Raw genomic sequence first — 115,343 nt, 5'->3', positions numbered from 1 at the left:
ATTCCAGGGCATGCTGCGCGACGCCCGCGGCAGCATGGACATGACCGGCACCTTCATGCCGGCCTATGGAATCAACCGGCTTTTCGGCGAGCTTCCGCTGATCGGTGCCATCCTCGGCAACGGACGAGACCGCGGACTGATCGGCATCACGTTCAAGCTCGAAGGTGTGTTCGACAAGCCCAAGCTGACGATCAATCCGCTGTCGATCATCGCGCCCGGTGTGTTCCGACAGATCTTCGAGTTCCAATAAAAAAAAGGCCCCGCGAACGAGGCCCCAACTTAAATGTATAATACTTTCTTTCGGAAGGAACGTTCGCAAAACTCCGACTTTTGTGAGTGAGTTTTGGGATAGATATCACCCTGAATAAAAGGCGGTTTCGAATTTCTCGCTTCACTTAGGATTTCTGCGGTAAATGCTTGCCCATCAGAATCCATTCTCCCGGTTCATCTGAACCAGGAAACGGGAAAAATGGCCGTCTGCTCCATTCGGTAAAGCCACTTGCCTGATATAGGCCATATGCTTTCGCGTTGAAGCTGCCAACCATGAGCGTCAGACGGTCGCTTCCTGCAGATCGGGCCACGCGCTCCGCTTCTACCAGCAGTGCCTTCCCGAACCCCTTACCCTGGAATTCTTGGTAGATCGCAGCGGCAGAGATATACCACGTCCCGGCAGCCAGTGCTTTCAACTCGTTGAGCGGTTTTACGACCTCCATGTTAGGAGCTGGACCGGATATGTCTGGAATTATATACCCGTTTAAAGCACCAACGCTCTGGCCTTTATGTTCGGCGATACGCCAATTCGTGAAGTGGGTAAAATGACCCTCGTCATTGCGGATAACGTTCCGGCCGATCTCGCACGCCGATTCTCCGGGAGAAGCCATGTTCCCCCACAGGAATGAGGTCAGTCGGCGTGTTGCCATGTCCGCGAAAAGAACGAGATGGGCACAATCTTCTTGGGTTGCGCTGCGAAACTTGATGGGCATAAGGGCTGGCGTCGAGGTCATGCTTGCTCCCTGATTTGAGGGTTCAGACAACAAAAAACCTGCCGACATAGGGGTGGGCAGGTTCCGGGAAGTCCCATGATGGTGGGGAGGGCTATCCCTCCGGAAACTCACGCCACCGCAGAATCAACACGCCACGCTGCACAGTCATGCAGCGTCGGCGTCGGATGATGTTTGCGGAGCCAGTGTTCATGATGGTGAGAATGTTCGAGCTTGCAAAGAAGGTCAATAGCCGCTGATCGGTGCCATCCTCGGCAACGGACGAGACCGTGGACTGATCGGCATCACCTTCAAGCTCGAAGGCGTCTTCGACAAGCCGAAACTGACGATCAATCCGCTGTCGATCATCGCACCCGGCGTGTTCCGACAGATCTTCGAGTTCCAATAAAAAAAAGGCCCTGCGAACGAGGCCTTTTCATTGTTCTGCAGACCGCTGGCACTCAGGCCGGGCGGACGAGGATATGCTTCTTCTTGCCGAGAGACAGCTTGATCACGCCGTCGGCCGTAACGTCGCCGGTGCCGATGACGGCGCGTTCGTCCGAGACCGCCGTATCGTTGATGCGCACGGCGCCACCCTGAATATGCCTGCGAGCTTCGCCGTTGGAGGCTGCAAGGCCTGCCTTGACGATCAGTGCCAGGAGGCCAAGACCAGCCTCCAGTTCCGACGATGCGACGTCGATCGACGGCAGGTTGTCGGCGAGCGCACCTTCCTCGAACGTCTTGCGGGCGGTTTCAGCCGCTTGTTCGGCATTGTCGCGGCCGTGCAGCATGGCGGTGACTTCCGTCGCGAGGATTTTCTTGACCTCGTTGATTTCCGAACCGGCAAGTGCTGAGAGGCGGGCAATCTCGTCCATGGGCAGCGTGGTGTAGAGCTTCAGGAAGCGCGAGACGTCCGCGTCCTCGGTGTTGCGCCAGTACTGCCAGAAGTCATAGGCCGACAGCATGTCCGGGTTGAGCCAGACCGCGCCGTTCATGGACTTGCCCATCTTGGCACCCGACGATGTCGTCAGAAGCGGCGAGGTGAGAGCGTAGAGCTGCGGTGTCCCCATGCGGTGACCAAGGTCGATCCCGTTGACGATATTGCCCCACTGGTCGGAGCCGCCCATCTGCAGGCGGCAACCGTAGCGCTGGTTGAGCTCCACGAAATCATAGGCCTGAAGGATCATGTAGTTGAATTCGAGGAAGGACAACGACTGCTCGCGGTCGAGGCGCGTCTTGACGCTGTCGAAGGACAGCATGCGGTTGACCGAGAAATGACGGCCAACATCGCGCAGGAATTCGAGGTAGTTGAGATCGCGCAGCCAGTCGCCGTTATTGATCATCAGCGCATCCTTCTGACCTTCGCCGTAGCTCAGGTAGTTGGAAAAGACGCGCTTGATGGAAGCTATATTGCTTTCGATCGTGTCGATCGTCATCAACTGGCGCGCGTCATCCTTGAAGGATGGATCGCCGACCATGCCGGTGCCGCCGCCCATCAGGGAGATCGGCCGGTGGCCGGTCTGCTGCATCCAGTGCAGCATCATGATCTGGATGAGGCCGCCCGCATGAAGGCTTGGTGCCGTCGGGTCAAAGCCGATATAGGCCGTCACGGTTTCCTTGGCGAACAGTTCGTCGAGACCCGATTCGTCGGAAATCTGGTGAATGAAGCCACGCTCATTGAGCGTGTGGAGGAAATCGGACTTGAACCTGGACATCTTACTTCTCTGTGGATGCGTTTTTTGTCTTGAGAGCCGGCGTCTAGCACTGTTTTGGTGGTTTATCACTCCAAAAATGCAGCGAAATGCGCTTGCACTTATCTGTGACTCGCCGTCATGGTTCATTAATCTTTTGTTTTCTGCCAAGCCACTAAGGTGAAGGCAGGACTGCGGCATTCCTTATTTTCTAAATGCATTGTTGGGTTGATGAACGGGGCAGTTTTTTTCCTGGGGGTGAATTTTGTCGTCGCGATATGTTTCTGTATCGTGTTTGCGGTTGTTTCCACCCGCAGTCGGTCGCGCGTTGCCGCGCTTTGGTTCGGGGCCGGGTTCGGCGTCGCTTCACTGGCCGCTGTTTGCGAGATTGCCGTCGCCTATCTGCCCTTTCCGCGTCCCTGGGCGATCGGAGCTTTTGCAACCGTTCTCGGTGGCATGATTTTCCTGCTGTTCGGCATTGGCAGTCTCTATGACGTTCGCATCAACCGTCGACTTGCCGGATTGATGTTCGCCGTCAGCTCGTTCGGAAACGTCTTCGTCTATGATCTGCGGCCCGGCACGCCGCTTCACGCATTTTCCTACCAGACTCCGTTTGCCCTGGTTATCCTCGCAAGCGCCGGCGTGGTTCTGCAGGCTTTGTTGCGCTCGAACCGGCAACTGCTGATCGACAAGGTCGTGTGCGCGCTTCTTGCGGTCACAGGGGTTCATTTCATTGCGAAGGCCGCACTTGCGATCGCCGTTGGTGCCGGGTCCGTCGCGACAGATTATATCCGCACCGACTATGCGCTGATCTCCCAGAGCCTGACGGCTGTTCTGATGGTCGCGGTCGGCCTGACCCTGCTGTCGGTGCTGGTGCTCGAAATCATGGCCGATGAACGCAGCGTGTCGGAAAGCGACGCTCTGTCGGGTCTTGCAAACCGGCGCGGCTTCGAGCGCCGGGTGAGATCCGCGATCGCGACGTTTCCAAAAGGACCGCATGCGGTGGTTTTATGCGATCTTGACAGGTTCAAGACCATCAATGACACCTATGGGCATCATGCCGGGGATATGGTGATCCAGAGTTTCGGGACCTTGCTTTCCTCGTGCGCGCCAAAAGAAGCAATCGTCGGCCGGATGGGCGGCGAAGAGTTCTCCGTGTTCCTTCCCAACACGCCGATGGACGTTGCGCTGATGGTGGCTCAGGCTCTGAGGGGCGGCACGATGGCGATGTCGGTGGCGGGTCTGCCACCCACCTCAAGGATCACGGCGAGTTTCGGCGTCGCCAATCTCACCAGCCCCGACGCGCTCGACGAAATGTTCCGGCAGGCGGATGTGGCGCTCTATGCCGCGAAGCGGGCCGGCCGTAACCGGGTTCATGAAGCGACGTCAGACGATGGGCGTCCGCGTGCGGCACATGTGCGACCGGTCAACTGAAGATACGAAAATGGCCGCAAACGCGGCCATTTTTGTTTCTTCGATGCACAGTAGAATTAGCGGATGCGCTTGGCAGCCGGCTCGGGGACGAGTTCGCCATTGAGGCGGCGATCGAGGTAATCCTCGCATTCGCCCATCAGCGTTTCGGTCTGACCGTTGAAGAAGTGGTTGGCGCCCTCGATGATCTTGTGCGTGATGAGGATACCCTTCTGGGTCTTCAGCTTCTCGACGAGGCCGTTGACGTCCTTTTCAGGCGCAACCCTGTCTGCATCGCCGTTGATGATGAGGCCGGAGGAGGGGCAGGGCGCCAGGAACGAGAAGTCGTAGATGTTCGGCTGCGGCGCAACGGAGATGAAGCCTTCGATTTCCGGGCGGCGCATCAGAAGCTGCATGCCGATCCAGGCGCCGAAGGAATATCCGCCGACCCAACAGCTCTTGGAATCCGGATGCAGGCTCTGGACCCAGTCGAGTGCCGAGGCTGCGTCGGACAATTCACCGGCGCCGTGGTCGAACTCGCCCTGGCTGCGTCCGATCGAACGGAAGTTGAAGCGGAGCGTCGTGAAACCGCGCTTCTGGAACATATAGAAGAGCTGGTATACGATCTGGTTGTTCATCGTGCCGCCGAACTGCGGGTGCGGATGCAGGATGATGGCGATCGGCGCGCTCTTTTCCTTGGAAGGCTGATAGCGGCCCTCCAGGCGGCCTGCAGGGCCGTTGAAAATCACTTCGGGCATCGGTACTCCGGTCGGTCAAACGTGATCTGATGCCAGACTGGGTTGCTATCCACGGTTCATCCGTCGAGTTTGACTTGACGAAGCCGCTCAGCTTTTCTAAAACCCAGTTTAGAACCATTCGAAATTGGGGCCGCCTTGGCAGCGCCCGATGCGATGTCTCTTAAGGCAAGCGTGGCCGGAATTTCAAGAAAAATGCGGCCTGCGGCAACCCTAGATGAGACCCAACGGTAATTAGGGACGGAATCTGATCAGGCAATGGCGTTGAACCGCACCTATCTCGACTGGAACGCGACCGCGCCTTTGAGCGCGCCGGCGCGTGCCGCGATGCTGGAGGCCCTTCAGCTTCCCGGCAACGCATCGTCGGTGCATGGTGAGGGCCGGTTGTCGCGCGCGGCCGTCGACAAGGCGCGGCGCCAGGTTGCGGCCTTGGTCGGTGCAGATCCAGCGCTTGTGACCTTTACCAGCGGTGCGACGGAGGCCTCGAACCACGTTCTGACCCCTGACTACCGGATGGGCCGTTCGCCCCTCGCGATCGGCGCTCTCTACGTTTCGGCGATCGAGCATCCCGCGATCCGGGAAGGTGGCAGGTTTGATCCTGTCCAGGTGATCGAGATACCGGTGACGCCCACAGGCATCGCGGATCTTTCGGCTTTGGAAACCCTGATGGCGGCGCATGACCATTCTCTTGGCCTTCCGATGGTTGGGCTGATGCTGGTCAATAACGAGACCGGCGTGATCCAGCCGGTGGCGGAGGCTGCGGAGATCGTCCACAGGCATCGCGGGCTTCTGGTCGTCGATGCGGTGCAGGCCGTCGGTCGTATCCCGGTCGATATCACCAGGCTTGATGCCGACTTCATGGTGATCTCGTCGCACAAGATCGGCGGACCGAAGGGCGTCGGCGCCCTGATTTCGCGCGGCGAAGTTCTGATGCCGAAGCCGCTGATCCGGGGTGGCGGGCAGGAGAAGGGTCACCGTTCGGGGACCGAGAATTTTCACGCGATCGTCGGCTTCGGCGCGGCGGCTGCGGCGATGAGCGAAGACCTCGATGATCGCAATGCCGGTATCGGCGCTTTGCGGGATCGGCTTGAGGGCGAGATGCGCAAGGCTGCTGCCGATGTGATGATCCATGGCGCGGACGTTCCCCGCGTTGGCAATACCTGCTTCTTCACGCTGCCGGGGCTGAAGGCGGAAACGGGTCAGATCGCTTTCGATATCGAAGGCATCGCGCTTTCTGCCGGTTCGGCCTGCTCTTCGGGCAAGGTCGGCGAGAGCCATGTGCTGACGGCGATGGGCCGGGATCCACAGCTTGGTGCGCTGCGCATCTCGCTCGGTCCCGACACGACAGACGAAGACATTACGCGTGCGGTTGCGGCTTTTGCCAAAATCGCATCCCGTCGCAAGGCACAAGGCGTTGCGGCGTGACAGCGCTCTAATTTGTGCGAGCGCAACTTTCTACTTGCCTAAAGGTGTGAAAACCGCCTTTTGGCGCCTACATACGGGAGGAACAAAGCCTCCCGGAGACATGACAGAATTGCCGGAATTTGAACCGGCAAGATTTGGAGAATGAACATGCCAGCTGTCCAGGAAACAATCGATCAGGTCCGTGGGATCGATATCGATCAGTACAAATACGGCTTCGAAACCATCATCGAAGTGGACAAGGCGCCCAAGGGCCTTTCGGAAGACATCATCCGCTTCATTTCCGCCAAGAAGCAGGAGCCCGAATGGATGCTGGAATGGCGTCTCGACGCCTACAAGCGCTGGCTGACGATGGAAGAGCCGACCTGGGCACGCGTCGATTATCCCAAGATCGACTTCAACGATCTCTATTACTATGCCGCGCCGAAGACGACGTCCGGTCCGAAGTCGCTCGAGGAAGTCGATCCCGAGCTGCTGCGCGTTTATGAAAAGCTTGGCATTCCGCTGCGCGAGCAGGAAATCCTTGCGGGCGTCGACAAGCCGCGGGTTGCCGTCGATGCTGTGTTCGATTCCGTGTCTGTTGTCACGACCTTCAAGAAGGAACTTCAGAAGGCCGGCGTGATCTTCATGTCGATCTCGGAAGCCATTCGCGAACATCCGGATCTGATCAAGCAGTATCTCGGCACCGTCGTTTCGGCCACCGACAACTATTACGCCACGCTGAATGCTGCGGTGTTTACCGATGGTTCGTTCGTGTTCGTGCCGAAGGGCGTTCGCTGCCCGATGGAACTGTCCACCTACTTCCGTATCAACGAGAAGAACACCGGCCAGTTCGAACGCACGCTGATCATTGCCGAGGAAGGCGCTTACGTGTCCTATCTCGAAGGCTGCACGGCGCCGCAGCGTGACGAGAACCAGCTGCATGCCGCAGTGGTTGAGCTCGTTGCTCTCGACGATGCCGAGATCAAGTATTCGACGGTTCAGAACTGGTACCCGGGCGATGCCCAGGGCAAGGGCGGTATCTACAACTTCGTCACCAAGCGTGGCGACTGCCGCGGCCACCGCTCGAAGATTTCCTGGACTCAGGTCGAGACCGGTTCGGCGATCACCTGGAAATACCCGTCCTGCATCCTGCGTGGTGATGACAGCCGCGGCGAGTTCTACTCGATCGCCGTGTCGAACGGTCACCAGCAGATCGATAGCGGCACCAAGATGATCCACCTCGGCAAGAACACGTCGAGCCGCATCATCTCGAAGGGGATTTCGGCCGGCGTTTCGCAGAACACCTATCGCGGCCAAGTCTCTATCCACCGCAAGGCTGAAAACGCCCGCAACTTTACCAACTGCGATTCGCTGCTGATCGGCGACAAGTGCGGTGCGCATACCGTGCCTTACATCGACGTGAAGAACTCGTCGGGCCAGATCGAGCACGAAGCGACGACCTCGAAGATCTCCGACGACCAGAAGTTCTACGTCATGCAGCGCGGCATTCCCGAAGAAGAAGCGATAGCCCTGATCGTCAACGGCTTCGTCAAGGATGTCATCCAGCAGCTGCCGATGGAATTTGCGGTCGAAGCGCAGAAGCTGATCGGGATTTCGCTCGAAGGCTCCGTCGGCTGATCGACCTGTCATTTGAATAGCGCGCCTGGCGCGTCACTAAAGAGTATCCGGAAAGATAGACCTATGCTTGAGATCAAAAACCTGCATGCACGCATTGCCGAAGACGGCACCGAAATCATCCGTGGCCTGAACCTGACCGTGAAGGCTGGCGAAGTTGCTGCCATCATGGGGCCGAACGGTTCCGGCAAGTCGACGCTGTCCTACATCCTGTCGGGCCGTCCGGATTATGAAGTCACCGAGGGAGAAGTTCTTCTGAACGGTGAAAGCATTCTGGAGCTCGATCCGGCGGAGCGTGCCTCCAAGGGCATTTTCCTCGCCTTCCAGTATCCGGTCGAAATCCCGGGCGTCGCCACCATGCAGTTCCTCAAGGTGGCCATGAACGAGCAGCGCAAGGCGCGCGGCGAAGCCGAACTGACGACGCCGGACTTCATCCGTCGCGTCAAGGAAGCCGCTGCCGAGCTGAAGATCGACATGGACATGCTGAAGCGTCCGCTCAATGTCGGTTTTTCCGGCGGCGAGAAGAAGCGCGCGGAAATCCTCCAGATGGCGCTGCTCGAGCCTTTGCTCTGCGTGCTGGATGAGACCGATTCCGGCCTCGACATCGATGCGCTCAAGATCGTGGCAGATGGCGTCAATGCGCTGAAGTCGCCGGATCGTGCGACGATCGTCATTACCCACTACCAGCGCCTGCTCGACTATATCGTGCCGGATACGGTCCACGTTCTCTACAAGGGCCAGATCATCCGCACCGGTGACAAGGCGCTGGCGCTCGAACTCGAGGCCAATGGCTACGCGGACATCATCGGCAGAGCAGCCTGAGACGCGGGAAGGAATTTGGCATGAACATGCAAATGAATCAGCCCGTCCGGCTGACGGCCGCCGAAACGGCGCTCGTTGAGGCTTTTGCGGCCCAGGTCGGCGAATTGCCGGGTAACGGTGCTGTCACGGGAACCCGCGATCGTCTTCTCGACGATCTGAAGCAGTCGGGCCTGCCGACGCGACGTATCGAGTCATGGCACTATACGGATCTGAAGAACCTGCTGCGCTCGGTTCCAGAGCGTGTAGCCGGCGGCGTTTCGGTTCAACCGGTCGCGCCGCTGGTCGAAGGGGCTAAGATCCTGTCGATCGTTCAGGGCGTAGCGGACAACCGCGCGACGATCGATGGCGTCGAGCTTTCGGTCTTCAGGGACCAGCTCGCCGATGGTTCGGCCGTGGCTGGGCTTGCGGCTTTCGACAAGGACGACGCGATCGGCCGCATCAACGGCAGCTTCGTGCGTGACGGCTTTGCGCTCTCCGTACCGGCGGATGTCTCGGTCGAGCAGCCCATCGAGCTTCAGGCGGTTCACGGCGCCGGTCAGGTCCACACGCGGTTTCCGGCTGTGTTCGGAGCCCGGTCCAAGGCAACGATCATCGAGCGTCACTGCGCGGTGACTGAGGATGCGGCACTCGTGTCGTCGATCAGTGACCTGACACTGCAGGACGGTGCTGAGATCACCTGGATCATCCTCCAGACGCAAGGGGCTGACGACACCCATCTCGGTCAGATCCGCATATCGCTCGGTACCGATACCAAGCTGCGACTGTTCATCGTCAACGCCGGCGGCAAGCTGGTGCGCCAGGAGCTTCGCGTCGACGTTCAGGGCGAGGGATCGGAGTTCACGCTGCGTGCCGTCAACCTGCTCGGTGGCGATACCCATACGGACGTGACGATGGTTCTCGGCCATAACGTTCCGCATACGAGCTCCACCGAAATCATCCGCAACGTCCTGTTCGACAAGGCAAGCGGTGTGTTCCAGGGCATGATCAAGGTCGCCCCGGACGCGCAGAAGACCGATGCGAAGATGGCGTGCAACACGCTTCTGATGTCCGACGACGCCGATTTCTCGGTGAAGCCGGAGCTGGAAATCTTTGCCGACGACGTGATCTGCGGCCATGGCGCCACGGTTTCCGATATCGACCGCAACCATCTCTTCTACCTGATGGCGCGCGGCGTACCTGAAAACAGGGCCCGTGCCATGCTGGTCAACGCCTTCGTGGCGGAGATTGTCGAGGAACTGGAAGAAGAAAAGCTCGTCGAGGCGCTGGAAGGCGTCATCTCCGACTGGCTCGAAAAGCACGCCTGATTTTCAGGTGTGTCTCATAAAATGAGGCATGACATGGACCAGATCACCCCTGCGACAGCTTACGACGTCGAAGCGATCCGGAAGGATTTCCCGATCCTTTCGACCATGGTGCATGGCAACAAGCCGCTGGTCTATCTGGACAACGGGGCTTCTGCCCAGAAGCCGCAGGCCGTGATCGACGCGATCGCACATTCCTACTCGAACGAGTATGCCAATGTGCATCGCGGCCTTCACTACCTCTCCAACACGGCAACGGATGCCTATGAGGGCGCGCGCGAAAAGGTGCGCCGCTTTCTGAACGCAGGTTCCGTCGACGAGATCATCTTCACCAGCAACTCGACGGCGGCGATCAACACCGTCGCCTATGGTTACGGAATGCCGCATATCGGTGAAGGCGACGAGATCGTCATCACCATCATGGAGCACCATTCCAACATCGTGCCATGGCACTTCATTCGCGAACGCCAGGGCGCGAAGATCGTCTGGATCCCCGTCGATGACGACGGCGCGTTTCATCTCGATGACTTCGAAAAGGCGCTGACGGACAAGACCAAGCTGGTCGCCATCACGCATATGTCGAATGCGCTCGGAACGGTGGTTCCGGTCAAGGAAGTCTGCCGCATCGCCCACGAGCGCGGCATTCCCGTTCTCGTCGACGGCAGCCAGAGCGCCGTCCATATGCCAATCGATGTTCGCGATATCGACTGCGACTGGTTCGTGATGACCGGCCACAAGCTCTACGGCCCCTCGGGCATCGGCGTCCTCTACGGCAAGGCGGACCGTCTGAACGAGATGCGGCCGTTCATGGGCGGTGGCGAGATGATCATCGACGTGGCCGAAGATTTTGTTACCTACAACGATCCGCCGCACCGGTTTGAGGCCGGGACACCGCCGATCGTTCAGGCGATCGGTCTCGGTCATGCGCTGGACTATATGGACAAGGTCGGGCGTGATGCGATTGCAAGGCACGAGGCGGATCTGACAGCCTATGCCACCCAGCGGCTGAGTGCGATCAATTCGCTTCGGATCATCGGCAATGCGCCGGGCAAGGGCGGGATCTTCTCGTTCGAGCTTGCCGGCATTCATGCGCATGACATCTCCATGGTGATCGACCGGCGCGGTGTGGCGGTGAGAGCCGGCACCCATTGCGCCATGCCGCTCTTGAAACGCTTCGGCGTTACCTCCACATGCCGTGCATCCTTCGGCATGTACAATACCCGCGCCGAAGTGGATGCGTTGGCCGATGCGCTCGACTACGCCCGCGATTTCTTTTCCTGAAGGACTTTTGAAGGCCATGGACGACCAGATACCGAAATGGGATGCCCGCGAGGGGATCATCCAGTCCGCCATTCCCGAAGACGAGGTGGCGCGGCTTTCCGACGACATCGTCGCGGCGTTGAAAACCGTCTATGACCCGGAAATTCCGGCCGACATCTTCGAACTCGGATTGATCTACAAGGTCGATATCGAGGACGACCGGATGGTGAAGATCATGATGACGCTGACAGCGCCCGGTTGCCCGGTTGCCGGCGAAATGCCGGGCTGGGTGGAAAATGCCGTCGGCGCCGTCGAAGGCGTGTCCGGCGTAGAAGTCGAGATGACGTTCGATCCGCCGTGGACGCCGGAGCGGATGTCCGAAGAGGCGCAGGTCGCCGTCGGATGGTATTGATCGGTTAAGGCACCGGTACTAAGTTGGACTCACGAGACGTACTCTCGAAACACCAGGTCTAGAAACACCGGGCCTTGAACCCGGTCGTGGAAGGAAAGAATGCCATGGGCTTTGCTGTCATGACGATCACAGACGCTGCGGCACAGCGCGTCAACCAGATCACCTCGAACTCCGGTCCTGATGCGCTTGGCTTGCGCGTCGGTATCAAGAAGGGCGGTTGCGCCGGCATGGAGTACACGATCGATCTCGTGACTGTGCCTGATGCCAAGGACGACCTGATCGAGCGGGATGGTGCCAAGGTGTGGATCGAGCCTTCGGCCGTTCTTTACCTGCTCGGCACCCAGATGGATTTCGAGACGACCAAGATGCGATCCGGCTTCACCTTCGTGAACCCGAACCAGACATCGGCCTGCGGGTGCGGCGAATCGGTCGAACTGAAGCCTGCGGATCTGGCGGCGCTTGCGCAGCAGCGCACCACCCAATCTCCGGCTGCCTGACGTCAACTTTTTAGACTTCAAGAAAAAGGGCCGCGAGGCCCTTTTTTATTGCGTGGATTATTCGTGGCGTAGCGCCTCGATGGGGTTGAGCTGGGCTGCCCGTCGGGCCGGGAAGTAGCCGAAGATCATGCCGATCGCGGCCGAAAAGGCGAAGGCCATAAGGATGATCGTCGGGCTGGCAACGAACGGCACCTGAAGAAAGCTGACGACGCCGTAGGCGAGTGCAAGGCCTGTTATGATGCCCGTCACGCCGCCGAAGATCGACAGCATCACGGCCTCCACTAGGAACTGCCGGAGAACCTGGCTTTCGAGCGCGCCGATCGCCAGCCGGATGCCGATCTCGCGGGTGCGCTCGGTGACCGAGACCAGCATGATATTCATGATCCCGATACCGCCGACCAAGAGGCTGACGGCAGCAACGGCGCCGAGAAGGCCTGTCAGGAGAACCGTCGTTCCCGTCATCGCCGCCGCGATTTGCGACATGTCGTTGACGGAGAAGTCGTCATCGCGTCCGATCGCGATGCGCCGCCGCTCGCGCAAGAGGCCTTCGACGTCCGACTGGACCTTGGCGGTCGAGACGCCGTCCTGGGCAGAGATAACGATGCTGGAGATCGTCGTCGTTCCCCCGATCCGCCGCTGGTGCAGTTTCAGCGGCATGATGACGGTATCGTCCTGGTCGTCGCCCATGCCGGACTGACCTTTGACCGCGAGCACGCCGACGACGGGGCAGGCGATGTTGCTGACCCGGATCAACTGTCCCACCGGGTTAGCGGCACCGAACAGCTGCTTGCGGACGGTCTCGCCGATGATGCAGGCCGCATGGCTGCCGCGATCCTCGTTCGGATTGAAATTGCGGCCGAGCGCCATATCCCAATCCTGCACGATGAAATAGTCGTTGGTGGTGCCGACCGCGCTCGACGAATGGTTGGCGCCGCCGGCGATGACCGTGGCAGTGCCGCGGTTGATGGGGGCGACGCCTCGAAGGCCGGAGACCTGCTCCTTGATCGCCAGCACATCCTTGTCGTTGAAGCGCTTGGCTTCGGTGCTTGCGCGTCCCGGTCCCCACTGACCGGGGCGGATGAACAGTGTGTTGGTGCCGAGGCGGGAGAGTTCGTCGCGGACCTTCGCAGTCGTACCATTGCCGATCGTCACCATCGCGATGACGGCGGCGACGCCGATCACGACGCCGAGGACGGTGAGGAAGGAGCGCAGAAGATTGCGGCTGATTGCCCGCCAGGCGAGCTTAGCGGCTTCCAGCAGCATGGCTTGCCCTTTCGAGATTGGGTTCGTCGGAGACGAGGTGACCATCGGTAAAGCGCAAGAGACGCGACCCGTAGGCTGCGATGTCTTCCTCATGGGTGACCATGATGACGGTAATGCCGTTGTCGCGGTTGAGCCGGGTGATCAGATCCATGATCTCGGTGCTGGTCTTGGTGTCGAGATTGCCGGTCGGCTCGTCGGCGAGAAGCACGGCCGGATCGGTGACAATGGCTCTGGCGATCGCGACGCGCTGCTGCTGACCACCTGACAGTTCCTGGGTGGTATGGCCTTCGCGTCCGGCGAGGCCGACCTGCGCCAGTGCTGCGGTTGCGCGCTCACGTCGCTCCTTATGGGCCATGCCACGATAGACGAGCGGCAGTTCCACATTCTCAACGGCCGATGTGCGGGCGAGAAGATTGAACCCCTGGAACACGAAGCCCAGCATGTGACGTCTTAGAAGTGTGCGCTGCTCGCGGCTGAAATCTGATGTCGGAACGCCCTGAAACAGAAACTCGCCGGATGAGGGGATATCTAGCCCCCCGATGATGTTCATAGCAGTCGATTTGCCGGAACCGGAGGGTCCCATGATCGACACGAATTCCCCGGCGGATATGGCAAGGTCGATCTGGTCCAGCGCCCGGATCGTCGCTTCGCCGCGCCCGTAGAACTTCGAGACCTTGTCGAATGCGATGAGGGGGGCAGGCGTGACGGCGAGGTCCATCACTGCGCCCTTGCGACGGCATCCGTCACCAGTTCATCGCCGTCGCGGATTTCGCCTGATTTCAGCACCGTGAACTGGCCATCGGTCGGCCCGGTTTCGACCGGCACGCGCTGGGCTTCACCGTTTCGAAGTACCCAGACAGTGCGCGTGTTGTTTGCTGCCTGTTCGCCACGATTGCGATTGCGCGAGGGGCGCGGCGGCGAGAACAGCCGGGAGAGGACGTTGCCGCGCTGCCGTGCGGTGGCGGCCGGCGAGTAGCGAAGCGCAGCGTTCGGGACAAGCAGCGCATCCTTGACCGACTGGACCGTGATGTCTGACGTGGCGGTCATGCCCGGCCGCAGCAGGAGATCGGCGTTGTCGACGGTCAGGATCGCCTTGTAGGTCACTACATTGGACACAGTCTCGGATGCGAACCGGACGGTCTCGATGGTGGCTGGAAAGCTCCGCTCGGGATAGGCATCGACCGAGAAGCGCGCAGGCTGGCCGTCCTTGACCTGACCGACATCCGCCTCGTCGACGGAGACCTGGAGTTCCATGCGCTTGAGGTCGCCGGCGATTGTGAAGAGGACCGGTGCATTGAGCGAAGAGGCGACCGTTGCGCCCGGATCGACTTCGCGGGTCAGCACGATCCCGTCGATCGGAGATACGATCGTCAGTTTGCCGAGATTGACCTCGGCGAGCCTCAGGCTTGCTTCGGCAGACAGGATCGCGGCCTGATTGATGTCCTTCGTCGCAACGGCCGACTCGTAGGCGTAACGCGCCGCGTCCAGATCCTGCTGGCTGGAAATGCGATTGGCGACGAGTGCCGTCAGGCGGTCGAATGAAATCTTCGCGGAAGCCGCTTCTGCCTCGGCCTTCAGGACATTGGCCTTCGCCGATGCAAGTTGAGCGCGCGCGCTCTGCACGTCCGCTTCCTGCTTGCTTGTGTCGAGTTCGAGCAGAACATCGCCGGCCTTGACCGCGCTGTTATAGGTCACGTTGACTTTCCTGACCGTGCCGGAAAGCTCGCTCGATATGTCCACCTGATCGGTCGGCTGGACGGAACCGGTTGCAGTGACAACTACCGCAAGGTCTCCGCGCTTTGCGGCCTGCGTCGTGTAATCGTATCGTGGGCCGCTGCTGCCGAAATAAGAGTAAGCCATCAGGGCTGCGGCGGCGATGAGGATGAGGAGAGGCCAGACAAACCGACGTCCACGCTTTTTCCGCTTGCCCGAAGACGCAAGGATCGCGGCGAGATCAGGCGCATCCTGTTTACGGCTGGCTGGGGGAGTGGACTGGACGTTCAATGGCTATCCTCGATGCGGTGGAAATAGCGCGAGCCGTTCCGGTCTAGCGAGGGATCGCGTCGAAACCGCGGCTTTGCAACTCTGGAACGAGGCATTCGCATGAAAGCAGCCGGTGGCCAACTTAAATGTCGGTAATGTATCGGAGGCACTGCATCGAACTTCGCGGTTGTGCGTTATGGCTGAACACACAAAGGAGAACTCAGATGATCGATGTCGCCCTTATCAAGGAACATGCGGAAGTGATCGGTGCGGACGGCGTCCACATCGGAACGGTTGACCGCGTTGAAGGAAACCGTATCAAGCTGACCAAGAAGGATAGCGGTGAGGGGAGCCATAAAGGCCATCACCATTTCATTTCGCTTGAACTCGTTGCCGATGTAGAAGGCGACAAGGTTCGTCTCTCTGCAGATGGTGACGTCGCAGTGACGTTCGAAGAAGAAGACGGCGGCAAGCCGATCCACTGAAGCAATTCAGCATGCAAAAAGGCCGGCGTTTCTGACGCCGGCCTTTTTTGTTTACGCATCAAAAATTTTAACGGGTTGGATGGGGAACCCCGAAACGCTCGGGAAGAAAAGCCGTTTCAGTCGCGGCGCCACTCAAGCGAGCGGATTTCTCGTGCGCAACAGGCGTGCTTGGAATGCCAACAAGAATTACAAAGACGGCACCAACAGCAGCTGAACAACACACCAGCAGAATATTACGCATGGTCATGCTTGCACTTCCTCTAGTGATGCGATCGCTTGAGATCGCGATGATGTAAGCCGGTCCTTGTCCTCCTTGGGAAGATCCTAGTTGGCAGCCGACAGCTGTGTCGGAGACGCGAGTATTTCCGTATCGCCAAGCGAGTGATCAGAATACTTGAACACCAGAATACTGAGGACCGAACCGATAAGAGCGACGAAGACTATTCTCATGCTGAGACTCCTTTGCCGTCAGAACGGCGGTCCTGGAGTAAGGTTCCGTAAACCAATTCGTGATAGCCGCCGATTTAAGAACTTTGCGGATTGTTGATTGACAAATGGTTTGCCCCGGCACGTCCTTGGACGAGAGCGGGGCACTTATGCCGGAGCGATCTGTCTGCCGCGCGGCTTTATTGAACTTTAAACCCGTTACGGGTAATAGGTGTGATCCCTGCATCAGGATTGCGCATTATGGCCGAAACCGCTTCGGGATCCCCACGGCAAGCCTCCAAAGATCCGATGAGCGAAGCCATTGCGCGGAGCAGAACCGGTCTCGTTGCGGTCGCGGTCGCGAGCGGACTGGTCAACGTGCTCTATCTCACCAGCTCATTCTTCATGCTGCAGGTCTATGATCGCGTCATCCCAAGCCGCAGCATCCCGTCGCTGATCGCGCTTAGCTTGCTGGCATTGATGCTGTATCTATTTCAAGGCGCATTCGAGCTTACCCGCAGCCGCATGCTGACAAGGATTGCCGGCATCATCGATGATACGATGGGGTCGCGAGTTTTCAAGATGATGCTCAAGGCGCCGATCAAGACGAAGGCGTCGATCGACGGTCTTTCGATCATGAAGGATTTCGACCAGGTCCGTTCGTTTGTCTCGAGCGCGGGGCCGCCGGCCTTTTTCGACCTGCCGTGGCTGCCGTTCTATGTCGCCATCTGTTTTCTGTTTCATCCGGTCATCGGCTATATGGCAGTCGGCGGGGCGCTCATCCTGATGGTGCTCACCTACCTCACCAATCGCAGCACGCAGGTTTCAGCCAAGAAAGTGCACGAACTGACCGGCCAGCGCAGCGCCTTTCTTTCGGCGGCACAACGCAATGCCGAAGTCATTGAGGCCATGGGCATGGCAAACGACTTCTCACGGCAATGGACTGCGACAAACGCCAACTATCGCAGCAGCTATCAGACCAATTCCGATACCTCGAACGGATACCTGTCCGTTACCAAGATTTTTCGCATCGCGCTGCAATCGGCAGTCCTCGCCGTCGGCGCGGTGCTCGTCATCGAAAACCAGGCATCCGGCGGCATCATCATCGCGTCGTCCATCCTTACCTCCCGCGCGCTTGCCCCGGTCGAGCAGGCGATTGCAAACTGGCGTGGCTTCGTTTCGGCCCAGCTGGCCTGGAAGCGGCTGCGGCATATGCTCAATGCACTGCCGGAGGCCGATATGCCTCTGTCGCTGCCCGCACCGAAGCAAAGTCTGGCGGTGGAGAGCCTTTCGAGCGGCCCGGCTGGGCTGCAGAAACTGGTGATTTCCAATGTATCGTTTACGCTTCAGGCCGGCAGCGCTCTCGGCGTGATCGGACCGAGTGCATCCGGCAAATCATCGCTCGTGCGGGCTCTGACGGCCGTCTGGCCGATCTATCGCGGCAGTGTCAGGCTGGATGGCGCAGCGCTCGACCAGTGGAGCGACGAGGACCGTGGCCGCCATCTCGGATATCTTCCGCAGGAGATCGAACTTTTTGCCGGCAGCGTTTCGGACAACATTGCGCGGTTTCGTGAAAACCCTGATGCGGCCGATGTCATTGAGGCGGCAAAGGCTGCGGGCGTCCACGACTTGATCCTGCGCCTGCCGAACGGCTATGATACCGATATTGGCTTGAGCGGTTCCATGCTTTCGGCCGGTCAGCGTCAACGCATCGGGCTTGCGCGTGCGTTGTTCGGCAAGCCGTTTCTGGTTGTTCTGGACGAGCCCAATTCCAATCTCGATTCGGAAGGCGAGGTCGCGCTGACGGACGCGATCATCGGCATCCGCAAACGCGGGGGCATCGTGATCGTGGTCGCGCACCGCCCGAGTGCGCTCGCGGCCGTGGATTTCGTGCTGATGATGAAGGACGGTGGTCTTGCGGCCTTTGGTCCCAAGGACGAGGTGCTCTCGAAGGTGCTTCGGCGCGAGAACCAGCCGAACGAGAGAAGTTCGCCGCTCAAGGTCGTCGGGGAAAGCCCGGAACAGATAAGGCAATAGGTCTCAAGATGACAACAGCCGAGCGTTCGCTGAAGCGCCATATCCTGCTCGTATCGACGTTAAGCGTGTTGCTCGTCGGTGGCATCGGCGGCTGGGCACTCAGCACGACATTGTCGAATGCGGTGGTGGCCGAAGGCAGTGTCGTGATCGAGGACAATGCCAAGAAGGTGCAGCACCTGACCGGCGGTATTGTCTCCGAGCTGCTCGTCAAGGAAGGCGCGCATGTCAAAGCGGGGGACGTCCTGCTGCGGCTGGATGGTACGTCGCTCAAGTCCAATCTCGGCATTACCAACAGCACGCTGGCACAGCTTTACGCGCGGCGGGCGCGGTTGCAGGCGGAACGCCGAGGTGAGGAGAACTTCACGGTCAAAGAAGCCGAGGCCGCGGGTATCAATTCCCAGACGAACCGCATCCTGATCGAAGGCGAACAGCAGTTCTTCCTCAGCCGTCGCGCCTCGCTCGAGGGTATGAAGAAGCAGCTCGCCGAGCGGAAGAGCCAGCTGGCCGAAGAAATTGAGGGCGCCACACTGCAGATCAAGTCGATCGACGATTCGATCGTGCTGATCGATGAGGAACACACGGCTATCAGCTCGCTCTACGAAAAGCAGCTCGTGACGATGCAGCGTGTCAACACGCTGAAGCGCCAGCGCGCCGAGCTTGACGGCAATCGCGGACGGATGATCGCGACGCGGGCGCAGGCGCATGGCCGCATCAACGAGATCAACCTGCAGATCCTGCAGCTCGACGAAGACAGGCAGACGGAAAACGCGCGTGACCTGACCGATGTCGAGGCAAAGATCGCCGAATCAGAAGAACGCCGTATCGCCATACAGGACCAGCTCGACCGTCTGGACGTTCGCGCACCGCTCGACGGTTACATCTATCAGTTGGCGCTGCACACGGTGGGCGGCGTTGCCAATCCGGGCGAGGCGCTGATGCTTCTTTCGCCGGAGACGCGCAGCCTGACGGTCGAGGCGAAGGTCGCTTTGCGCAGCATCGACCAATTGAGCGTGGGACAAAGTGTCGACATCCGCTTCAGCGCTTTCGACCAGAAGACCACGCCTGAAGTCCAAGGCAAGATTTCGTCGATCTCGCCCGATTCGGTTGTCGATCAGCGTAGCGGCGCTGCCTCCTATATCGTGCGGATTGCGCCTGATGCAGGCGATATCGCGCGGTTACAGGGCCTGTCGCTCTATCCAGGAATGCCCGCGGAGGTGTTTATCAAGGTCGCCGACCGGTCGGTCATCTCCTATCTGACCAAGCCGATGATGGATCAGATCAACCACACGTTCCGTGACGAGTGAGCGGAAAGCGACCAATAGGCAGCTATTGGTCTCAGGCGCTGACGAGAACGCCGGCTTCCTCGGCAGCAGCGACGAAGGCCGCACGGGCGTCTTCCGGCTTGCGTTTTCCACCATCCACTTCGGCGCACACGATCAGCGCACGGTCGATCAGCGGACCGTCTTCGACAGGCCAGTCCTCGATCATCGCCCAGGCCGCAGCCTGGGTCGTTTCGACTGTCGTTTCGACAGGCGGCTCGCCAATCAGGACGACGACAGGTTTTGACCAAGGGTTGTTCATCATCGGGGGAATTTCACATGATTTGATGCAGGTCGAAGACTACGGAACATCTGAAGTCCATCTTCGCCAGCGTCGAGTTTCACCACATTATCTGGATAAATGGTGAGAGCGCAGGGGTTCGAACCCTGGACCTACTGATTAAAAGTCAGTTGCTCTACCAGCTGAGCTACGCTCTCCCTAAAGACTGCCGAGGCATCCTTTGAAAGTGCGCGGAACATATGCAGGTCACTCTTTGCGGTCAACCCCGCTAGCTGTGCAAAATTGCGTTCCTAACGCTTTTCCCCGCCGCTTCGTCTGCGCGCAAAAAGGTGACTGGCTTTCCGGACGCGGCATGCTTAGGTGAAATCGATTCCACAGTGGGAAACTTCCGATCAAAACCTGCGGACCAAAACGTGTCGATTGCTGATATCTCTCTTCTGAGTGCCTTGATTGCCGGCGCTCTATCGTTTCTTTCCCCTTGCGTCCTGCCGCTGGTGCCGCCCTACCTGTGCTACATGGCCGGGATTTCCGTCGACCAGTTCCGCGACGGGCATGCGGCCGTGTCGCGGTCAAAGGATACGCGCCGCGCGGTTCTTTTGGCCGCGTTCTTCTTCACGCTCGGTTTCGCGACCGTGTTCGTTGCGCTTGGCGCCGGTGCGTCGACGATCGGTGTTCTTCTCCGGCAGCATCTCGACCTGCTCTCCAAGATCGGCGGCGTGATCATCATCATCATGGGCCTGAATTTCCTCGGCGTGTTCCGCATTGGCCTGCTTGCGCGCGAGGCGCGGTTTCATGGCGGTGGACAGCCGGCGACGCTGTCTGGCGCCTACGTGATGGGGCTGGCTTTCGCGTTCGGCTGGACGCCGTGCATCGGTCCAGTTCTCGGCGCGATCCTCGGTGTTGCCGCGTCGCGCGATACGGTGGGCGAGGGCGCCATGCTTCTGGCGATCTATTCGCTCGGTCTCGCCGTGCCGTTCTGGATCGCTGCCGGGTTCTCCGGTGCCTTCATGCGGTTCCTCACCCGCTTTCGACGGCATCTCGGTCACGTCGAGAAGGCGATGGGCGTGTTGCTGATCCTGACGGGTCTTGCTTTCATCTTCGGTTTCGTGACGTCAGCCGCGATCTGGTTCCAGCAGACCTTTCCAATCCTGATGCAAATCGGCTAACGGAACGACCTCAAGGACAACCGCGGTAAGGATTAAAGGCGGCATGGGCGACATTATCGGCTTGCTGCTACCGTTTTTCGGACTGATCCTGATCGGCTACGTGGCCGCAAAGGTCACCAAACAACCTGCCGAGGCGCTTGGATGGATGAACACGTTCATCATCTATGCGGCACTTCCTGCGCTGTTCTTCAAGCTCGTCTCGCGCACGCCGATGGAGCAACTGGCGCGGGTCGACTTCATTCTTGGCGAGATCTTCGCGACCTATCTGATCTTCACGGTGGTGTTCCTGATCGGGTTCCTGATCCGCAAGACGTCATTCGAGGACTGCACGATCCAGGCGTTTGCCGGCGCTTACGGCAACATCGGGTATATGGGGCCGGGGCTTGCACTGCTCGCTTTCGGCGAAGCTGCGGCCGTTCCGGTGGCGCTGATCGTGTGTTTCGAGAACGCCGCCCATTTCATCGTGGCACCCGCCATGATGGCAGCAGCCGGCGGCGACGGTCGATCACCGCTGGCGGTGGCGGGCGATATCGCCCGCAAGGTTCTGCTGCACCCGTTCATCATCTCGACAGCTGTCGGCTTTGCATTCGCCGCGATGGCGTGGCAGCCGGCCGAACCGGTACAGCGGCTTATCGATTATCTGGCGCAAGCGGCAGCGCCCTGCGCCCTCTTTGCAATGGGGGTGACGCTGGCGTTGAGGCCGGTACGGCGTGTTCCGGTCGAGATCGGCTACATCGCCGCCTTCAAGCTGATCGTACTGCCACTGACGACGTTTTCGGTTCTGTCGCTGATCGGCGGGTTCGAACCGGTCTGGATCTACTCGGCGACGTTGCTGTCAGCCCTGCCGACGGCCACCAATGTCTTCGTCATCAGCCAGCAATATGGCGTCTGGCAGGAGCGCGCGTCGGCGAGCATCCTGATTATCACGCTGGCCTCGGTCTTCACCCTGCCAGCGATCCTCTATCTCATCCATTCCGGTTTTCTATCTGCGGGCTTGCTTCCTTAGGCCCGAAAAGATCTCGCGCAGTCCGCGGCCCGGTTCGATGCCCTCCCGCATCATCAGATTGCGAAGAGGCGGAGCGTTCTTCAAGACCTGGAGGCCGCCGGCGCGGAGCATCTGGACGGGCAGGAAGTCCGACAGGAGTGAGCGGTTGAGCAGATCGACACCGAAGGTGCGGGTCATGATATCGGGGCGGCGGCTCCGGTTGAAACGATCGCCGATATCCGCGCCAATCGGTCTGTCCGGTTCGTCCGTCACCAGATCGCTCAGCGTGATGATGTCACGCAGCGACAGGTTGAGGCCCTGAGCGCCGATCGGGGGGAAGGCATGCGCGGCTTCGCCGACAAGTGCGACACGACCCTTGCCGAACCGGTCTGCTATCAGGCTCGAAAGAGGCCAGGCCTGCGGGGCGGCTTCGACGGTCACCTTGCCGAGCATCGACTGCATGCGGTCTTCGACGAGCTGCGACAGCTGGTCGAGATCGGTCGCCATCAATCGCTCGGCTTCGTCAGGCCGAACCACCCAGACGAGGCTGGAGCGGGAACCGGGCAGGGGAACCTGGGTGAACGGTCCGGTTTCTGTATGGAATTCCGTCGAAACGTTGTGATGCGGCACCGTGTGGGCAAAGTTCATCACCAGGGCGGACTGTGGGTAGGACCAGCGGCGGACACCTATCCTGGCGGCCTCGCGCGTGCTCGACTTGCGCCCGTCCGATCCAATGACCAGATCGACGGACATCGACGAGCCGTCCGACAAGGTAAGGCTGGCGCGATCACCGTAGAAATCAAACGCGTCGACCTGATGGGTGAACCGGATCACGTTCGGCTCAAGGTCGATCGCCTTTTCCAGCGCCGGAGACAGAGCGTTGTTGGGAATGTTGTAGCCGAATGCGTAAAGGCCGACATCCTGTGCGCGAAACTGGGTGGTGGGCGCGCGCAGCAGCCGCGTCGTGCCGTCGACGATCTGCATGATCGACAGCGGTGCTGCCGAGGGTGCGATGATATCCCATAGGCCCAGTCGATCCAGCAGGCGGATGGATTGATCCATCAGCGCGGTCGTGCGCCCATCGTCTCGCTCGGATGCCGGCGAAATGAGCGCGACTTTGCGGCCGGCTCGACCAAAAGCCAGCGCCGCTACCGATCCTGTCAGGCCGCCGCCAACGACGGCAATTTCGAACTCGTGCATCTGTCACCTCCGGAGCCATTCGCTCTCACCGTATTTATAGAGTGCTGGCCGTAATTCCAGCCGTAGCAGCGTCAGATTCGGCACGCGCTGCCCACGAGGGATCGAGAGAAATCCTGGTTTTCCCGGTCATAATCAGGTGTGCGCCGGCATGCGCAGTTGCAAACGGGGACAATTGGCCGCATATCTCGCAGGCTTCACGGAAAGGCGGGGGACGCGTGTTCAGGCGACTATTCAATTATCGGAACGTCCCTTACGCGGAAATCCGGGCTTTCTCCGTGCATCTCCTGACGGCGTCAGGCTCGTTCCTGGCATTCCTCGGTGTCGTGGCTGCGGCAGAACATCGATTTGTCGACATGTTCTGGTGGCTGGGGCTGGCACTTCTGGTTGACGGGATCGACGGGCCGATCGCGCGCAAGGTGCATGTGAAGGAAGTCCTGCCGAACTGGTCGGGCGATACGCTCGACAATATCATTGATTACGTGACTTACGTTCTCCTGCCGGCCTTTGCGCTTTATCAAAGTGGAATGATCGGCGAACCCTGGTCATTCGTTGCGGCCGGCGCCATCGTCGTTTCGAGTGCGATCTATTATGCCGACATGGGCATGAAGACCGACGAGTATTTCTTCTCCGGTTTCCCGGTCGTCTGGAACATGGTCGTGCTGACGCTGTTCGTCATCGATGCCAGTGCAACGACGGCCATGATCGTGGTCTCCGTATCCGTGGTTGCCACTTTCCTGCCGATCAATTTCCTCCATCCGGTGCGCGTCAAGCGCCTGCGGCCGCTCAATCTCGGGATCTGCCTGCTCTGGTGTGCTCTCGCCGGCTACTCGCTGCTTCTGCATTTCCAGTCGCCGGACTGGCTCGTCTGGGGCGTCGTGATCAGCAGTCTTTATCTCTATTGCATTGGCGGCATCATGCAGCTTTTTCCAGGTCTTGGAAAATAGCTGCGTTTTTTCGCAACGCGTCTCTTTGCTGTTGTGCAAGGCAACAAAAACGGTATCAATATCAACCCAGTATCCGGTCAGACCGGACGGGTTCAGCATTTGAAATAACTGCGACGCGGAAATACCGGCACTCAAGACCGGGCGCGCGGGTGAACGAGGGGACGTCGTGACTTTTTCCGAGAGCGAGCAGGCTGCTTCGCTTTTGTCGGTCCGTGGACTGACGAAGCTGTTCGGCGATTTTGCTGCGTGCAGTGGTATCGATCTCGATATCGCGCCGGGTGAAATCCATGCGCTGCTCGGCGAAAACGGTGCCGGCAAATCCACTCTCGTAAAGATGCTGTTCGGCGTGCTTCAGCCATCGGGCGGGCAGATTGTCTGGCAGGGGAACCCGGTGACGATTGGTTCGCCTGGGGAAGCCCGGCAGCTCGGCATCGGCATGGTGTTCCAGCATTTTTCGCTGTTCGAAGCGCTGACGGTTGCCGAAAACATTGCCTTGTCACTCGATCCGAAAACGCCGCTTGCCAAGATCGCCGAAGAGGCTGCCTCGCTTTCCAAGGCCTACGGACTGCCGCTCGACCCTTATGCGCATGTGGCAGACCTTTCGGTCGGTGAACGCCAGCGGATCGAGATCGTGCGGGCTCTCCTCCAGAACCCGAAGCTGATCATTCTCGACGAGCCGACCTCCGTGCTCACGCCGCAGGAAGCGGACCGGTTGTTCGAGACGCTTTTCAAGCTGAAGGCCGAGGGCCGCTCGGTGCTCTATATCAGCCACCGGCTGGAGGAAGTGCGTCGCATCTGCGACCGCGCCACCGTGCTTCGCCACGGCAAGGTGACCGGCGCCTGCGATCCGAGGCAGGAGACGCCTGCGTCACTTGCCCGGATGATGGTGGGGACGGAAGTTGCCGCGGTGCACCGGGACGAGACGGTGGCACTCGGCGACGTTCAACTCGATGTGACCGACCTCAGCGTGAAGGCGCGCTCGCCGTTCGCGGTCAGCCTCAAAGACATTTCGATGCGCGTGCGGGCAGGCGAAATCCTCGCGATTGCGGGCATTGCGGGAAATGGTCAGAGCGAGCTTTTCGATGCCCTGTCTGGCGAATATCCGGTTGCCGATGATGACCGGATCAAGGTCCGCGGCAAGTCCGTGGGTCGCACGGGCATCAATGGCCGGCGGTTGCTCGGTGCCAGTTTCGTGCCGGAGGAGCGGCATGGTCATGCTGCCGTGCCCGGCATGTCGCTGACCGACAATCTGCTTCTGGCGCGCAGCCAGCCGGACCGGAAGGCATTTCTGTCGGGTGGTCTGGCGTCGATCGTGCGTTCCGGTGCGATCCGCTCGGCCACCAAGCGCATCTGCCAGCAGATGGATGTGCGCAAGAGCGGAGAGGATCCGCTGGCGGGATCGCTTTCGGGTGGCAACCTGCAGAAATTCGTTGTCGGGCGCGAACTCGATCGGCAGCCTTCGATCATGATCGTCAACCAGCCGACCTGGGGCGTCGATGCCGGGGCTGCGAGCCGCATCCGGCAGGCGCTGATCGATCTGGCGAAATCCGGCTCCGCCGTCGTCGTGATCAGCCAGGACCTTGATGAGATTTTCGAGGTGGCAACCAATATCGCTGTTATCTCGGAGGGCAAATTGTCGGAGCCGCATCCGGTCGGCAGCCTGTCGCTGGAGCGGATCGGGCTGATGATGGGTGGCATCCATGAGAGCCATTCCATCCCTGACGCCATGCCGTCCTCGCCGGAGGCAACGCATGCGCATTGAACTGCAAAAGCGTGCCCGCGTCTCGACGCTGTTTTCGGTTCTTTCGCCGCTTCTGGCGCTGGTGCTGACACTGATCGGCGGGGCGATCCTGTTCTGGGCGCTCGGCAAGAACCCGGGATCTGCACTCTACAGTTTCTTTATCGAGCCGCTGCTGGAGGTCTGGTCGCTGCATGAACTGGCCGTCAAGGCTGCGCCGCTGATCCTGATCGCGGTCGGGCTTTCGATCTGTTACCGTTCCAACAACTGGAATATCGGCGCCGAGGGTCAGTTCACGATCGGCGCGATCACGGGTTCGATCCTGCCGGTCCTCTATCCCGAGTGGCATTCGCCGATGATCCTGCCGCTGATGCTTCTGATGGGCATTGCCGGCGGCGCGCTCTACGCGGGTATTCCGGCGCTTTTGAAGACGCGGTTCAACACCAACGAGATCCTGACCAGCCTCATGCTGGTCTATATCGCGCAGCTGTTTCTCGACTGGCTGGTCCGCGGCCCTTGGCGCGACCCGCAGGGCTATAATTTTCCACAGACGAAGAGCTTCCAGATAGAAGCGGTGCTGCCGGAAATGCTGGCCTCCGGCCGGGCCCATTGGGGCTTTGCCTTCGCGATCATCGCAGCGGTGGCGCTCTGGTTCATGATGCGCTTCATGTTGAAGGGTTTCGAGGTTCAGGTGCTCGGGCAGTCGGAACGGGCAGGGCGTTTCGCCGGCTTTTCGGCACGGCGCATGGTTTGGTTCTCGATGCTCGTCTCCGGCGGTCTTGCCGGGCTTGCGGGGATCTCGGAAGTGTCCGGTTCGATCGGTCACGTGCAGCCGTCGATCTCGCCCGGATACGGTTTCACCGCGATCATTGTGGCATTCCTCGGGCGTCTCAATCCGCTCGGGATCATCGCGTCGGGCCTGGTTCTGGCGCTCACCTATCTCGGCGGTGAGGCGGCACAGCTTTCGATCGGGATCTCCGACAAGGTCAGCCGCGTCTTCCAGGGCCTGCTGCTGTTCTTCGTTTTGTCCTGCGATACGCTGATCCATTACCGCATCCGGCTGATCTTTGCCGGAAGCCAGGCGGAGGCGAAGAGCTGATGTTCGAGGCGATCCTTCTCACCGTCATCACTGCCGCAACGCCGCTCGTCATTGCGGCGCTCGGCGAACTCGTGACCGAACGTGCAGGTGTGCTCAACCTCGGCGTCGAAGGCATGATGATCATGGGCGCCGTCTGCGCCTTTGCGGCGACGCAGATGACCGGTTCGCCCTATATCGGCATCGTCGCCGGCATTGTCGGCGGTGGGCTGTTCTCGCTGCTGTTCGGGTTCCTGACGCTGACGCTGGTGGCAAATCAGGTGGCGACGGGACTGGCGCTGACGATCCTGGGTCTCGGCATTTCCGGCCAGCTCGGCGAGAGCTTCGTCGGCCAGCCGGGCATCAAGCTGCAGCCGATCGTCATTCCGCTCCTGTCCGATATTCCCTTCGTCGGCCGCGTTCTCTTCGCGCAGGATCTCACCTTCTATCTGTCTATCGCGCTTGTCATCGGCATCAACTGGTTCCTGTTCAAGAGCCGTCGCGGCCTGAAGCTTCGCGCGATCGGCGACAACCACGGATCGGCGCATGCGCTCGGCATCAACGTCATCCGCACGCGCTATTTGGCAGTGCTGTTCGGTGGCGCCTGTGCGGGTCTTGCCGGTGCGCAGCTGTCGCTTGTGTATACGCCGCAATGGGTGGAAAACATGTCGGCTGGACGCGGCTGGATTGCACTTGCGCTCGTCGTCTTTGCTTCGTGGCGGCCATGGCGGGTTCTCGCCGGCGGCTATCTTTTCGGGGCCGTGACGATCGGGCAGCTGCATGCGCAGGCGTTCGGTATCGGCATTCCGTCCCAGGTTCTGTCCGCACTTCCATACGTGGCGACTATTGTCGTCCTCATCATCATCTCGCATAATCGTCGCACGACGCTCATCAATACGCCGGCTTCGCTCGGAAAGGCATTCGTCCCCGATCGGTGACCGCGGTAAGCACACCCCGTCTTCAAGCCAATAGAGGTTTAGGAAATGAAGAAACTGATTATCGCCCTAGCCGCGTCGGCCGCCCTTCTGGGTGGTTTCTCGACCGGCGCGCAGGCCCAGGAAAAGAAGAAGGTCTGCTTCATCTATGTCGGTTCCAAGACCGATGGCGGCTGGACCCAGGCGCATGATCGCGGCCGTATCGAGCTAGAAAAGGCACTTGGCGACAAGATCGAGACGCCGTTCCTCGAAAGCGTGCCGGAAGGTCCGGATGCCGAACGTGCGATCGAGCGCATGGCCCGCTCCGGTTGCGCGATCGTCTACACGACATCGTTCGGCTTCATGGATGCGACCGTGAAGGTTGCCGCCAAGTTCCCGAACGTGAAGTTCGAACATGCGACCGGCTTCAAGGCTGGTCCGAACCTCGCGACCTACAATTCGCGCTTCTACGAAGGCCGCTACATCCAGGGCCAGATCGCTGCGAAGATGTCGAAGAAGGGCGTTGCCGGCTACATCGCATCCTTCCCGATCCCGGAAGTGGTGATGGGCATCAACGCTTTCGAACTCGGTGCAAAGTCGGTCAATCCTGACTTCAAGCTCAAGGTCGTATGGGCGAACACCTGGTTCGACCCGGGCAAGGAAGCCGATGCTGCCAAGGCTCTGGTCGACCAGGGCGTCGATATCCTGACCCAGCACACCGACACGACGGCACCGATGCAGGTTGCAGCCGAACGCGGCATTTTCGCATTCGGTCAGGCGTCCGACATGATCGCCGCCGGTCCGAAGACGCAGCTGACTGCAATCGTCGATACCTGGGGCGCCTATTACATCAAGCGCACCAAAGCGCTTCTCGACGGCTCCTGGAAGTCCGAGCAGATCTGGGACGGCTTGAAGGACGGCATTCTCACGATGGCGCCCTACACCAACATGCCTGACGACGTGAAGGCGATGGCCGAAGAGACCGAAGCCAAGATCAAGTCCGGCGAACTGCATCCGTTCACCGGCCCGATCAACAAGCAGGACGGTTCTGAGTGGCTGAAGGCCGGCGAAAAGGCCGAGGACGGCGTTCTGCTCGGCATGAACTTCTACATCCAGGGCGTGGACGACCAGCTGCCGAAGTGAGCTCGTCTCCAGTCTGAGTTTGAAAGGGCGCCCTCATCGGCGCCCTTTTTGTTTCCGATGGACATATGCCGTTTATCGCCCTTCAAGACAGTTGCTGCTACACAGGCTGCGATTGCCGAAGGAGATTCTGTCATGAGCCGTTCCTGCCTTGCCGTCATTCTTGCTGCTGGCGACAGCACGAGGATGAAATCGTCCATGTCGAAAGTGCTGCATCCGGTCGCTGGTCGGCCGATGATTGCGCATGTGATGGCAGCGGTCGCTTCGGCTGGGATGACGGACGCAGCACTTGTGGTCGGCCGCGATTCGGACAAGGTCGCCAAGGCAGGTGCTATCGACGGGATATCGGTCAAAGCTTTTCTGCAGACGGAGCGGCTCGGTACCGGACATGCAGTTCTCGCGGCCCGTGACGCCATCGCCGAAGGCTTCGACGACGTTCTGGTGGCCTATGGCGACGTGCCGCTGATCACTGCCGCTCCCTTCATGGCCGCCCGGGCCGAGCTTGAGAAGGGCGCCGATGTTGTGGTCATCGGGTTTCATACGGACAAGCCGACCGGCTATGGCCGTCTTCTCGTGGATAATGGCGAACTTGTCGCCATCCGCGAGGAGAAGGATGCGACTGACGAGGAACGCAAGGTCACCTGGTGCAATAGCGGCCTGATGGCAATCAACGGTGCCAAGGCTCTGGCCTTGCTCGAACAGATCGGCAATGCCAATGCCAAGGGTGAGTACTACCTGACGGATCTCGTGGAGATCGCCCGGGCGAACGGCGGCAAGGTCGTTGCCGTGGATGCGCCCGAAACGGAACTGACCGGCTGCAACAACCGGGCGGAACTGGCTTACATCGAGCGCCTGTGGCAGGAGCGTCGCCGACATGAACTGATGGTGTCCGGTGTCACCATGATTGCGCCGGAAACAGTTTTCCTGGCCTATGATACGCAGATCGGACAGGACGCGCTGATCGAGCCGAATGTGGTGTTCGGGCCGGGCGTGACGATCGATAGCGGTGCGGTCATCCACGCGTTTTCCCATATCGAAGGTGCGCATGTCAGTTCGGGTGCGACAGTCGGGCCATTCGCGCGTCTTCGCCCGGGTGCTGATCTCGCCGAGGGCTCGAAGGTCGGCAATTTCTGCGAGGTGAAAAACGGCAAGGTGGGCGAGGGCGCCAAGGTGAACCACCTGACCTATATCGGCGATGCCGTCATCGGCGCGCATGCCAATATCGGCGCCGGCACGATCACCTGCAACTATGACGGCGTCAACAAGCATGAGACCCGGATCGGCGCGAACAGCTTTATCGGATCCAACTCGTCATTGGTTGCGCCGGTGTCGATCGGCGACGGGGCCTATGTCGCGTCAGGCAGTGTGATTACCGAGGATGTGCCTGACGATGCGCTGGCCCTTGGTCGCGCCCGGCAGGAAGTGAAGCCGGGCCGCGCGAAGGTCATTCGCGAGCGCGCGCTGGCGATTAAGGCATCGAAGGCGAAGTAGCCGTCCGGGGCTACATTGAAGACGGAAGGATCCGTCGCTGCGGGAGGGGCAAGAACTGCTTCGAACAGGCCGCAGCGGCAGGTCCGACCCATTAAGGATTTCGCGTTACTGTTCGACATCGAAAGTGACCGCGCCGGTGATTGCACGGCGAGGGCAATCGGCTAGGACTTCGCGATCGAACGAGAAGAATTGGAGAGGCCTATATGTGCGGGATTGTCGGGATCGTGGGCCATGAGCCGGTAGCGACGCGTCTGGTCGAGGCGTTGCGGCGGCTGGAATACCGCGGCTATGATTCCGCTGGCGTCGCCACCATCCACGACGGCAAGCTCGATCGCCGCCGCGCCGAGGGCAAGCTGTTCAACCTCGAGAAGAAGCTCGATGGAGAGCCGCTGCCGGGCACGATCGGGATTGCCCATACCCGCTGGGCAACGCATGGCGTTCCGAACGAGACGAACGCGCATCCGCATTTCGTCGACGGAGTCGCGGTTGTTCATAACGGCATCATCGAGAATTTCTCCGAACTTAAGGACGCCCTGATCGCCGACGGGGCTGTCTTCACCAGCCAGACGGATACGGAAGTCGTGGCACATCTGCTGGCGCATTACACGCGCGAAGGCCTGGGGCACCGCGAGGCAATGCTCGCCATGCTCAACCGCGTTTCCGGCGCCTATGCGCTGGTCGTGATGTTCGAGGACGAGCCCGGCACGATCTTTTCGGCGCGATTCGGGCCGCCGCTTGCCGTCGGTCATGGCCGGGGCGAGATGTTCTTAGGATCGGATGCGATTGCGCTCTCGCCCTTTACCAACGAGATCACCTATCTGGTCGATGGCGATTGCGCCATCATCACCCATGATCGTCTCGAGGTCGTCGACTACGAAGGCCGGCCGGTTACCCGAAAGAGCCAGATCTCGCAGGCGGCGACCTTCATGGTCGACAAGGGCAACCATCGCCATTTCATGGAGAAGGAGATTTATGAGCAACCCGAGATCATTTCTCACGCGCTTGCCCATTATATCGACTTTGCCACCAACACGATGAAGCCCACGGATACGGCGATCGACTTCTCGACAGTGTCGGGCCTCGCGATTTCCGCCTGCGGTACGGCCTATCTGTCCGGTCTCATCGGCAAATACTGGTTCGAGCGCTATGCGCGCCTTCCCGTCGAGATCGACGTCGCCTCGGAATTCCGCTACCGCGAACTGCCGCTGTCGCCCAGCCAGGCGGCGCTGTTCATCTCGCAGTCCGGCGAGACAGCCGATACGCTCGCATCCCTGCGCTACTGCAAGGATCAGGGCCTCAAGATCGGCGCTATCGTCAACGTCCGCGAATCGACGATCGCGCGGGAATCGGATGCAGTGTTTCCAATTCTTGCAGGACCGGAGATAGGTGTCGCCTCGACCAAGGCCTTCACCTGCCAGCTCGCGGTTCTGGCGGCTCTTTCGATCGGTGCCGGTCGCGTCCGCGGGACGGTGACGGAGAGCGACGAGAAGGCGATGGTAAAGCACTTAGCCGAGATGCCGCGAATCATGAGCCGGGTATTGAACGACATCCAGCCGCAGATCGAGGCGCTTTCGCGAGAGCTTTCGCGCTTCAAGGATGTGCTTTATCTCGGGCGCGGCACGAGCTATCCGCTTGCACTGGAAGGTGCGTTGAAACTCAAGGAAATCTCCTACATCCACGCGGAAGGCTACGCAGCCGGTGAATTGAAGCACGGACCGATCGCCCTGATTGACGAGCACATGCCGGTCATCGTCATTGCGCCGCATGACAGGTTCTTCGAAAAGACCGTTTCGAACATGCAGGAAGTGGCGGCGCGCGGCGGCAAGATCATCTTTATCACCGACGAGAAGGGGGCCGCTGCCTCGAAACTTCCGACGATGGCGACGATCGTGCTGCCGAATGTAGACGAAATCATTTCACCGATGATCTTTTCGCTGCCGATCCAGCTGCTTGCCTACCACACGGCCGTGTTTATGGGCACCGATGTCGATCAGCCTCGCAACCTCGCGAAATCCGTCACCGTGGAGTGATCGGGAAAGGGTTGCTTTCCCTTGCATCGCAGCATTGCATCTTGCATTGTCGCATTCGATGAATGCGACAATGCAAGTCACAGGTAAGGAATTTTCATGAGCGACAGCCCAGAGCGCTTATCGCTGGCCGGTCGGCTCAGAAACAACTTTCTTACCGGCCTGATCATATGCGCGCCTTTGGCGATCACCATATGGCTGACCTTTACCTTCATCGACTGGGCCGATAGCTGGGTAACCCCCTACATCCCGCAGCGTTACGACCCCCAATATTACTTCGATGTAACGATTCCCGGCACCGGTCTGCTGCTGGCGATGGTGATGATCACCATCATCGGCTTTCTCGGCAGGAACCTGATCGGTCGCTCGATCGTCAGTTTCGGTGAGTCGATCCTCAACCAGATGCCGCTCATCCGGACCATCTACAAGAGCGTCAAACAGATCCTGGAGACGGTTCTGAAGGAACAGTCCACGTCGTTCAAGAAATGCGGCATGGTCGAATTTCCGACACCCGGCACCTGGGTGCTGGTGTTTATTGCCGGCGATGCACAGGGCGAGATTGCCGAAAAGCTTAACGCAGACGGTGAAGAGATGGTGGCGGTTTTCATGCCACCGACCCCGGTCCCGACGGCAGGTTTCCTGATGTTCGTGCGCAAAAGCCAGATCATCATGCTCGACATGACGCCGGAAGAGGGCGCCAAACTGTTGATCTCGGGCGGGCTCATCTCTCCGACCTATACGCCGAAGCCGGGCGAGGTCCCGATCCTGCCGTCACCGCAGGACATGCCGGCCACTACCACTCCGCCGACCGCCCTTTAGCCTGCGCGCAGGAAGCGGATCGCTTCGTCGCGTCGATGTAGATAGAGCAGGGCGCGTACGGCCTCGCCGCGTTCGCTTGTGAGGTCCGGATCGCGATCGAGGAGGTAGGTCGCGTCCTTGCGGGCGATCTCGAGGAGATCCGCGTGTGCTTCGAGGCTTGCGATCTTGAACCCGGGCGTGCCTGACTGGCGGGTGCCGAGGAGCTCTCCCTCGCCACGCAGTTTCAGGTCTTCCTCGGCGATCAGAAATCCGTCCTCGCTGTCGCGGAGAATCGACAAGCGCGCATGGCCGGTTTCGCTGAGTGGTCCCTTGTAGAGAAGAATGCAGGTGGAGGCTTCTTCTCCACGCCCCACACGCCCACGCAACTGGTGGAGCTGCGCCAGACCGAACCGCTCCGCATGTTCGATCACCATGATCGTCGCATCGGGCACGTCGACGCCGACCTCGACAACCGTGGTTGCCACAAGCAGGCGGATCTCGCCATTCTTGAAGGCGCTCATGACGGCGTCTTTTTCCGGTCCGGCCATTCGGCCATGGACAAGGCCGACATTGTCGGCACCGAGTTCCCGGGCAAGCACCGCGTAGCGTTCCTCGGCCGACATCAGTTCTGATACATCCGATTCCTCGACCAGCGGGCAGATCCAGTAGGCTTTCTTGCCCTCGGCGACGGCGCTTCGCAGGCGGCCGACGACGTCGCCTATCCGTTCGGTCGGGATCGTTACGGTCTGGATCGGCTTTCTGCCGGCCGGCTTCTCGGTCAGCTTGGACACATCCATGTCGCCGAAGGCAGCAAGAACCAGCGTGCGCGGGATGGGAGTCGCGGTCATGACAAGCATGTGCGGGGAGATGCCCTTGGCGGTCAGACGCAGACGCTGATGAACGCCGAACCGATGCTGCTCGTCGACGACCGCGAGCATCAGGCTGTGATAGCTGACGGTGTCCTGGAACAGCGCGTGGGTGCCGATGACGATCTGGGCCTCGCCCGAGGCGATCCGCTCGACGATGGCTTCGCGTTCGCGACCCTTGGTGCGGCCGGTCAGAAGTTCGACCGTGACGCCGGCGGCACCGGCCAGTTTCGAGATGGTCGAGAAATGCTGGCGGGCGAGGATTTCGGTCGGTGCCATCAGCACGGCCTGGCCGCCGGCTTCGACGGCGGCGGCCATCGCCAGCAGGGCCACCAGCGTCTTGCCGGCACCGACATCGCCCTGCAACAGCCGCAGCATGCGGTCTTCGCCTGCCATATCCTTGGTGATATCCTCGACGGAGGATTTCTGGCTCGGCGTCAGCGAAAACGGCAGTGCGGCGACGAGCCGGGTGGCAAGCTCGCCCTTTACCCGGATCGGCTGTCCCGGCACTTTGCGGATCTTCTGGCGCACCAGTGCCAGCGACACCTGGCCTGCAAGGAACTCGTCATAGGCCAAGCGGCGGCGTGCCTTGGACTGGGGATCGATATCAGTTTCGTCCCGCGGATCGTGCAGTTCCTGAAAGGCTTCCGTTACGGTAGGAAAGCCCTCACGCTGCGTGAGGCTCAAATCCGCCCATTCCGGGAACTGGGGCAGGCGCGCGATTGCAGCTTCAATCGTCCGGCGGAATGTCTTCGAAGAGAGGCCCGCGGTCATAGGATAGACTGGTTCCACAAGCGGCAGGTTTTCGGCTTCCGATACCTTCACCATGAAATCCGGATGGATCATCGAGGCGCGGCCGTTGAACCAGTCGACCTTGCCGCTGACCATCACCTGTTCGTCGACCGGAAGCGTCTTGTGCAGCCAGTCTCCCTTTGCGCGGAAAAAGGTGAGGGCGAGTTCGCCCGTCTCGTCGTGCAGGAAGACCCGGTAGGGCTGGTTGGTTCTGGCCGGTGGAGGTTGATGCCGGTCGACGCGTCCCTCGATGGTGACGATCGCTCCCTGCGGCGCGAGCGCGATGCCCGGACGGTTGCGGCGATCGATCAGCGAGGTGGGCGCGTGGAACAGGAGATCGACGACCCGGCAGTCTTCCGCATCCTCGCGTCCGGTGACGCGCGCGATCAGGTCGGCGATCTTCGGGCCGACGCCGGGCAGCGATGAGACGGAGGCAAACAGCGGATCGAGTATGGCAGGACGCATGGTTGGCTAAATGGCGCAAGTTTTGCCCATTTGGCAAGGTGACGCGAGCCGAAAACAATCCTATATGAACCGCAAAACAGGGACCTGGCTTATGACTGGATTGGCACGCACCAGCGCGGATCTCGACCCCCGTCGCCGACGTATTCTCTATCGCTGCTGGCATCGCGGCATTCGCGAGATGGATCTCGTGTTCGGCAGCTTCGCCGAGGCGGAGATTTCCAACCTCTCCGATACGGAACTGGACGAGTTTGAAGTGATCATGGATGAGCAGGACCACGACCTGCACGCCTGGATCACCGGCGCTATGGCGCTGCCCGAGGAACGCAATACGCCTCTGTTTGCGCGTATCGCCGCCTACAAGCCGGACTTCGATCCCGTGACCAGAGAGTCGTTGCAAGAGAAACTCGGCCAATGATTTCCGGATTTAACGCGAAGAAGATCGCGGCGGCCTCAACACCGCTGACCATCGGCAGTGTGCCGGCCGGCACCGAACCGCTTGTTCTTGCGGAACTGGCGCGGGCCGGACAGTCGGTTGCCTACGTTCTCTCGGACGGCCAGCGGATGCCGGATCTGGAGCAGATGCTGTCCTTCGTTGCGCCGGAAATTCCGGTTCTGTCGCTGCCGGCCTGGGACTGTCTGCCCTATGACCGTGTGTCGCCGAGTGCCGATGTCTCCGCAAGGAGACTTGCCGCCCTGTCGGGGCTGATCGCGCATGCCAAGAAGCCGCATCCGGCCATTGTGCTCGTCACCGTCAATGCGATGTTGCAGAAGATCGCGCCAGCCTCGGTGATCGAAAGCCTCGCGTTTTCGGCCAAGCCCGGCAACGTGATCCGGATGGACGATATTGCCGCGCGGCTTGAGCGCAACGGCTTCGACCGCGTCTCGACGGTTCGTGAAGTCGGCGAATTCGCTGTGCGCGGCGGTATTCTCGACGTGTTTGTGCCCGGAACGGAAGAGCCGGTGCGGCTCGATTTCTTCGGCGATACGCTGGAAACGATCCGGTCCTTCGATCCGGCAAGCCAGCGCACGACGGGTCAGGCCCGCTCGCTCGACCTTAACCCGATGAGCGAAGTGACGCTGACGCCCGATACGATCAGCCGCTTCCGCACGAATTACCTTTCGCTGTTCGGCGCTGCCAACCGTGACGACGCGCTCTATCAGGCCGTGTCCGAGGGTCGTCGTTATGCGGGCATGGAACACTGGTTGCCGCTGTTTTACGAGAAGCTCGAGACCGCGTTCGACTATCTGAGCGGCTTCCGGATCGTCACCGATCACAATGCGCGCGAAGCGGCCACAGAGCGTTCGAAGCTCGTCACGGACTATTTCGAGGCACGCCGCGATCAAGCGAGCATGGGCAAGGGAGCGGCCGCGCAGGCAACGCCCTACAAGCCGGTATCGCCGGGCCAGCTCTATCTCGACGGCAAGTCGTTTGCGGAAACGCTTGATCAGGTCGCGGCCATCCGCCTCACACCCTTCAACGAGATGGATTCTGCCGGCCGTCCGGTTCTGACGCTGGATGCCCATACGGGGCCGCGCTGGGCGAAAAGCCAAGTAGAGACTGGGTCCGAGACCCAGGAGCACGATTCCGATAGCGAGGTTCGTGTCAATATTTTCGATCTCGTCGTCAAGCATATCGCCGACAAGCGCGCTGAAGGCACGAAGGTTCTGATCACGGGTTGGTCCGCCGGCTCGCTTGACCGCCTGCTGCAGGTTCTGGACGAACGCGGCCTGAAGCGCATCAAGCCGATCGAAAAGCTGTCGGACCTTCAGAAGCTTGAAAAAGGCGAGGCGGCATCGGCCGTGATGAGCCTGGAAGCGGGCTTCGAGACGGGCGATATCGCCGTGATCGGCGAGCAGGATATTCTCGGCGACCGCATGGTTCGGCGCGGCAAGCGCCGCAAGCGTGGAGCCGATTTCCTCACCGAAGTTGCGGGTCTCGATGAAGGGTCGCTTGTCGTCCACGCCGAACACGGTATCGGCAAGTTTGTCGGCCTGATCACGATCGAGGCCGCCGGCGCGCCGCGCGCCTGCCTGGAACTGCATTATGCGGATCAGGCCAAGCTCTTCCTGCCCGTCGAAAACATCGACCTTCTCTCCCGCTACGGGTCGGATGCTGCCGAAGCCAATCTCGACAAGCTCGGTGGCGGCGCCTGGCAGGCTCGCAAGGCCAAGCTCAAGAAGCGCCTGCTCGATATGGCCGGCGACCTCATCCGCATCGCTGCCACACGCATGGTGCGCCGTGCACCGGTTCTGGCAACGCCGGAAGGGCTCTACGACGAGTTCGCCGCCCGTTTCCCCTATGACGAGACGGAAGACCAAGCAACGGCGATCGAGGCCGTGCGGGACGATCTGGCCGCGGGACGGCCGATGGATCGCCTCGTCTGCGGCGACGTTGGTTTCGGCAAGACCGAAGTGGCGTTGCGCGCAGCCTTCTTTGCCGCGATGAACGGCGCCCAGGTTGCGGTCGTCGTTCCGACGACCCTGCTGGCACGCCAGCATTTCAAGACGTTTACCAACCGTTTCCGCGGGCTGCCGATCCGGATTGCCCAGGCCTCGCGTCTCGTGCCGGCGAAAGAACTGGCGCTGACGAAGAAGGAATTGTCCGAGGGCAAGGTCGATATCGTCGTCGGCACCCATGCGCTACTGGGCAACAGCATCCAGTTCGCGAACTTGAGCCTTCTGATCATCGACGAGGAGCAGCATTTCGGGGTGAAGCACAAGGAACGGCTGAAGGACATGAAGACCGACGTGCATGTGCTGACGCTGTCTGCGACGCCGATCCCGCGCACGCTGCAGCTGGCCATGACGGGCGTTCGCGAACTGTCGCTGATCACCACGCCGCCGGTCGACCGGATGGCTGTGCGGACCTTTATCTCGCCGTTTGATCCGCTGGTCATTCGCGAGACGCTGATGCGCGAGCACTACCGCGGCGGTCAGAGCTTCTACGTCTGCCCGCGGCTGGCCGATCTTGCTGATATCCAGGCGTTTCTGCAGTCGGACGTGCCGGAACTCAAGGTAGCCGTTGCGCATGGACAGATGGCTGCGGGAGAGCTGGAAGACATCATGAATGCTTTCTACGACGGCAAGTATGACGTGCTTCTCTCGACCACGATCGTCGAATCCGGTCTCGATGTGCCGACAGCCAACACGCTGATCGTGCACCGGGCCGACATGTTCGGACTGGCGCAGCTCTATCAGCTGCGTGGCCGCGTTGGGCGCTCGAAGGTTCGGGCATTTGCGCTGTTCACGCTGCCGGTCAACAAGACGCTCACCCAGATGGCGGACCGTCGTCTCAAGGTGCTGCAATCGCTCGACACGCTGGGTGCCGGTTTCCAGCTGGCAAGCCACGACCTCGATATTCGCGGTGCCGGCAATCTTCTCGGCGAGGAACAGTCTGGCCACATCAAGGAGGTCGGTTTCGAGCTCTACCAGCAGATGCTGGAAGAGGCGGTTGCCGAAGTGAAGGGTGAGGACGACGTCGTCGATACGGGCTGGTCGCCACAGATCTCCGTCGGCATCACCACGATGATCCCGGAGAACTACGTGCCGGATCTGCATCTGCGCATGGGTCTCTATCGCCGCCTTGGCGAAGTGCAGGAACTGTCGGAGATCGATGGCTTCGGTGCGGAAATGATCGATCGCTTCGGGCCGATGCCGCCCGAGGTGCAGAACCTGCTCAAGGTCGTCTATATCAAGACGCTCTGCCGCAAGGCGAATGTCGAGAAGGTCGATGCCGGTCCGAAGGGCGTGGTCATCGTCTTCCGCGACAAGCAGTTCCCCAACCCGGCGGCGCTGGTCGGCTATATCGCCAAGCAGGGATCGCTTGCGAAGATCAGGCCGGACCAGAGCATCTTCCTCAACCGCGACCTGCCGACGCCGACAAAGCGGCTGACGGCTGCAGCCCAGGTGATGACGCAGTTTGCGGAACTGGCGAAGACCTGAAGCGTCTCGTCGCTTCGACAACAAACAAAAGGCCGGTGAGCAGAGCTCGCCGGCCTTTTTCGTTCAATCGATACTGTGGCTTTCAGGGCTTCGTGTCTGGCGCTTCCGGCGCCATCACCGCGGCGGCCTGCGTATCCGAGCCAAGGGCCGGCGGAAGCGGCGTGCCGCGAACGCGTTCGCGAATGAGGGTCAGCATGCCCGAGCCGATGATCAGGATGATGCCGATCACCATCGGCAGGTCGATATGGTCGCCGAAGACCAAGTAGCCGAACAGCACCGCCCAGATCATTTGGCTATATTGCGTCGGACCGATCAGGGTCGCGGGCGCATAGGCGGCTGCATACATGACCAGGATCGCGCCGAGTGCTGCCAGAAGCCCGTAGCCGGCCAGCCAGAGCCACTGGATTGCCGTCGGTGCCTGGAAGCCGGGCAGGGCAAGCGCGCCGCACACGACGAGCGTTCCGAGCACGCCGGCCCCGTAGAGCGATATGTTCTTCTCTGATGGTCCGATGGCCCTGAACACGACGATCGAGATGGCTCCGCTCAAGCCGCCGAAGACGGCGCCGAGATGGCCGATCGAGAGTTCGCGAAATCCGGGGCGGAGCACGATCATGACGCCGACAAAGCCGATGACGACCGCGGCCCAGCGCCTGTATCCGACCTGTTCCTTGAGGAAGATGACCGACATGATGGTGACGAAGGACGGAAGAAGAAAGATCAGCGCGAACGCTTCGGCCATCGACAGATGGGTGAAGGCAGTGACGCTGCCGATCGTGCCGCCGGCCTGCGCCACAAATCGCAGGATCCAGAGCGATCTGTTGGTGGTGTTGAAGGTATCCGTCCAGCGGTCGCCCTTCTTCATGAGGAAGGGAAGACCGACGAGGCAGAAGACCGCGCCGAGGAACGAGGATTGATAGGGGCTCAGCTGGCCCTCGATCAATTTGACGCTGGCGTCGCTCCATGCATAGGCGGCGAAGGCCGCAAAGGCGATGAGGACACCCTTGAGGGTCTGGTCTTTCTGCACAAAGATGACTTTCAGAGAGCTAGATCATGCCCTTGCGAGCTTCGGCTTTGAGCTGGGCGATTTCGCGGAAAGCGTTGGCGAGAACATCCGGCATCTGGGCACCGCTCACCGCATACTGTCCATCGATGATGAAGAACGGCACGCCGTTTACGCCCATCTTCTGCGCAGCGTCGATCTCGGCAAGGACCGTGTCCTTATCGGCGTCACCTGCCAGAAGGTTCTCGACGACCGTGCGATCCATACCGGCTTCGACGGCGATGTCTGCGAGAACCGCGTGGTCCCCGACAACGCGCCCCTGCTCGAAATTCGCCTTGAACAGCGCGGTCACAACGCGATCCTGAACCTCGCGGCCTTCCACCATCGCCCACTGAAGTAGACGGTGGGCATCGAGCGTGTTCGAGCCGACCGTGATCGCGTCGAAATTGAATGCGATGCCGACTTCCTGGCCCAGCTGAGTGAGCGCCCCGTGCGCGCGGGCGACCGTTTCGCTGCCGCCGAGCTTTGCTTCCAGAAACGCTTTGTGGTCCACACCTTCAGGCGGAATGTCCGGGTTGAGGCGATAGGGACGCCAGTTCAGGTCGACACCGATCTCGTCCTGAACTTCGGCGATTGCCAGCTCGAGCCGCGCCTTGCCCAGATAGCACCAGGGGCACACGACGTCGGAGACAATATCTACGGTGATGCGCTCCATCGGCGTTCTCTTTCCAATCAGGTTTGGCTTGCGATCGGGAGGTGGCGAGCTGTCTACTGCGCCCGCTCATCCCACCAAGTGTTGAGCTGATAGCCGTATAGCGGCAAGGTTTCCGGATAGCGTATCTGCTTGCGCCGCGCCACCCACTGGTCGGCAATATGGTAGAGCGGCACCATGTAATGGCCTGAAACCAGCAGGCGGTCATAGGCGCGAACCGTTGCTTCGAAATCTTCCTTGCTACGGACGGCTGTCATGGTCCCGATCAACCGGTCGATATCGGGATCCGCTGTTCCTGCAAAATTGAAGCTGCCGGGCGTGTCGCGGGAGGTGGAGCCCCAGCGTCCCATCTGTTCGATCCCGGGAGACAGCGACGACGGGTAGGATTTGACGATCATGTCGTAGTCGAAGCTGCCCGACCGCGCCTGGTACTGCGAATCGTCGACTGTGCGGATCGCCATGTCGACGCCGATCATCCGAAGGGCTCGCTGGTAGGCGATGGCGAGCTTTTCCTGATCGACGGTCTGGGTCATGACCTCGAACGACAACTGGCGCCCGCTGGCATTTGTCATGCGGCCGTTCTTGATCGTGTAGCCGCCCTTGTTCAGAAGGTCGACGGCCTTTCGCAACACTCTGCGGTCGGCGCCGGACGCGTTGGTCTTTTCGATACGGTAGGTACCATCGAGTACGTCGGGCTCGATTCGATCCTTGGTGTCACCGAGGATTTCTAGCTCGCGCTGGTCCGCCGGTTTGCCGAGAGAGGTCAGCGGCGAACCCTGCCAGAAGCTTTCGGTGCGGGTATAGGCGTTTTCGAACAGGTTCCTGTTCGCCCATTCGAAATCGAAGGCCAGCGAAAGGCCCGCGCGCACGTTGATGTCCGAAAAGATCGACCGGCGCGTGTTGAACACGAAGCCCAGCATGCCTGTCGGCAGTTGCGGTGTGAAGGCTTCCTTGACCGCGTCTCCAGTCCGGATGGCCGGGAAATTATAGGCGCGCGCCCAGTGGGTCGGGCTGCCATCGGGATAGATGTCGATCTCGCCCTTCTTGAACGCCTCGAACAGGGTGTTGTCTTCCAAAAAGTATTCGACGCTGATTCGGTCGTAATTGTCGAAACCGACTTTGGCCGGAATATCCTTGCCCCAGTACTTCTCATCGCGCTCGTAGACGATGCGCTGGCCGGGCGAGACGGATTTGATAAGATAGGGTCCCGAGCCCAGCGGCACCTTCAGGGTCGACTGATCGAATGTTTCTGGGTCGATCGCGTGTTTCGGCAGGATCGGGGTGGAGGCGGCGATGATCAGTGGGAATTCCCGGTCGACCGTGTCGTTGAAGGTGAAGCGGACACTGCGCTCGCCGACCTTTTCCATCTTCTCGACGGGGGCAAGACGTCTCGAGAAGGGCACGCGGCCCTTGTCCCGCAGCACCTCGAAGGAGAAAATCACGTCTTCAGGCGTCACCGGCTGGCCGTCGGACCATTTTGCCTTGGGATTGATGTTGAACTGGATGAATGTGCGCTCGTCGTTCCACTCGACGCTTTCGGCAAGCAGCCCATAGAGCGTGAATGGCTCGTCGGACGAACGGGTCATCAGCGTTTCGTAGATCAGGTTGCCGAAGGCCGGGTCCCAGACGCCGCGGGCGGTGGTGCGGATGCTCTTGAGGTTGAACGGGTTGAGGCTGTCGAAGGTACCGACGACGCCGTAACGGACGCTGCCACCCTTCTTCACTTGCGGATTGACGTAGCTCAGATGCTGGTAATCGGCTGGCAGGGCAGGTTCGCCATGCATGGAGATCGCGTGCACAGGCTGCGCCCGCGCCCCGGATGCCATAACAGGCACAAACAGCGTCGCTGCGATCAAGAAGGATATACTGCGCTTCATGAAAGCATTCCGTTTCTCTCAATACTGCTGATTCGGGCGGAAAATAGCGGATAGGTGACAATGCACCAAGCACAGGCTCTTCAAACTTGCGTTGCAACGGTGAGGTTTGTCAAAATAGCAAAAGAAAGGCTGGATATCGCCGTCGCGTCGATGTAACAGATTGGCAACACCCGCCGAGTCATTCAATTGCCTCATTTGAGCGACAGGTGACAGGCAGTAGGACATCTCGACGGGGTGGACGGCGCATGCTGCGCCCGCGGATTTCAGGAGACGGATTTCGTTATGATGCTCAAGGCAACCAAAGTTATGCGGACGGCCATGTCTGCTCTTGCTGTTTCGGTCGGCGTAGCTGCGCTGCCGGTTGCAGCCTTCGCCCAGCAGGCAGCTCCCGCACAGGGCGGCGCCGGTGCCGGCGGTCCGCCGCTTGGCTGGTTCAAGACCTGCACCAAGCAGGACGATGCTGATCTCTGCGTTGTGCAGAACATCATTCTGGCCCAGAACGGCCAACTGATCACGGCAATCGGCCTCATCAGCGTCGAAGGCAAGGTCAACCGCAAGATCCTTCAGGTTTCGGTTCCGACCGCACGTATGGTGCAGCCTGGCATCATCATGCAGATCGACGGTGCCAAGGGTCAGAAGCTCGACTACGCCGTCTGCCTTCCCGACAAGTGCACAGCTGAAGTGCCGCTGACGGATGCGATGATCGCCAGCCTCAAGAAGGGCACCGACGTCGTCTTCACGTCGATGAACTTCCGTCGCGCGCCGAACCCGATCAAGGTTTCGCTGACCGGCTTTACCGGCGCTTATGACGGTGCCGCTATCACCCAGTCGCAGCTTGCGGAAAGCCAGCGTAGCCTGGAAGAAGGCATGCAGAAGAAGGCTGAGGAAGCGCGCAAGAAGCTTGAAGAAGCTCAGAACGCTGCCAAGCAGGGCCAGTAAGTTCAAATCTCAAAGCAACAAAAAAGCCCGGTCGAAAGACTGGGCTTTTTTCGTTTTGACGATTTATCTCGACAAGGCTGGCCCCGATCAATGGGCGAGGATGACCTTCGGCTTTAGATTGCCGGAGGGGCCGGCGTCGAAGATCTGGTAGACCTGCGGGTTGCGCAGGGGTTGGTCGCTCTCGTCATGGACCAGGTTCTGTTCCGAGACGTAAGCGACGTATTCGGTTTCGTCGTTCTCGGCCAGAAGGTGGTAGAAGGGCTGATCCTTGCTTGGGCGGATCTCGGCCGGAATCGCGTTCCACCATTCCTCGGTATTGTCATATTCGGGGTCCACATCGAACACGACGCCGCGGAACGGGAACACCTTGTGGCGAACGACTTCCCCGATCGTAAACTTGGCATTTCGCTGTTTCATGGTGCGACATCCTTTCGCAACATAATGTGGGTGTAAATCCGTTGCTGCTCAAGTGGCAAATGCGGTGTGGTAAGGATAGTTCCACTTTGTTCTCATCCCGTTCCTGCTCGTCTTCCCTTCAACGTTGCAAGAATGACGCCTCCGAGGACGCACAGGATGCCGACAGCATGGTAGGCCTCGAAGGTTTCGCCGAGAAACGCCACGGCCATGACGATCGAAACCGGGGGCATGAGGTAGAGCGTGGTCCCGGCCGTGACCGAACCGAAGATCCGCACCACCTGCTGGAAGCAGAAAAAGGCGGCGAGCGAGGCGAAGAGAATGATGCCGGCAAGCTTCATCCAGGCGGACTGGCTGGTGGGAAGAAGACCGCCGTGAAACAGTTCCCAGATCGCCGGCACGATCAGGATGAGCGAGCCGGAGAAGGCGATCAGTCCGAACAGCGTGAGCGGACGAACGGCTTGAGCTGCCGGGCGCCGTAACAGAATTGAATAAAAGGCAAACGCGATCGCAGCGATCAGAATGCCGAGATCGCCGGGATTGAACCGCATGTGAAGAACGGCAGCCAGATCTCCGCGCAACACGATGACAGCGACGCCCGCGAAGGCGAGCGCCATGCCGCAGATTTCCTTGATGCTGATGCGTCGGCTGGCGAACAGCCATTCCAGCAGAATGATGAAGAGCGACGACGTGCTGTAGATCAGCGTGGCATTCGAGGCCGTCGTCATGGTGAGCGCCCAGTAGACGAAGCCGCCGCAAATGCCCATGCCGAGGAAGCCGAGCCAGAGCCACAACCACGTATGGGCCCGCACAAAGGCCGCAGCAGCGCGACGATCCATATAGAGCAGCGGCAGCATAATAAGCGTCGAGCCTGCCCAGCGGATAAACGCGGTCATATAGGGACCGATCTCGCCGACAATGCCGCGACCGAAAACGAGATTGCTGGAAAAGAAGACCGGGACAAGAAGGAAGATCAGCCAGTCGAGGGGACGGGGCGTGCTGCCAGTATCGGTGCGCATGAGGCAATCCAGGGGGCGGTGAAGCAGGCACGGGCCTGTGACCGCAGGTTAGGAGCCTGCTGCTCCGATGAAGCACGAATGAAAAACGGCGGGTAAGCCCCGCCGTTTCTGGTTTTCAGGTTGGTCCGCGGATCAGGCGGAATAGTACATGTCGAATTCGACTGGATGCGGCGTCATCTCGAAGCGCATGACTTCCACCATCTTCAGTTCGATATAGGCGTCGATCTGATCGTCGTCGAAAACGCCGCCGGCGGTGAGGAACTTGCGATCCTTGTCGAGGCTGTCGAGCGCTTCGCGCAAGCTACCGCAGACCGTCGGGATCTTGCGCAGTTCCTTCGGCGGCAGGTCGTAGAGATCCTTGTCCATGGCCTTGCCGGGATGAATCTTGTTCTTGATGCCGTCGAGGCCGGCCATCAGCATGGCGGCAAAACCGAGATAGGGGTTCTGGGCCGGATCGGGGAAGCGGACTTCGACGCGCTTTGCCTTCGGGTTCGACCCGAACGGAATGCGGCAGGAGGCGGAACGGTTGCGGGCCGAGTAGGCAAGCAGAACCGGTGCTTCGTAACCCGGGACGAGACGCTTGTAGGAATTCGTCGTCGGGTTCGTGAAGGCGTTGATCGCCTTGGCGTGCTTGATTATGCCGCCGATGTAGTAAAGGCAGCTTTCCGACAGGCCTGCATACTCGTCACCAGCAAAGGTCGGCTTGCCGTCCTTCCAGATCGACTGGTGAACGTGCATGCCCGAGCCGTTGTCGCCGAAGATCGGCTTCGGCATGAAGGTGGCCGTCTTGCCATAGGCATTGGCGACCTGATGCACGACGTATTTGTAGATCTGCATCTTGTCGGCGTTGCGCACCAGCGTGTCGAACTTCACACCGAGTTCGTGCTGGGCGGCTGCGACTTCATGGTGATGCTTTTCGACGACCACGCCCATCTCGGTGAGGACGGTGAGCATTTCCGAGCGCATGTCCTGAAGGCTATCGACCGGTGGAACCGGGAAGTAGCCGCCCTTGACGCGCGGACGGTGGCCAAGGTTGCCGGTCTCGTAATCGGTGTCGTCGTTGGACGGCAGTTCCGAACTGTCCAGCTTGAAGCCCGTATTGTAGGGATCGGCCTTGTACTTGACGTCGTCGAAGACGAAGAATTCAGGCTCGGGGCCGACGAAAATCGTATCGCCGATGCCCGATGCCTTGAGATAGGCCTCGGCCTTCTTGGCCGTGCCGCGCGGATCGCGGTTGTAGGCTTCACCGGAAATCGGATCGAGAATATCGCAAACGATGACCATGGTGGATTGCGCGAAAAACGGGTCCATGTGCACGGTCTGCGGATCGGGCATCAGCACCATGTCCGACTCGTTGATGGCCTTCCATCCGCCGATCGAGGAGCCGTCGAACATGACGCCATCGGCGAACATATCCTCATCGACGGCCGAGACGTCCATCGTCACGTGCTGCAGCTTGCCGCGCGGGTCCGTAAAGCGCAGGTCCACGAACTTGACGTCGTTTTCCTTGATCTGTTTCATGATTTCGCTTGCGCTCGTCATATGACCTTTTCCTCGCCTGTATGATTGTTATGAACTCTCCGCGCGGCTTCTTCTCAGCCTTCAAAGTGCGGTCAGATAGCGTCCACACCCGTTTCGCCGGTGCGAATACGAATGACTTCCTCCACGTTGGAAACGAATATCTTGCCGTCTCCAATTCGTCCAGTCTGTGCCGCGTTGCGGATGGCCTCGATGACCGCGTCTGCATTCTCGTCGGCCAGCACAACTTCAACCTTCACCTTCGGGAGAAAGTCGACGACGTATTCCGCGCCACGATAAAGCTCGGTATGTCCCTTTTGGCGTCCAAAGCCCTTGGCCTCGGTCACCGTAATCCCCTGCAAGCCGACTTCCTGAAGGGCTTCCTTCACTTCATCCAGCTTGAACGGTTTAATGATCGCTTCGATCTTCTTCATGAGAAACCAACTCTCCGCTTCTCCCAGTCGCAGGCCCATGCCCGCCAAACAGGCCGATGCACTATTCGTGCCAAACTCTTTCACGTTTTTCAGAAAATAACACGGGTTTGCGTCAAAACTTTCCATTTTTCGGTGGATTGCCTGCTGAACGCGGTCGGCCACGTCCGGGTTTGTGCGCCTGACGCCGTATCCTTGCCGAAATCGCTTCCGCCCGCCGCACCGAGCGCATGCCTGTCCACCTACTAAATAAGCATGTTTTCTGTGCATTTGATGATGTTTTGATCACTAAGATCGCGCTTGTATTTCCCTTGTTTTGCCTTTGAATAGACAAATGACCAATTCATTCGCTCATTTGCTCCTGACGCCTAACGATATGGCAGCCGTCGACACGGCCGCGGCAGCATCAGGCATGTCCTCGATAGGGCTGATGGACCGCGCGGGCCGGGCTGTCGCGGCGTCGGCTCTTCGACACTTTCCCGGCGCGTTGCGCTTTGTCGTCCTGTGTGGACCCGGCAACAATGGCGGTGACGGCTATGTCGCGGCGGCGGCCTTGAAAGAGGCCGGCACACGCTGCGTGGTCTACAGTCTGGGGGATCCCGCACAACTGCGCGGCGATGCGCTTGAGGCCCGTTCACGCTGCCCGCTCGATACCCAGCCGTTGGACAATTATGTGCCATTGCCTGGTGATGTCGTCATCGATGCGCTCCTCGGGGCAGGGCTCTCCAGAAACGTCCCCGATAGCGTGGCGGCACTCGCTTATCGTCTGGCAGCAACCGATATACCCGTGCTTGCCGTCGATCTGCCGTCTGGACTATGCGGCCGGCGCGGCGTGGCGCTTGGCGCGGCGTTGCGTGCAGATCGGACGGTGACATTCGTTGCGCGCAAGCCGGGCCACGTCCTCATGCCGGGACGCGAGCTCTGCGGTGAACTTGAGGTTTTCGATATCGGCATCCCCCGTCGAATCGTTTTGAGCAAGGCCGGCAGTCTTGCCGAGAACGCGCCGTCGATCTGGAGCTCAGCTGTGCCGTCACCATTGGGTGACAGCCACAAGTATACGCGTGGACATCTGGTCGTGTTCAGCGGTCCCGCGGACAAGACGGGCGCAGCCCGGCTTTCGGCGACGGCGGGTCTGAAGCGCGGGGCAGGGCTCGTTACCGTTGCAAGCCCAACGGACGCACTTTCCGTCAATGCCGCCTCGCTGACAGCAATCATGCTTCATGCAATCGACGATGTCGCAGACCTCGCCGACTGGCTGGGTTCGGCAAAACTATCCGCCTTCGTGCTCGGCCCGGGGTTCGGCGTCGGGGAGAAAGCCCGCGCGTTCGTGCTGGCACTGAAGGGCAAGCGGCTAGTGCTGGACGCGGACGGCATTTCCTCGTTCAAGGACGATCCTGATACGCTGTTTTCAGCCTTCTCGGAGGGCGAGACGCGCCTGGTACTGACCCCACATGAGGGGGAGTTTGCCCGGCTGTTTCCGGATTTGGCTAAGGACAAAGAACTCAGCAAGCCCGAGAAGGCGCTGAAAGCCTCGGCGCTGGCCAACGCCGTCATCGTCTACAAGGGTGCAGACACGGTGATCGCTTCACCCGATGGCCGCGCCCTGATCAACACGAATGCGCCGCCCTGGCTTGCCACCGCAGGCTCCGGAGATGTGCTCGCCGGAATGATCGGAGCGCTGCTCGCTCAGGGCATGCCCGCCTTCGAGGCCGCGGCGGCAGGCGTCTACCTGCACGGCGAAGCGGCCAATAGCCTGACCCCAGACATGACCGCGGAAGAGCTGGCCAAAAGGGCAGGGATCATGCCGAACAGAGAGCCCTAGCTCTTGGCGTCTAGCATCTCCTGCATGGCCATTGCGCCGCCGGGGGCGTTGACCTTTCCCTCGTGAATGAAGAAGGCGTAGACGTCGCGCGCCGTCTTGGCGGGCTTACGCGTTTCGTCGATCAAAGGCAGATCGTCGGGGACGCTACCGGCAGACCAGGTTTTCAACCTTTTCGCCCAATCTTTCATATCCGGCTTCGTGTAACAGGTTTCGATCTCGTCCGACCCTTTTTGCAGCCGCGCATAGACGAAATCAGCGGTAACGTCGGCGATCATCGGATAGTCGAAATGATCGGCGCAGACGGGCGCGACATTGTATTTCGCGAGAAGCTCGACGAATTCCGGAACCTTGAAGCTGTCGTGCCTGACCTCGACGACGTGGCGCAAAGGCAGCCCTTCCAGCGCGTCCGGCAGCAGTTTCAGAAACGCTTCGAAATCGTCAGGCTCGAATTTCTTGGCGGGCGCGAACTGCCACAGCAACGGCCCAAGATGGTCGCCGAGTTCGACGAGCCCCTGCTGCAGAAAACGTTCGATCGATTCGCCCGCCTCGGCCAGGACCTTGCGGTTGGTGGTGTAGCGGCTGGCTTTGAGCGAGAAGATGAATCCGTCAGGCACTTCGGACGCCCATTTCGCAAAAGTCTCGGGCTTTTGCGACCCGTAATAGGTGCCGTTGACCTCGATGACCTTGAGCTTGGACGCCGCATATTCAAGCTGGCGTTTCTTCGCCAGCTTGTCCGGATAGAACGTGCCCTCCCAAGGCGCGAAGGTCCAGCCGCCGATGCCTGTTCGAATTACGCCTGGTGTCATCACTCATCTCCCCGAAACAGGTATTGGCGGCGGTAAAAACTATTCTGCCGCTTGGACTTTCTTGACCGGACGCCGTTCCAGAAGCTCCTTAAGGAACTGGCCGGTATAGGAGCGCTTCTCCTTGACGACCTGTTCCGGCGTGCCACAGGCGACAATCTCCCCACCACCCGTGCCGCCTTCGGGGCCAATGTCGATAACCCAATCGGCGGTCTTGATGACTTCGAGATTGTGCTCGATGACCACGACCGAATTGCCCTGGTTGACCAGCTCGTGCAGCATTTCCAGAAGTTTCGCGACGTCGTGGAAATGCAGGCCCGTGGTTGGCTCATCGAGAATATAGAGGGTGCGGCCGGTGGCACGCTTCGACAGCTCCTTGGCGAGCTTGACGCGCTGCGCTTCGCCGCCTGAGAGCGTGTTTGCCTGCTGGCCGACCTTGATATAGCCGAGACCGACATCGAACAGCGATTGCAGCTTGTCGCGCACGGCCGGAACCGCGGCAAAGAACTCGACACCTTCCTCGACCGTCATGTCCAGGACGTCGGCGATCGACTTGCCCTTGAAATGCACGTCGAGCGTTTCGCGGTTGTAGCGTTTGCCGTGGCAGACATCACAGGTGACATAGACATCCGGAAGGAAGTGCATCTCGATCTTGATGACGCCGTCGCCCTGGCAAGCCTCGCAACGGCCGCCCTTGACGTTGAAGGAGAAGCGGCCGGGTGCGTAACCGCGGGCCTTGGCTTCCGGCAGGCCGGCAAACCAGTCGCGGATGGGGGTGAAGGCACCGGTATAGGTGGCCGGGTTGGAGCGCGGTGTGCGACCGATCGGCGACTGGTCGATATCGATCACCTTGTCGATATGCTCGAACCCGTCGATCCGATCGTGCTCGGCCGGGATTTCTCTCGCGCCCATGACGCGGCGTGCGGCCGACTTGTAGAGCGTTTCGATCAGGAAGGTCGACTTGCCGCCACCCGATACGCCGGTCACGGCGGTAAAAACGCCGAGCGGTACCGCCGCGGTAACGTTCTTGAGGTTGTTGCCGCGGGCTCCGAAAACCTTGAGTTCCTTGCCTTTTTTGACCTTGCGCCGCTCAGTGGGAACTGCGACGCCGAGTTCGCCCGACAGGTATTTACCGGTCAGTGACTTGGGGTTTGCCATGACCTGCTGCGGCGTGCCTTCGGCGACGACCGTGCCGCCGTGGATGCCGGCCGCAGGGCCGATATCGACGACGTAATCGGCGGTCATAATGGCGTCTTCGTCATGTTCCACGACGATGACAGTATTTCCGATGTCACGCAGATGCTTCAGCGTTTCGAGCAGGCGGGCATTGTCGCGCTGGTGAAGGCCAATGGAGGGTTCGTCAAGCACGTAGAGCACGCCCGTGAGGCCGGAACCGATTTGCGATGCCAAACGGATGCGCTGGCTCTCGCCACCGGACAGCGTGCCGGAGTTTCGCGACAGGCTGAGATAGTCGAGCCCGACGTCGTTCAGGAACTGAAGGCGCTCGCGGATCTCCTTGAGGATACGGACAGCTATCTCGTTCTGCTTCGCGTTCAGGTGCTCGGGGAGCGCCGCAAACCAGTCGCGTGCCAGACGGATCGACATTTCTGTCGTCTGGCCGATATGCAGCTTATTGATCTTGACCGCTAGCGCTTCCGGCTTCAGGCGATAGCCGGCACAGGACGGACATGGAGCGGCCGACATGTAGCGCTCGATCTCCTCGCGCGCCCAGGCACTGTCGGTTTCCTTCCAGCGCCGTTCGAGATTGGGGACAATGCCTTCGAACGTCTTGGTCGTCTTGTAGGACCTGGCACCATCGGCGTAGTTGAACTCGATCTTTTCCTCGGTGCCCTCAAGGATCGCCGAGCGGGCGCTATCCGACAGCTTGTCCCAGCGGTCCGTCAGCTTGAAACCAAAGACCTTGCCGAGACCCTCGAGCGTCTGGTTGTAATAGGGCGAGGTGGACTTCGCCCAGGGCGCGATCGCGCCATCCTTCAGTGTCCGGCCGGGTTCCGGCACGATCATGTTCCGGTCCACCTTCTGCTGTGATCCAAGACCATCGCAGGTGGGGCAGGCACCGAAGGGATTGTTGAAGGAGAACAGCCGCGGCTCGATCTCCGGAATGGTGAATCCGGACACAGGGCAGGCGAATTTTTCCGAAAACAGAACCCGTTCATGGGTTTCGTTGAGCGACTTGTTGGCAGATCCGCCTGCGGAGGTTTCCTTCTCCGGCAGAGGCTTGTCGGCGAACTCCGCAACGGCCAGGCCATCCGCCAGATTCAGCGATGTCTCAAGGCTGTCGGCCAGACGCGCGGCAATGTCGGAACGCACCACAAGGCGGTCGACGACGACGTCGATGTCGTGTTTGTATTTCTTGTCGAGCGCTGGAACGTCGGCGATCTCATAGAACTGGCCATCCACCTTGACGCGCTGAAAACCCTTTTTCATCAGCTCGGCGAGTTCTTTCTTGTACTCGCCTTTGCGGCCGCGGATCATTGGCGCGAGGATATAAAGTCGGGTGCCCTCTTCGAAAACAAGGACCCTGTCGACCATCTGGCTGACGGTCTGGCTTTCGATCGGAAGCCCGGTCGCTGGCGAGTATGGAACGCCGACGCGCGCAAACAACAGGCGCATGTAGTCGTAGATTTCCGTGACCGTTCCGACCGTCGAGCGGGGATTTCGCGAGGTCGTCTTCTGCTCGATCGAGATTGCCGGAGACAGGCCTTCGATCTGGTCGACGTCAGGCTTCTGCATCATCTCCAGAAACTGGCGAGCATAGGCCGACAGGCTTTCGACATAGCGTCGCTGTCCCTCGGCATAGATCGTGTCGAACGCAAGCGACGACTTGCCGGAGCCGGACAGGCCGGTCATCACGATCAGCGAGTTGCGGGGCAGATCGAGATCGATACCCTTCAGATTGTGCTCGCGCGCACCACGGATGGAAATGGTTTTGAGTTCGCTCATCGTTATGCCTTCGGGGAGGATCGAAGGTCCTTATGTAGTTATCGAACGCCGCCTGTCGAGACGAAACTGTTGCAATGCAACCCGGTTCCGAATGCTTGACAGAACTATACGGAGAAAATAGAACAAAGAAAGAACAAAATTCACTGTGGATTAAACCTCGGCATTGCCCAATCCGGGCGGTCGATGGTTTATGGTGGGGTGATTGGTTTTCAAAGCCGCGCTTGGCGGCAAACGAGGTGAATACGATGGCGGGCAGCGTGAACAAAGTCATTCTGGTGGGCAATGTCGGCGCCGACCCGGAAATCCGCCGGACGCAGGATGGCCGCCCGATCGCAAACCTGCGCATCGCCACGTCGGAAAGCTGGCGCGATCGTACGTCGGGCGAGCGTCGCGAAAAGACAGAATGGCATACGGTCGTCGTGTTCAACGAAGGCCTCTGCAAGGTCGTCGAGCAGTATGTCAAAAAGGGTGCCAAGCTTTATATCGAAGGCGCGCTGCAGACTCGCAAATGGCAGGACCAGACCGGCAACGATCGTTATTCAACCGAAATCGTGCTGCAGGGCTTCAACTCGACCCTGACAATGCTCGACGGTCGTGGCGAAGGCGGCGGTGAGCGCGGCGGCGCACGTGGTGGCGCAAGCGACTTCGGCGGCGGTGGCGGCGGTGATTTCGGCGGCAACTACGGTGGCGGCGGCGATGACTATGATCGTCCGCGTTCCGGGGGGGGGGCACCGGCAGGGCGCGGTGCTCAGGGCAGCCAGGGTGGCCAGTCGTCCGGTGGTGGCGGCGGGAACTTCTCCCGCGACCTCGACGACGACATCCCATTCTGATCAAAAAAAGGCGCCGCTCAGGCGCCTTTTTCATGTTCGGTTGGAGCATGAGTGGCACGGTCCGAAAGCATCGCTACAAGCACGTCGGACTGCGAGAGTATCCCGGCGAGTTTGCCGTTCTCGCCGACGATCGGCAGGTAGTGCAGGCCTTCCTCGGCAAACATGACGACCGCATCGTTGAGCGGTGCCGACGGCTCGATCGTCCGGACCGGCGCGGTCATGATATCCCTTACGATATGGTTTGGCGCTGTTGCGCCTTGCATCATCAGCCGCAAACGCTGGCGCGGGCCGATCGTCGGGCGACCACCGGTCCAGATTGGCTTGTCCAGAAAATCCGTCTGCGTAACGATGCCAACCACCTCAGCCTTTTCGTTGGTGACGGGCAGGGCCTTCAGACGGTGGTTGCGCATGGACTGATGCGCCTTCCCCAGGGGATCATCCGGTGACACCGCGATCACGTCGCGGGACATGACGTCGGCGCAGGTGAGGTGGCTGGCGCGCTGGCGGTAGGAGCGCAGTTCGGTCAGGCGAATAATGGTTTCGAGGTCGCTGCGATCGATATCGAGGACCTGATCATAGTCCCTGAGGACGGCGTCGAGATCCTCCCGGCGGAACCCGATACGGCCGCTCGGCGGCGGATCCTTGGTGCCGTGCGAAGGGGCAGGCGTAGCGGGCGCATGCGGATAGCGCCGGCCTGCGAGATTGTTGAGAATGATCGCAAGCAGCAGCAAAACCAGCGAGTTGCCCAGAACCGGCCAGAGGACGAATCCGTATCCCATCGCGTGAATGGACGGGCCGCCAAGCACTGCGGTCAGGGCAATCGCACCGCTTGGCGGGTGCAGGCAGCGCAGCGCCATCATCGCCGCGATCGCTATGCCAATGGCGAGGCCCGAGGCGAGGGCAGGGTCTGGCACGAGCGCAGCGACTGTGACGCCGACAGTGGCCGAGAGAATATTGCCGCCCAAGATGGACCAGGGTTGTGCGAGCGGGCTCGACGGGACGGCAAAGAGCAGCACGGCCGAGGCACCCATCGGGGCGATCAGTGCCGGCAGTGACGGTTCGAAGCCGACGACGAGACTGCCGCCCAGTCCCGTCAGGGAAATGCCGAGCAAGGCGCCGCCCGCAGAGCGGAGCCGTTCCCTCATGCTGATCGGGTTCGGTGCCTGTCCGATCAGACGGTTTAGAATGTGCATGGATTGAGCTTTCGGCCGTCCGTCTCAGGAAGGATCAGGGTATCGCGAATGCCGACCGGATGCCATCGACCACGAACTGAACGGACAAGGCAGCGAGGATGACCCCGAGAAGCCGGGTGAGGATCGCGCGCCCTGTCACACCCAGGAAACGGTCGAGCTTTTCCGCGATCAGAAGCGTTGCGTAGAGCACCACCATGATCAGCGCGAGGACCCCGATAAGAAGGGCGCGGTCGAGAGCGCTGGTGAATGTTCCCGACAAAAGGACGGTCGCGGAGATCGCTCCGGGGCCGGCGATCAGCGGCAGGGCGAGCGGAAACACGGCGATATCGTGGATATGGTCGATCGTGATCGCCTTTTGAGACGTCTTTTCCTTTCGCTCCTGGCGCTTCTCGAAAACCATTTCGAATGAGATCCAGAACAGCAGCAAGCCGCCCGCGATGCGGAAGGCGCCGATCGAGATACCGAGCAGGCCGAGAACGCTCGATCCGAACAGCGCGAACACCGCGAGGATCCCGAAGGCGATCAGCGCACCGCGGAAGGCGACAAAGCGCCGTTGCGCCGTCGTCATGCCGACCGTCAGGCCCAGAAAGACCGGCGCCAGACCCGGCGGGTCGAGCGTGACCAGCAAAGTGGTCAACGCGTTGATGAGAGCATCGGGTGAGGCCATGGATACTCCTAGAGGACGCTCGGCTTGCCGTTCAATGATAAGATTGTTAGGACAGCCGGGCGCTTTAGGGAAGTCTTGCAACGAATGTATCCAACGATCGTGGCAAACACCTTCCAAATGCCGCAAAACCTGTTCACAACTACAAAGCAAATTCAGTGGAAATTGGCGCCCGGAGCCGCTTTCCGCTATAAAAATTCAAATGATTCCGAACAGAGATCGTGATCCGATTTGACTGAGCAAAGCACACCCGGCGGCGGAAAGCTGCCTCCAGGCATCGAACCCATTTCCATTATGGAAGAGATGCAGCGGTCCTATCTCGATTATGCGATGAGCGTGATCGTCAGCCGCGCACTTCCCGACGTTCGTGACGGACTGAAGCCGGTGCACCGGCGCATCATGTTCGGCATGTCCGAGCTCGGGATCGACTGGAACAAGAAATACGTGAAATGCGCCCGCGTAACCGGTGACGTGATGGGTAAATTCCATCCGCACGGCAACTCCGCGATCTATGATGCGCTGGCACGTATGGCGCAGGACTGGTCGCTGCGATTGCCGCTGATCGACGGACAGGGCAATTTCGGATCGATCGACGGGGATCCGCCGGCGGCCGAGCGCTACACCGAGTGCAGGCTTGAAAAGTCTGCCCATGCGCTGCTCGACGATCTCGACAAGGAAACTGTCGATTTCCGCGACAACTATGACGGCACCCTGTCGGAACCGGTGGTTCTGCCGGCGAAATTCCCGAACCTGCTGGTCAATGGCGCAGGCGGCATCGCCGTCGGCATGGCAACCAACATCCCGCCGCACAATCTGTCGGAAGTGATCGACGGCTGCATCGCGATGATGGACAATCCGGCGATCGAGTTGGCCGAGCTGATGCAGATCATTCCCGGTCCGGACTTTCCGACAGGTGCAATGATTCTTGGCCGCGCCGGGATCCGGCTGGCTTACGAGACCGGTCGCGGCTCCGTCATGATGCGCGGTCGTGCGACGATCGAACCTCTGCGCGGCGACCGCGAGCAGATCATTATCACCGAAGTTCCCTACCAGGTGAACAAGGCCTCGATGGTCGAAAAGATTGGCGAACTCGTCCGCGAAAAGCGGATCGAGGGGATTTCCGATCTGCGCGACGAGTCCGACAGACAGGGTTACCGCGTCGTCGTCGAACTGAAGCGCGATGCGAATGCCGACGTCATTTTGAACCAGCTCTACCGCTATACGCCGCTGCAGACGTCGTTCGGCTGCAACATGGTGGCGCTCAATGGCGGCAAGCCGGAGCAGCTGGCGCTGATCGACATGCTGAAGGCCTTTGTGTCCTTCCGCGAGGAAGTCGTCAGCCGCCGCACGAAATACCTGCTGCGCAAGGCGCGCGAGCGCGCTCACGTGTTGGTGGGTCTGGCGATCGCCGTTGCCAATATCGATGAAGTCATTGCGCTCATCCGCCGTGCACCGGATCCTGCGACGGCGCGCGAGCAGTTGATGACCCGCCGCTGGCCGGCCCATGACGTCGAGGCTCTTATCCGGCTCATCGACGATCCGCGTCACAAGATCAACGAGGACCTGACTTACAACCTCTCCGAGGAACAGGCCCGCGCGATCCTCGAACTGCGTCTTGCCCGCCTCACGGCGCTCGGCCGCGATGAAATCGGCGACGAGTTGAACAAGATCGGCGCCGAGATCTCCGACTATCTCGACATCCTGTCGTCACGGGTTCGCATCCAGCAGATCGTCAAGGACGAACTCATCGCCGTTCGCGACGAATTCGGCACACCGCGCCGCACCGAGATCCTCGAAGGTGGTCTCGAAATGGACGACGAGGACCTGATTGCCCGCGAGGACATGGTCGTTACCGTTTCGCATCTTGGCTATATCAAGCGTGTTCCGCTGGCGACGTATCGCGCCCAGCGTCGTGGCGGCAAGGGTCGCTCCGGTATGGCGACGCGTGACGAGGATTTCGTTACCCGGCTATTCGTGGTCAACACCCATACGCCGGTCCTGTTCTTCTCCTCGCGTGGCATCGTCTACAAGGAAAAGGTCTGGCGCCTGCCGATCGGCACGCCGCAATCGCGCGGCAAGGCCCTGATCAACATGCTGCCGCTGGAAGCCGGCGAGCGCATCACCACGATCATGCCGTTGCCCGAAGACGAAACGTCCTGGGATAACCTCGACGTGATGTTCTCCACGACACGCGGCACGGTTCGCCGCAACAAGCTTTCGGACTTCGTGCAGGTCAACCGCAACGGCAAGATCGCCATGAAGCTCGAGGAGGAGGGTGACGAAATCCTCTCCGTCGAGACCTGCAGCGGTCCGAACCTCGACCTCAACGAGCCCGGCGACGACGTGTTGCTGACAACCGCGCTTGGACAGGCGATCCGCTTCCCGGTCGAAGAGGTCCGCGTCTTTGCCGGCCGTAATTCCATCGGTGTCCGCGGTATCAATCTGGCCGAAGGCGACCGCATCATCTCGATGACGATTGTCGGGCATGTCGATGCCGAGCCGTGGGAACGTGCAGCCTATCTCAAGCGCTCGGCGATCGAGCGCCGTGCTGCCGGGGTGGACGAAGAGGATATCGCTCTCGTTGGTGAGGAAGTCACCGAAGAGGGACAGCTTTCCGATGAGCGCTACGAATACCTGAAGCAACACGAGCAGTTCGTGCTGACGGTTTCGGAAAAAGGCTACGGCAAGCGCTCGTCTTCCTATGACTTCCGCACATCGGGCCGTGGCGGCAAGGGTATCCGTGCCACCGATACCTCGAAGACTGCGGAAATCGGCGAACTCGTGGCCGCCTTCCCGATCGACGAGGGTGACCAGATCATGCTCGTTTCGAATGGCGGTGTTCTGATCCGTGTTCCGGTTGGCGGCATTCGCATTGCCAGCCGTGCGACGAAGGGCGTCACGATCTTCTCGACCCATAAGGATGAGAAGGTGGTCTCCGTCGAGCGCATCAGCGAGCCTGAGAACGAAGACGAGAACGGCGAGTTGCCGGGTGAGATCTCGGCCGAAACCGGTGACCTCGGGATTGCTCCCGATACCGACACCGACGCGCCCGAAACCGATACGCCTGATGCTGACGGGGATGCGACCGAATAGGTCGCGTCCACCCGGACGGCAAAAGACGAGAAAACGAAAAAAGCCGGAGGATGGGAAACCATCCTCCGGCTTCTGTTTGAGTAGCTCCACGGGTTGGGCATCTCACCAGTATTTGGCACCGGCGATCAAACTAGTGGCGCGGTGTTCGATCATTGGATTGGGATGCGACCGAGTAGGTCGCGTCCTCCCGGAGGGCAGAGGACATCAACAACGAAAAAGCCGGAGGATGGAAAACCATCCTCCGGCTTTGTTTGAGCCGCTTGGCGCGGAAAGGGCATCGCGCCCTGTTCGCTACCGTTCACGAAAATAATGGTGTGGCTTGTCGCTCTAGATCTTCCCGACAACGCGCCCAAAGATCAGGGGGCACGATTGCGGTTTCTAAGATCGCGGATGTTTCAGAGGAACGGCCAATGGGATGAGGTCCCAGTCCAGCTCCTCGCGGCAGGCGATCAATAGTAGGAGATGTCGCTGTAACGACCGGTAACCTGCGGGTAGTTGGAGCCGTCGACATCCGAGCGGTCCTGGTAAAGAGTGACCGTCGCCGTCAACATGACAGCAATCATGGCGCTCCATACGAGGTTAATCATGGTGATCTTGTCGGGCATAGCCATCTTTTTGTTTGCGATCATCATATCCGATTATCCTTTTAATTGCCTGAGCGCGTGAACTGCGCGCAGCGACACCACATTATGAGAGTGACCTATCTGAACGGCTCTGAAGCATGCTTGAATGGCGCGTTCATCTGGCGTTCAGGTTCCGGATCGCGTTTCCACTTCTCAGAGGTCTGGCGATCCGAATACGTAAATCGCGGCGTCCAATAAAAGCGCTGCAGCGATTGCAGCGAAAATCATCAAAGCCAGCATTTCCGTATCTCTCAACTCAGCGGGACGATGATCTCGCCCCGTCATGTTTGTCAGTTAAACATGAGCCGGCTGAAACGGCCTTGAACGACGCATTCATCTTTCGTTCAGTTTTTGGGAAAGCCTTGCAGCGGGCGGCCTTCCGTGACAAAAGGCCGTTGAAATTCAGCTGGAACAGGCTCCGACTTCAGTATGACGATCGCTCTTTATCCCGGCTCATTCGACCCGATGACAAACGGCCATCTCGATATTCTCGTGCAGGCGCTGAACATTGCCGAACGGGTCGTCGTGGCAATCGGCGTTCATCCGGGCAAGGTGCCGGTATTCAGCTTCGAGGAGCGCGCGGCATTGATCGCAGCGGCACTTTCGGAGGCTCTGCCTGCTCGCCGCGACAGTCTTTCGGTGGTTTCCTTCGAAGGATTGGTGATCGACGCTGCCCGGGAGCAGGGGGCGACAATCCTGGTGCGGGGCCTGCGCGACGGGACCGATTTCGACTATGAGGTTCAGATGGCCAGCATGAACCGGACAATGGCGCCAGACCTTCAGACGGTATTCCTGCCCTCTGCGGCCGCCTCCCGGCCCATAACGGCCACATTGGTCCGCCAGATCGCTGCCATGGGCGGCAATGTCGGTGAATTCGTGCCGGCTGTGGTACTGCGCGCCCTGAACGAAAAGCACAAACGCTGATTCTGCGACAAAAGATAACAGGAGTTTTCTGATGAAACTGCTTCGCCTCGCCATAGCCGGCGCCCTCGCGCTCGCTGCCACGGTCGGAACAGCCGTTGCGGCGGCAGACGATTTTCTGACCATCCAGTTGAAGGATGGCCCGGTCGTGATCCAGCTGATGCCGGAGTCGGCACCGAAGCACGTTGCGCAGGTGAAGGCGCTGGCTGCCAAGGGTGCCTATGACAACGTCATATTCCACCGCGTCATCGATGGCTTCATGGCCCAGACCGGCGACGTCAAGTTCGGCAAGCAGGGCGGCCCGAGCTTCAATGCTTCGCGCGCCGGCACCGGTGGCTCGGATCTTGCCGATCTTCCCGCAGAGTTTTCCAAGACGCCGTTCGAGCGCGGCACTGTCGGCATGGCCCGTTCGCAGAGCCCGAATTCTGCCAACTCGCAGTTCTTCATCATGTTCGATGAAGGCCCGTTCCTGAACGGTCAGTACACCGTAATCGGCAAGGTCGTGTCCGGCATGGAAGCCGTGGACAAGATCAAGCGCGGCGATGGCAGCAATGGCGAAGTCACCAATCCCGACAAGATGGTCAAGGTGACCGTCGGCAAGAAATGATCGACTTACAGTCGATTGAAACGGCAACGGCCCACCGGGCTGATGTCCTGAGACAGAGATAATCAAGGAGAAATACCATGGCCGAGATCAAGGATCCCGAAAACACCCTCATCATGGAAACCACCAAGGGCAAGGTCGTCATCTCGCTCCTGCCGGATCTGGCACCTGAGCACGTTGCGCGCATCAAGGAACTTGCCCGCGAGACGGCCTATGACGGCGTGGTTTTCCACCGCGTCATTCCGGATTTCATGGCGCAGACCGGCGACGTCAAGTTCGGCAAGCAGGGCGGAGCGGACTTCAACCCTTCGCGCGCCGGCATGGGCGGCTCCGACAAGCCTGACCTGAAGGCTGAATTCTCAGCTGTATCGCATATCCGCGGCACATGCTCGATGGCCCGTTCGCAGAGCCCGAACTCCGCCAACTCGCAGTTCTTCATCTGCTTTACCGACGCTCCTTGGCTGAACAAGCAGTACACGGTCTGGGGCCAGGTCATCGAAGGCATGGACATCATCGACCTGATCAAGAAGGGCGAGCCGGTCAAGGATCCGGACTCGATCGTTTCCGTCCGCGTCGCCGCAGACGTCTGATCTAAACCGCAATCTCTGGCCCGCTCCGTCTTCTCGACGGGGCGGGCCTTGCCTATTCTGGAAGCTCATCCATCATGCGTGTCGATCTATTCGATTTCGATCTGCCCGAGGAAAACATTGCGCTGCGGCCGGCAAACCCGCGCGACAGCGCCCGGCTGCTTGTCGTCGACGCCGGCGCCGATCCTGTCCTCTCCGACCAGCGGGTCAGTGATCTGGTGGCATTCCTGAAGCCGGGCGATGCGCTGGTCTTCAACGACACGAAAGTCATTCCCGCGCAGCTCGAAGGCATCCGTCATCGTGAAGGCGCCGGCGGTCAGCAGGTTTCGGCGACGCTGCATATGCGCACCGAACCGGATGTCTGGAAGGCGTTTGCCAGGCCCGGCAAGCGGATCAAGGTCGGCGACCGGATCGAGTTTGGCCATTCGGGATCGCTGAGCGCGACAGTCGAAGACAAGGGTGAGGGCGGCGAGGTGACGCTGCGGTTTGATCTTTCAGGCCCTGCGTTGGACGAAGCGATCCTGTCGGTCGGCCATATTCCGCTGCCGCCCTATATCGCCGCCAAGCGGCCCGAGGATGCGCAGGACGCGAAGGATTACCAGACGATCTATGCCCGCGAGCAGGGCGCCGTTGCTGCGCCCACAGCGGGTCTGCATTTCACGCCCGACCTGTTTGCCAGGCTGGACGCGGCGGGCGTCGAGCGGCATTTCGTGACGCTGCATGTGGGGGCCGGAACGTTTCTGCCGATGAAGGTGGACGATACCGAAGACCACAAGATGCATCAGGAAATCGGTTACGTGAGTGCCGAGACCGCGCAGCATCTCAACGCCGTCAGGGCGAGGGGCGGGCGCATCGTCTGCGTCGGCACGACCTCGCTGCGGCTGATTGAAAGTGCTGCGGCTGACGACGGCACCATACTGCCCTGGAGCGGTGCGACCGGCATCTTCATCACGCCCGGCTATCGGTTCAAGGCAGTCGACATGCTGATGACCAATTTCCATTTGCCGAAATCGACGCTGTTCATGCTGGTTTCGGCCTTCTGTGGGCTCGAGACGATGCGCTCAGCCTACGACCATGCCATCTCGTCCGGCTACCGCTTTTACTCCTACGGCGACTCAAGCCTGCTTTTCAGGAACGACCGATGACCACCGAAAATTTCCAGTTCAATCTGAAGGCAACAGACGGCGGCGCCCGTCTCGGCGAAGTCTCCATGCCGCGCGGAACGATCCGCACACCGGCCTTCATGCCGGTCGGCACCGTCGGGACCGTCAAGGCGATGTATCTCGACCAGGTGCGCGATACGGGCGCCGATATCATACTCGGCAATACCTATCACCTGATGCTGCGGCCGGGCGCCGAACGGGTTGCGCGGCTCGGTGGACTGCACAAGTTGATCCGCTGGGATCATCCGATCCTCACCGATTCGGGCGGCTTTCAGGTCATGTCGCTTTCGGCGCTCAGAAAGCTGGACGAGAAGGGCGTGACCTTCAAGAGCCATATCGACGGCTCCAAGCACCATATGTCGCCGGAGCGTTCGATCGAGATACAGGGCCTGCTTGGCTCGGATATCCAGATGCAGCTCGACGAATGCGTGGCGCTTCCGGCCGAGGCCAAGGAAATCGAGCGCGCGATGGAATTGTCGCTTCGCTGGGCAGAGCGCTGCCGGGTGGCCTTCGGGGAGCAGCCGGGCAAGGCGATGTTCGGCATCGTTCAGGGTGGTGACATTCCGGCGCTCCGCGTGCGGTCTGCCGAAGGGCTGAAACAGCTCGACCTCAAGGGTTATGCGGTGGGCGGGCTTGCCGTCGGCGAGCCTCAGGACGTGATGCTGCGCATGCTGGAGGAAACGCTTCCGGTTCTGCCGTCCGAAAAGCCGCGCTACCTGATGGGCGTCGGCACGCCGGATGATATCCTCAAATCGGTCGCGCGCGGTATCGACATGTTTGACTGCGTGATGCCGACGCGGGCCGGCCGTCACGGTCTCGCCTTCACCCGTCGCGGCAAGGTGAATCTTCGCAACGCACGCCATGCCGAGGATATGCGACCGCTCGACGAGGAGTCTGGCTGCCCGGCCACACGCGATTACTCCCGCGCCTATCTGCATCATCTCATTCGCGCAGACGAATCGCTGGGCGGGATGCTGCTGTCGTGGAACAACCTCAACTACTATCAGGATCTGATGAAGGGCATTCGCGAAGCGATCGCCAACGGTCGTTTCGAGGATTTCTGTGCAGAGACCCAGGCGGAATGGGCCAAGGGCGATATCGACCCGGTCTGAGGATGTTCTAGCGGGCAGGGGGCGGTGCCCCTGCCGACCATGTTTAGACTAGATGCCCTGGCTTGCCGTATTGCGGATCATCCGGACGCCGTTGACCTTGTAGGAACCGTCATCCATCAGCCGCATCTCGTAGATGGCGGTCCAGTCCTTGCCTTGCTTGGCACTGATCATCACCTCCTGCAGCACGACTTCGCCGCCGCCCACCAGTTTGGAACGACCGAAGGCATAGGTGCCGGCTTGATAGACAGCTTCATAGTTGTCTCGCACCATGGCGAAGAAGACTTTTTTATCCGGATAAAGACTGCGGATCCCCGGCGAAGCGAGAGAATAGGCCTTGTCGGCATCGTCATTCATCAAGGCGGAGATCTGGGCGGAGATGACGGCGCGGGCGTCGGCGACCGGATCTTCGGCGTGGACGACACCTGCGGGTGACAGAAAGAGGAATGCGGCAAGAGAGGCTATTCGAAAGCGCATCTGACATTCTCCAGCATCGGCTTCCATGAAGTTTAGAGCATACTCACCAAAGGGAAAGGTGGCGTTGCGGATATTTTCAGCATCACCGCGATCTGCCCAGTCGGACGGCAAACCTTAACGCAGGGCAGGGTCCCACGTTCATGTCTTGTCGTCGTCAAAGTCGCGGTGCACCAGTGTGTCTGATGTGATTGCTTCGGAATTCCGTAATGACCCTACTTGCGCCGGCTCTGCTCTATTTCAGCAATGCTCTTCTGTTCGTTTCCCTGTTCACGCGGCTTCCGGCCATTCAGGAATCGATGGGCATCGACAAGGCGGTGCTCGGGATGGCGCTCTTGAGCGCCCCGGTTGGCACGTTTCTGGCGCTACCTCTGGCCGGACGGATCACCGATAGGCTTACGCCACGGCTGACCGCGGTCATCACGCTGCCCATTGTCGCGCTTCTGAGCCCGATCCTGGCGGCCGCGCCGCTCCCTTTATTTGTCCTCGGTTTCTTCCTGTTCGGCTTTTTTCGCACGATCTTCGATGTGTCCGCCAACATGATCTCCGCCGGTATCGAGCAGCGGACCGGCACAAAGGTTCTGGCGAGAAGCCACGGGTTCTGGTCGGTCGGGCTTCTGTTCGGATCGCTTGCGTCCGGTTTCCTCGCAGCGCAGGGCGTATCGCCCTTTGTGCAGCAGAGCGTGGCGGCGCTACTTGTCCTCGTAGCCTGCTTTGCCGTCTTCCGGGTGACGGCCGCCGACCCGGCGCCAGCTGCGCCGACGACGAAAAGAAAATCCGCATACGTCATGCCGGACAAGACCATCATCCTCATCTGCATCATGGTGTTCGGGCTCTGCATCGTGGAAGGCGCGGTCTACGACTGGGCGATCTTCTTTCTGCGCGAGGAAATGGGGGCGGATCCGGCGATGGCCGGCGTCCTCTACGCCGTCTTCACCGTCGGCATGGGACTGACGCGGCTGTCGGGCGACAAGCTGCGGGAAGTCGCAGGACCGATCTCGCTGATCCGGGGATCCGCTATCGCCGTCGCGTTCGGTATCGTGCTGCTGGTGACCGCCGCAAACCTCGTCGTTGCCGGCGTGGCGCTGTTTCTGATCGGCTGCGGGATCGCGCTGGCCTTTCCCTTGGCAGTCTCGACCACGATTGCCCGTGGCAAGGGACAGCCCTCCGACAATCTTGCAGCCCTCGCGCTGACCCTGATGCTTTCCACGATCGGGGTGCCGCCGCTTCTGGGCTTCATTGCAGAGCATGTGAGCCTGGTTGCCACCTTCGTCGTTTTGCTTCCGACCGTTCTCATCAGCTTCCTGATGGCGCCGGTGGCCGATGGGCGCCGGCCGTTTCGTCTCAGGCGTTGATCGCTTGCATGTGGAAAACCGGTCGGTTTTGGGGCAGGGGCAAGACTTGCCGGCTGATGGCCCCTAATTGGCCACATGAATGGATAATGGCTTGAGCCGACTGGACTTCGTCGCTACGACTGGATTGGCGTTTTCTGATATGACTTTCCGAAAACAGGTGGCACTGTGATCGATCCCTATGAAATTCTTGGTGTTTCGCGCGAGGCGGATGTGACGGCGATCAAGCTTGCCTACCGCAAACGGGTGAAATCCGCCCATCCCGATACCGGCGGCGATGCGGAAACGTTCGGACAGCTGAAGGCATCCTTCGAGCTCCTGAACGACCCGATCCGCCGAAAAGTCTATGACGACACCGGTTACGATCCCGAGCTTGCCGACAAGAAGGACCTGCAGGGTCTCGTCATTTTGGAGATGCTCGTCAACGAGATGATCCTCGATGAGCGCGAGCCTGGCAGCTTTGATCCGGTTTCCTCGATGCGGCGCAAGCTCACGGACCGGATCGTCAATGCGCGCTTCCATATTCTCGAGATGGAGCGCCACCGCGCCCGGATCCGCAATCACATCAACCGGATCGGCCGCAAGCCGGAAACGGATGTTCTGGGTCGCATGCTGAAATCCCGCTGCGAAACGATTGCCGATGCGATCAGCAAGGCCGATTCCGAGATCCAGACCATCGAGCAGGCCTATGGCATGCTGGACGGATACAGTTACGAGATCGAAATCGCCGAGGTAAAGGACGCGGCCGAATAGGCCGCGGACCCTCACTCGGCCATCGGGCGATCACATTTGGCGTTGCCGAAACTTCACGGATCATTTCATGACACTTGCCATCCGAGACGCCACCCGTGCCGATGCCGGAACGCTCCTGTCTTTCATCCGCGAACTCGCGATCTTCGAAAAGGCCGAGCATGAGGTTGCGGCGACCGTCGAGACGATTGAGATATCGATGTTCGGCCCGACATCTGTCACGCGCGGCCTGATCTGCGAAAGCGATGGCAAACCGGTCGGCATGGCCATCTGGTTCTTCAATTATTCGACATGGCAGGCACGGAACGGACTTTATCTCGAGGATCTCTACGTGACGCCGAACGCTCGCGGGCTCGGGGCCGGGAAGGCGCTGTTGCGGCATCTCGCGAAGATCGCTGTCGAGAGCGGGTGCGGACGGTTCGAGTGGAGCGTGCTCGACTGGAACGAACCGGCGATCGGTGTCTACGATGCGATCGGTGCCGAACCGCAGAAGGAGTGGATCCGCTACCGGATGGCGGGTGACAAGCTCAGGGACTTTGCTGACGGCTAGGCCGGGTCAGCGCGTTACCGTCGCGCGGTCAAAGGCCAGGTGAGCGCGACGAACGCCATGCCGCCAGCAACCAGAACGAAGGCCACACCCAGACTATAGTGATGGGCGACGAAACCGATGGCTGCCGGACCCATGAGAATTCCGGCGTAGCCCATCGTCGTGATGGCAGCGATCGCATGGCTGGGTGGCATTTGGGTCTGCTTGCCGGCGGCTGTGAACAGAACCGGCACGATATTGGAAGCGCCGAGCCCTACCAGAAGGAAGCCCGCAAACGCCAGGGGCTGGTTGGGAGCCAGGACTGTCAGCAGGAAACCCAGTGCTGCGAGCGTGCCGCCACCGACCACGACTTTCATGCCGCCGAGCGTTTTGACGATCCAGTCGCCCGTCAGCCGACCGACGGTCATCGCGATGGCGAACATCGTGTAGCCAAAGCCTGCCTGAGTCGGATCGACCAGGTGTGCGCCGATGAGGAACAGAGCGCTCCAGTCGAGCACCGCGCCCTCGCCAAGAAAAACCAGAAAGCACAGCAAGCCGATGAAGGCCACGATGCCGCGCGGAATGGTGAACAACGGCGCATCCCCGGTCTCCTGGTTTCCGTAGGGCAGGAGGCCCCGAAAGGATTGCGCCAGCAGGCCAAGCAGCAGCGCACTGAACATCAAGGTCGCGGTCAGGGGTGAAACGCCGGCGCCGAGCAAAAGGCTCATGCCGCCCGCGCCGACAATGCCGCCAACGCTGAACAGCCCATGGAAGCCGGACATCATGTTGCGGTCACTATCCTTCTCGACCATGACGGCTTGAATATTGATCGCGACGTCAACCGCGCCAACACTTGCCCCGAACAGCGCCAGCGAGATCGCCATGCCGGGAAGCGAATCGGCGACCGCCAACATCGGGAGCACGAGGGCCAGCGCCAGGGTGCTTGCCACGATGACAGCCCGGCATCCGAATCGGCTCGCGAGAATGCCGACCATTGGCATGGTCACGATAGAGCCCAGGCCAAGGCACAGGAGCAACAGGCCAAGCGTGCCGTCATCTACGCCGATTCGAGCCTTGGCGACAGGAACCAGCGGCGCCCAGGCCGCCATGGCCGAGCCGGCAATGAGAAAGCTGGAGCGCGTGGCCCATTGGTGTCGGCCTCCCGTGCGGGGGCGTCCTGTGAGGATCTGCGCGTTCGGCATCTCAGTAGCTCCTGGATTTCGGCGTTGGATTGCGGAAGAGATCGTCGCCATCCTTGATGATGCCCTGTGTACAGAATGTGGAATAATGTGCAAGATCGTGCAGAAACTTCATAGGAGAACGGGCACTTGCTGACAGAAGAGAGGCTCGACCGCATCCGCGAGCAGTTGACCATCCGCGGCAAGGTCGTGGCGAGCGAGCTGGCGACGCAGTTCGACGTTTCCGAAGACACGGTTCGCAGAGACCTGCGCGAACTCGCCAAGCTGGGCTTCTGCCGTCGTGTCTATGGCGGCGCGCTGCTGCCGACGCCGGATTTCGGCACGCTGGCCACCAGAACTGCATTGGATAAGGATCGAAAGTCGAGCCTTGCACGGGCGGCGGCGCGGCTTGTCGAGGACGGCCAGACCGTGTTCATCGACGCCGGATCCACCAATCTTGCGGTCGCGAACGCGCTCGATCCGAGCCAGACGCTGACGATCATCACGAACGCGCCGGTGATTGCGACGGCGCTATCAGACCGACCGAACTTCACGGTCATTGTACTCGGCGGTCTGTACGATCAGGCGAAAGGCGCGTGCCTCGGGCCGCAGGCGATACGTGAAGCCATGCAGGTCTATGCGGACATGTTCATCATCGGCGTATGCGGCGTGGACAGCATCGCCGGCGTCACTGCGCTCGATCCGAGCGAAGCCGAACTCAAGCGGACCATGGTGAACCAGAGCAGCATTCTCGTTGTCGCCGCGACGGCCGAGAAGCTCGGCACAGTCGCGCCGTTCAAGGTCGCGGACACGTCGATGATCGATCATCTCATCGTGGAGGATGGCGAATTCGACCGCGGAGACTTCGCGCGGTGCGATGTCCAGGTGCATGTCGCACTAGATGGCGGTTCCGCATCGACGTGAAGCATCTGTTGGCAATGCCCGCATCGCTCACACTATCGCAAGCTCATCAAACAGGATTTTCAGGCCTCATGCGCATCGCCCACACCGCACTTTGGACCCGCAACCTCGACGCAGCCGCCCGGTTTTTCGAGACCTATTTCGACGCAACTGTCGGCGAAGCCTACCAAAGCAAGAACAGGGTAGGGTTCACCTCGCGGTTCGCGAACCTGCCTGGTGGAGAGGACCAGATCGAGCTCATGTCCGGACCATGGGTGACGGACGCCTCAGAAGAAAGCGTTGGCTGGGACCATATCGCCATCGCCCTGGGCAGCGAGAGTGCAGTCGATGCTTTGGCAGAACGTTGCCGGCTGGCCGGCTGTCTGCGGTCAGGCCCAAGATGGACCGGTGACGGGTTCTACGAGGCCGTCATCGTGATGCCGGATGGTAGCGCCGTCGAGATCACCGTTTGAACGCGATGCCGACGGCGCGCAAAGTTGTTGCGTTCGGTGATCAATGTTCTGGGTACTGAAACGTATGGGATGTGATCCGGCGGATCCGGCGCTCGCTCAGGTCAAGACCATGCGCCAGTGACACTACTGTCATCACGCACGATACGGCCTTGGACGAAACTTCGATCCGCCGCAGATCGCGCACGCTGTCTCGTCCGCCTGAATAAGCTCCGACTGTGAATTTCGGCCATTGCAATTCTTGGCTAATTTTATTCGAATCCAGGCAGCTTTAGCCCGGTTTGAAAATGACGCTCCCAGACGCAGAGAATCCCGGCTTTGACCGGGTTAGTATCGCGTCATATCGTCGGGAAACTGGTCTGAACGCTAATCGGGGAAATCACAATCTGTCGCTCCCAGAACACCGGAGCCACCTCCATGGCGACGGCATAGATCAGGCTTAACAATGGGTCCGCCACGTCATATCCCCCCACATGCCCGCGCTCAGGAATGCGGTCATTGAAGATCGCGCCGAGAAATTGGCTCGTTCTCGCTAACTGGACGTTATGAAAATCTAGGATATCAGGGAGGGAACGGAGAACCCAATGCATATCCAGATTAGTAGCCGAGTGTTCGAGGATACGGTCGTTCTCGAAGTCGATGACGACGGTCACCTGATGTTGACGCTGAAAGTTCCGCTGAGCAACGACTTCATCCGCATCGATGAGGAGTTTCATCTCGAGGACGACGAAGAATTCGTGGACGGGGTGCCCGGTCTAGTATTGCCGAGGGGCTACTTTGCCATTGGCGTCTTCAAGGGACGCGGCTCAAAAATTCCGATGCGTATCTTCCTCGTGGGAAAAGGACTTTCGCTTGAATTGCTGGACGAGGCTGCGGTCTATCGGGCAATCGCTGCTCACGAAGCAAAGCTGAAAAATGAATCAAGCGGATTCAAGCGATAGACTGCGATAGAAGCCGTGTGGTCATGCTTAAGCAGTGACCACCGACCGTACTTTTTCTCGAAATCAAACCCGCTTTTCGCTCGAACGCATAGTTCGGTCAGTCGCGCGCTCGAGTCGTCGTTGCCACACGCACAGATTAGGGGCCCGTAGAAGTCGATCTGAAAGCTGAGTTCGGGAAATGCGCCCCTCTCCAAACTCTCGGTCATTGATGCCAGTATCGGCTCAATCTGCTCGCGATCCATCGAAGTCTCCCATTGTTGCCTTTCGAGCATCGGCCTTAGCCTTCACCGGCGCAACCAGATCCGAGAATGGTCGTTGCCTGAAGCAGAACTCTTGCGCGTCCGACTTATGGGGGTCTTGGTTTGTGGCTTTTGCTGTCTACCTTTTAAAAAGGCGACAAATTCACCGATTGTGAAGCAGTGCTTGCATGTAGGCTCCATTTTTTGTCACGCGTCTTACGCGTAGCATCCCCTCAACAGCCTTCTATCGATTATCGGCATCCGGCCTTCGCTATGGTTCGTCATACAATCGCAGAATTGTAACTTCAATGTTCTCGGCACCAAACTAAAGAATAAGAAACAGGCCCCACCGATGAGGAACAGGGCTACGCGCTAATCTGTGACATCGAACCTGTCGCCTCTGACCTGAGCCCCTGACCTTCCTCCAGATTTTGGTAGAGTCCGTCACATCAAGGAGACGGACGAATGAAGCGTTCACGGTTCACGGAAGAACAGATCATCGGGATATTGAAGGAGCAGGAGGCGGGCGCGAAGACGGCGGACGTCTGCCGCAAGCACGGCATCTCGGACGCAACCTTCTACAAATACAAGGCGAAGTATGGCGGCATGGACGTGTCCGATGCGCGCAAGCTGAAGGCGCTTGAGGACGAGAATGCCAAGCTGAAGAAACTGCTCGCCGAAGCCATGCTGGACAATGCGATCCTGAAGGATGTCGCTGCAAAAAAATGGTGACGCCCGATGTGAAGCGGGATGCGGTGGCTCATGTCTGTGCGCAGCATGGGGTGAGCCAGCGTCGGGCGTGCGAGGTTCTGTCGGTGGATCGGTCGAGCATGCGATATCGCAGCGTGCGGCCTGACGATGCGGCCATTCGTGAGGCGATGAAGAAGGTGGCATCTGAACGACGCCGCTTCGGTTATCGCCGTATCCACGTCATGCTCGACCGGCAGGGGATCGTCATGAACCTGAAGAAGCTTCGGCGTCTTTATCGGGAGGAGAAGCTGACGGTGCGCAAGCGCGGCGGCCGGAAGCGAGCCTTGGGGACAAGGCGTCCTCTGGCTCTGCCCTCGCGTCCCAATGAGCGCTGGAGCCTGGACTTCGTCAGCGATGCCTTCACCGACGGTCGCCGCTTTCGGGTCCTGGCCGTCGTTGACGACTTCACCCGCGAATGCCTATGCCTGGTCGCCGATACATCCCTGTCAGGCGCAAGGCTTGCCCGTGAACTGGATAGTCTCATCGCCAGACGCGGAAAACCGAGGACGATTGTCTCGGACAACGGGACGGAGATGACCAGCATGGCCATCCTCAAATGGTGCCAGGAGAGCAAGGTCGAATGGCATTACATCGCCCCCGGCAAGCCGATGCAAAACGGCTTCGTCGAAAGCTTCAACGGCAGCTTCCGCGACGAGTGCCTGAACGAGACGCTGTTCTCGTCGCTCGCTCAGGCCCGCGCCGCAATCACTGCATGGAAGGAGGATTACAACAGAAACAGACCGCACTCGTCGCTGGGCAATATCACCCCCAGCGAATTCGCAATGAAAATGGCCATGGAAAAACAGGCCGCATGAGGCCAGATTAAAAATCCAAGACTCTCCCGAAAACTGGAGGGAGATTGGGTCTCAGGTCACACGACTTACGATGCTCTTCGCGACGTCAGTCCGCTGCTGGCCTCGCGCAACGGCCTAAGCACTGGAGAGGACACGTTAGCGGTCGTGGCTCACAAGCTCGCTGATCTTATTGCCACTTAGCTTCCCGAATTTCGATGCTTAAAGCCTTTATAAATCTCAGAAGGAATGTATCTTGACTATGAAGGATATGTTCCTTTCGAAGACGGTTGGAACGCACCAAGGCTAATCTCAGCCGCATCGCTTTTTCTGCCTATGGGAGAGGGTTGCCCCCTTGGGCTTCCGACTTGCAACTGGCACTGGAATTTTCATATTAGGCGAAATAGCTCGGCCATGGCAGATGAAACGGCCGAGTGTAAGTGTTGCCCGGCCGCGGATGCTTGGCCTCAAGCGTCATCATGACGAATTCTACTGCACGCTCCGAGAGCGTGAGCCGTTCTGCCGAGAATGCATTGACGTCATCTGGCTCCAGATCGTTCTTGTCGTTTTGCAGATGCAGCCGGTTCCGAATCCGCCTGAGAAGATCGAGGTCGTCGTAAAAGGTCTACCCTAGCTCGTCGAATATGTCATGCCTCCGGCAACTGGCGATGAGGGTCTCCAGCTTGTCAATCTGTTTCCCTCGGATGTAGGTAATGACATTCGCCGGCATGCCCATGACCCCTTCACGGGTGAACCATTTGACCCGCTTGTGGAGGTCGTAGAGCAGGGCCTCGATGATCGCCACATTGAGGATGATCATTGGCTTCTGGAGGTAGCGCTTCCTCGCCGGGTTCGCCTCCTCCCGTAGGGTCCACAATGTGCTGACTACATCGAGACTGTGCGCGACATTTCTGGCCAGCGTGAAGTCGCCGATGAATGAACTCGGGCGGTCGACGGGCATCTGCGTCTCCATGGGGCTAGGGCGCCCCGAAAGGAACAAATCTCTACACTTTTGTGCGGTCGGGTTCAGACTGGGCACACCGTAAGCAGCGCTATAAGGCGGCTATTTCATCCTTTTCGCCCGAAACCGGATCGTCCGCTACCGGCCCCTTGCGGAAATCTGGAGCCTATCGGGAACATACCGCCAGCCAAAGCCGAGGACCGGTACGCCATGCTGGACGGACCGGCCATTGCCGCATAGCTTAAACGAAACGGCCTCCGGCAGACCCGGTGCGGTTCAGCATGGTCGACTCGGCTCGGAAATGCGAAGCCATCTGTGGTTCAACCTAGAACTACCCTTCCATCCATGATCGCGGTCATGAAGCGATATCCGTTGCTCGCTACGTAACGCGGATCGGCCTTGAGAAGGCTCATGAATTCACGGTGGCTCTCAGTGCTCCTTCCGACTAGGCAGCCAGCGCTTGATTTCCCTAGATCTAATCTATCGCCATCGTAGCCCCAATGCTGATTGATACCAAATAGACCCTCATAGACCTTATCGCCGGCTCTTAAGTAGTCCTTGTTCAGGTCCCGGTAGACCCGCAACGGCTCGACCTGGACGAGTGCCTCATGCGCGCTCGGCGTGCCGGCTCGGTGGGTACCAACACGCCAGGCTTTGTACTGACCAAACGCAATGCGGGCAGCTCCTTTGTCGTCCATTGGATTCATCGTCCAGAACCGCCCAGGCTCCGTCGTCGCCTCCCAAAACTTAAATTGCAAGTTGCCGCCACTGTCGATCCAGAAGACGAGACGAAGATCGTTAAAGGCATTGGGTACGTTAGCGTTGAGCGTTCCATCTGGACACGTGCCCTCCAGATAGACGATGTTCTTGCATTCCGGATATAGGCATATCCAATATTTATTTGATATCATGTAGTCCACTACCCGGTCCAACCACGCCCCCGTTTTTGGGATGGGCGCCAAGGCGCTCACCGGATCGGTAAGCGCATTTTGGATGCCCGCGGGGACCGTTACTCCATCATAGGCCCTACCGTTTTTAGCGCAGCAGACAGCCAGCGCCCATTTGGAGACCGGCCCGAAATCGCCGTCCGGCGGCGGGTCTAGATATCCAAGATCCGAAAGCATCTGCTGAATTTGTTTGTCGCCGGTCGACACTGTAGTGTCGCCGGCTACGCCTGCCGCTGGTTGCACCGCGCGCGACTGACCATTCGGTTGAGCGAACAGCGCCGCGAGGCTCGGCGTATCTGAGGATGCTGCCCAGTTCTCTTCTCCGCTCACCCGCATGGCATCGGCAAACCAGGTGACAAACTTGTCGACGTGGTTGCCGGTGCCAGTCGGGTAGCAGAGGAGACGCCATCGATTGGCTTCTGCGGCGTCCTTGCGTAGCGAACCAGCATTGTAGGCAGCAGCGACGAGCGGCGCGTCGAAGTGGTTGTTGCCGCGTTGCTTGGCGATGTATGCGGTACCCGCGTCGATCGACAGGCCGGGATCCAGCAGATCATCGCCTTTAATACTTTGCCGCCCCAGAGCCTCCCTCGCCGTACCGACGAGCGTTTGCATGAGCCCCACACTCTCGTCATTGATCTTGGGCTCAGGTCGCCGAACGTCCGGTTTGCCGCTGCTCTCTGTGGCTATCGTGGCAACAATCAATTCGATCGGGACACCATATTGCTTGGCTGATCGTGTGCACAGGTCCCCGTATTTAGACCAAATATCGCGCACCGTGACCGGCTTCCCGGCGCTTCCCACCGCTGCTGCCCCCTCGATCGAAATTCCCGTTGCCGTCAGGCACCAATCGACGCTTTCAGGATACACCTTATGCGGCGTCGTGAGCTCGGGGAGCAGCTCAGCCAAGAGACTAAGCTTGGCCGGGGTCACTCCTGTCGAAACGGGTCCTCCGGTTGGCGCGTCAGCGGCGACAACCGGTTGATTGGCAGCGACTGGAGGAGGTTGGACAGGCGGTGGCGCATAGTTTGGAATGTTGCGGGTTTGAGTGAGGTCTTTCATGGATTCGGCTATCGAATCCGACTTTTCTCTGGAGCCCTGGCTGCTTCCCCAATAAAAGCTGACGACCGTGCCGGCGATGCCGTTTATGAAGCCCACGGCGGTGCCGATGAGACCGAAGGCTGCGACGGAAAGTTGGTTGTTGGTGGTGAGTTCAAAAAAGCCAGAGGCCAGCAGAACGAGGGCTCCTACCATAAAGATCATACCGACGACGGCAATTCCGACCAGCCACATGCCTGCTGTGAAAACCATAGGTGCAATGTTGCTGGCAGACTGGAAATCACCCGCTCGTGCACGATCCTTGGTCGCGAGCTCGGTGAACTTCAAGCCCGTATCGAGTTCGTATTTTTTAAGATCGTTTTCCGCCTGCGTAAGCGACCGCATCAACTGCGGATTGGTTGAGTTCTGCTCGACTATTCTGACGATATCCTCCGGCGTGAGGACTTTGACATCCGGTGTAGTCGCTATAGTCGAAGCTGAGCCGGGAGGGGCCGCAGCCGGTGTGTGATGAGGTTGACCATTGCGCGCAAACTGACCAAGCGCCGTGGAGGCGACCGCCGCCGCTATGATGTTGAAGGGCGGCGGAATCGCAAGCGCCGACAGAAGTGTAGGCGCGGCAGACCGCAGCAAGTCGGATACTATTCGAGATAATGCCATGTTCCCCCCCCATCGTCGCAAGAATTCTCGCAAAAAAGGCAACCAAAGGCTTGTCGCGTGCAAGCAACACCAATCGTTATCGCTGTGCCGGAAGATCCTGATCATCCTGCATCTTCGCGTCCGTGTCCGACGGAGGTTCTACGCCGGACTTTTGATCGAAGAGATAGCTCGGAACTGTGTCGTACATCGGCTCATCGATACCGTTCAGGAGCATCAGGTTCGCCATGATCGGCGAAATCTGGACATCCGGGAAATAGGTCGTGAAAAGGGCGATCGCCTTTGTACGGTGCGAGAAGAAATCGTAAACACGCCGCTGCACGAAGCGGGCTAGTTCGGGCCGATGACGGGAAACGAGCAGCGCGTAGGGCTCATAGGTGTAGAACGCCGCGAACCGCTCGACATCCTGCTCGTGGCACCGCCTTGCTGTCCGCCACGAATCGAACTTCGCCTGAATGATTTCCCGGTCGCCGAAATAGACTTGCTGCCTACCCATCCGCTGGCTGCAGAACCATTCGGTGAGCGCGTTGTATGTCGGAAAAGGGCACAGTCTCACCAGGGGCACTTTCCACGTAATACCGGGGGACTCTGGACAGGTAGCATGTCGCGTAGTGCAATCTTTCGATTGGCCCGAAGACGAGTTGATACCGAACAAATCGACCTCGCACGCCCGTGCTGCGACCTGCTCGGCCGTCGTATTCTCGACGTAGGCCAAATCGGTGCCGGCGCGCGATCCGGATACGCGGCGAACGAGATAGGAAACGCCAGTGACGAACACGATGGGCGAGAAGTAGCCGTCGATTGTCTCGTTGCTCCTCCAAAATCGCAACGTGGTCGGGTCGCAGAGAATATTGATCTCTGTCTTTCTCTCCGGCGCCTCCGTCCGAAAACTGTCGAACCGGTCGGTAGCATTCACCTCTACTTCCTCGAGGTGATAGGGGGAGTTGGCGAAGATGCTGTAGCAAAGGTCGGCGGCATAGCCTCGATAGCGCTGGGTGCCTAACGGGCCGGCCTTGTACGAGAAGGGCTCGGCATCGGCACGAAATCCGGCCCTCACGGTTATCGGCTCCGCTGTTGGCGATTGCGGACCGACCTCTCCGGCAAACGTGGTGCCGCTCGAGGCCACCACCATCGCGAAGCCGGCGATAAACAAAGCGGACGTGGCCGTACGGCCCAATACCAACCCGTCCGGCGTCTTCTGCTTTGCCGAACCGGTCTCCGTTGCATGCTTGGATGGAGGCCAGGCGGCGTTGGTGACCGCGACGAAGACGACGGTAAAGTAGACAACCAAGTCGGTGAGGTTATAGAAACGATAGAGGCTCGACCTTTCCGGATTGAGATTTATGGCCTTCAGCGTCTCGAACGGCTTGCACGCGACGACATCCGTCAGGCAACCCGATAGCCACGCGAGACTGAGGCCCAGCACCGCCGCCGCTGTCGTCACCGCGCCAATCGCGCCGTAGATAATGGCCGCCAGCTTGCCTTGGGGCCAGCGTTCCGATGCTCGTATGACAAAGCACGCGAAGATAGCGGCGCAAACGCTTTTGGGTATAAAGACGCCGAACGCCGACTGCTTGCGCGTGTACAGTAGATCGAGAAAGCGATCCGTATTGTCAGAGATCAAAGCCGTCCAAAACATGGCGAGAAGCGTGAGGCCGAATGCCGCCACGACGGTGGCGAGCGCTGTATAGTAGATCATCCGCTCGGTAGATTGCCGGCGAGTGTGGAGATTTCCGAGGTGCCGACGCCTGTCGACGTCCGTGAGATATTGCCTGAGCGCCAGAACCGCGAGCACCGGCAGCAAGAAGACCAATGCGACTTGCAGCGTTTCGAGCGCGGCCGTGGCAAAAATCGTCATGGCGGTAAGGTCAACATCGCTAAGCGGCGAGTGAAGGCCAAGCCGGGTCATGAGAGCATAGGTGCAAAAGATCGGCGGCAGCAGGATCAGAACCCAGAAGCCTGGCTCCGACCGTCGCTCAAGCGGAGTGATCTCCTTCACAGCCGCTTTCAGCGTCGTGTGTAAATCGCTCGCCTTAGCCTTTTCTTGGCCGGCATCGCTTGCCTCCTCCAAGTAAGGGCTTCGTTCGGCATAGACGGCGAGAATAGCGGCGAGCTCAAGTCGCGACTTATCGATTTTCGCAACCGTGTCTTCCAGCATGTTTTCCACTTGGCGGCGTTGGCGGGCGTGGACTTCTTTTTCGGCCTCTTGGTTGGTGGAGCCGTTAGCGATGCCTCCCCTGTTCTCCTCCGGGTAGGCGGATTCGAAGAGGTCTTCGAGGGCAAGCAGCGCGCGCTCCGCCGTCTGGCGTTGCTCGCGCGCCAAAGGCTGCAATTCGTCGAGAACGTGCGTATCGGGCCAGGAGCCGGGATCGCGGATCGCCTCGGTGAGGATTTCGAGTTCTGTCCATTTCCGAATGAGCGGAGCAAAGTTGCCGGTGCGCTCCAGAAGGATCCGCATCCAGGGTTTCACGCGGTTGACTTTTTGAACTATGGGGTCTTCGCCAGCCCTCTCTTCCGTCGCGACGCTGACGCCATTCCCGTCCGTCTGGTCTGGCTTGTGGGAATTCCCATTTGCGAGGATTGCCTTCTGGACAGCCGGCCTGGTGTGCTGGTCGAGCGTCAGCAGCAAGCGGCGCGTACGCTCCTTGAGTTGCATCGGAACCCCTGCCCATCCGTGTACCTGTCTCCGGAGCCAAGTTTCCAAGACCTCCACGGGTCTCAGCAGCGGGGCAAATCCCGCCATACCGATCGCGAGCGTCAGTGGCCAGCTCGGGCTCGTCAGCGTACCGCGGCCGATATTTACCTCTAGTCCAGCCATCGGGATGTAGTTCACGGCCTTGAATATCAGCCCACCGAAAAAGGTCAGAGCTGCATAAATCGCCAACAGGATCCCAGCGTAATAGAAATACGCTTGCCGCATGGCATAGCTGCCGCGCAACTGTGTCGGGGCGAGCCGCTTGACCACCTCGTAGTCGTATTCATCGGGTTGAGAACTAGGCTGCCTGAACCGCCGCCATGCGAAGACGGCGACCAACGCCGCGCCGAACAGAAACGCAAATACGAAATTCCACTCTAGCCGGACGCCCATTAGCGGCAACAGGTCACGTTGCTCCAGCCGGAGAAGATGATAGCTCCAGAAGGACGTGGGAACGTCTTGCGGCCAGACATTCACGACCTTGTCGCCCACGTCTGCCCCCCAAATGCAGCCTCTTAGGCCACTGAACTGTTAGCGTTCAGCATTTCTGGACGTTGGGATCACACTGTCCGGCCGAAAACGCGGGCCCCGAAGGCACCGCGGATCCGAAAACAGACAAAAGCAGGATCAACGCCAAAGAAATTCTACGCATCGCCCTCACCACATCGAATAGTTATAATCGCACCTAACGCTGCCATAGATTGCATAAAATAACAAGAAAGATTTTGTTGCCTTACTTGGCTATCGCCTATCTTGAAAGTCGCAATGGAGTGGCTGGCGTTGCTCCACACTGCGGAATGTTGTCGTCACCATTACGCCGAAGGCGCTGAAATAGGGAGGTAGCTTTGCTTCCTATGAATCATCGCAATCATAATGAATATGACATATTCAGAAATAATTTCCGGTAATACATCCGCATTACGACGCATCTGGGATGGGTCCTCATTGCCTACAAGTACGTTAAGTAAAATAATCTGAATTATATTTTCCGTCACCGCGTTCGCGGAAGCCGAGGGAGAGAAAGGCCGGAAGACGCGGACCTGGTTAAGCGTTGAGAACGAGCCTGCGTTCGCCTGGGGCGGCCTCTGGCGGGTGTCAGACGAATGGGGGTCGGTCTATTCCGGTGCGATGACGGATGCGAACGACGCCGTCCGCCCTGTCCATGACCGGATGCCGGCCCTGCTGCATCGTGACGCATACGATCGATGGCTGAACGGCTCGTTCGACGACCTCCTGGCATCTCGGCAGCGCATCTTCCCCTCGGTCGGCATTTGCACGGAACTGACGGCTGTTCTCTGGGTGAAACGGAAGGCTGCGGCCATCGAGGAAGGCCTTCAGTTGAACAGTTCGCCGTTTCTTTGACACGCTGAATTTCGACGCCTTTCGCTGGAAACAGCGAAGCTGAAGCTTATGCGCTCACTCCTGCCTGGATCATATCTTCCACCTCCTTCGGAAATGCCAAAGTCGGCCATTGCTGTATGAGCCAGTCGATCGCCGCATTAGTTATAGTCCGGCGTGCGCCCACCCGGACTCCTGGAAGCAACCTAGACGCGGTGACAGGGGGTTGGAATTCGGCGAGAAGGTTGGCAGCGGCGAATACGGCCACCGACCAAGCTCGCTCCCCGTTTATCGGTGGCGCGTCAGCGAGGATCGCCGGGTTAGCGTTGATCGCGCACAGGAGGTTGAAAGCGCTATCCTCAACCTTACCAAGAATCGCAAGCTGCTTAATTTCCGCGGGCAGAGGCCAAGCTGCGAGGCAATCTACCGGGTCGCCATGACTCCCGACTCTTGACCCTAGTGATAGGAAACCGATGACTGGATCGAAGTCCCAATCCGCAGCAGTCCCGCAAAACGCTTCAGGGAGCAGGTATCGCCGGTACGACTGACGCATTTCGCCGACCACCGGCATCAACTTAGGTAGCAGTCGTTCAAAGTCCTCGGAATACGGGCCTTCTACGATGTCACGCCATAGGTCGAGTCGGCTTATAGCCGTGCCGAGACTTTGCGCGCTCTGGGACCAAGTCATGACTGCGTCGTCGTTTCCGCGTAACGGAAAACGTCGGAGAAGTTCGAGGACGATCTCTGTGGCCCCATCTACGAGAAGTGCTGATCCTCCGATGTCACCCTGCACGGAAGCCGAGCCAACATGGATCTCCTCTGTTTGAACCGGTGCACCCGCTTCGAATTTCAGACGAGCGATTGCAGCTACAATCTCCCTCGCCGCACGCAAGACAGGATGCTCAAGTACTTCTCCAAAGGTGCCTCTCCCGCCGGAAGGCACTTCTGGGGACGGCCCATCCGGGGCCGGAGGCGGACCCCCAAGGCCTCCGCCACCGTCAGTGTCACCGCTGCCGCTGCCGACATAAACGCGGCGTACGAATTCTGCGAGCTCGCCAAGTGTTTCGAAGGCAAGCTCAGCCCCGCCGACGAACACGCCCAACTGCGCACTTCCTCGCGCAGCGCCAAAGCCTATTGCTCGATTTGTAAGTGCTTCGGCCTGGAACAAAGGAGGCGAAAGGAATACTGCGGGTTTGTTGAGGTTGATCGTGTCGAGCTCCAAGTCCGCAATGCGCCAGCTTGCGAAGGCTAGGCCAGCACGGGCGTCAACACTATCGATGCGCCAGGCCTCAGTCATGTACGAACCCGCCCAGAACTGACGACCACTTTGGTGGGAATGGACTTCGCCTTGAGGGCTTCGTCGGCCCTTCGCCTGCGGTGACGCCACAGCAGCTCGGACCAGCTCGGCATGGGACCACGACGGAGTCGGTCAGCGACAAGTCCATCGACTGCGGCGTCGGCTGCGCTGGTCCTTGCCTCCGCTAGATCTCCGACGTTGAATGAACTCTCCCTGATAACCTCGAGATAATCTTCATCCGCCAGGATACCCTCTGAAATTGCCCCGATCGTCAGCCGTCGATCACCGTCCGCGCCAGGTTTCAACACCTTGCAAGCGGCCATGTCGCCGACTTCGTCCCATTGACCTGCGACGACGTCTGCTTGTTGCTCTGCGAGTTTTGGGTCCCAGACGTCGCTAATGTGTGTCTTCGATCGAAGAGGTTCGCAGATAAGGTCGAACGAATTGCGATTCAAAACCTTCGTCGTCGGCGATACCTTGCTGTCGTCCAGGACAAGGCAGACATCCCCGTAGTAGCGGATGCCCGATCCATTCAGTTCCACTGCTCCGTAGTAGAGCTTGTCCCAGCCAGCAGTGGCGCCGAATAGCGTCGCAAGCATCCGGTCGATCTTCTCACGAGCGTCCGGCGAGCCGATGCATGGTGCGGATCCGATGCGTCTGGCGTGGTCATACCTGTTCTCGTAGGCATCGACACGTGAGTTCCTAGTGAATGAGGGGACATCAGCAGACGAGATGTTGAAAACCACACGTGCGGCGCCGTCCTTCTTGATTTTCCCGGTGTAAGGACTGACGCCTCGGATGGCCCCCCGGATCGTGTCGGCGTCCGCATTTCGCCAAGCACTCGATATATTGGGGTATTTGGTGAGAAGTGCCCGCAGGGCGGGTAGCCACTTGTCTGGTTTGAAAGGCATGGTCACCCACCAGTCTCGAGTTCGGGCACCCGCGTCTCATCGGTTTTGATCGCGACGTTTTTGAGGTTCGCCGCCGTGAAACCGACCACGCCCGCTACGCCTATGATGAGACCGACCAACATTAGAACTTCGAGGATTCGGCGCTCCTGGTGGCATCTCTTACGAACTGCATAACCCTCTTCTTTCTTGCCTTTATTCAAGTACTTCTGGGTGACTGCATAGAATTTCGACCAGACCATGTGGACACGTACACCGGCAGCTACCGCCACACCCAATCCAGCCCAGCCAATCATTTCCAGCCATAGATGTTCAGGTGGTACGCGAAGCGTAGGTTGGAATGAGACTGTGAAAGCGAGAAGGGTGGTCGAGATCGCAAGGATGTATTTGTAGTATTCCCTGCGATATTCCGCCGATATTTCAATGTCCCCGCGGAGGAAAGTCTCACTGGGATTCCTTGTGAAATTAGGATTTATGTTCGCCGCATCGTCGGTGTCCTTCGCTTGCGTTTGCTTTGTGGGTTCCGTGCTAGGATTCGCAAACGCTGGCAGACACGTGTGGAGCGGTTGCTGGGTCTCCAGATGGATCGTGCGAAGGCCATTCTGAATAAGAACCGTAACGCGCTGGAGAAAATTGCGACGGAGGCATGTGTCGAAGGTACGGTCACCGGGGTCAAAGTAAGCGAGTTTCTGACTGGGGCTGTTCGCCATGGCGTGCACGGTCGAACCGCCTAGTGTATCGACGCGTTCTCGTCTGTTTCAATTGTAAGGTCTGGTTCTGCTGGTTGTATTTCTTCCGGGGCCCTTCGGTAAGCGACTACATCCTGGGAAGGCGGATGACCTGCGGATCTGGCCTGCTGTGATCGAAGACCGGTATTTGCCGGTCGACCGTCGGGGCAACATACCATGTGCTCTCGTTTGGGTGGTACACTCCAGGCAAGGGGAAGCTTCGGTCGATAGACAGGAAGTCGTCGACGTTCTCCGTTATGATCGGCGTCCGGTGCACGATTGAGACGGCCGCGATCATCAGGTCGTGGCCTAGACGGTTCCGTTTCGATTTTCCATCGGATATCCACATCTGCTTTAGCCGAGGTGTCGAGGTCATTTTCGCATAAACGTCAGCGACATCGAGGTTCATTGGAAGAACTGGGAAATTCGTCTGTCGGATGTTTTCCACCCAAGTAAGAATTTCTGCAGCCTTGGCGGGATTGTCCGGCTTAAGAAGATAGGCCCCTCGAAGAAGCTCTGCTATGATCGGGTAGCAGATCGCAAGATTCTTCTTGCCGACGTCAAGTAGCCATGGCCGGAGGCCGGGCCGTTTCTTCTTGTCGCCCATATGGCTGACGATGTTCGTATCCATGAGGAAAAGCTTACGCACTGGCGTATTCCTGTGTGCAATGTGAATTGCTAATGCAACTGCCCGGCTACGCGCTATCGTTCGAAATGTATTTCCGAAAGCACTTGGAGTGACGAAATAATGCACGATTCAGAATGGCAACGGAGTGAGGTCGGAGCCCGCGTCGACGACTTGTTCGATGCGGCTCGAGTCGATGGGCCGCAGACAGTCATCGATGCCAACGGTACCTACGAGGTAACGTTCACGCCGCAAGGGCAGTCCCTTGAAGATCTATTTTCGAAACCTGGGATCATCTCGGGAGGCGTCGACGACAAGCCATAATTTTGTTTCAACCCCAGTATCTAAAACGTAGCCGGTGATCGATCCCGCAACAAGAGGCTCGGCACATTTTAATCGATATCGAAATGTCGGCCCTGCCAACGACCATCTGATCCTAGAATGTGCACGAGATAGGAGCCTTCAGCAGCTACCGTATCCGTAAAATCCTTGATCGCTAACGTTGGGAGTAGGAACCTACCTACTGCTGCCATCCCGCCGCAATCGCACCCCAGTCAACATCACGCTCCTCCTTGCCGGTCCACACATCCCAGTAGGCTGGATCGTCGGACCTCGGCCGATGGTCGTAATGCAATTCTCGCATCTCTACGAGAACCGGGATCGGCGCCGCCCACCCCAGAAGGATAGCGTGCCTAGAGGGGAGGCCCGGAAGTTCCTTCAGCAATCCGCCGATGTTGTCGGGTACGAGCCTCGAGACCAGCTTCTGATCAGCATCATTGACAATCCGATGAAGCAGGAACGTGTTGCATTGGGCAAGCAATGTTGGTGAGAGTTCCGAGGGTCGCTGCGACGAGACCAGCAGGCCTAGTCCGAACTTCCGCCCCTCGCGGGAGATGCGTTCGAAAATGTCCCGGCAGAGATCGTCCGCATTCCAGCTCTCACGGTTGGTCGCGCCAGTTCCCTTGACGAAGTTGTGGGCCTCTTCAAGCACGAGAACAGTCGGCAGTGACTTTCCGGTATCCCGGCGAAACCGCTGGAGAGCCTCGAAGACTACCCGCGCCAGCACGGAGACAATGATGTGCACCGTGTCCGAGGGCACGAGAGAAAGGTCGATCACGGCTATGTTGCCGTTCGAAGCACGGTTTGCGCCGACGTAATCCTCCAGCCAGTCCTTGAATTCCGGAGGATCGGGATCGTTCACAACGCTCCCGAGGCGGCTGTCCGCCAGCATGCCTCGAATCCTCAATCCAAGCGTCGAAACGAAGTTTGCAACGTTTGCCGACTGTCTGGCAGCGAGTCCTTCCAGATGGCTTGCCAGACTGGATACGTCGAAGGCGAGTGGCGCATCCTCATGCATGTGCTCGTCGGCCTCGGCACTGGGAAGCGAGACGAGCAGAGCTTCGAGCGAGGCGGCAACTTCCTCCAGATCAGCGGCTGCGAAATCGCTCCAGTACTTCACTCGTTCCAGCTTTGCTCGAATAAGAGCTGCGACGGTTGCCTGGACGTGTCCGACAGCGTCATGGTGAGCCGTATCCACTCGGTCCGGCCAGAGTTCGCAGTCGACAGTCAACGTGGCAAGAACGCCCCCGAAGTTCTTGTTGCCGGGGAAACCTGTATATTCTTGGCGGCCGTTTGCCAGTGCTGACCTAATGGATGCGAGATATGATGACGCCAGGCGTGCAACCTGTGCTTCCGGCGTGATATCTAGCTGCTTTCCGCTTTTCAGTTCTCTCAACCCTTGCAGAAGCAACGGACGCTGGACTGCTGGCTGGGCATGGGAAAGCGTGCTCCATTCCGCACCGTTCCAAAGCCATGCCGGGACCTTGAGTGCCTTTTCTTCTCCACGAAGGGGAGGCACCCGGAAGACACGGACGCTGGCCGGGTCATCGGCGAATGCCCGGCTGTACTCGCCATTGGGATCCAGGATGATGAACCGTGCGTTGGGCGCGCCCGGCTTCCCCGCCTTCTTTCTCTCTTTGTCGGCCGCATCGATCGACCACCTGATCAGGCCTGCCACGGAGCAGGATTTCCCGCTTCCCGTGTTTCCGAGCACGGCAAGGTGCCGACCGAATATCTTGTCCGGATCCACCATGATGTCGGCATCCATCGCGAGGGGAGAGGATCCGATCAAGACCCGACGATCCGTGTCGCCGGCCCCGACGATCGCGGCAACCTGATCGGGCGTGGGAATCAGAACTTGGTCGCCCACGGATGGGAAAGCCAGCACGCCTCGTGAAAGCTCATGCCTCGGATTGTTATCGCGTCCATTACGAAGAAGCAGCGTGCCGATCGGAGAGACGTACATCTTCCTTGTCGGGAACGGCAAATCCAGCAAGCCTAGCTCCCTCTGGCCACCTCGTGGCATTGGCGACTTCATCACCCCGATCCAGGTCACGTATGCGACCGTTGCGCCGACTTCGTTTGGAAGCAGGACGTAGCTGTTGATCCGTGGGAACGGCGTCGGGATACCGGTATTTAACGCGATGGCCTGAGGCGCTTCTCCACCCAGTGACACGACGATCTCTGAGGGCGAGACGATCTCGACCGTTCCTATGACGAGATCCGACAAGGCTTGAACGGGATAGCTCACTTGACTGCCTCCTCTGGGGCCGTCACCGAAATTTCTAGCGGGCGCTCCTTGAGAAGGGCGGTCATCCGAGCCGTGATGAAGTCGAGAGCTGGTTTTGGAAGGTAGTTCCGGGTCATTGTCTGGAGGTCGCTGAAATGCGTCCCGACCAGCAGTGTGGTTTGTGCTTCGCGGGTCTTAGACAGGAAGGATTCCAGTCGCTCGCTCACAGACCGGGCGGCGACCACGACGTGGGTCGACGGGATCGAGAGCATGTCCAGGATCACGCGGTTTATGTGATCATCACCGAAGCCGTAGCCGTATATGAAAAGAACCGCATTCGGCCTACAGACGGATGCCGCGAAATCCCTGAATAGTTCCGCGTAAGGATAGTGTGTGGTTTCGAAGTCTTTCGCAGGATTTGGATAGATCATCACGGTGTCGACGGGGTCCTTGGGAATGCCCGTATGATCCCGCGGCGCGCCAAACGGCAAGCCTAGTCTCGAGATCGTTCTACGCGTGTCGTCATAGATCCAGTCCAGCGACCCGTGAAGCTTGGTGAGGCGCACGACACCTTCCATAAACCTAGGTTCTCCGCGGATGCCCGGCGGGTTGTAGTGGTAGTCGACATCCAGCCGTGACGCCCGAAAGACCGGATTCAATGCGCCGACGAAGCGGTCGATCATTCTTATCCCAGCAAGATCGCATCCATGTTCGATTAGGCGGTCGTAATTCGTGGTGAAGATGTGGAGGCGCTCACGCGACGCAGTGCGGCTGGCAAAGCTGAGAAGGAAGGACTGAAGTGCGATCTCCATGTTGACCTGGTTCTTACCCGAAGCGTCTACGATGCCGATTTCCGTATCGAGCAAGGATTCGAGAAACACTCGCATCTGACTGCTGATGCGCTTTCGAAGATCGTCGGCATCAGTGGGGTCAGTGATCTCCTGACCCGCCAGTACGGCCAGCGCACTCCGGAACTGATCCTCAATGTTTGCGGAGCCTCTTCCCATCTTCTTGGCCATCGATTCCGCATGGGCGTTGATGTACGGTTCACAGGCTCCTCCAATTGATATCGTGCCCATGCCAGTCGCGGCTGATCCTGCAATCTTCCCGACGGCCGTCGTAAACCCGCTGCCGACGAGCAAGTTCAGATGCTCAGCTTGGAATGTCGCAGAAAGCCACGGCTCGATCTTCTTCCGATGCTTTGCCACAAAATCAGACAACTGCTTTTCGTCGCTAGGCACGTCTTCGCAGGAATGGGAGGCGTTTCCAGCTCTGTAATAGTGCTTTCCCATTTCCGTCATGCCATCCTCCGAATCACTACCTCTAGTTTAGCGTCTGACCAGTCGTCGTTGAAGTTAAACCAGGCTCATGGGCATGTCAGGGCGCGCCCGTAGACGCCGGGTCTGCGATTAAGGGTCATACGTCGGGTCTCGGATGGCATAAACGCGACGGGACGGTCGTCGCCTGGTAGGTGATGCGGGTTGCAGTCTTGGATTGTAATGTTGGGAGTTTGCGCCTTGCAGGAGGTGTAGCGCACCATGGATTCATGTCCCGTTCAAATTTCGTGAGGTCATGAGCATCGCGGCCGAAGACATCAATGGCCCCGACCGGGTGGCATCCGGCGTGCGAAGAACGTTCCCGAGAGAAGGGGGCTTCCCTGCGGTCGGTGGGATCCCGCTGCAATTCCTCATCGAGAATTCCAAGTATCGCCTCGGCCTCCTTTTTTCTGTTGAGAAGGCCAACGGCGGCGGCGGAGGGGGATGCCGCGGCGCGCCCTCAGGCCGATGACCGCGACGCGAGCCCGGAGGATCGGGGAGGGCAATACAACATTGGTGTCCTGGAAGAGCGCCTTGCGGAAGCTGCAAGAGATAACGACTGGGAAGAATTGATTGAAGCTTCTCGGCTGTATCTCCATGATGCGTTGAAGCCCCTAAGCCGCCCGGCTTGGTGTCGGGAGCCCAATTAAAGCGGATCAATCCGATCAATCGTCTCCGGGAGATTATTTTATCGGACGAGACACACGCTATTCACATGCGGGGAGTGTGACAGTCTACCTTTTTTGCAGTTATATCCAAAGATCAGATAAGATAGATTATGGAACTACAGGATATGTCTTGAAGTGAAGGACCTTGGCCTTCTCCCTTAGAGCTGCAGATCATCCGCCGTCACATCGACTTCGAACGCCAAGCCGTCATAGGCCGGTTCGACATGGCCCGGCGTTTCAGCCATGACGCGATCGTAGTCCAGTGGGATATGCATGTGGGTCAGCAGCGCGCGCTTTGGCGCCAGATGGCTGATCCAGTCGAGTGCCTGCTCAAGTGACAGATGGCTCGGATGCGTACGGTACTGGAGCGCGTCGATGATGAGCGTATCCAGTCCTGTGAGCTTCGGCACTGTTTCCGGCGGAAAGTCGCTGACATCGCTGCAGTACGCCACGTTGCCGATCCGGAAGCCCAGAGACTGGATATCGCCGTGGACCTGCCTGTGCGGCTGGAACTGGATGGGGCCGCCCGGACCGTCTAGGACGATCGGTGCATCCATCGTCTCGATCAGCACCGGCTTGACGATCGGCGGATAGCTGCCGCCGGCCGGTGTTTCCAGGCAATAGCCGAAGCCCTGGCGGATGCGGTCCATCGTCGACGGATCGGCATGGATCGGAATGCGGTGCTTCTGGATGATGAAATAGCCGCGTAGATCGTCGATGCCGTGCAGATGATCGGCGTGTGGATGGGTGTACAGAACGGCATCGATGCGCTGGACGCTTGCGGCGATCATCTGCTCGCGAAAGTCCGGGCCGGTATCGATCACGACAACAGTTTTGCCGCCATCCGGCGCGATCTGCTCCACCATGAACGAGGCGCGCGTGCGCCGGTTCTTCGGGTTTTCCGGGTCACAATCGCCCCAGTCGCCGTTGAGCCGCGGTACGCCCGGCGAAGACGCGCAGCCGAGAACGGTAAAGCGCCGCCGATATCCGGTGCTCGTTCCGACCCGGGCCGCCATCACCTCAAAGCCTCGGCATCTTGGAGAAGCAGCGGAACGCGTTTTCCGTCGTGATCGCAGCCATCTCTTCGTAAGTCAGGCCGTGAACATCGGCCAGCACCTCTGCGGTATTGACCACGTAGGACGGTTCGTTGCGCTTTCCGCGCCAGCGTTTTGGCGCCAGATAAGGTGCATCGGTCTCGACCAGCAGCCGGTCCGTCGGCAGCGTTTTCGCGATGGACCGGATATCTTCGGATTTCGGGAAGGTCAGGATGCCCGAGAAGGATACATAGCCACCAAGCTCGATGCCGGCACGGGCGAGGTCGGGTCCGGCCGAAAAGCAATGCAGAATGAAGGGGAAAGCCCCCTTCCCGCTTTCAGCTGTCAGGATCTCGATCATGTCGTCGTCGGCACTGCGGCTATGGATCACCAGCGGCAGCCCGGTCTCGCGTGCAGCTTCGATATGTCTGATAAAACCGGTCTTCTGGTCGGCCGGCGTTTGCGTGTCGTAGAAATAATCGAGACCCGCTTCGCCGATCGCGACGATCTTGTCATGCGAATTGGCGAGACGAATGAGGTCTTCCGCCTGGATATCCAGCTCTTCGCTGGCATTGTTGGGATGCGTGCCAACGGAGCAGAATACCGACGGATATTTGTCCGTGATGGCCAGCAGGCTGTCCAGCTTCCTGACGCGTGTCGAGATCGTCACCATCTGCCGGACACCGGCTTCGTGGGCGCGCTCGATCAGTTCGTCGCGTTCGGAGTCGAAATCCGCAAAATCCAGATGGCAATGGGTATCGATCAGCATGACTTGCCCTATGCCGCCGGCTGCGGCGCAACGTAGCGCGGAAAGACCGGGCTTGGGGCTTCCAGCACCGTGCCGGGTGTCAGGCGGCGAACTTTGCCGAGTGCTGCGAAATCACGCGATCCGGCAGGTGCAGCCACCAGATCGAGAAGCTTTGACGACGAGTCCGGCATGAACGGCTGCAGCAGGATGGCGATCTGGCGAACCACTTCGGCGGCCACGTAAAGGACCGTCTCCATCCGGGCGGGATCAGTTTTCTTCAGAACCCACGGCGCCTGGGCTGCGAAATAGCGGTCGGTTTCGGACACGACGGCGATGATTGCCGCCAGCGCGCGGTGAACGAGTTGCTTTTCCATGTCGTCGCGGCAGATCGGCAGGAGCGCATCGACGGAGGCCAGCATCTGCCGGTCTGCGTCGGTCAATTCGCCGGGTGCCGGGATCTTCGCGTCGCAATTCTTGACGATCATCGACAGCGAGCGGCTGGCAAGATTGCCGATGCCGTTTGCGAGATCGGCGTTGATGCGCGTGCCGATCGCGTCTTCGCTGCAGGTGCCGTCCTGGCCGAAGGAGATCTCCCGCAGCAGGTAATAGCGGATCGCATCGAGGCCGAAATGGCCGATCAGTTCGAACGGGTCGAGCACGTTGCCGAGCGACTTCGACATCTTCTCGCCGCCCTTTGCCAGCACGAAGCCGTGGGCATAGACGCGCTTAGGGAGCGGCAGACCTGCCGACATCAGGAAAGCGGGCCAGTAAACAGCATGGAAGCGGATAATATCCTTGCCGATGATATGCGCATCCGCCGGCCAGTATTTGGCGCGTGGACCGTTCGGGTCGTCGAGGTAGCCGGTCGCGGTCAGGTAATTCGTGAGCGCGTCGACCCAGACATACATGACATGCGCCGGATCATCGGGAACCTTGATGCCCCAGTCGAACGTGGTGCGGGATACGGAGAGATCGCGCAGGCCGGATTTCACGAAGGAGATCACTTCGTTGCGGCGCTCGGCCGGGCCGATGAAGTCCGGATGATCCTCGTAATGCTTCAGCAGCTTGTCGCCGTATTCGGACAGCTTGAAAAAGTAGCTCGACTCTTCAACCCATTCGACAGGCGTGCCCTGCGGACCATAGCGGGTGCCGTCGCGCAGCTGCGTTTCGTCTTCCGCATAGTAGGCCTCGTCGCGGACCGAATACCAGCCCGCATAGGTATCCTTGTAGATGTCGCCGGCAGCGGACATCCGGTTCCAGATGTCCTTGCTCGCCTGATGGTGGCGCGGTTCTGTCGTGCGGATGAAATCGTCGTTCGAGGCATTGAGCAGCTTGCCCATTTCCCGGAACTGTTCGGTATTGCGCTCGGCTAGCGCTTCCGGCGAAATGCCTTCGTTGCGGGCCGTCTGCTGCATCTTCTGGCCGTGCTCGTCCGTGCCCGTCAGGAAGAAGACATCCTTGCCGTCGAGGCGTTGGAAGCGCGCCATCGCATCCGTCGCGATCAGTTCGTAGGCGTGACCGATATGCGGCTTGCCGTTCGGATAGGAAATCGCTGTGGTGATATAGAAAGGTGTCTTGTTCGGCATGGGCTGTACTCGGACAGATGTTAAGTCACGCCGCTCTTAGCGCATGTTGCAGACAAGCGAAACCCAAACTTCCCGCCATGGTCCGGATCGACGATCAGGCGAGCCTGGCGCTCTCGAGAATGGACATCAGCGTCTGCTTGCGATCGAGGTTATAGGCCTGGGCGATCTTCAACTTCTCGGTCATATCGGAAACCAGCTTTGCCCTGCGGTCCGCCGTGGCGAGATCGCCTGACAATGCGGCCTCCCTCGCCCGTTTGACGAGATGGTCCGACAGATGCTCGAGAAAGAAGCCGAAGATGACGTCGCTGTCCTTGCCTGCGAGAACGTCGGCGAGCCGGTGCATTGCCTTGCGCGCGGCCGGTCCATCCGCCGAGACGGCATCGTCGAACGCCGATATGATATCGGCGCCGCCGTAATTCAGAAGTTTGAGTGCCTGCGCGACGCTACCCTTGGATTGAGTCAGCACCATTTCCTCGGTCTTGCCGCCATCGAGCGGGCTGCCTAGTACTGCAAGCGCGCTTGCAAGATCGGCATCACTGAGCGGTGACAGCCTGAGCGGCTGGCATCTGGAACGAATGGTCGGCAAGAGCCGTCCGGGGGCATGCGAGAGAACCAGGAAAAGCGCACGCCGCGGCGGCTCTTCGAGGATCTTGAGGATCGCGTTGGCTGCATTGCGGTTGAGGTCGTCGGCCGCATCGATAATGACGATGCGCCAGTTTCCGGTCCCGGATGTCTGGGAAAAGAAGTGCCCGGCTTTCCGCACTTCATCGACGGTGATGGCCGTCTTCATCTTTCCCGTCTTCTCGTCCACCGGACGAGATAGATGCAGAAGATTGTGCGAGGCGCCGGAGGCGATCTGGCGGCTGACGGCGCTGTCTGGATCCGGATCGGCAATGTGATCAGGCGCGCTTTCCGGTTCCGGATGGGAGAGGACATGATTGGCGAAACGGAATGCCAGCGTCGCCTTGCCGATCCCTTCCGGCCCCTCGATCAGGATGGCGTGATGGCCCTTGCCCGTTTTGTAGCTTGCACTGAGAAAATCCTCCGCGGCACGATGGCCGAACAGGTGCGGATTTCTGGAGGGCGAAATGGCGCCGTCCAGAATGTGCGGATCCTGGTCGCTCATTTGGATGAACCCGGGCCGCCGGCCTGATCAGCGCCGAGGCTCAAAGCCATGGGCTCGATCAGCGCTGCGATCTCCTTGGCGATGATCTCCTCGTCGCGGTCGGCATCGATGACGTGACAGCGGCCGGGATCGGCGGCGGCAATCGCGAGATAAGCCTGGCGGCGCGTTTCGTGGGTCTCGATCTCTTCCCGCTCGAAACGGTCGGGGGCTTCGTCCGGCGCGCGTTTGCGGGCACGGCCAAGGCCGATTTCTGCGGGCAGATCGAGGATCACGGTACAATCCGGTTTGACGCCGTCGATCGCGACACGCTGCAAGGCCTCGATGAGATCGGACTCCAGATTGCCGGTGGCGCCCTGGTAGACGCGGGAGGAATCGATGAAGCGGTCGCAGAGAACGATTGCGCCGCTTGCGAGCGCCGGCCGGATGACCTCCTCGACGTGGTCGTTGCGGGCCGCCGCAAACAGGATCGCTTCGAGCCTAGTCCCGAACTCCTGCGCTGCACCCGACAGCAGGACGTGGCGGACCGCTTCGGCGCCCGGCGAACCGCCCGGCTCCCGCGTCATCAGAACGTCGTATCCCCGCCTGCGCAGGAGATCGGCAAGCCTGCGGATCTGGGTGGATTTCCCCGCCCCTTCCCCGCCTTCGAATGTCACGAATAGCCCGGATTGTTGTGTCACACCTAGTTCCGTATTGCGCCTGTCGGACGGTTCATAGCCGATATCTACGCGTCACGGAACATGTCAAAGCCAGAAGAACATCAGTTCCAGAGCCGCATCGGTCGCCTTGTTGAAGAGTGTACCGCCTTCAATGGCATCCGCCGTCATCAGTGGTACTTCCCGGACCAGACGGTCTCCGGATGAGATCTGCAGAACGCCGATTTCCTGCCCTTTTGTGACGGGTGCACGGAGCGGCCAGCGGTAGACGATCCGACCCGAAAGGCGATCGGGGCTGTTGGTCGGCAGGTAGAGATCGACCGGCTCCTGCGCGACGAGATCGACGTGGCGGCTGGTGCCGCCATAGACGCTTGCCTGGCCGATCACTTCGCCTTGCGCGAAGATCACCTTGGTCTGAAACGAGGAGAGCCCCCACTCCATCACCCGGCGCGCCTCTTCCACCCGTTCCTTGTCACTGGCAAGTCCCCCCATGGCGAGGAAAAGCCGCGTTCCTTCGCGCTGTGCCGAAGCGACGAACGAGAAACCTGCGCCTTCCGCATAGCCGGCTCCAAGCCCGTCTATGCCGAGATTGAGCGCAAGCAGCGGGTTTTTGTTGCGCTGAAAGATCTTGTTCCAGGTGAAGTCCGGCTGGGCATAGAGCGGGTAGTATTGCGGATATGTCTTTTGAAGGTGCCGCGCGAGTTCCACCATGTCACGGGTGGTGGTCCGGCTTTCGGCAGACGGAAGGCCCGTGGAATTGCCGAATGCAGAGCGCGTAAGCCCCAGATCCTTGGCGCGCGCGTTCATGCGCGTCGCGAATTCGGCCTCCGAGCGAGACAGTCCTTCTGCCAGAATGATGCAGGCGTCGTTGGCATTCTGGATGATCACGCCCCGGATCAGGTCGTCGACCTTCATCTGCGATTTTAGCGCCGCAAACATGGTCGTAGTGCCGGAAGGCGCGCCACCGGTGCGCCAGGCGAACTCGGTTACGGGATAGCTGGTTTCGGGCGTGATCTCGCCGCGCTGGAGCGCGCTGAACACCACTTCCATGGTCATCAGCTTGGCGAGCGAGGCTGCCGGAAGAGACTGGTTTTCGTTTGCCGAAAGCAGCACCGTGCCGGTCTTTTCCTCGACCATATAGACCTGTCTGGCCTTGGTCGCGAAGGCTGGTGCGGCGTCCTGCGCAGACACGGTCTGTGTCGCGGAAAAGGCTGCCGTGACGCACAGGCAGGCCGAAAACAGAAAGCGTCGCATCATGCCCCCAGAAACGTTTCGACCTATGCCTACAGCATCGATCCGCGAACCGGAATCAATTTTCGGAGATAGGATGCTTTGTGGAAGACAGCGCGAACAACGCGCTGCCGATCGGGACGTCAGACGCGGCGCCTCAGGGTCGGGCCGTGCCGGGCCGCTTAGTCCTGCAGCAGGACGTTGCCGAACATGACCTGCTGCTTGTGGCCCTTAGGCGGCTCGACATAGGCAGTTTCGGAGGTCCAGGCCTGCTGTGCCCGGTTTGCGACCGGGCGGATCTGCTGTTCTGCCCGCGCCGGAGCGACTGGCTGAACGTAACGCTGCTGGCTTGCAACCTGCTGCTGAGCCGGGGCTGCGATCGCCTTCTGGGTCGGAGCCTGAACTGGTGCCGGCTTTGGCGCAACTGCCGCGACCTGTCGCTGCGGTGCTTGGGCACGAACAGTCTCAGCCGTCGAACGCTCGACCGGGCGCGGCGACGCCGCATACTGCTCGGCCTGTTGGAAGCCCCTCTTCGAGGATGCGTTGCTCTGCGCACGGCTCGGATAGGCGGCAGGCGTCGGTACGGACGAACCGAAGCTCTGCATCTGGTCACGCAATGGCTGGTTCGACGCGACCATCACGCCGCTTGAACTCTGACCGCCACCCGGATTGAAGGACGGCAGTCGATCGCCCTTGCGGATGTAGGACGCCATCAGGAATGGTGTATCCTCACCATCCATACGAGCGCGGCCGACATACTGGACATTGACCTTGGCAGTCCCCGAACGCTTCATATCGAGAAGCTCGGCCGTCTTGCTGGACACGTCGAGGATGCGGCCGGCGTGATACGGGCCGCGGTCGTTGACGCGCACGATGACCGACGAGCCGTTTTCGACATTGGTGACGCGGGCATAGCTCGGCAGCGGAAACGTCGGATGGGCTGCCGTGAGGCTGGCCGAATCATAGACCTCGCCATTGGCGGTATAACGGCCGTGGAAGGCCGAACCATACCAGGATGCGAGACCACTCTTGTTATACTGCGGATCTTCCTTGGGAACGTAGGTCTTGCCCCTCACCTGGTAAGGCTGGCCGACCATAAAGCGACCGCCGCCCTTCGGCACCGGCTGTCCGTCCTTGACGACGCGCGGACTGGCTTTGACGCCATACTCCTTCTCGGAGAAGTATTCCTTGCTGCGCACCTGCTTCTGCGCAGGTTCAGGCGTCGGCTTTGTCGTGGCACAGGATGCCATCGCCGCGAAAACCACCGTCATGCCAAGCCACTTCGCACTTAGCGAAACAATACCGCCACTCAAACGCAAAACCTGTCCGCCCCATAATTTCTTGCCACAACGAGCGCTTGAGCCTCGAAGATCGATTCGTCGTTCCGATCAATGAACCAAGCGAGACCCGTTCGGCCCCGTCTTTGATGGATGCCTAGATTTGCTTTTTTCGTGGCTAAAATGCGAACGAAAACTGTTGAGTAATTAAAATTGTATCCAGTATGGTTAACGGATACTTAAAGTAATATTCTATTAATACTTTGATTGCCGCCTTCCCCGCCAAAGACTAGGGTACCAGTGCAGCAATCGAAGCGCATCTCCAGTTGACGACAGCAGTTCTGCGATTATAAAGCCTGACAGCGAGGAAGAGTGTCCGAGTGGTTTAAGGAACCGGTCTTGAAAACCGGCGTGCGGGAGACCGTACCGTGGGTTCGAATCCCACCTCTTCCGCCATCAGCCGATCGCACCGAAAAGAGTGGCAGCGTTCCATACACATCACGTCAGTAATGCTTTCGGGCTTTTTGCCCTTGAAAAAAGCGTACCGCTCGCCATTTCGCAACTTCCTGTTTTAACCATGCGTGAAATGATGTCCGATAGCACAGCCTATACCGAATCCGCGAAAATCCTCCTGCTGGAGGATGATCTCCTTCTTGCCATGGACATGGAGGATTACCTCCTCGACCGTGGACACGAAGTCGTCGGACCGTTTGGACGTCTGGTCGATGCGCTCGATGCCATCCCTCGCAACGAGCTTGCCGGCGCGGTGGTCGATCTCAACCTGCACGGCGAGTTGTCCTTTCCGGTGATCGAGGAACTGCAGGCACGTTCTGTCCCCATCATCGTCTGCACCGGTTACGCCGAGCTGCCGGAAGTCAAGACGAGGCTGAAGGGATTGCCGCTGCTTCCCAAGCCCTGGACGGCCCACAAGCTTTCCTCGCTGATGGAAGAGACATTCGGGGCCACTCAGGAACCACGTGACGCGCCTTCGTCGAAGATCCGGAACTAGGCGCTCGGGCGCTCATCAAAGTTCGTTCTGACACAGTTTCGACGCGGCGCCTAAAGGGGCAGCCGCGCCGGAGTTCCGAACTTCAGTCGAATGACGGTATCGGGAAGGTGATCCGGCAAACGAGGCCTGTCTCTGCATAGTCTATTTCGACGTTCCCTCGGAGTTCATACTGGATGCTTCGCTCCACCAGCGTCGTACCAAAACCCTGTTGCTCGGGTGGCGTGACGGTCGGGCCGCCAATCTCCTGCCAGGTGAGCGTAATGGTTGCCTTTCCCTCCTTCACGGCGTCGCGCACCCAGCTGATCGCGATATGACCGCCATCCTGTGACAGTCCGCCGTATTTCACCGCATTGGTCGTCAGTTCGTTGAAGACCAGGCTGAGCGCCAGCGCGGACTTCGGGTCGAGATGAACGGTCGGACCGGGATCGATCACGAACCGGTTGCCGCGGCCCTCCATATACGGTGCCAGGGTTCGACGTACGACGTCGGCAAGCTCCGCCTTGCTCCAGTTCGTTTCGAACAGGAGCGCATGTGCGTCAGCCATCGCCCGAAGCCTGCCAAGCAGGTTCGACGCGTAGTCATCGACCGTGTGACTGCTCTTTGCCGTCCGGCGTACGAGCGACATGACCATGGCCATGGTATTTTTCACCCGATGGCTGAGTTCGCGGACGAGCAGTTCCTTCTGGTTCTGCGCGCGCCGGTGCTCGGCTTTCTCGTGAGCCTCCGCCAGTGCCCGCTCGACGGCAGCGGGCAAGCGTATCAACCGTTGCTTCAGAACGTAGTCCGTCGCGCCACGCCGAAACGATTCGATCGCGGCCTCCTCCCCGAGGATACCGGAGACAAAGATGAATGGTATCTCCGGCACCTCGCGGCTTGCCATGTCCAGCGCCGCCATACCGTCGAAATCGGGCAGCGAAAAATCCGAAAGGATGAGGTCGAAATCGCGCGCTTCCAGCGCTTTCACAAATTCACCGCGGTTGCTGACGAGACGGATCTCCGGCTTTTTCGTCAGCAGTTCAAGCTGCTCGCGGATCAATTCGGCATCGAGCGGGCTGTCCTCCAGCATGAGTAGGCGTGGATTGTGCTGCACTCTGTTAGCCTCCGTCTTTGGCGCGGTATCCAGGAGGTGGTTCATTCAAGAGAGCCCAAAATACCCCGAGATCCTGAATGGCCTTGAAGAACTGCTTGAACTCGACAGGCTTCACGACGAAGGCGTTGACGCCGAGCTCGTAGCTTCGCACCAGATCCTGCTCTTCCCTCGACGACGTCAGCATGACGATCGGAATGTGGTGCAGTCTCTCGTCTTTCTTGACACGCTCGAGGACTTCGAGACCATCGATCTTGGGAAGTTTCAGATCAAGCAGCACGACGGTCGGATCGCCGGACGGGCGACCTTCATGAATCCCGGTTCCGAAGAGATAATCGATCGCCTCGGCGCCATCGCGAGCAACGACAATCTCGTTGGCAAGCTGGCACTTTTCCAACGCGGCGAGCGTCAGTTCCAGGTCGCGTGGGCTGTCTTCGACAAGCAGTATCGGGCGTAGTTCAGGCATGGGCGCGGCCTTTCTTCTCAGGGCCTGGCAGGGCAAAGACAAAGGTTGCGCCCTTGTCCACTTCCCCATGGGCGGTAATGCTTCCGTTATGGCGCTCGACGATCCTGCGCACAAGAGCAAGGCCGATACCGGTCCCCTCGAAGTCTTCGGCGCGCTGGAGCCGCTGGAAGACCCCGAACAGTTTGCCGACATAAGCCATGTCGAACCCGACGCCGTTGTCGCTGACGCTGTAGGTGTTCACATCGCCTTTGACGGAGCCCCGGACGCGGATTTCTGCGGGGTTGCGGTGCCTGCTGTACTTTACCGCGTTTTCGATGATGTTGAACCAGACCTGCCGCAACAGCGTGGCATCGCCCCAGGCGGTCGGCAACGGCTCGATCGACCACGAGATGGCTCGGTCGTCCTGGTTCAGAATCACGCTCTTCACAACCTCGGCGACAAGCTTGTTCATGTCGACATGCTTATGGGTGATCGAGGCACGCCCCAGCTGCGAAAAATTGAGCAGGCCATCCACGAGCCTGCCCGCTGCCAGTGCCGAATCGGAGATGGTCCGAAGGTAGTGGCGCGATTTTTCATCGAGACTGTTTTCCCGGTCTGTCAGCAACTGAGCGAAGCCGACGATGTGCCGGAACGGCGCCCTCAGATCGTGCGACACCGAATAGGAGAAAGCTTCAAGCTCCTTGTTGGAGCGCTGCAGTTCGCTGGTGAGTTCACCCAGCTCTTCGGCCTTTCGCAAGACGATCCCGACGATCGCGTTGCGAAGGTCGCGTGCAGCAGAAAGTTCTGCTTCGCTCCAGGCCTGAGAATGGAGCCGGACATTTTCGCTCCAGGCCTGAAAGGATTTCCGCGGATGGATACGTCCTTTTTCCTGGACAATCTTATGCGGGTCTCCAGCCCACTGGACCGTGCGGATCACCTCGGGCCGGAACCAGATCAGCCAGTTCTCGTAAAGCTCGGACAAACGAATGGCGATGATGCCGCTTGTCTCGCCGGCAAACGCTTCAGCCGATGGAAAGTCCGCAGCAAGCGATGTGGTGGCGAAGATGTCGTCGTCCGCTCTGCCGGAAAGCCAGCCGACGATGGAGCGAACTTCGTCGTCCGTCGGGGTGATCCCCACCTTGTGGCACTCTCCCTGTGCAATAATGGCGGCTCCCGAGGCCCCAACCTGCGCGACCAGATCCTTCGGCAAGGTCTCCAATCCCTCGCTCCAGGACGAGGCAGATGTCATTGCCCGCAGAAGATCACCGGAGATGCGCGCCAGCTCGACGCGGCGGGTGGCGTCCTGGGAGTGAACTTGCGCTGCGATCCGCATGGCGAGCGACTGGACGACAAAGTCGCAGGCATCGCGCACCCTGACCGGAACCATGTGAGGCTCGGCGCTATGGCAAGCGACAAGCCCCCAAAGGCGTCCGTCGATAATGATCGACATGGACATGGATGCGGCCGTGCCCATGTTGTGCATGTATTCGAGATGCACCGGCGAAACGCTGCGCAGCTGCGAGAAGCTCAGATCAAGCGGACTGCCTGTGGTCCCGATCTCGCGACCAGCGTCTATCGGCACAGGTTCATAGGATGCGTCGGGAATGACCCGCAAGCGATTGGCGGCGTAGAGCGCACGTGCCTGTGCCGGTATGTCGCCCGCCGGGAAACGCAGGTCGAGATACGATGGCAACCTGCCATTGCCTGCTTCCGCGACAACGTGTCCGTTCCAGTCGTCGTCGAACTTGTAGACGAGGACGCGATCGAACCCTGTCAGGTCGTGAACAAAGCGAGCGGCCGCCGCAAGCGAACCCGCCACATCCGCCTGCGTCGACAGAACCTGCGCAAAACCGCGCAAGCGCGCAAACAGGCTGCCGAGTGTCTGCGTTCCCGAACGTTCGACTTCCAGGATGACAAGTCCACCAGATCGATGCGCCGTCAGTGTTGCATCGGAGATATCTGTCTGGAAAACGGCTTCGCTCGACTCATGCCAATTTCTAATGTCGTCATTCAGTGGATCAAGGATCGCCGGCGCCGGACCGCCGAGGCGCAGATCGGCACCAAAAAACGCGCCGGCATTGCGGCTTGCCTGCAGGACCGTGAGATCAGTCGGCCGCAGAACGATCAGCGCACCATGCGGCTGGATCGCACCCGGTATATGGATCGGCTCCTGCGCGCAGGATTCCAGGTTGATTTCCGATCGATCCAAAATGCTTTTTCTCCCTCATCTCCGCCCGCATTCCACTGCGGTTCAGAGCCAAACAGGCTTCTAAATTAGTCCTGTCGTTTCACAAGCCAAAATACAAACTGGACGATTCATGTAAACCGAGCCGCTACCCATCGGCTCGGAATCGAGGGAACTTCGCCGTCCCAACTTCATTATTCGCTGACAAACACGAGCAAGATTCGGATGAATGCCAATGGTCCTCAAACAGTGATTGCTCACCTTTACGATTGTCGGCGCCGCGTCTCTTCGCGCCAGAAGAACTCCAGTTCCACGCAAGCGCGATTATCTAGCCTGCCCTTGTCGGAATCAATCGCGACAGTTAGGGGACAATGAATGTCTAAAGAAACCGAACACACGAGCCAGCCATCCGAACAGGCCATTGGCCTTTTCCTGCAGGACGGCGATGGCGACAGCCTTACCGACGTGCTCGTCGAAGCGCTTTACGAAGCATTTCGCATCATGGACGACGACGTCTCCACCGAAACCTACCACTAACGCGCTAAAACGTACACTGGCGGCGAATGAGCGGACGCGACGCCGGGCCTGAGACGGCTCGCCCGTGGAGATGCTGAGCAGCGTTCGGCGAAACGGGTCGTTTCGATCAATAGCGGGGATAGAGTGCCCACCGGGCCCGGCTGTCGTGACTGTCGTCGTCATATAATCCCTGCCATTACCTTCACGAAATAGTCAGTGGGGCGGACAATGGTGGTGCCTGCGCGCTTTTGCGCGTCAACGCCTTCATTTCCGTTGCAGATTGTTCTAGAGACATTCGCTCAAACCGCCGGAAAGGCGGCACTACGACTGATAGGTAATATCGCCGATGCTCAATTCGCTCAGAAACGCAGCCCGCTCCTGGGTCGCAAAACTCCTGCTCCTGGTTCTTGCCGCATCCTTCGGCATCTGGGGCATTTCGCACTCCCTGATCGGATCGAACAGCAATACCGTCCTGACGGTGGGCGATCAGCAAATCTCGTCTGAAGAGTTCAGGCTGGCCTATCAGCGACAGGTCGCTAATATCGGTCGTCAGTTCGGCGCACCGCTGACCGCGGAACAGGCACGTGCATTCGGCGTCGAGAACGAGGTGTTCGCACAGCTCGCCGCAGGCGCTGCACTCGATCAGCTTTCCGACGACATGAATCTCGGTCTTTCAGAAGACAAGCTCGGTATCCTGATCAGCGAAGACCCTGCATTCCAGGGCGTCAACGGTCAGTTCGACCGTGCCTTGTTCACATCCCGCCTGCGCAATGCCGGCCTTCGCGAGGACGATTACATCAAGGAGCGCAGCAAGGTTGCTGTCCGCAGCCAGATCGTCGAATCGGTGTCCGACGGGTTCAAACCGCCGCAGGTTCTGATCGATGCATTGAAGCAGTATCGGGACGAAAGCCGCACGGTCGAATATCTGCTTTTGTCGAACGCCAATATCGATCCCGTAAAAGCACCGACGGATGATATTCTGGCGCAATGGTTCGAAGGTGCGAAGAGCCGCTATCGTGCCCCGGAATACCGCACGTTTGCCTATGTGAAGCTGCAGCCATCCGACATCGCGGATGCGTCTTCGATCACCGACGAGCAGGCGCGGGCCGAATACGACAAGCGGATCGCCAGCTTCAAGACGAGCGAGACGCGCACCATCGAGCAGCTGCCCTTCCCCAACATGGAAATGGCAGAAGCTGCGGCGACGCAGTTGCGCGCCGGAACGACGACGTTCGACCAGGTCATGGCGGACCAGGGCAAAACCGCAGCCGACGTTCGCCTCGGCGACTTTACCCGCGACGCTGTTCCGGATGAGGCAATTGCAGAAGCGGCCTTCAAGCTTGGCGCGAATGGCGGCATCACGCCAGCCGTTCAAGGTACATTCGGTCCCGTCATTTTGCGGGTCTCCAACGTTCGCCCGGAAACCACCCGCGCCTTCGACGAGGTCAAGGGCGAGTTGCGCCAGCAGATGGCGGTCGCGGCCGCCTCGCAGGAACTCAACACGGCACATGACCGCTTCGAGGAGTTGCGCAGCAACGGGACGACGCTTGAAGACGCAGCAAAGGATCTGAACCTCAAGCTCGTCACGGTCACGGCCAATGCATCCGGTCTTGATCCGCAGGACAAGCGCATTGCGGATCTCCCGAGTGGCACCACGCTTTTGACCGACGTCTTCCGCACCGATCCCGGCGCCGATACGCTGCCGCTGACGGTTGGCACGGACGGCTTCGTCTGGTTCGAGGTCCGCAATGTCACGCCGGAACGGGAACGTCCGCTTAGCGAAGTCCGCGACCGGGCCGTTGCCGACTGGACGGCTGATCAGCAGCGTCAGGCGCTTTCGGCACGCACGGCCGACCTCAAGGGTCGCCTCGACAAGGGCGAGACGCTGGCAGTGATCGCTGAGGATCTCGGCGTCGCCATCGAAACGAAGTCCGGCCTGCGCCGCAACGGCGAGGACGCCATCTTCGGCAACGAGGCGATTGCGGCAGCCTTTGCAGGTCCGGCCGGTGTGACTGGAACAGCGCTCGGATCGGACGGCGAGAGCCGCCTTCTTCTGAAGGTGACGGCGGTCGATCAGGCCACGAGCGATGCGCTTGCCGGCGACGAGCAACTCCAGCGCATGGCCGATTCTGCCGGCGATGACATGCTCGATCAGATGGTCAACAGCCTCAAGAACACCTACGGTGTTTCGATCAACCAGGCCGCCGTCAATCAGTCGGCTGCGCCCGCGCAATACTAAGCGACTTGAGAGCCAAAGAATGCCTGAGCTGAAACCCTTCATTGCCAAAGTTGCTGCCGGGGAGAGCCTCACGCTGGATGAGGCGCGTCAGGCGTTCGACATTCTGATGTCCGGCGAGGCGACGCCCTCGCAGATAGGCGGGTTTCTGATTGCGCTGCGCGTACGAGGAGAAACGGTGGCGGAAATTTCCGGCGCCGTAACGACCATGCGCGAGAAAATGCTGCGGGTCGACGCACCAGCCGATGCCGTTGATATCGTCGGTACCGGTGGCGATGGTGCCGGCACCTACAACATCTCGACACTGGCATCGATCATCGTGGCTGGTACGGGCGTTCCCGTCGCCAAGCATGGCAACCGGGCGTTGAGTTCCAAATCGGGGACGGCGGACGCTCTGTCGGCTCTCGGCGTCAACCTGGAAATCGGTCCGGACCGCATTGCCCGTTGTATCCGCGAGGCCGGGATCGGTTTCATGTTTGCGTCTATGCACCATGCGGCGATGCGCCATGTGGGGCCTAGCCGCGTCGAACTGGGCACGCGGACGATCTTCAACATTCTGGGTCCTCTCTCGAACCCTGCAGGCGCCAAGCGTCAGTTGCTCGGCGTTTTCGATCCGAAATGGCTGCAGCCGATCGCAGAGGTGCTGCGCGGTCTCGGCTCCGAGACTGTCTGGGTCGTGCATGGCCAGGGTCTGGACGAGATCACCACGACAGGCGTGACGCAGGTCTGCGCTCTGGAGGGCGGCAGTATCCGCTCCTTTGAACTGACCCCAGCCGATTTTGGCGTGCCGCAGGCAACGCTTGCCGACCTCAAGGGTGGTGACGGCATCCACAATGCGAAGGCGTTGCGTGCGGTTCTCGGCGGGGCGAAGAATGCATACCGTGACATTTCACTCTGCAACGCGGCGGCAGCGCTTGTCGTCGCCGGAAAGGCCGAAACGCTGAAGGATGGCATGACGATCGCCACGAACGCGCTCGAAAGCGGCAATGCCGCTGCAGCGCTTGACCGGCTTGTGGCCGTATCGAACGAGAAGGATTGAGCGAATGGCGGATATTCTCAAGAAGATCGAAGCCTATAAGCGCGAGGAAATCGCAGCGGCGAAGGCAAGCGTGCCGCTCACTGAGCTGAAGGCTCGTTCCGCCGACCAGCCTGCTCCGCGCGGTTTTCTGCGTGCATTGCAGGCGAAGAAGGATGTCGGCGTTTTCGGTCTCATTGCCGAAATCAAGAAGGCGAGTCCTTCGAAAGGGTTGATCCGTGCAGATTTCGATCCGCCGTCGCTCGCCGCAGCCTATGAGGCCGGCGGTGCAGCCTGCCTGTCTGTTCTAACAGATACGCCGAGCTTTCAAGGTGCGCCGGAATTCATGGTCGCAGCAAAGGCTGCCTGCGCCCTGCCCGTTCTGCGCAAGGATTTCATGTTCGAGACCTACCAGGTGCACGAAGCGCGCGCCTGGGGAGCCGACTGCGTTCTGATCATCATGGCTGCGCTGTCGGATGACGACGCGCTGGCGATCTACGAGGCCGCCGGCGAGCTTGGCATGGATGCGCTGATCGAAGTGCACGACGCCCCTGAAATGGAGCGGGCGCTGAAGCTCGAGGCGCCGCTGGTGGGGATCAACAACCGCAATCTGCGCACGTTCGAGCTCGATCTCGCCATCAGCGAGACACTTGCACCGATGGTGCCAGCCGATCGACTCCTCGTCGGCGAAAGCGGCATTTTCAGTTATGCCGACTGCCAGCGGCTTCAGAAGGCTCATATCGAGACCTTCCTCGTCGGTGAAAGCCTGATGCGTCAGGACGACGTTGCTGCGGCGACGCGGCTGCTGCTGTCCGGCCAGCCGACTGCACAGGCAGCCGAATAATGGCGACACTCACCCATCTCGATGCCGCCGGCGAAGCGCATATGGTCGATGTCGGCGACAAGACCGAAACCGTGCGCTCGGCGACGGCCGAGGGTCATGTCAGGATGCTTCCGGAAACGCTCGCGCTGATTCTGGCTGGCAATGCCAAGAAGGGTGACGTCATTGGAACAGCGCGGCTCGCCGGGATCATGGCAGCGAAGAAGACGAGCGATCTCATTCCTCTCTGCCATCCACTGATGCTGACCAAGGTCTCGGTCGAGATTGCCGAAGACGCCGCCCTGCCCGGCCTGCGCGTCACGGCGACCGCCAAGCTGACCGGCAAGACCGGCGTCGAGATGGAAGCGCTGACGGCGGTGTCCGTTGCCTGCCTGACGATCTACGATATGGCGAAGGCCGCAGACAAGGGCATGCAGATCGGCGGCATCCAGCTTCTCGAGAAGACCGGCGGCAAGTCCGGAACATACCGCCTGGAGGGCTGATGAAGGCACTACTCCCCGTGGCGGATGCCAGGAGCCGGCTGCTCTCTGCAGCGCGTCCGATCGACGATATCGTGAATGTTCCGCTTGGCGAGGCCGACGGTCGCGTGCTGGCTGTCGATCTGGCCGCGAGGCTGACACAGCCACCGTTCGACGCGTCCGCCATGGATGGCTACGCAGTACGGGCAGAGGACGCGTCTGCGGTGGGCACGGAACTGTCGGTCATCGGGACGGCGTCTGCGGGCCATGCCTTCGAGGGCATTGTCGGCCCGGGCGAGACGGTGCGGATCTTCACGGGTGCACCTCTGCCGCGGGGCGCTGATTCCGTCCTCATCCAGGAAGATGCCGAGCGAATCGCGGACGACCGGATCCGCACTGCATTTGCCGTCGTCGAAGGACGGCATGTGCGGCCCCGCGGCCAGGATTTCGCGGAGGGCGAGATCGTCCTCAAGCGCGGCACAGAGCTCGACTTCGCCCATCTGACCGTCGCCGCCGCGATGAACCATCCGACGCTTGGGATCTATCGGCGACCAAGGGTCGCGATCCTTGCGACCGGTGACGAGCTTGTAGTTCCTGGCGGTGTGCCGGCGACCGCGCAGATCATTGCCTCCAATACGTTCGGCGTCGCCGCACTGGTGCGGTCCAACGGCGGCGAGGTTCTCGACCTTGGCATCGTCAAGGACAACCAGGCGGATATCGCTGCAGCTGTCGCACGGGCGCAGCTCGAAAAGGCCGACGTGCTGGTCACGCTCGGTGGAGCTTCTGTCGGCGATCACGACCTCGTCCAGTCGACGCTGAAGGCCGCCGGTATGGAACTCGATTTCTGGCGGATCGCGATGCGTCCCGGCAAACCGCTGATGGTCGGTTCGCTCGACGGCATGCATGTGCTGGGCCTGCCCGGCAACCCGGTCGCAAGCCTTGTGACCAGTCTCCTCTTCCTCGAGCCGCTGCTGCGAAAGCTCGCGCATCTCAGTGAGAGGAACCGCGAGGTCATGGGTGTCACAGCGGAGCCTATCAAGGCGAACGACCAGCGGCAGGACTATGTTCGCGCGAGCGTGACGCGTGACGCGGCGGGAAATCTCGTTGCAAAGGCTTTCGGAAAGCAGGATTCGTCGATGATGAAGATATTTTCGCGATCCGACGGCCTTATCGTGCGTCCTCCGCACGCTCCGGAGCTGGCTGCCGGTGCACCCTGCCCTATATTGCTCATTCGTTCCTAAGGCGCTTTCCAGGCGTCCTTTGCGATGCCTCGAACGGAGAAGCGCGTGCCTGCCGATCATTCAACTGACAAAGACATTCCGACCATCCTGTGGTTTCGCAAGGATCTCCGTCTCGATGACAATGCGGCGCTGAATGCCGCGATCGATGCCGGCGGCTCGGTCATCCCCGTCTATATCCGCGAACCCGACGAACTGAACATCGGGCCTCTCGGTGGCGCGCAGGAATGGTGGCTGCATCATTCGCTGACGGCACTCAAGGGCGCGCTGAAAGCGCTCGGCAGTGACCTCGTCCTCGTTAGGGGAAAGGCCGAGGATGTTCTGTCCGACATCGCCCACAATACCGGCGCCCGCTCCGTCTTCGTCAACCGCGCCTATGAACGCACGGACTACGACCGTGAAATCGCGGTCGCCCTCAAAGACAAGGGCATCGCCATCAGCGCCTTTCATGGCCAGCTTCTCCACGAGCCGGACCGGATCCGCACGGGGGCGGGCAAGCCATTCAAGGTTTTTACACCGTTCTGGAACGCGATGCAGAAGCTCGGCGAACCGCACGAGCCGATGGATACCCCAAAGTCCATCCCTGCCCCGAAGCAATTTCCCCGTTCGGAAAGCCTGGACGGCTGGGACCTGCTGCCGGCAAAGCCGGACTGGGCTTCGGGTTTTTCCGAAATGTGGACACCGGGCGAACAGGGCGCGCGGGAGAAGTTAAAGGACATCATCGACAGGGACCTGCACGACTACAAGCGCGGTCGGGACTTTCCGGCGATCGACGCGACGTCTTCGCTATCTGCCCACCTCACCCATGGTGAGATTTCCCCGGCCCGCATCTGGTACGAGACGAGAGGACTTCCGGCGAAGACATCGGAAGACGTGTCGCACTTCCGCCGCGAGCTTGCCTGGCGCGATTTCTGCTACGGTCTGCTCATCGAGTGTCCCGGCCTCGATCGCGAGAACTGGGACGACAAGTTCGACGCATTCGAATGGCAATACGATGCCAAACAATTCACGGCCTGGACCAAGGGTATGACGGGTTATCCGATCGTCGATGCCGGTATGCGGCAGTTGTGGAAACACGGCTATATGCACAACCGGGTTCGGATGATCACGGCGTCGTTCATGATCAAGGATCTGATGATCGACTGGCGCAAGGGCGAGCAGTGGTTCCGCGATACGCTTGTCGATGCGGATCCTGCCAACAATTCCGCCAACTGGCAGTGGGTGGCCGGCAGTGGCGCCGATGCCTCGCCCTTCTTCCGGATTTTCAATCCGATCCTGCAGGGCGAGAAATTCGATCCTGACGGCGACTACGTTCGCGAGCATGTGCCCGAACTGGCAAAGCTCGACCGCAAATACATCCACAAGCCGTTCGAGGCGCCGGCGGCGGTGCTGGAGAAGGCCGGGATCGAGCTGGGCGAGACCTATCCGAAGCCCATCGTCGATCACGGCTTTGCCCGCGACCGGGCGCTCGCCGCATACAAGGCGCTCAAGTAGAAAAGCGGGCAAAGAAAAACCCGGCCGAAGCCGGGTTTTTCTTGTCTTACACGAGACGGCTCTGTTCGAGCGCTGCCTCGACGAAACTCGCAAACAGCGGGTGCGGATCGAGCGGTCGGCTCTTCAGTTCCGGATGGTACTGAACGCCAATGAACCACGGATGATCAGGATATTCGACCGTTTCCGGCAGAAGGCCGTCCGGTGACATTCCCGAGAAGACGAGGCCGCAGTTTTCAAGGCGGTCCTTGTATTGGACGTTGACTTCATAGCGGTGACGATGGCGCTCGGAGATATCCGTCGACCCGTAGATCTCGGCGATCTTCGTGCCCTTCTTCAGAGCCGCCTGATAGGCGCCAAGACGCATCGTGCCACCGAGGTTGCCGGCGGTTGACCGCTTCTCGAGCTCGTTGCCCTTCAGCCATTCCGTCATCAAACCGACGACCGGTTCCTTTGCAGGACCAAACTCCGTCGAGGATGCGTCTTCGATGCCGGCGAGATGACGGGCGGCTTCCACCACCGCCATCTGCATGCCGAAGCAGATGCCGAAATACGGAACCTTGCGCTCGCGGGCAAACTGCGCTGCGAGGATCTTGCCTTCGGAACCGCGCTCGCCGAACCCACCGGGAACCAGAATGCCGTGAACCTTTTCAAGCCACGGAGCCGGGTCTTCCTTCTCGAAGACTTCCGATTCGATCCACTCAAGATTGACCTTGACGTGATTGGCGATGCCGCCGTGATGCAGGGCCTCGATCAACGACTTGTACGCGTCCTTGAGGCCTGTGTACTTGCCGACGATCGCGATCGTGACTTCGCCTTCCGGCGTGTGGATGCGGTTGCAGACCTCTTCCCAGGCGTCCAGACGGGGCTTGGGAGCGGGTTCGATGCCGAACGCAGCCAGCACTTCCGAATCGAGGCCTTCCTTGTGGTAGGCCATAGGGACGTCGTAGATGTTGGCGACGTCGAGCGCCTGGATGACCGCGGATGGGCGAACGTTGCAGAACAGCGAAAGCTTGCGGCGCTCGGCCTCCGGGATTTCCCGGTCTGCGCGCACCAGCAGGATGTCCGGCGCGATACCCAGCGCCTGCAGTTCCTTGACGGAATGCTGGGTCGGCTTGGTCTTCAGCTCGCCGGCTGCCGCAATGAACGGCATCAGTGTCAGATGCAGATAGATCGTTGTTCCGCGCGGCAGGTCGTTCTTGACCTGGCGGATCGCCTCCATGAACGGCATCGCTTCGATATCGCCGACCGTACCGCCAACTTCGCAGAGGACGAAATCGTAGTCCTCATTGCCCTCGGTGACGAAATCCTTGATCTCGTTGGTGACATGCGGAATGACCTGAACGGTCGCGCCGAGGTAGTCGCCGCGGCGTTCCTTGTCGATGATGTTCTTGTAGATGCGGCCGGTGGTGATGTTGTCGGTCTTGGTCGCCGAACGGCTCGTAAACCGCTCGTAGTGACCGAGATCCAGATCGGTCTCAGCGCCGTCGTCGGTCACGAAGACCTCGCCGTGCTGCGTCGGGCTCATAGTGCCCGGATCAACGTTGAGATAAGGATCGAGCTTCCTCAGCCGAACCCGGTAACCCCTCGCCTGGAGCAGTGCTCCGAGGGCCGCGGCCGCAATTCCTTTTCCGAGGGAAGAAACCACGCCGCCTGTGATGAATACATATCGCGCCATGGGAGCCACCGAATACCTTCTGATTTCTGATTCCGCCAGCGGAATTTTCTTTTTCCGAAAAAAGTCTGTGGAATCTCCACAAACGAAAACCGGCAGGCTTTTGGCCCGCCGGAGTTTGTTGCCTTCAACCGTGCCTTACTGGCCGGTTGGAACGCTGTTCGTCGGAGCGGGCGTTGCCGGGGCCGGTGTCGCCGGAGCCGGTGCTCCCGTTGCCGGTGCTGTCGGAGCAGGCGCTGAACTCGCGCCATCCGATGGGACGCCGTTGCTTGCCGGCGGAGCGGTCGGTGCCGGGCCGAGCTGGTTCAAGATACCATTGCCTGAACCCTGCTGGCTCTGCGGAATGCGGTCGAGAATATCCGTTGGACGCGATTCGTAGCGTGCCAGAATACCGAGCGCCAATGACGTGACGAAAAACAGCGTCGCCAGGATCGCCGTCGTGCGGGTCAGGGCGTTTGCCGTGCCGCGCGCCGACATGAAGCCGGAACCGCCGCCGATGCCAAGCCCTCCGCCTTCGGAGCGCTGGATCAGCACGACGCCGACAAGCGCCAGCACGATCATGAGATGAATGACGATCAGAACAGTCTGCATGAATAAGATCCCTGCCCCGTTGGCGAGGCAATAGAAGAAGTTTGGCGGCTCTTTACATGAGGCCCGCCCGCTTTCCAAGCCCCTATTGAATGGCTCAGGCGGTCAAGGCCTCATAGACGCCGTAGATGGCGAGAAAATCGTCGGCTTTCAAGCTGGCGCCACCGATCAATGCGCCATCGACATTTTCGATCGCCATCAGCTCCGCCGCATTGCCCGGCTTGACCGAGCCGCCGTAGAGGAGACGCATCCCCTTGCCGTCGTCGCCGAACCGCTTCACAAGTTCTGCGCGCATGAAAGCATGCGCGGCTTCCACATCGCTTGCGGTCGGCGTCACGCCGGATCCGATCGCCCATACGGGCTCGTAGGCAATGACCGTGTTTGCGGCCGTCGCATCATCTGGCAGGGAGCCATCGAGCTGACGCTTCAGAATATCCAGTGTCTGACCGGTGTCGCGTTCCTCCGCCGTTTCGCCGACGCAGACGATCGCGATCAATCCGGCTGCATGGGCAGCCTCGGCCTTGGCGCGAACCGTCGCGTCCGTTTCACGATGATCGACGCGCCGTTCGGAATGGCCGACGATCACATGCGTGCCGAAGCAGTCGGCGATCATGTTTGCTGAAATATCACCGGTATGCGCGCCGCAATCCTTCCGATGACAATCCTGGGCGCCGATCATCAGCGGGCTGTCTGTCGAAAGCGCCGTCGCCACATAGAGAAGCGTGGCCGGCGGGCATATCAGGGTTTCGACCTTTTCCGAGAGAGGTCCCATCACGCCCTGAGCAATCGCCTTGATCTCGGGAAGGCTGTCCCTCGTGCCGTTCATCTTCCAGTTTCCGGCAATAAGCGGGCGAATTTCTGGTGTCATGTCGATCCCTGTTCCTCTCCTCCAGCCGACGCCGTTGAGCGCCGCCACCTAAACGTGCAGAACAGGCCTCCCGACATGTCCTTTCACACTTCGTACGCTGAATAATGAACGCATTTCAAGTGCTTGGATGGATCATGGATGCCGGGACACCGGCCTAGAGCCCACTCATCGCGCACCGCAAGCGATGCACGCCGCGATTCAATCGGTTGAGATCCATTGAAACGCCCGATTGCGCTTAAACCGGTTATTTGTGGGCAATAAGCACGAAATTGAGGGCTTTGCGCCAGTCGATCATCCGGATCGGCGTTCCGTGCCCACCCGTGTTGAAAACGGACATACGGACCGGGTATCCGGCGCTCTGCAATTTCCGGTAGATCTCGGTCTGTCCGCTGGCTGCGTAGACGCTGTCGGCACTGCCATGGGCGATATAGACCGGCAGTTTCGCCTTGGCGAACGGCGTCGACGGCAGACCCGGATCAGGTGGACCGCCGAGCAGGACCATTCCCTTCAGAGAGCGGATCTTCGTGGCGTCACGGCTCACGGCCTGACAGATGAAGCCACCCATGGAGGCGCAGGCGAGGATGATTGGACGTCCAGTCGATTTCTCCGACGCATAGCGGATAAGGGCGGCGATATCGGCTGCACCTTTGTCGTCGAAGGATTTTACGCTTGGCGAATAGTAGGTCCCGCCTGACGCGGTGACGAGGTTCTTCAGCCGGTTGAAATTGCCGCCGAACGTGTAGTCGTTGACGCCGAGCCGCCTGTCGCCGCCCCTGCCGTGAATGAAGATCACCGTGAAGGCGCCACCTTGAGAAGGTCCCACCCTGGTGACATCAAGGGTCCGTCCGGAGAAGGCCAGGGTTTCATTTTCCTGGACACGGCGCGGTCCAAGCGCCACATAGGCATTCTTGACCCGCCGCTCAGGCTCACTGTCACGACCGTTGATGTCGCGCAGTTCCTGATAGTCGATCACCTCGTAAGCGCCGCCGTCCTTAGTCTCCAGCACCTCGAACCTGGAGAAAAGCTCGTCCTTGAACGGCTTGATGGGGCCTTCCTGCGCGAGGCTTGCTGAAGCGGTGAACGCGACCATGCCAGCAAGAAGCGTGCCGAAAAAGAAATGAACTGTGGACATGCGGGCTTTCATTCGGAACCTTCTGTCTTCCAACTTGCCATGCTAAAGCCGAGGCAGCATTGCTGGCAGAGCCGCCGTGTGCGTACGGCATCGCGAGAAAGCCGGTTTTCTTGCAAAATCGCATGTGATTCGAAACAGCACGAGATGGGTATGGCTATCTCCTCCGCACCCCGACAGGTAGTACCGACACCGCCAATGGATGACAATAACGACCTTTTTGCCGATACGCCCGCTCTCCCCAGATCAGCGCCAGCGGAACCTGTACCCGCCGTCAAGGCAGCGCCTTCGCCGCGACGTCCGGCTACAATCGCCGCCGACGGCGACGACTACGGCGCATCGTCGATCCGCGTGCTGGAGGGGCTGGAACCGGTGCGTATGCGCCCCGGCATGTATATCGGCGGCACGGACGAAAAGGCTCTCCACCATCTGTTTGCCGAGGTCATCGACAACTCGATGGACGAAGCCGTGGCCGGCCATGCCAATTTCATCGAGGTGTATCTGGATACCGAAGGTTGCCTGACTGTGACCGACAACGGTCGTGGCATTCCTGTGGAAAACCATCCGCAGGTGCCCGGCAAGTCGACGCTCGAAGTCATCATGACCAAGCTTCACGCCGGCGGTAAGTTTGACGGAAAGGCTTACGAGACCTCGGGCGGCCTCCATGGCGTCGGCGTCTCCGTCGTCAACGCGCTTTCCGACATGCTGGAAGTAGAGGTTGCGCGCAACAAGAAGCTCTATCGCCAACGTTTTTCCCGCGGCGTTCCGCAAGGTGGGCTCGAAGAACTCGGTGACGTACACAATCGTCGCGGCACCCGCGTCCGCTTCCATCCGGATCCGCAGATCTTCGGCGATCACGCGAAGTTCGATGCCGGTCGCATTTTCCGCATGGCGCGCTCGAAGGCTTATCTGTTCGGCGGCGTCGAAATCCGTTGGAGCTGCGATCCGTCACTGGTTCAGGCCGGTGGCGATGTGCCGGACAAGGCAGTCTTCCATTTTCCCGGCGGTCTGAAGGACTATCTTTCGGCCACGCTCGGCAAGGATTTCACCGTCACTCGCGAAATCTTTGCGGGCCGCACCGAAAAGACCGGTGGTCACGGCGCCATGGAATGGGCCATCACGTGGTATGGTGGCGACCCGCAGGTTCACTCCTACTGCAACACCATCCCGACGACCGAAGGCGGCACGCACGAAGCCGGGTTGCGCATCGCGCTGACCAAAGGCCTGAAGAATTACGCCGAACTGACCCAGAACAAACGTGCCCGCGAAATTACCACTGATGACGTGATGATCTCGGCCGTGGGCATGCTGTCTGTCTTTATCCGCGAGCCGGAATTTGTCGGCCAGACCAAGGACAAGCTTGCGACCGTGGAGGCTCAGCGGCTCGTCGAGAACGTTCTGCGCGACCCCTTCGATCATTACCTGACCGGAAATCCCAACGAGGCCGCGAAACTGCTCGACTGGGTGATCGAGCGCTCCGAAGAGCGGCTTCGTCGCCGCAAGGAAAAAGAGGTCAATCGCAAGACGGCCGTGCGCAAGCTGCGCCTTCCCGGCAAGCTTGCCGATTGCTCACAGAACACGGCCGAGGGCGCCGAACTGTTCATCGTCGAGGGTGACTCGGCTGGCGGCTCGGCGAAGCAGGGCCGTAACCGGTTGAACCAGGCCATTCTTCCGCTCCGAGGTAAAATCCTCAACGTCGGCTCGGCAAGCCGCGAGAAACTCTCGGCCAACCAGCAGATCGCAGATCTCGTGCAGGCGCTTGGCTGCGGCACGCGTACGAAATACCGCGAGGAGGATCTTCGCTACGAGCGGGTCATCATCATGACCGACGCCGATGTCGACGGCGCCCATATCGCATCGCTGCTGATCACGTTCTTCTATCAGGAAATGCCCGAACTCATCCGCGGCAGCCATCTTTATCTGGCCGTGCCGCCGCTTTACGTCATCCGGCAGGGTGGCAAGACCGTCTATGCCCGCAACGACGCGCATCGGGCCGAATTGATGGAAACGGTGTTCAAGGGCAAGAAAGTCGAAATCGGTCGCTTCAAAGGCCTTGGCGAGATGATGGCTGCGCAGTTGAAGGAAACGACCATGGACCCCGCCAAACGCACGTTGCTGCGCGTCGGGATCGACGAGGTGGATTTCGAAGGCACGCGCGAGGCGGTCGACAATCTGATGGGTACACGGCCCGACGCGCGCTTCCGGTTCATCCAGGAACGCGCCGCCTTTGCCGATAACCTCGATATCTGATTGCTGCGACCGGAAGACTTCCGGTCGCATTTTGAAGCTATCGTTCCAGAACCTTGCTGACGGCGGCGATCAACGCCGTCGCTTCATAGGGCTTGCGCACAACCGGCGCTGAAAATGTCGCTGGAATGATAGAGCGATCGCTGTATCCCGTCGCAAACACGAAGGGCACGTGACGACGCAGAAGTTCTTCCGCGATTGGAAGCGACGTACCGGATCCCAGATTGACATCGAGGATCGCGACGTCCGGGGTGAAATCCTTGAGGCGGCGAAGCGCGTCCGAGACCGAAGGCGATGTCGATACCTTGTCGATACCATTGTCCGCCAGCATCGCCTCGACATCGGCTGCGATCAGCATCTGATCTTCCACAAGAAGGAACTCCAGATTGCCGAGTGATCGCTCGCTCGCCGTCCGTCCGCCGAGCCCATCCAGGTGGAGATCGTCCTCGGATGCCGCGTCATCATCTGCGTGAACGTGCTTGGAGGGGATGACAAAGACCGCGTTGACGCCCTCGGGCGGATAGTCGACCGATGCCCGACCATCTAGCTCGAAGGGCATGCTGCGGCTGATAAGGACACTGCCGAACCCACTGCGACTGGGCGCCTTTGTGACCGGACCACCGGTTTCTTTCCAGGTCAACTCGCAGTCGCCATCGGCGCTTCGGCCCCACTCGATGTCGAGCCGACCGTCAGATACCGAGAGCGAACCGTATTTTGCAGCATTGGTAGACATTTCGTGCAGGACGAGGGCCATGACGGAAAACGCACGGCTATCAAG

The 115,343-nt window shown here is 59.8% G+C and carries 99 protein-coding genes and 2 tRNA genes (2 of these 101 cut by a window edge); 51 read left to right on the top strand and 50 right to left on the bottom strand.

Annotated elements, in window-relative coordinates; translation table 11 throughout:
- On the top strand, positions 1 to 250 hold the 3' end of the coding sequence (locus tag J3A65_RS09880) for a DUF3971 domain-containing protein (protein WP_209900960.1). Its footprint begins 3,158 nt before the window's first position; only the last 250 of its 3,408 coding nucleotides appear in the window; its start codon lies beyond the left edge, outside the window; its stop codon occupies positions 248 to 250.
- A 145-nt stretch (positions 251 to 395) separates the two neighbouring features.
- Here the strand turns inward: J3A65_RS09880 and J3A65_RS09875 are convergent, their stop codons facing one another.
- Positions 396 to 1,004 (bottom strand): GNAT family N-acetyltransferase, encoded by a 609-nt coding sequence (locus J3A65_RS09875; protein WP_209900958.1) that lies wholly within the window; start codon positions 1,002 to 1,004, stop codon positions 396 to 398.
- A gap of 437 nt (positions 1,005 to 1,441) precedes the next feature.
- Positions 1,442 to 2,695 carry a tyrosine--tRNA ligase gene (gene tyrS / locus J3A65_RS09870; protein ID WP_113110551.1) on the bottom strand — a complete coding sequence of 418 codons (1,254 nt, stop codon included), beginning with the start codon at positions 2,693 to 2,695 and terminating at the stop codon, positions 1,442 to 1,444.
- A 267-nt stretch (positions 2,696 to 2,962) separates the two neighbouring features.
- Here tyrS and J3A65_RS09865 point away from each other — a divergent pair, with 267 nt between their 5' ends.
- Complete coding sequence (locus J3A65_RS09865; RefSeq protein ID WP_348635817.1) at positions 2,963 to 4,105, top strand: GGDEF domain-containing protein; 1,143 nt, start codon at positions 2,963 to 2,965, stop codon at positions 4,103 to 4,105.
- Positions 4,106 to 4,161: 56 nt separating this feature from the next.
- Here J3A65_RS09865 and J3A65_RS09860 read toward each other — a convergent pair whose 3' ends face one another.
- Positions 4,162 to 4,839 carry an alpha/beta hydrolase gene (locus J3A65_RS09860; RefSeq protein ID WP_062456717.1) on the bottom strand — a complete coding sequence of 226 codons (678 nt, stop codon included), beginning with the start codon at positions 4,837 to 4,839 and terminating at the stop codon, positions 4,162 to 4,164.
- 255 nt (positions 4,840 to 5,094) lie between these two features.
- Here J3A65_RS09860 and J3A65_RS09855 point away from each other — a divergent pair, with 255 nt between their 5' ends.
- From J3A65_RS09855 to sufA, 7 genes are all read left to right on the top strand, one after another.
- Complete coding sequence (locus J3A65_RS09855; RefSeq protein WP_209900954.1) at positions 5,095 to 6,261, top strand: cysteine desulfurase family protein; 1,167 nt, start codon at positions 5,095 to 5,097, stop codon at positions 6,259 to 6,261.
- Positions 6,262 to 6,408: 147 nt separating this feature from the next.
- Positions 6,409 to 7,878, top strand: a complete 1,470-nt coding sequence (gene sufB, locus J3A65_RS09850) for a Fe-S cluster assembly protein SufB (protein ID WP_113110548.1) — start codon at positions 6,409 to 6,411, stop codon at positions 7,876 to 7,878.
- Between the two features lie 63 nt (positions 7,879 to 7,941).
- A complete protein-coding gene (gene sufC, locus J3A65_RS09845; RefSeq protein WP_113110547.1) occupies positions 7,942 to 8,697 on the top strand; it encodes a Fe-S cluster assembly ATPase SufC in 756 nt (251 codons plus the stop codon).
- Between the two features lie 20 nt (positions 8,698 to 8,717).
- Complete coding sequence (gene sufD, locus J3A65_RS09840; protein ID WP_209900951.1) at positions 8,718 to 10,001, top strand: Fe-S cluster assembly protein SufD; 1,284 nt, start codon at positions 8,718 to 8,720, stop codon at positions 9,999 to 10,001.
- A gap of 33 nt (positions 10,002 to 10,034) precedes the next feature.
- Complete coding sequence (locus J3A65_RS09835; protein ID WP_209900949.1) at positions 10,035 to 11,279, top strand: cysteine desulfurase; 1,245 nt, start codon at positions 10,035 to 10,037, stop codon at positions 11,277 to 11,279.
- 16 nt (positions 11,280 to 11,295) lie between these two features.
- Positions 11,296 to 11,670 (top strand): SUF system Fe-S cluster assembly protein, encoded by a 375-nt coding sequence (locus J3A65_RS09830; protein WP_062456735.1) that lies wholly within the window; start codon positions 11,296 to 11,298, stop codon positions 11,668 to 11,670.
- 104 nt (positions 11,671 to 11,774) lie between these two features.
- On the top strand, positions 11,775 to 12,167 hold the full coding sequence (gene sufA, locus J3A65_RS09825) for a Fe-S cluster assembly scaffold SufA (protein ID WP_209900947.1): 393 nt from the start codon (positions 11,775 to 11,777) through the stop codon (positions 12,165 to 12,167).
- Between the two features lie 57 nt (positions 12,168 to 12,224).
- On the opposite strand, the gene J3A65_RS09820 is transcribed toward sufA, so the two are convergent.
- Genes J3A65_RS09820 through J3A65_RS09810 form a run of 3 tightly spaced genes read right to left on the bottom strand, consistent with a single transcriptional unit; the run spans position 12,225 to position 15,434 of the window.
- Entirely contained in the window at positions 12,225 to 13,430 is a 1,206-nt protein-coding gene (locus J3A65_RS09820; protein ID WP_062456741.1) for an ABC transporter permease, read from the bottom strand.
- Entirely contained in the window at positions 13,411 to 14,148 is a 738-nt protein-coding gene (locus J3A65_RS09815) for an ABC transporter ATP-binding protein (protein WP_192086450.1), read from the bottom strand. Before J3A65_RS09815 ends, J3A65_RS09820 begins: the two co-directional genes overlap by 20 nt.
- Positions 14,148 to 15,434 (bottom strand): efflux RND transporter periplasmic adaptor subunit, encoded by a 1,287-nt coding sequence (locus tag J3A65_RS09810; protein WP_209900945.1) that lies wholly within the window; start codon positions 15,432 to 15,434, stop codon positions 14,148 to 14,150. The genes J3A65_RS09815 and J3A65_RS09810 overlap by 1 nt, the downstream gene beginning before the upstream one ends.
- A gap of 203 nt (positions 15,435 to 15,637) precedes the next feature.
- Here J3A65_RS09810 and J3A65_RS09805 point away from each other — a divergent pair, with 203 nt between their 5' ends.
- Positions 15,638 to 15,898, top strand: a complete 261-nt coding sequence (locus J3A65_RS09805) for a DUF2171 domain-containing protein (protein ID WP_062456750.1) — start codon at positions 15,638 to 15,640, stop codon at positions 15,896 to 15,898.
- Positions 15,899 to 15,965: 67 nt separating this feature from the next.
- On the opposite strand, the gene J3A65_RS09800 is transcribed toward J3A65_RS09805, so the two are convergent.
- Entirely contained in the window at positions 15,966 to 16,145 is a 180-nt protein-coding gene (locus tag J3A65_RS09800; RefSeq protein ID WP_174196627.1) for a hypothetical protein, read from the bottom strand.
- A gap of 77 nt (positions 16,146 to 16,222) precedes the next feature.
- Complete coding sequence (locus J3A65_RS23470; RefSeq protein ID WP_256413796.1) at positions 16,223 to 16,348, bottom strand: hypothetical protein; 126 nt, start codon at positions 16,346 to 16,348, stop codon at positions 16,223 to 16,225.
- A gap of 237 nt (positions 16,349 to 16,585) precedes the next feature.
- On the opposite strand from J3A65_RS23470, the gene J3A65_RS09795 reads away from it, so the two are divergent.
- The gene (locus J3A65_RS09795) at positions 16,586 to 18,361 is read left to right on the top strand and encodes a type I secretion system permease/ATPase (RefSeq protein ID WP_209900943.1); all 1,776 of its coding nucleotides are present in this window, start codon (positions 16,586 to 16,588) and stop codon (positions 18,359 to 18,361) included.
- 8 nt (positions 18,362 to 18,369) lie between these two features.
- On the top strand, positions 18,370 to 19,665 hold the full coding sequence (locus J3A65_RS09790) for an HlyD family type I secretion periplasmic adaptor subunit (protein ID WP_062580782.1): 1,296 nt from the start codon (positions 18,370 to 18,372) through the stop codon (positions 19,663 to 19,665).
- Between the two features lie 31 nt (positions 19,666 to 19,696).
- Here J3A65_RS09790 and J3A65_RS09785 read toward each other — a convergent pair whose 3' ends face one another.
- Positions 19,697 to 19,942 (bottom strand): DUF982 domain-containing protein, encoded by a 246-nt coding sequence (locus tag J3A65_RS09785; protein WP_062458038.1) that lies wholly within the window; start codon positions 19,940 to 19,942, stop codon positions 19,697 to 19,699.
- Positions 19,943 to 20,042: 100 nt separating this feature from the next.
- A tRNA-Lys gene (locus tag J3A65_RS09780) sits at positions 20,043 to 20,118 on the bottom strand.
- Between the two features lie 216 nt (positions 20,119 to 20,334).
- On the opposite strand from J3A65_RS09780, the gene J3A65_RS09775 reads away from it, so the two are divergent.
- Positions 20,335 to 21,087, top strand: a complete 753-nt coding sequence (locus J3A65_RS09775; protein WP_062456760.1) for a cytochrome c biogenesis CcdA family protein — start codon at positions 20,335 to 20,337, stop codon at positions 21,085 to 21,087.
- A gap of 43 nt (positions 21,088 to 21,130) precedes the next feature.
- The gene (locus J3A65_RS09770) at positions 21,131 to 22,093 is read left to right on the top strand and encodes an AEC family transporter (protein WP_209900942.1); all 963 of its coding nucleotides are present in this window, start codon (positions 21,131 to 21,133) and stop codon (positions 22,091 to 22,093) included.
- Here J3A65_RS09770 and J3A65_RS09765 read toward each other — a convergent pair.
- Positions 22,070 to 23,272 (bottom strand): UbiH/UbiF family hydroxylase, encoded by a 1,203-nt coding sequence (locus J3A65_RS09765; protein WP_209900940.1) that lies wholly within the window; start codon positions 23,270 to 23,272, stop codon positions 22,070 to 22,072. The two genes, J3A65_RS09770 and J3A65_RS09765, sit on opposite strands and share 24 nt — an antisense overlap.
- 215 nt (positions 23,273 to 23,487) lie before the next feature.
- On the opposite strand from J3A65_RS09765, the gene pcsA reads away from it, so the two are divergent.
- The 8 genes from pcsA to J3A65_RS09725 all read left to right on the top strand — a co-directional run bounded on the left by pcsA (position 23,488) and on the right by J3A65_RS09725 (position 33,420).
- On the top strand, positions 23,488 to 24,216 hold the full coding sequence (pcsA, locus tag J3A65_RS09760; RefSeq protein ID WP_062456769.1) for a phosphatidylcholine synthase: 729 nt from the start codon (positions 23,488 to 23,490) through the stop codon (positions 24,214 to 24,216).
- 166 nt (positions 24,217 to 24,382) lie between these two features.
- Positions 24,383 to 25,978, top strand: coding sequence for an ABC transporter ATP-binding protein (locus J3A65_RS09755; protein ID WP_209900937.1), 1,596 nt, complete (start codon positions 24,383 to 24,385; stop codon positions 25,976 to 25,978).
- Positions 25,968 to 27,053 (top strand): ABC transporter permease, encoded by a 1,086-nt coding sequence (locus J3A65_RS09750; protein WP_192076927.1) that lies wholly within the window; start codon positions 25,968 to 25,970, stop codon positions 27,051 to 27,053. The genes J3A65_RS09755 and J3A65_RS09750 overlap by 11 nt, the downstream gene beginning before the upstream one ends.
- Positions 27,053 to 27,967, top strand: a complete 915-nt coding sequence (locus tag J3A65_RS09745) for an ABC transporter permease (RefSeq protein ID WP_062580772.1) — start codon at positions 27,053 to 27,055, stop codon at positions 27,965 to 27,967. The genes J3A65_RS09750 and J3A65_RS09745 overlap by 1 nt, the downstream gene beginning before the upstream one ends.
- Before the next feature lie 45 nt (positions 27,968 to 28,012).
- The gene (locus tag J3A65_RS09740) at positions 28,013 to 29,086 is read left to right on the top strand and encodes a BMP family ABC transporter substrate-binding protein (protein ID WP_062580770.1); all 1,074 of its coding nucleotides are present in this window, start codon (positions 28,013 to 28,015) and stop codon (positions 29,084 to 29,086) included.
- 132 nt (positions 29,087 to 29,218) lie between these two features.
- Entirely contained in the window at positions 29,219 to 30,574 is a 1,356-nt protein-coding gene (gene glmU / locus J3A65_RS09735; RefSeq protein WP_209900934.1) for a bifunctional UDP-N-acetylglucosamine diphosphorylase/glucosamine-1-phosphate N-acetyltransferase GlmU, read from the top strand.
- Between the two features lie 203 nt (positions 30,575 to 30,777).
- On the top strand, positions 30,778 to 32,604 hold the full coding sequence (gene glmS, locus J3A65_RS09730) for a glutamine--fructose-6-phosphate transaminase (isomerizing) (protein ID WP_209900932.1): 1,827 nt from the start codon (positions 30,778 to 30,780) through the stop codon (positions 32,602 to 32,604).
- A gap of 96 nt (positions 32,605 to 32,700) precedes the next feature.
- The gene (locus J3A65_RS09725) at positions 32,701 to 33,420 is read left to right on the top strand and encodes a DUF502 domain-containing protein (RefSeq protein WP_209900930.1); all 720 of its coding nucleotides are present in this window, start codon (positions 32,701 to 32,703) and stop codon (positions 33,418 to 33,420) included.
- Here J3A65_RS09725 and recG read toward each other — a convergent pair.
- On the bottom strand, positions 33,417 to 35,522 hold the full coding sequence (gene recG / locus J3A65_RS09720; protein WP_209900928.1) for an ATP-dependent DNA helicase RecG: 2,106 nt from the start codon (positions 35,520 to 35,522) through the stop codon (positions 33,417 to 33,419). The genes J3A65_RS09725 and recG overlap by 4 nt on opposite strands.
- Positions 35,523 to 35,613: 91 nt before the next feature.
- On the opposite strand from recG, the gene J3A65_RS09715 reads away from it, so the two are divergent.
- Both J3A65_RS09715 and mfd read left to right on the top strand, forming a co-directional pair.
- A complete protein-coding gene (locus tag J3A65_RS09715; protein WP_062456798.1) occupies positions 35,614 to 35,937 on the top strand; it encodes a succinate dehydrogenase assembly factor 2 in 324 nt (107 codons plus the stop codon).
- Positions 35,934 to 39,464, top strand: coding sequence for a transcription-repair coupling factor (mfd, locus tag J3A65_RS09710; RefSeq protein ID WP_209900926.1), 3,531 nt, complete (start codon positions 35,934 to 35,936; stop codon positions 39,462 to 39,464). The genes J3A65_RS09715 and mfd overlap by 4 nt, the downstream gene beginning before the upstream one ends.
- 82 nt (positions 39,465 to 39,546) lie before the next feature.
- On the opposite strand, the gene J3A65_RS09705 is transcribed toward mfd, so the two are convergent.
- Genes J3A65_RS09705 through J3A65_RS09695 form a run of 3 tightly spaced genes read right to left on the bottom strand, consistent with a single transcriptional unit; the run spans position 39,547 to position 43,002 of the window.
- Positions 39,547 to 40,488, bottom strand: a complete 942-nt coding sequence (locus tag J3A65_RS09705; RefSeq protein WP_209900924.1) for a DMT family transporter — start codon at positions 40,486 to 40,488, stop codon at positions 39,547 to 39,549.
- Between the two features lie 19 nt (positions 40,489 to 40,507).
- Positions 40,508 to 41,179, bottom strand: coding sequence for a DsbA family oxidoreductase (locus J3A65_RS09700; protein WP_062456808.1), 672 nt, complete (start codon positions 41,177 to 41,179; stop codon positions 40,508 to 40,510).
- Positions 41,180 to 41,232: 53 nt separating this feature from the next.
- Positions 41,233 to 43,002 carry an extracellular solute-binding protein gene (locus tag J3A65_RS09695; RefSeq protein WP_245341646.1) on the bottom strand — a complete coding sequence of 590 codons (1,770 nt, stop codon included), beginning with the start codon at positions 43,000 to 43,002 and terminating at the stop codon, positions 41,233 to 41,235.
- Between the two features lie 333 nt (positions 43,003 to 43,335).
- Between J3A65_RS09695 and J3A65_RS09690 the strand changes: the two genes are divergently transcribed.
- Entirely contained in the window at positions 43,336 to 43,992 is a 657-nt protein-coding gene (locus tag J3A65_RS09690; protein ID WP_062456811.1) for an invasion associated locus B family protein, read from the top strand.
- A gap of 87 nt (positions 43,993 to 44,079) precedes the next feature.
- Here J3A65_RS09690 and hspQ read toward each other — a convergent pair whose 3' ends face one another.
- The 4 genes from hspQ to J3A65_RS09670 form a co-directional block, all read right to left on the bottom strand.
- Positions 44,080 to 44,409 (bottom strand): heat shock protein HspQ, encoded by a 330-nt coding sequence (hspQ, locus tag J3A65_RS09685; RefSeq protein ID WP_062456814.1) that lies wholly within the window; start codon positions 44,407 to 44,409, stop codon positions 44,080 to 44,082.
- 92 nt (positions 44,410 to 44,501) lie between these two features.
- Positions 44,502 to 45,425 (bottom strand): DMT family transporter, encoded by a 924-nt coding sequence (locus J3A65_RS09680; RefSeq protein WP_209900920.1) that lies wholly within the window; start codon positions 45,423 to 45,425, stop codon positions 44,502 to 44,504.
- A 132-nt stretch (positions 45,426 to 45,557) separates the two neighbouring features.
- Positions 45,558 to 46,967, bottom strand: coding sequence for a type I glutamate--ammonia ligase (glnA, locus tag J3A65_RS09675; protein ID WP_062456819.1), 1,410 nt, complete (start codon positions 46,965 to 46,967; stop codon positions 45,558 to 45,560).
- 71 nt (positions 46,968 to 47,038) lie between these two features.
- Positions 47,039 to 47,377, bottom strand: coding sequence for a P-II family nitrogen regulator (locus J3A65_RS09670; RefSeq protein ID WP_007753933.1), 339 nt, complete (start codon positions 47,375 to 47,377; stop codon positions 47,039 to 47,041).
- A 331-nt stretch (positions 47,378 to 47,708) separates the two neighbouring features.
- Here J3A65_RS09670 and J3A65_RS09665 point away from each other — a divergent pair, with 331 nt between their 5' ends.
- The gene (locus J3A65_RS09665) at positions 47,709 to 49,196 is read left to right on the top strand and encodes an NAD(P)H-hydrate dehydratase (protein WP_209900918.1); all 1,488 of its coding nucleotides are present in this window, start codon (positions 47,709 to 47,711) and stop codon (positions 49,194 to 49,196) included.
- On the opposite strand, the gene J3A65_RS09660 is transcribed toward J3A65_RS09665, so the two are convergent.
- A complete protein-coding gene (locus J3A65_RS09660) occupies positions 49,193 to 50,005 on the bottom strand; it encodes a DUF72 domain-containing protein (protein ID WP_209900916.1) in 813 nt (270 codons plus the stop codon). The genes J3A65_RS09665 and J3A65_RS09660 overlap by 4 nt on opposite strands.
- 36 nt (positions 50,006 to 50,041) lie before the next feature.
- Entirely contained in the window at positions 50,042 to 52,963 is a 2,922-nt protein-coding gene (uvrA, locus tag J3A65_RS09655) for an excinuclease ABC subunit UvrA (protein ID WP_209900914.1), read from the bottom strand.
- A 245-nt stretch (positions 52,964 to 53,208) separates the two neighbouring features.
- Between uvrA and J3A65_RS09650 the strand changes: the two genes are divergently transcribed.
- A complete protein-coding gene (locus J3A65_RS09650; RefSeq protein WP_062456831.1) occupies positions 53,209 to 53,793 on the top strand; it encodes a single-stranded DNA-binding protein in 585 nt (194 codons plus the stop codon).
- Positions 53,794 to 53,810: 17 nt separating this feature from the next.
- On the opposite strand, the gene J3A65_RS09645 is transcribed toward J3A65_RS09650, so the two are convergent.
- Entirely contained in the window at positions 53,811 to 54,986 is a 1,176-nt protein-coding gene (locus J3A65_RS09645) for an HPP family protein (RefSeq protein ID WP_209900912.1), read from the bottom strand.
- A gap of 34 nt (positions 54,987 to 55,020) precedes the next feature.
- The gene (locus tag J3A65_RS09640) at positions 55,021 to 55,653 is read right to left on the bottom strand and encodes a MarC family protein (protein WP_062456837.1); all 633 of its coding nucleotides are present in this window, start codon (positions 55,651 to 55,653) and stop codon (positions 55,021 to 55,023) included.
- 228 nt (positions 55,654 to 55,881) lie between these two features.
- On the opposite strand from J3A65_RS09640, the gene gyrA reads away from it, so the two are divergent.
- Positions 55,882 to 58,743, top strand: a complete 2,862-nt coding sequence (gene gyrA, locus J3A65_RS09635) for a DNA gyrase subunit A (RefSeq protein ID WP_209900910.1) — start codon at positions 55,882 to 55,884, stop codon at positions 58,741 to 58,743.
- A 449-nt stretch (positions 58,744 to 59,192) separates the two neighbouring features.
- Here gyrA and J3A65_RS09630 read toward each other — a convergent pair whose 3' ends face one another.
- Entirely contained in the window at positions 59,193 to 59,375 is a 183-nt protein-coding gene (locus J3A65_RS09630; RefSeq protein WP_062456843.1) for a hypothetical protein, read from the bottom strand.
- Between the two features lie 420 nt (positions 59,376 to 59,795).
- Here J3A65_RS09630 and coaD point away from each other — a divergent pair, with 420 nt between their 5' ends.
- From coaD to tgt, 5 genes are all read left to right on the top strand, one after another.
- Positions 59,796 to 60,290 carry a pantetheine-phosphate adenylyltransferase gene (gene coaD, locus J3A65_RS09625; protein ID WP_209900908.1) on the top strand — a complete coding sequence of 165 codons (495 nt, stop codon included), beginning with the start codon at positions 59,796 to 59,798 and terminating at the stop codon, positions 60,288 to 60,290.
- A 31-nt stretch (positions 60,291 to 60,321) separates the two neighbouring features.
- On the top strand, positions 60,322 to 60,894 hold the full coding sequence (locus J3A65_RS09620) for a peptidylprolyl isomerase (protein WP_062456848.1): 573 nt from the start codon (positions 60,322 to 60,324) through the stop codon (positions 60,892 to 60,894).
- A 77-nt stretch (positions 60,895 to 60,971) separates the two neighbouring features.
- Positions 60,972 to 61,481, top strand: coding sequence for a peptidylprolyl isomerase (locus J3A65_RS09615; RefSeq protein ID WP_062456851.1), 510 nt, complete (start codon positions 60,972 to 60,974; stop codon positions 61,479 to 61,481).
- Positions 61,482 to 61,555: 74 nt separating this feature from the next.
- Positions 61,556 to 62,623 carry a tRNA preQ1(34) S-adenosylmethionine ribosyltransferase-isomerase QueA gene (gene queA, locus J3A65_RS09610; RefSeq protein ID WP_209900907.1) on the top strand — a complete coding sequence of 356 codons (1,068 nt, stop codon included), beginning with the start codon at positions 61,556 to 61,558 and terminating at the stop codon, positions 62,621 to 62,623.
- Positions 62,620 to 63,753 carry a tRNA guanosine(34) transglycosylase Tgt gene (tgt, locus tag J3A65_RS09605; RefSeq protein ID WP_192076911.1) on the top strand — a complete coding sequence of 378 codons (1,134 nt, stop codon included), beginning with the start codon at positions 62,620 to 62,622 and terminating at the stop codon, positions 63,751 to 63,753. The genes queA and tgt overlap by 4 nt, the downstream gene beginning before the upstream one ends.
- 48 nt (positions 63,754 to 63,801) lie before the next feature.
- On the opposite strand, the gene J3A65_RS09600 is transcribed toward tgt, so the two are convergent.
- Positions 63,802 to 64,227, bottom strand: coding sequence for a DUF4864 domain-containing protein (locus J3A65_RS09600; protein WP_209900904.1), 426 nt, complete (start codon positions 64,225 to 64,227; stop codon positions 63,802 to 63,804).
- A gap of 206 nt (positions 64,228 to 64,433) precedes the next feature.
- Here J3A65_RS09600 and J3A65_RS09595 point away from each other — a divergent pair, with 206 nt between their 5' ends.
- The 3 genes from J3A65_RS09595 (at position 64,434) to J3A65_RS09585 (ending at position 66,876) form a co-directional block, all read left to right on the top strand.
- On the top strand, positions 64,434 to 65,579 hold the full coding sequence (locus J3A65_RS09595) for an MFS transporter (protein WP_174196646.1): 1,146 nt from the start codon (positions 64,434 to 64,436) through the stop codon (positions 65,577 to 65,579).
- Between the two features lie 165 nt (positions 65,580 to 65,744).
- Positions 65,745 to 66,329 carry a DnaJ domain-containing protein gene (locus tag J3A65_RS09590; RefSeq protein ID WP_113165235.1) on the top strand — a complete coding sequence of 195 codons (585 nt, stop codon included), beginning with the start codon at positions 65,745 to 65,747 and terminating at the stop codon, positions 66,327 to 66,329.
- A gap of 67 nt (positions 66,330 to 66,396) precedes the next feature.
- On the top strand, positions 66,397 to 66,876 hold the full coding sequence (locus J3A65_RS09585) for a GNAT family N-acetyltransferase (RefSeq protein ID WP_209900902.1): 480 nt from the start codon (positions 66,397 to 66,399) through the stop codon (positions 66,874 to 66,876).
- 14 nt (positions 66,877 to 66,890) lie between these two features.
- Here the strand turns inward: J3A65_RS09585 and J3A65_RS09580 are convergent, their stop codons facing one another.
- Complete coding sequence (locus J3A65_RS09580; protein ID WP_209900900.1) at positions 66,891 to 68,054, bottom strand: MFS transporter; 1,164 nt, start codon at positions 68,052 to 68,054, stop codon at positions 66,891 to 66,893.
- Between the two features lie 126 nt (positions 68,055 to 68,180).
- On the opposite strand from J3A65_RS09580, the gene J3A65_RS09575 reads away from it, so the two are divergent.
- The 4 genes from J3A65_RS09575 to J3A65_RS09560 all read left to right on the top strand — a co-directional run bounded on the left by J3A65_RS09575 (position 68,181) and on the right by J3A65_RS09560 (position 72,145).
- Entirely contained in the window at positions 68,181 to 68,954 is a 774-nt protein-coding gene (locus J3A65_RS09575) for a DeoR/GlpR family DNA-binding transcription regulator (protein WP_209900898.1), read from the top strand.
- 68 nt (positions 68,955 to 69,022) lie between these two features.
- Positions 69,023 to 69,403: a VOC family protein gene (locus J3A65_RS09570; protein WP_209900896.1), complete on the top strand. Its 381-nt coding sequence runs from the start codon at positions 69,023 to 69,025 to the stop codon at positions 69,401 to 69,403.
- A 581-nt stretch (positions 69,404 to 69,984) separates the two neighbouring features.
- Positions 69,985 to 70,341 carry a hypothetical protein gene (locus tag J3A65_RS09565; protein WP_209900894.1) on the top strand — a complete coding sequence of 119 codons (357 nt, stop codon included), beginning with the start codon at positions 69,985 to 69,987 and terminating at the stop codon, positions 70,339 to 70,341.
- 704 nt (positions 70,342 to 71,045) lie between these two features.
- Positions 71,046 to 72,145 (top strand): IS3 family transposase gene (locus J3A65_RS09560; protein ID WP_209899056.1). Its coding sequence is split into 2 segments (ribosomal slippage): positions 71,046 to 71,298 and positions 71,298 to 72,145, totalling 1,101 coding nucleotides; the frame shifts between segments, so codons are not numbered across the junction.
- A 601-nt stretch (positions 72,146 to 72,746) separates the two neighbouring features.
- Here the strand turns inward: J3A65_RS09560 and J3A65_RS09555 are convergent.
- The 3 genes from J3A65_RS09555 to J3A65_RS09545 all read right to left on the bottom strand — a co-directional run bounded on the left by J3A65_RS09555 (position 72,747) and on the right by J3A65_RS09545 (position 78,926).
- Positions 72,747 to 73,082, bottom strand: coding sequence for a hypothetical protein (locus J3A65_RS09555; protein WP_209900892.1), 336 nt, complete (start codon positions 73,080 to 73,082; stop codon positions 72,747 to 72,749).
- A gap of 320 nt (positions 73,083 to 73,402) precedes the next feature.
- Positions 73,403 to 75,742, bottom strand: a complete 2,340-nt coding sequence (locus tag J3A65_RS09550; RefSeq protein ID WP_209900890.1) for a peptidoglycan-binding protein — start codon at positions 75,740 to 75,742, stop codon at positions 73,403 to 73,405.
- 76 nt (positions 75,743 to 75,818) lie between these two features.
- Positions 75,819 to 78,926, bottom strand: a complete 3,108-nt coding sequence (locus tag J3A65_RS09545) for a hypothetical protein (protein WP_209900888.1) — start codon at positions 78,924 to 78,926, stop codon at positions 75,819 to 75,821.
- 486 nt (positions 78,927 to 79,412) lie between these two features.
- On the opposite strand from J3A65_RS09545, the gene J3A65_RS09540 reads away from it, so the two are divergent.
- The gene (locus J3A65_RS09540; protein WP_209903424.1) at positions 79,413 to 79,796 is read left to right on the top strand and encodes an SOS response-associated peptidase family protein; all 384 of its coding nucleotides are present in this window, start codon (positions 79,413 to 79,415) and stop codon (positions 79,794 to 79,796) included.
- A 46-nt stretch (positions 79,797 to 79,842) separates the two neighbouring features.
- On the opposite strand, the gene J3A65_RS09535 is transcribed toward J3A65_RS09540, so the two are convergent.
- The 13 genes from J3A65_RS09535 to J3A65_RS09475 form a co-directional block, all read right to left on the bottom strand.
- Positions 79,843 to 81,069: a hypothetical protein gene (locus J3A65_RS09535; protein WP_209900886.1), complete on the bottom strand. Its 1,227-nt coding sequence runs from the start codon at positions 81,067 to 81,069 to the stop codon at positions 79,843 to 79,845.
- Positions 81,066 to 81,980, bottom strand: coding sequence for a hypothetical protein (locus tag J3A65_RS09530; RefSeq protein ID WP_209900884.1), 915 nt, complete (start codon positions 81,978 to 81,980; stop codon positions 81,066 to 81,068). Before J3A65_RS09530 ends, J3A65_RS09535 begins: the two co-directional genes overlap by 4 nt.
- Before the next feature lie 2 nt (positions 81,981 to 81,982).
- Positions 81,983 to 82,687 carry a hypothetical protein gene (locus J3A65_RS09525; protein WP_209900882.1) on the bottom strand — a complete coding sequence of 235 codons (705 nt, stop codon included), beginning with the start codon at positions 82,685 to 82,687 and terminating at the stop codon, positions 81,983 to 81,985.
- Between the two features lie 106 nt (positions 82,688 to 82,793).
- Positions 82,794 to 83,354 (bottom strand): type II toxin-antitoxin system VapC family toxin, encoded by a 561-nt coding sequence (locus J3A65_RS09520; RefSeq protein WP_209900880.1) that lies wholly within the window; start codon positions 83,352 to 83,354, stop codon positions 82,794 to 82,796.
- 496 nt (positions 83,355 to 83,850) lie between these two features.
- Positions 83,851 to 85,920 carry an ATP-binding protein gene (locus tag J3A65_RS09515; RefSeq protein ID WP_209900878.1) on the bottom strand — a complete coding sequence of 690 codons (2,070 nt, stop codon included), beginning with the start codon at positions 85,918 to 85,920 and terminating at the stop codon, positions 83,851 to 83,853.
- A complete protein-coding gene (locus J3A65_RS09510) occupies positions 85,917 to 87,200 on the bottom strand; it encodes an SIR2 family protein (protein WP_245341506.1) in 1,284 nt (427 codons plus the stop codon). The genes J3A65_RS09515 and J3A65_RS09510 overlap by 4 nt, the downstream gene beginning before the upstream one ends.
- 841 nt (positions 87,201 to 88,041) lie before the next feature.
- Positions 88,042 to 88,899, bottom strand: coding sequence for an MBL fold metallo-hydrolase (locus tag J3A65_RS09505; RefSeq protein WP_209900876.1), 858 nt, complete (start codon positions 88,897 to 88,899; stop codon positions 88,042 to 88,044).
- Positions 88,900 to 88,903: 4 nt separating this feature from the next.
- Positions 88,904 to 89,686, bottom strand: a complete 783-nt coding sequence (locus J3A65_RS09500; RefSeq protein WP_209900875.1) for a TatD family hydrolase — start codon at positions 89,684 to 89,686, stop codon at positions 88,904 to 88,906.
- Between the two features lie 8 nt (positions 89,687 to 89,694).
- Positions 89,695 to 91,251, bottom strand: coding sequence for a methionine--tRNA ligase (metG, locus tag J3A65_RS09495; RefSeq protein ID WP_209900873.1), 1,557 nt, complete (start codon positions 91,249 to 91,251; stop codon positions 89,695 to 89,697).
- 94 nt (positions 91,252 to 91,345) lie between these two features.
- Positions 91,346 to 92,377 carry a DNA polymerase III subunit delta' gene (locus J3A65_RS09490; protein WP_209900871.1) on the bottom strand — a complete coding sequence of 344 codons (1,032 nt, stop codon included), beginning with the start codon at positions 92,375 to 92,377 and terminating at the stop codon, positions 91,346 to 91,348.
- A complete protein-coding gene (gene tmk, locus J3A65_RS09485; RefSeq protein ID WP_209900869.1) occupies positions 92,374 to 93,054 on the bottom strand; it encodes a dTMP kinase in 681 nt (226 codons plus the stop codon). Before tmk ends, J3A65_RS09490 begins: the two co-directional genes overlap by 4 nt.
- Positions 93,055 to 93,117: 63 nt before the next feature.
- Positions 93,118 to 94,287, bottom strand: coding sequence for a D-alanyl-D-alanine carboxypeptidase family protein (locus tag J3A65_RS09480; protein ID WP_245341505.1), 1,170 nt, complete (start codon positions 94,285 to 94,287; stop codon positions 93,118 to 93,120).
- A 155-nt stretch (positions 94,288 to 94,442) separates the two neighbouring features.
- A complete protein-coding gene (locus tag J3A65_RS09475; protein WP_062456898.1) occupies positions 94,443 to 95,531 on the bottom strand; it encodes a septal ring lytic transglycosylase RlpA family protein in 1,089 nt (362 codons plus the stop codon).
- A gap of 372 nt (positions 95,532 to 95,903) precedes the next feature.
- Between J3A65_RS09475 and J3A65_RS09470 the strand changes: the two genes are divergently transcribed.
- Positions 95,904 to 95,993, top strand: a tRNA-Ser gene (locus tag J3A65_RS09470).
- 121 nt (positions 95,994 to 96,114) lie between these two features.
- A complete protein-coding gene (locus J3A65_RS09465) occupies positions 96,115 to 96,546 on the top strand; it encodes a response regulator (RefSeq protein ID WP_209900868.1) in 432 nt (143 codons plus the stop codon).
- An 82-nt stretch (positions 96,547 to 96,628) separates the two neighbouring features.
- Here the strand turns inward: J3A65_RS09465 and J3A65_RS09460 are convergent, their stop codons facing one another.
- From J3A65_RS09460 to J3A65_RS09450, 3 genes are read right to left on the bottom strand one after another with little or no spacing between them, the layout of a single operon-like run.
- Entirely contained in the window at positions 96,629 to 97,636 is a 1,008-nt protein-coding gene (locus J3A65_RS09460) for an HWE histidine kinase domain-containing protein (RefSeq protein WP_342366078.1), read from the bottom strand.
- Positions 97,637 to 97,640: 4 nt separating this feature from the next.
- Complete coding sequence (locus J3A65_RS09455; RefSeq protein WP_062456905.1) at positions 97,641 to 98,099, bottom strand: response regulator; 459 nt, start codon at positions 98,097 to 98,099, stop codon at positions 97,641 to 97,643.
- Positions 98,092 to 100,287, bottom strand: a complete 2,196-nt coding sequence (locus J3A65_RS09450) for an ATP-binding protein (RefSeq protein WP_209900866.1) — start codon at positions 100,285 to 100,287, stop codon at positions 98,092 to 98,094. The genes J3A65_RS09455 and J3A65_RS09450 overlap by 8 nt, the downstream gene beginning before the upstream one ends.
- 351 nt (positions 100,288 to 100,638) lie before the next feature.
- On the opposite strand from J3A65_RS09450, the gene J3A65_RS09445 reads away from it, so the two are divergent.
- The 7 genes from J3A65_RS09445 (at position 100,639) to J3A65_RS09415 (ending at position 108,061) form a co-directional block, all read left to right on the top strand.
- A complete protein-coding gene (locus J3A65_RS09445; RefSeq protein WP_092662350.1) occupies positions 100,639 to 100,800 on the top strand; it encodes a hypothetical protein in 162 nt (53 codons plus the stop codon).
- Positions 100,801 to 101,125: 325 nt separating this feature from the next.
- Positions 101,126 to 103,018 carry a peptidylprolyl isomerase gene (locus J3A65_RS09440; RefSeq protein ID WP_209900864.1) on the top strand — a complete coding sequence of 631 codons (1,893 nt, stop codon included), beginning with the start codon at positions 101,126 to 101,128 and terminating at the stop codon, positions 103,016 to 103,018.
- A gap of 19 nt (positions 103,019 to 103,037) precedes the next feature.
- Positions 103,038 to 104,054 (top strand): anthranilate phosphoribosyltransferase, encoded by a 1,017-nt coding sequence (trpD, locus tag J3A65_RS09435; RefSeq protein WP_062456914.1) that lies wholly within the window; start codon positions 103,038 to 103,040, stop codon positions 104,052 to 104,054.
- A 4-nt stretch (positions 104,055 to 104,058) separates the two neighbouring features.
- Positions 104,059 to 104,874, top strand: coding sequence for an indole-3-glycerol phosphate synthase TrpC (trpC, locus tag J3A65_RS09430; protein WP_209900862.1), 816 nt, complete (start codon positions 104,059 to 104,061; stop codon positions 104,872 to 104,874).
- Positions 104,874 to 105,353 carry a cyclic pyranopterin monophosphate synthase MoaC gene (gene moaC / locus J3A65_RS09425; RefSeq protein ID WP_113110503.1) on the top strand — a complete coding sequence of 160 codons (480 nt, stop codon included), beginning with the start codon at positions 104,874 to 104,876 and terminating at the stop codon, positions 105,351 to 105,353. The genes trpC and moaC overlap by 1 nt, the downstream gene beginning before the upstream one ends.
- The gene (gene glp / locus J3A65_RS09420; protein ID WP_209900860.1) at positions 105,353 to 106,570 is read left to right on the top strand and encodes a gephyrin-like molybdotransferase Glp; all 1,218 of its coding nucleotides are present in this window, start codon (positions 105,353 to 105,355) and stop codon (positions 106,568 to 106,570) included. The genes moaC and glp overlap by 1 nt, the downstream gene beginning before the upstream one ends.
- Before the next feature lie 45 nt (positions 106,571 to 106,615).
- Positions 106,616 to 108,061 carry a deoxyribodipyrimidine photo-lyase gene (locus tag J3A65_RS09415; RefSeq protein WP_348635210.1) on the top strand — a complete coding sequence of 482 codons (1,446 nt, stop codon included), beginning with the start codon at positions 106,616 to 106,618 and terminating at the stop codon, positions 108,059 to 108,061.
- 46 nt (positions 108,062 to 108,107) lie between these two features.
- On the opposite strand, the gene J3A65_RS09410 is transcribed toward J3A65_RS09415, so the two are convergent.
- The 4 genes from J3A65_RS09410 to J3A65_RS09395 form a co-directional block, all read right to left on the bottom strand.
- Positions 108,108 to 109,736, bottom strand: a complete 1,629-nt coding sequence (locus tag J3A65_RS09410; protein WP_062456928.1) for a CTP synthase — start codon at positions 109,734 to 109,736, stop codon at positions 108,108 to 108,110.
- Positions 109,737 to 109,871: 135 nt separating this feature from the next.
- Complete coding sequence (secG, locus tag J3A65_RS09405) at positions 109,872 to 110,324, bottom strand: preprotein translocase subunit SecG (protein ID WP_062456931.1); 453 nt, start codon at positions 110,322 to 110,324, stop codon at positions 109,872 to 109,874.
- A gap of 94 nt (positions 110,325 to 110,418) precedes the next feature.
- Positions 110,419 to 111,189, bottom strand: a complete 771-nt coding sequence (tpiA, locus tag J3A65_RS09400) for a triose-phosphate isomerase (protein ID WP_174196660.1) — start codon at positions 111,187 to 111,189, stop codon at positions 110,419 to 110,421.
- Between the two features lie 244 nt (positions 111,190 to 111,433).
- A complete protein-coding gene (locus J3A65_RS09395; RefSeq protein ID WP_209900855.1) occupies positions 111,434 to 112,321 on the bottom strand; it encodes an alpha/beta hydrolase in 888 nt (295 codons plus the stop codon).
- A gap of 195 nt (positions 112,322 to 112,516) precedes the next feature.
- Here J3A65_RS09395 and parE point away from each other — a divergent pair, with 195 nt between their 5' ends.
- Positions 112,517 to 114,568 carry a DNA topoisomerase IV subunit B gene (parE, locus tag J3A65_RS09390; protein WP_209900852.1) on the top strand — a complete coding sequence of 684 codons (2,052 nt, stop codon included), beginning with the start codon at positions 112,517 to 112,519 and terminating at the stop codon, positions 114,566 to 114,568.
- Positions 114,569 to 114,605: 37 nt separating this feature from the next.
- Here parE and J3A65_RS09385 read toward each other — a convergent pair whose 3' ends face one another.
- On the bottom strand, positions 114,606 to 115,343 hold the end of the coding sequence (locus J3A65_RS09385) for an HWE histidine kinase domain-containing protein (RefSeq protein ID WP_209903418.1). 1,806 nt of this gene lie beyond the right edge of the window; the window shows 738 of its 2,544 coding nt (coding positions 1,807–2,544); its start codon lies beyond the right edge, outside the window — the gene reads right to left on this strand; the stop codon is at positions 114,606 to 114,608.

The organism is Rhizobium sp. PvP014 (assembly GCF_017876855.1).
Lineage (GTDB): Bacteria > Pseudomonadota > Alphaproteobacteria > Rhizobiales > Rhizobiaceae > Neorhizobium > Neorhizobium soli.
The sequence above is the reverse complement of the archived record's forward strand: the minus strand, read 5'-3'. Positions and strand labels throughout refer to the sequence as shown.

Bases quoted from the DNA above. Each gene is read 5' to 3' on its own strand.
- J3A65_RS09565 (WP_209900894.1), top strand. From the start codon at position 69,985: ATGCATATCCAGATTAGTAGCCGAGTGTTCGAGGATACGGTCGTTCTC.
- J3A65_RS09700 (WP_062456808.1), bottom strand. From the start codon at position 41,179: ATGGAGCGCATCACCGTAGATATTGTCTCCGACGTCGTGTGCCCCTGG.
- J3A65_RS09640 (WP_062456837.1), bottom strand. From the start codon at position 55,653: ATGGCCTCACCCGATGCTCTCATCAACGCGTTGACCACTTTGCTGGTC.
- J3A65_RS09770 (WP_209900942.1), top strand. From the start codon at position 21,131: ATGGGCGACATTATCGGCTTGCTGCTACCGTTTTTCGGACTGATCCTG.
- J3A65_RS09790 (WP_062580782.1), top strand. From the start codon at position 18,370: ATGACAACAGCCGAGCGTTCGCTGAAGCGCCATATCCTGCTCGTATCG.
- J3A65_RS09465 (WP_209900868.1), top strand. From the start codon at position 96,115: ATGCGTGAAATGATGTCCGATAGCACAGCCTATACCGAATCCGCGAAA.
- J3A65_RS09395 (WP_209900855.1), bottom strand. From the start codon at position 112,321: ATGTCCACAGTTCATTTCTTTTTCGGCACGCTTCTTGCTGGCATGGTC.
- J3A65_RS09805 (WP_062456750.1), top strand. From the start codon at position 15,638: ATGATCGATGTCGCCCTTATCAAGGAACATGCGGAAGTGATCGGTGCG.
- tgt (WP_192076911.1), top strand. From the start codon at position 62,620: ATGACCACCGAAAATTTCCAGTTCAATCTGAAGGCAACAGACGGCGGC.
- J3A65_RS09600 (WP_209900904.1), bottom strand. From the start codon at position 64,227: ATGCGCTTTCGAATAGCCTCTCTTGCCGCATTCCTCTTTCTGTCACCC.
- coaD (WP_209900908.1), top strand. From the start codon at position 59,796: ATGACGATCGCTCTTTATCCCGGCTCATTCGACCCGATGACAAACGGC.
- glp (WP_209900860.1), top strand. From the start codon at position 105,353: ATGAAGGCACTACTCCCCGTGGCGGATGCCAGGAGCCGGCTGCTCTCT.
- J3A65_RS09440 (WP_209900864.1), top strand. From the start codon at position 101,126: ATGCTCAATTCGCTCAGAAACGCAGCCCGCTCCTGGGTCGCAAAACTC.
- glmS (WP_209900932.1), top strand. From the start codon at position 30,778: ATGTGCGGGATTGTCGGGATCGTGGGCCATGAGCCGGTAGCGACGCGT.
- sufB (WP_113110548.1), top strand. From the start codon at position 6,409: ATGCCAGCTGTCCAGGAAACAATCGATCAGGTCCGTGGGATCGATATC.
- J3A65_RS09725 (WP_209900930.1), top strand. From the start codon at position 32,701: ATGAGCGACAGCCCAGAGCGCTTATCGCTGGCCGGTCGGCTCAGAAAC.
- J3A65_RS09860 (WP_062456717.1), bottom strand. From the start codon at position 4,839: ATGCCCGAAGTGATTTTCAACGGCCCTGCAGGCCGCCTGGAGGGCCGC.
- J3A65_RS09695 (WP_245341646.1), bottom strand. From the start codon at position 43,002: ATGGCATCCGGGGCGCGGGCGCAGCCTGTGCACGCGATCTCCATGCAT.
- secG (WP_062456931.1), bottom strand. From the start codon at position 110,324: ATGCAGACTGTTCTGATCGTCATTCATCTCATGATCGTGCTGGCGCTT.
- J3A65_RS09630 (WP_062456843.1), bottom strand. From the start codon at position 59,375: ATGATGATCGCAAACAAAAAGATGGCTATGCCCGACAAGATCACCATG.
- J3A65_RS09580 (WP_209900900.1), bottom strand. From the start codon at position 68,054: ATGCCGAACGCGCAGATCCTCACAGGACGCCCCCGCACGGGAGGCCGA.
- J3A65_RS09525 (WP_209900882.1), bottom strand. From the start codon at position 82,687: ATGGCGAACAGCCCCAGTCAGAAACTCGCTTACTTTGACCCCGGTGAC.
- J3A65_RS09740 (WP_062580770.1), top strand. From the start codon at position 28,013: ATGAAGAAACTGATTATCGCCCTAGCCGCGTCGGCCGCCCTTCTGGGT.
- J3A65_RS09665 (WP_209900918.1), top strand. From the start codon at position 47,709: ATGACCAATTCATTCGCTCATTTGCTCCTGACGCCTAACGATATGGCA.
- J3A65_RS09745 (WP_062580772.1), top strand. From the start codon at position 27,053: ATGTTCGAGGCGATCCTTCTCACCGTCATCACTGCCGCAACGCCGCTC.
- tyrS (WP_113110551.1), bottom strand. From the start codon at position 2,695: ATGTCCAGGTTCAAGTCCGATTTCCTCCACACGCTCAATGAGCGTGGC.
- J3A65_RS09505 (WP_209900876.1), bottom strand. From the start codon at position 88,899: ATGGCGGCCCGGGTCGGAACGAGCACCGGATATCGGCGGCGCTTTACC.
- J3A65_RS09620 (WP_062456848.1), top strand. From the start codon at position 60,322: ATGAAACTGCTTCGCCTCGCCATAGCCGGCGCCCTCGCGCTCGCTGCC.
- trpD (WP_062456914.1), top strand. From the start codon at position 103,038: ATGCCTGAGCTGAAACCCTTCATTGCCAAAGTTGCTGCCGGGGAGAGC.
- J3A65_RS09615 (WP_062456851.1), top strand. From the start codon at position 60,972: ATGGCCGAGATCAAGGATCCCGAAAACACCCTCATCATGGAAACCACC.
- J3A65_RS23470 (WP_256413796.1), bottom strand. From the start codon at position 16,348: ATGAGAATAGTCTTCGTCGCTCTTATCGGTTCGGTCCTCAGTATTCTG.
- J3A65_RS09670 (WP_007753933.1), bottom strand. From the start codon at position 47,377: ATGAAGAAGATCGAAGCGATCATTAAACCGTTCAAGCTGGATGAAGTG.
- J3A65_RS09535 (WP_209900886.1), bottom strand. From the start codon at position 81,069: ATGACTGAGGCCTGGCGCATCGATAGTGTTGACGCCCGTGCTGGCCTA.
- J3A65_RS09690 (WP_062456811.1), top strand. From the start codon at position 43,336: ATGATGCTCAAGGCAACCAAAGTTATGCGGACGGCCATGTCTGCTCTT.
- J3A65_RS09795 (WP_209900943.1), top strand. From the start codon at position 16,586: ATGGCCGAAACCGCTTCGGGATCCCCACGGCAAGCCTCCAAAGATCCG.
- J3A65_RS09715 (WP_062456798.1), top strand. From the start codon at position 35,614: ATGACTGGATTGGCACGCACCAGCGCGGATCTCGACCCCCGTCGCCGA.
- J3A65_RS09455 (WP_062456905.1), bottom strand. From the start codon at position 98,099: ATGCCTGAACTACGCCCGATACTGCTTGTCGAAGACAGCCCACGCGAC.
- trpC (WP_209900862.1), top strand. From the start codon at position 104,059: ATGGCGGATATTCTCAAGAAGATCGAAGCCTATAAGCGCGAGGAAATC.
- sufC (WP_113110547.1), top strand. From the start codon at position 7,942: ATGCTTGAGATCAAAAACCTGCATGCACGCATTGCCGAAGACGGCACC.
- J3A65_RS09875 (WP_209900958.1), bottom strand. From the start codon at position 1,004: ATGACCTCGACGCCAGCCCTTATGCCCATCAAGTTTCGCAGCGCAACC.
- J3A65_RS09800 (WP_174196627.1), bottom strand. From the start codon at position 16,145: ATGACCATGCGTAATATTCTGCTGGTGTGTTGTTCAGCTGCTGTTGGT.
- J3A65_RS09480 (WP_245341505.1), bottom strand. From the start codon at position 94,287: ATGATGCGACGCTTTCTGTTTTCGGCCTGCCTGTGCGTCACGGCAGCC.
- glnA (WP_062456819.1), bottom strand. From the start codon at position 46,967: ATGACGAGCGCAAGCGAAATCATGAAACAGATCAAGGAAAACGACGTC.
- hspQ (WP_062456814.1), bottom strand. From the start codon at position 44,409: ATGAAACAGCGAAATGCCAAGTTTACGATCGGGGAAGTCGTTCGCCAC.
- sufA (WP_209900947.1), top strand. From the start codon at position 11,775: ATGGGCTTTGCTGTCATGACGATCACAGACGCTGCGGCACAGCGCGTC.
- J3A65_RS09550 (WP_209900890.1), bottom strand. From the start codon at position 75,742: ATGGCATTATCTCGAATAGTATCCGACTTGCTGCGGTCTGCCGCGCCT.
- J3A65_RS09765 (WP_209900940.1), bottom strand. From the start codon at position 23,272: ATGCACGAGTTCGAAATTGCCGTCGTTGGCGGCGGCCTGACAGGATCG.
- uvrA (WP_209900914.1), bottom strand. From the start codon at position 52,963: ATGAGCGAACTCAAAACCATTTCCATCCGTGGTGCGCGCGAGCACAAT.
- queA (WP_209900907.1), top strand. From the start codon at position 61,556: ATGCGTGTCGATCTATTCGATTTCGATCTGCCCGAGGAAAACATTGCG.
- mfd (WP_209900926.1), top strand. From the start codon at position 35,934: ATGATTTCCGGATTTAACGCGAAGAAGATCGCGGCGGCCTCAACACCG.
- moaC (WP_113110503.1), top strand. From the start codon at position 104,874: ATGGCGACACTCACCCATCTCGATGCCGCCGGCGAAGCGCATATGGTC.
- metG (WP_209900873.1), bottom strand. From the start codon at position 91,251: ATGCCGAACAAGACACCTTTCTATATCACCACAGCGATTTCCTATCCG.
- J3A65_RS09815 (WP_192086450.1), bottom strand. From the start codon at position 14,148: ATGGACCTCGCCGTCACGCCTGCCCCCCTCATCGCATTCGACAAGGTC.
- J3A65_RS09555 (WP_209900892.1), bottom strand. From the start codon at position 73,082: ATGCCCGTCGACCGCCCGAGTTCATTCATCGGCGACTTCACGCTGGCC.
- J3A65_RS09585 (WP_209900902.1), top strand. From the start codon at position 66,397: ATGACACTTGCCATCCGAGACGCCACCCGTGCCGATGCCGGAACGCTC.
- J3A65_RS09830 (WP_062456735.1), top strand. From the start codon at position 11,296: ATGGACGACCAGATACCGAAATGGGATGCCCGCGAGGGGATCATCCAG.
- J3A65_RS09680 (WP_209900920.1), bottom strand. From the start codon at position 45,425: ATGCGCACCGATACTGGCAGCACGCCCCGTCCCCTCGACTGGCTGATC.
- J3A65_RS09645 (WP_209900912.1), bottom strand. From the start codon at position 54,986: ATGCACATTCTAAACCGTCTGATCGGACAGGCACCGAACCCGATCAGC.
- J3A65_RS09475 (WP_062456898.1), bottom strand. From the start codon at position 95,531: ATGACGGTGGTTTTCGCGGCGATGGCATCCTGTGCCACGACAAAGCCG.
- sufD (WP_209900951.1), top strand. From the start codon at position 8,718: ATGAACATGCAAATGAATCAGCCCGTCCGGCTGACGGCCGCCGAAACG.
- recG (WP_209900928.1), bottom strand. From the start codon at position 35,522: ATGCGTCCTGCCATACTCGATCCGCTGTTTGCCTCCGTCTCATCGCTG.
- J3A65_RS09785 (WP_062458038.1), bottom strand. From the start codon at position 19,942: ATGAACAACCCTTGGTCAAAACCTGTCGTCGTCCTGATTGGCGAGCCG.
- J3A65_RS09530 (WP_209900884.1), bottom strand. From the start codon at position 81,980: ATGCCTTTCAAACCAGACAAGTGGCTACCCGCCCTGCGGGCACTTCTC.
- J3A65_RS09650 (WP_062456831.1), top strand. From the start codon at position 53,209: ATGGCGGGCAGCGTGAACAAAGTCATTCTGGTGGGCAATGTCGGCGCC.
- J3A65_RS09445 (WP_092662350.1), top strand. From the start codon at position 100,639: ATGTCTAAAGAAACCGAACACACGAGCCAGCCATCCGAACAGGCCATT.
- J3A65_RS09820 (WP_062456741.1), bottom strand. From the start codon at position 13,430: ATGCTGCTGGAAGCCGCTAAGCTCGCCTGGCGGGCAATCAGCCGCAAT.
- J3A65_RS09835 (WP_209900949.1), top strand. From the start codon at position 10,035: ATGGACCAGATCACCCCTGCGACAGCTTACGACGTCGAAGCGATCCGG.
- J3A65_RS09510 (WP_245341506.1), bottom strand. From the start codon at position 87,200: ATGACGGAAATGGGAAAGCACTATTACAGAGCTGGAAACGCCTCCCAT.
- J3A65_RS09595 (WP_174196646.1), top strand. From the start codon at position 64,434: ATGACCCTACTTGCGCCGGCTCTGCTCTATTTCAGCAATGCTCTTCTG.
- J3A65_RS09855 (WP_209900954.1), top strand. From the start codon at position 5,095: ATGGCGTTGAACCGCACCTATCTCGACTGGAACGCGACCGCGCCTTTG.
- J3A65_RS09410 (WP_062456928.1), bottom strand. From the start codon at position 109,736: ATGGCGCGATATGTATTCATCACAGGCGGCGTGGTTTCTTCCCTCGGA.
- glmU (WP_209900934.1), top strand. From the start codon at position 29,219: ATGAGCCGTTCCTGCCTTGCCGTCATTCTTGCTGCTGGCGACAGCACG.
- J3A65_RS09570 (WP_209900896.1), top strand. From the start codon at position 69,023: ATGCGCATCGCCCACACCGCACTTTGGACCCGCAACCTCGACGCAGCC.
- parE (WP_209900852.1), top strand. From the start codon at position 112,517: ATGGATGACAATAACGACCTTTTTGCCGATACGCCCGCTCTCCCCAGA.
- tpiA (WP_174196660.1), bottom strand. From the start codon at position 111,189: ATGACACCAGAAATTCGCCCGCTTATTGCCGGAAACTGGAAGATGAAC.
- J3A65_RS09750 (WP_192076927.1), top strand. From the start codon at position 25,968: ATGCGCATTGAACTGCAAAAGCGTGCCCGCGTCTCGACGCTGTTTTCG.
- J3A65_RS09490 (WP_209900871.1), bottom strand. From the start codon at position 92,377: ATGAGCGACCAGGATCCGCACATTCTGGACGGCGCCATTTCGCCCTCC.
- J3A65_RS09500 (WP_209900875.1), bottom strand. From the start codon at position 89,686: ATGCTGATCGATACCCATTGCCATCTGGATTTTGCGGATTTCGACTCC.